General features: G+C 43.9%; 122 protein-coding genes, 1 tRNA gene, 11 pseudogenes and 2 riboswitches. Of the genes and pseudogenes, 112 read left to right on the forward strand and 22 right to left on the reverse strand.

The features are described from left to right. The 22 genes and pseudogenes from DW085_RS08155 to DW085_RS08245 all read left to right on the forward strand — a co-directional run. Positions 1–1,057: pseudogene (locus DW085_RS08155) on the forward strand (recombinase zinc beta ribbon domain-containing protein); the annotation flags it as partial. Positions 1,058–1,163: 106 nt separating this feature from the next. Continuing rightward, positions 1,164–1,232, forward strand: a complete 69-nt coding sequence (locus DW085_RS08160) for a hypothetical protein (protein WP_082241415.1) — start codon at positions 1,164–1,166, stop codon at positions 1,230–1,232. Between the two features lie 3 nt (positions 1,233–1,235). After that, a complete protein-coding gene (locus DW085_RS08165) occupies positions 1,236–2,108 on the forward strand; it encodes a VirB6/TrbL-like conjugal transfer protein, CD1112 family (protein WP_038259682.1) in 873 nt (290 codons plus the stop codon). 63 nt (positions 2,109–2,171) lie between these two features. Beyond that, on the forward strand, positions 2,172–2,567 hold the full coding sequence (locus tag DW085_RS08170; RefSeq protein ID WP_002596354.1) for a PrgI family protein: 396 nt from the start codon (positions 2,172–2,174) through the stop codon (positions 2,565–2,567). Then, the gene (locus tag DW085_RS08175) at positions 2,527–4,977 is read left to right on the forward strand and encodes a VirB4-like conjugal transfer ATPase, CD1110 family (protein WP_002596355.1); all 2,451 of its coding nucleotides are present in this window, start codon (positions 2,527–2,529) and stop codon (positions 4,975–4,977) included. Before DW085_RS08170 ends, DW085_RS08175 begins: the two co-directional genes overlap by 41 nt. Beyond that, complete coding sequence (locus tag DW085_RS08180; protein WP_002596356.1) at positions 4,977–7,565, forward strand: CD1108 family mobile element protein; 2,589 nt, start codon at positions 4,977–4,979, stop codon at positions 7,563–7,565. The genes DW085_RS08175 and DW085_RS08180 overlap by 1 nt, the downstream gene beginning before the upstream one ends. 21 nt (positions 7,566–7,586) lie before the next feature. After that, complete coding sequence (locus DW085_RS08185) at positions 7,587–7,871, forward strand: hypothetical protein (protein WP_002596357.1); 285 nt, start codon at positions 7,587–7,589, stop codon at positions 7,869–7,871. Continuing rightward, on the forward strand, positions 7,846–9,570 hold the full coding sequence (locus DW085_RS08190; protein WP_002596358.1) for a CD1107 family mobile element protein: 1,725 nt from the start codon (positions 7,846–7,848) through the stop codon (positions 9,568–9,570). The genes DW085_RS08185 and DW085_RS08190 overlap by 26 nt, the downstream gene beginning before the upstream one ends. A 3-nt stretch (positions 9,571–9,573) precedes the next feature. Continuing rightward, positions 9,574–11,673 (forward strand): type IA DNA topoisomerase, encoded by a 2,100-nt coding sequence (locus DW085_RS08195; RefSeq protein WP_014081130.1) that lies wholly within the window; start codon positions 9,574–9,576, stop codon positions 11,671–11,673. A 15-nt stretch (positions 11,674–11,688) separates the two neighbouring features. After that, on the forward strand, positions 11,689–11,964 hold the full coding sequence (locus DW085_RS08200; protein ID WP_243033969.1) for a hypothetical protein: 276 nt from the start codon (positions 11,689–11,691) through the stop codon (positions 11,962–11,964). 1,068 nt (positions 11,965–13,032) lie between these two features. Next, entirely contained in the window at positions 13,033–13,383 is a 351-nt protein-coding gene (locus tag DW085_RS19690; RefSeq protein WP_227143085.1) for a TnpV protein, read from the forward strand. A 1,100-nt stretch (positions 13,384–14,483) separates the two neighbouring features. Further along, positions 14,484–15,215, forward strand: a pseudogene (locus tag DW085_RS19695) (DUF3849 domain-containing protein); the annotation flags it as partial. Positions 15,216–15,815: 600 nt separating this feature from the next. Continuing rightward, positions 15,816–20,518, forward strand: a pseudogene (locus tag DW085_RS19700) (SNF2-related protein); the annotation flags it as partial. Between the two features lie 15 nt (positions 20,519–20,533). Further along, entirely contained in the window at positions 20,534–20,791 is a 258-nt protein-coding gene (locus DW085_RS19705) for a hypothetical protein (RefSeq protein ID WP_243033987.1), read from the forward strand. Between the two features lie 165 nt (positions 20,792–20,956). Continuing rightward, on the forward strand, positions 20,957–21,985 hold the full coding sequence (locus tag DW085_RS08210) for a PDDEXK nuclease domain-containing protein (protein ID WP_002596362.1): 1,029 nt from the start codon (positions 20,957–20,959) through the stop codon (positions 21,983–21,985). A gap of 104 nt (positions 21,986–22,089) precedes the next feature. Continuing rightward, positions 22,090–26,010, forward strand: a complete 3,921-nt coding sequence (locus DW085_RS08215; protein ID WP_243033970.1) for a YodL domain-containing protein — start codon at positions 22,090–22,092, stop codon at positions 26,008–26,010. A 110-nt stretch (positions 26,011–26,120) separates the two neighbouring features. Next, positions 26,121–26,348, forward strand: coding sequence for a transposon-transfer assisting family protein (locus tag DW085_RS08220; RefSeq protein WP_002596364.1), 228 nt, complete (start codon positions 26,121–26,123; stop codon positions 26,346–26,348). A 185-nt stretch (positions 26,349–26,533) separates the two neighbouring features. Next, positions 26,534–28,645 (forward strand): annotated as a pseudogene (locus DW085_RS08225) (penicillin-binding transpeptidase domain-containing protein). After that, the gene (locus DW085_RS08230) at positions 28,593–29,834 is read left to right on the forward strand and encodes a DUF6070 family protein (protein ID WP_002596366.1); all 1,242 of its coding nucleotides are present in this window, start codon (positions 28,593–28,595) and stop codon (positions 29,832–29,834) included. Before DW085_RS08225 ends, DW085_RS08230 begins: the two are co-directional and overlap by 53 nt. Beyond that, positions 29,834–31,108, forward strand: coding sequence for a DUF6070 family protein (locus tag DW085_RS08235; protein WP_118492188.1), 1,275 nt, complete (start codon positions 29,834–29,836; stop codon positions 31,106–31,108). The genes DW085_RS08230 and DW085_RS08235 overlap by 1 nt, the downstream gene beginning before the upstream one ends. Before the next feature lie 4 nt (positions 31,109–31,112). Next, on the forward strand, positions 31,113–32,378 hold the full coding sequence (locus DW085_RS08240) for a DUF6070 family protein (protein ID WP_117762062.1): 1,266 nt from the start codon (positions 31,113–31,115) through the stop codon (positions 32,376–32,378). Positions 32,379–32,434: 56 nt separating this feature from the next. After that, positions 32,435–33,946, forward strand: a complete 1,512-nt coding sequence (locus DW085_RS08245; RefSeq protein ID WP_117514080.1) for a hypothetical protein — start codon at positions 32,435–32,437, stop codon at positions 33,944–33,946. A gap of 44 nt (positions 33,947–33,990) precedes the next feature. Here the strand turns inward: DW085_RS08245 and DW085_RS08250 are convergent, their stop codons facing one another. The 3 genes from DW085_RS08250 to DW085_RS08260 all read right to left on the reverse strand — a co-directional run bounded on the left by DW085_RS08250 (position 33,991) and on the right by DW085_RS08260 (position 36,627). Next, complete coding sequence (locus tag DW085_RS08250; RefSeq protein ID WP_118492190.1) at positions 33,991–35,787, reverse strand: BlaR1 family beta-lactam sensor/signal transducer; 1,797 nt, start codon at positions 35,785–35,787, stop codon at positions 33,991–33,993. Position 35,788: 1 nt separating this feature from the next. Next, the gene (locus DW085_RS08255; RefSeq protein ID WP_107001152.1) at positions 35,789–36,175 is read right to left on the reverse strand and encodes a BlaI/MecI/CopY family transcriptional regulator; all 387 of its coding nucleotides are present in this window, start codon (positions 36,173–36,175) and stop codon (positions 35,789–35,791) included. Between the two features lie 191 nt (positions 36,176–36,366). Next, a complete protein-coding gene (locus tag DW085_RS08260) occupies positions 36,367–36,627 on the reverse strand; it encodes a helix-turn-helix transcriptional regulator (protein WP_118492192.1) in 261 nt (86 codons plus the stop codon). Between the two features lie 28 nt (positions 36,628–36,655). Between DW085_RS08260 and DW085_RS08265 the strand changes: the two are divergent. Next, positions 36,656–37,000, forward strand: a pseudogene (locus tag DW085_RS08265) (terminase TerL endonuclease subunit); the annotation flags it as partial. 7 nt (positions 37,001–37,007) lie between these two features. Here the strand turns inward: DW085_RS08265 and DW085_RS08270 are convergent. Then, complete coding sequence (locus tag DW085_RS08270) at positions 37,008–37,460, reverse strand: type III toxin-antitoxin system ToxN/AbiQ family toxin (RefSeq protein ID WP_243033971.1); 453 nt, start codon at positions 37,458–37,460, stop codon at positions 37,008–37,010. Between the two features lie 449 nt (positions 37,461–37,909). Here DW085_RS08270 and DW085_RS20175 point away from each other — a divergent pair. The 8 genes and pseudogenes from DW085_RS20175 to DW085_RS08310 all read left to right on the forward strand — a co-directional run. Beyond that, positions 37,910–38,278: pseudogene (locus tag DW085_RS20175) on the forward strand (PcfB family protein); the annotation flags it as partial. A gap of 561 nt (positions 38,279–38,839) precedes the next feature. Next, positions 38,840–38,930: riboswitch (cyclic di-GMP riboswitch) on the forward strand. 232 nt (positions 38,931–39,162) lie between these two features. After that, positions 39,163–42,369, forward strand: a complete 3,207-nt coding sequence (locus DW085_RS08280; RefSeq protein ID WP_118492193.1) for a response regulator — start codon at positions 39,163–39,165, stop codon at positions 42,367–42,369. A 153-nt stretch (positions 42,370–42,522) separates the two neighbouring features. After that, positions 42,523–43,311, forward strand: a complete 789-nt coding sequence (locus DW085_RS08285) for a HAMP domain-containing sensor histidine kinase (protein WP_118492195.1) — start codon at positions 42,523–42,525, stop codon at positions 43,309–43,311. Positions 43,312–43,320: 9 nt separating this feature from the next. Further along, positions 43,321–43,557, forward strand: a complete 237-nt coding sequence (locus DW085_RS08290; RefSeq protein WP_301331859.1) for a response regulator — start codon at positions 43,321–43,323, stop codon at positions 43,555–43,557. A gap of 16 nt (positions 43,558–43,573) precedes the next feature. Then, a pseudogene (locus DW085_RS19715) lies at positions 43,574–43,729 on the forward strand (23S rRNA (uracil(1939)-C(5))-methyltransferase RlmD); the annotation flags it as partial. A gap of 20 nt (positions 43,730–43,749) precedes the next feature. Further along, a pseudogene (locus tag DW085_RS08300) lies at positions 43,750–44,438 on the forward strand (response regulator transcription factor). Beyond that, positions 44,414–45,679 carry a HAMP domain-containing sensor histidine kinase gene (locus tag DW085_RS08305; RefSeq protein WP_118492199.1) on the forward strand — a complete coding sequence of 422 codons (1,266 nt, stop codon included), beginning with the start codon at positions 44,414–44,416 and terminating at the stop codon, positions 45,677–45,679. The pseudogene DW085_RS08300 and the gene DW085_RS08305 overlap by 25 nt, the downstream one beginning before the upstream one ends. 113 nt (positions 45,680–45,792) lie before the next feature. Beyond that, positions 45,793–46,431 carry an ABC transporter ATP-binding protein gene (locus DW085_RS08310; protein ID WP_118492201.1) on the forward strand — a complete coding sequence of 213 codons (639 nt, stop codon included), beginning with the start codon at positions 45,793–45,795 and terminating at the stop codon, positions 46,429–46,431. On the opposite strand, the gene DW085_RS08315 is transcribed toward DW085_RS08310, so the two are convergent. Both DW085_RS08315 and DW085_RS08320 read right to left on the reverse strand, forming a co-directional pair. Further along, a complete protein-coding gene (locus DW085_RS08315) occupies positions 46,326–47,696 on the reverse strand; it encodes a recombinase family protein (RefSeq protein ID WP_118492203.1) in 1,371 nt (456 codons plus the stop codon). The genes DW085_RS08310 and DW085_RS08315 overlap by 106 nt on opposite strands. Positions 47,697–48,084: 388 nt before the next feature. After that, positions 48,085–48,573, reverse strand: coding sequence for a helix-turn-helix transcriptional regulator (locus DW085_RS08320; RefSeq protein ID WP_118492205.1), 489 nt, complete (start codon positions 48,571–48,573; stop codon positions 48,085–48,087). 197 nt (positions 48,574–48,770) lie between these two features. Here DW085_RS08320 and DW085_RS08325 point away from each other — a divergent pair, with 197 nt between their 5' ends. Then, positions 48,771–48,971: a hypothetical protein gene (locus tag DW085_RS08325; protein WP_118492207.1), complete on the forward strand. Its 201-nt coding sequence runs from the start codon at positions 48,771–48,773 to the stop codon at positions 48,969–48,971. Positions 48,972–48,989: 18 nt separating this feature from the next. On the opposite strand, the gene DW085_RS19100 is transcribed toward DW085_RS08325, so the two are convergent. Then, positions 48,990–49,157, reverse strand: a complete 168-nt coding sequence (locus DW085_RS19100) for a hypothetical protein (protein ID WP_182430839.1) — start codon at positions 49,155–49,157, stop codon at positions 48,990–48,992. A gap of 95 nt (positions 49,158–49,252) precedes the next feature. Between DW085_RS19100 and DW085_RS19105 the strand changes: the two genes are divergently transcribed. The 67 genes and pseudogenes from DW085_RS19105 (at position 49,253) to DW085_RS08635 (ending at position 91,422) form a co-directional block, all read left to right on the forward strand. Continuing rightward, positions 49,253–49,414 carry a hypothetical protein gene (locus tag DW085_RS19105; RefSeq protein ID WP_182430840.1) on the forward strand — a complete coding sequence of 54 codons (162 nt, stop codon included), beginning with the start codon at positions 49,253–49,255 and terminating at the stop codon, positions 49,412–49,414. Between the two features lie 12 nt (positions 49,415–49,426). After that, positions 49,427–49,564, forward strand: coding sequence for a hypothetical protein (locus DW085_RS19110; RefSeq protein WP_181968469.1), 138 nt, complete (start codon positions 49,427–49,429; stop codon positions 49,562–49,564). A gap of 101 nt (positions 49,565–49,665) precedes the next feature. Next, complete coding sequence (locus DW085_RS08330; RefSeq protein WP_118492209.1) at positions 49,666–50,694, forward strand: hypothetical protein; 1,029 nt, start codon at positions 49,666–49,668, stop codon at positions 50,692–50,694. After that, positions 50,691–50,876: a hypothetical protein gene (locus DW085_RS08335; RefSeq protein ID WP_117471665.1), complete on the forward strand. Its 186-nt coding sequence runs from the start codon at positions 50,691–50,693 to the stop codon at positions 50,874–50,876. The genes DW085_RS08330 and DW085_RS08335 overlap by 4 nt, the downstream gene beginning before the upstream one ends. 330 nt (positions 50,877–51,206) lie before the next feature. Further along, a complete protein-coding gene (locus tag DW085_RS08345) occupies positions 51,207–52,199 on the forward strand; it encodes a hypothetical protein (protein WP_207663891.1) in 993 nt (330 codons plus the stop codon). Then, entirely contained in the window at positions 52,135–52,869 is a 735-nt protein-coding gene (locus tag DW085_RS08350; RefSeq protein ID WP_147353936.1) for a lytic transglycosylase domain-containing protein, read from the forward strand. Before DW085_RS08345 ends, DW085_RS08350 begins: the two co-directional genes overlap by 65 nt. Then, positions 52,869–53,192: a hypothetical protein gene (locus DW085_RS08355; protein WP_147353937.1), complete on the forward strand. Its 324-nt coding sequence runs from the start codon at positions 52,869–52,871 to the stop codon at positions 53,190–53,192. Before DW085_RS08350 ends, DW085_RS08355 begins: the two co-directional genes overlap by 1 nt. A gap of 5 nt (positions 53,193–53,197) precedes the next feature. Then, positions 53,198–53,545, forward strand: coding sequence for a hypothetical protein (locus DW085_RS08360; protein ID WP_118492214.1), 348 nt, complete (start codon positions 53,198–53,200; stop codon positions 53,543–53,545). Positions 53,546–53,585: 40 nt separating this feature from the next. Continuing rightward, entirely contained in the window at positions 53,586–54,158 is a 573-nt protein-coding gene (locus DW085_RS08365; RefSeq protein WP_118492216.1) for a hypothetical protein, read from the forward strand. Continuing rightward, a complete protein-coding gene (locus DW085_RS08370) occupies positions 54,158–54,544 on the forward strand; it encodes a hypothetical protein (protein WP_118492218.1) in 387 nt (128 codons plus the stop codon). Before DW085_RS08365 ends, DW085_RS08370 begins: the two co-directional genes overlap by 1 nt. A 3-nt stretch (positions 54,545–54,547) precedes the next feature. Beyond that, complete coding sequence (locus tag DW085_RS08375) at positions 54,548–54,832, forward strand: hypothetical protein (protein WP_118492220.1); 285 nt, start codon at positions 54,548–54,550, stop codon at positions 54,830–54,832. Between the two features lie 13 nt (positions 54,833–54,845). Continuing rightward, a complete protein-coding gene (locus DW085_RS08380) occupies positions 54,846–55,214 on the forward strand; it encodes a DUF4406 domain-containing protein (RefSeq protein WP_182430841.1) in 369 nt (122 codons plus the stop codon). Beyond that, on the forward strand, positions 55,207–55,821 hold the full coding sequence (locus DW085_RS08385; RefSeq protein ID WP_118492221.1) for an HD domain-containing protein: 615 nt from the start codon (positions 55,207–55,209) through the stop codon (positions 55,819–55,821). The genes DW085_RS08380 and DW085_RS08385 overlap by 8 nt, the downstream gene beginning before the upstream one ends. Further along, positions 55,814–56,218 carry a VRR-NUC domain-containing protein gene (locus DW085_RS08390; protein WP_118492222.1) on the forward strand — a complete coding sequence of 135 codons (405 nt, stop codon included), beginning with the start codon at positions 55,814–55,816 and terminating at the stop codon, positions 56,216–56,218. The genes DW085_RS08385 and DW085_RS08390 overlap by 8 nt, the downstream gene beginning before the upstream one ends. Next, positions 56,219–56,518 carry a hypothetical protein gene (locus DW085_RS08395; protein ID WP_118492224.1) on the forward strand — a complete coding sequence of 100 codons (300 nt, stop codon included), beginning with the start codon at positions 56,219–56,221 and terminating at the stop codon, positions 56,516–56,518. After that, positions 56,515–56,766: a hypothetical protein gene (locus tag DW085_RS08400; protein ID WP_118492226.1), complete on the forward strand. Its 252-nt coding sequence runs from the start codon at positions 56,515–56,517 to the stop codon at positions 56,764–56,766. Before DW085_RS08395 ends, DW085_RS08400 begins: the two co-directional genes overlap by 4 nt. Then, on the forward strand, positions 56,747–57,310 hold the full coding sequence (locus DW085_RS08405; RefSeq protein ID WP_118492228.1) for a hypothetical protein: 564 nt from the start codon (positions 56,747–56,749) through the stop codon (positions 57,308–57,310). The genes DW085_RS08400 and DW085_RS08405 overlap by 20 nt, the downstream gene beginning before the upstream one ends. Before the next feature lie 11 nt (positions 57,311–57,321). After that, the gene (locus tag DW085_RS08410; protein ID WP_118492230.1) at positions 57,322–57,525 is read left to right on the forward strand and encodes a hypothetical protein; all 204 of its coding nucleotides are present in this window, start codon (positions 57,322–57,324) and stop codon (positions 57,523–57,525) included. Continuing rightward, positions 57,506–57,670, forward strand: coding sequence for a hypothetical protein (locus DW085_RS19115; RefSeq protein WP_182430842.1), 165 nt, complete (start codon positions 57,506–57,508; stop codon positions 57,668–57,670). The genes DW085_RS08410 and DW085_RS19115 overlap by 20 nt, the downstream gene beginning before the upstream one ends. Next, complete coding sequence (locus tag DW085_RS08415; protein ID WP_118492232.1) at positions 57,667–57,966, forward strand: hypothetical protein; 300 nt, start codon at positions 57,667–57,669, stop codon at positions 57,964–57,966. The genes DW085_RS19115 and DW085_RS08415 overlap by 4 nt, the downstream gene beginning before the upstream one ends. Before the next feature lie 136 nt (positions 57,967–58,102). Continuing rightward, positions 58,103–58,681: a hypothetical protein gene (locus DW085_RS08420; RefSeq protein WP_118492233.1), complete on the forward strand. Its 579-nt coding sequence runs from the start codon at positions 58,103–58,105 to the stop codon at positions 58,679–58,681. A 2-nt stretch (positions 58,682–58,683) separates the two neighbouring features. Next, positions 58,684–58,756, forward strand: a tRNA-Arg gene (locus DW085_RS08425). A gap of 50 nt (positions 58,757–58,806) precedes the next feature. Next, positions 58,807–59,568: a ParA family protein gene (locus DW085_RS08430; protein ID WP_118492234.1), complete on the forward strand. Its 762-nt coding sequence runs from the start codon at positions 58,807–58,809 to the stop codon at positions 59,566–59,568. 30 nt (positions 59,569–59,598) lie between these two features. Continuing rightward, positions 59,599–59,967, forward strand: coding sequence for a ParB N-terminal domain-containing protein (locus DW085_RS19720; protein WP_243033974.1), 369 nt, complete (start codon positions 59,599–59,601; stop codon positions 59,965–59,967). Beyond that, positions 59,916–61,019 (forward strand): DUF3850 domain-containing protein, encoded by a 1,104-nt coding sequence (locus DW085_RS08435; RefSeq protein WP_243033975.1) that lies wholly within the window; start codon positions 59,916–59,918, stop codon positions 61,017–61,019. Before DW085_RS19720 ends, DW085_RS08435 begins: the two co-directional genes overlap by 52 nt. Before the next feature lie 2 nt (positions 61,020–61,021). Next, positions 61,022–61,996 carry a DNA (cytosine-5-)-methyltransferase gene (dcm, locus tag DW085_RS08440; RefSeq protein ID WP_055285914.1) on the forward strand — a complete coding sequence of 325 codons (975 nt, stop codon included), beginning with the start codon at positions 61,022–61,024 and terminating at the stop codon, positions 61,994–61,996. Positions 61,997–62,008: 12 nt separating this feature from the next. Then, positions 62,009–62,251, forward strand: a complete 243-nt coding sequence (locus DW085_RS08445; protein WP_118492236.1) for a hypothetical protein — start codon at positions 62,009–62,011, stop codon at positions 62,249–62,251. 156 nt (positions 62,252–62,407) lie between these two features. After that, positions 62,408–62,626, forward strand: coding sequence for a hypothetical protein (locus tag DW085_RS08450; RefSeq protein ID WP_118492237.1), 219 nt, complete (start codon positions 62,408–62,410; stop codon positions 62,624–62,626). Continuing rightward, complete coding sequence (locus DW085_RS08455; protein WP_117469238.1) at positions 62,592–63,074, forward strand: sigma-70 family RNA polymerase sigma factor; 483 nt, start codon at positions 62,592–62,594, stop codon at positions 63,072–63,074. Before DW085_RS08450 ends, DW085_RS08455 begins: the two co-directional genes overlap by 35 nt. 302 nt (positions 63,075–63,376) lie before the next feature. Beyond that, positions 63,377–63,874, forward strand: coding sequence for a hypothetical protein (locus DW085_RS08460; RefSeq protein WP_243033976.1), 498 nt, complete (start codon positions 63,377–63,379; stop codon positions 63,872–63,874). A 2-nt stretch (positions 63,875–63,876) separates the two neighbouring features. Next, the gene (locus tag DW085_RS19725) at positions 63,877–64,080 is read left to right on the forward strand and encodes a hypothetical protein (protein ID WP_243033977.1); all 204 of its coding nucleotides are present in this window, start codon (positions 63,877–63,879) and stop codon (positions 64,078–64,080) included. Positions 64,081–64,253: 173 nt separating this feature from the next. Next, positions 64,254–64,745, forward strand: a complete 492-nt coding sequence (locus tag DW085_RS08465) for a hypothetical protein (RefSeq protein WP_055285907.1) — start codon at positions 64,254–64,256, stop codon at positions 64,743–64,745. Continuing rightward, positions 64,726–66,558 carry a phage terminase large subunit family protein gene (locus DW085_RS08470; RefSeq protein WP_118492239.1) on the forward strand — a complete coding sequence of 611 codons (1,833 nt, stop codon included), beginning with the start codon at positions 64,726–64,728 and terminating at the stop codon, positions 66,556–66,558. The genes DW085_RS08465 and DW085_RS08470 overlap by 20 nt, the downstream gene beginning before the upstream one ends. Then, positions 66,559–66,795 carry a DUF6148 family protein gene (locus DW085_RS08475; RefSeq protein WP_069431154.1) on the forward strand — a complete coding sequence of 79 codons (237 nt, stop codon included), beginning with the start codon at positions 66,559–66,561 and terminating at the stop codon, positions 66,793–66,795. A 146-nt stretch (positions 66,796–66,941) separates the two neighbouring features. After that, entirely contained in the window at positions 66,942–68,579 is a 1,638-nt protein-coding gene (locus DW085_RS08480) for a phage portal protein (RefSeq protein ID WP_347475024.1), read from the forward strand. Further along, positions 68,512–69,690: a head maturation protease, ClpP-related gene (locus DW085_RS08485; protein ID WP_243033978.1), complete on the forward strand. Its 1,179-nt coding sequence runs from the start codon at positions 68,512–68,514 to the stop codon at positions 69,688–69,690. Before DW085_RS08480 ends, DW085_RS08485 begins: the two co-directional genes overlap by 68 nt. Positions 69,691–69,704: 14 nt before the next feature. Next, a complete protein-coding gene (locus DW085_RS08490) occupies positions 69,705–70,040 on the forward strand; it encodes a hypothetical protein (RefSeq protein ID WP_118492241.1) in 336 nt (111 codons plus the stop codon). A gap of 15 nt (positions 70,041–70,055) precedes the next feature. Further along, on the forward strand, positions 70,056–71,111 hold the full coding sequence (locus DW085_RS08495; RefSeq protein ID WP_118492243.1) for a major capsid protein: 1,056 nt from the start codon (positions 70,056–70,058) through the stop codon (positions 71,109–71,111). 65 nt (positions 71,112–71,176) lie between these two features. Continuing rightward, a complete protein-coding gene (locus DW085_RS08500) occupies positions 71,177–71,455 on the forward strand; it encodes a hypothetical protein (RefSeq protein WP_242878264.1) in 279 nt (92 codons plus the stop codon). Beyond that, a complete protein-coding gene (locus DW085_RS08505; RefSeq protein WP_118492245.1) occupies positions 71,452–72,018 on the forward strand; it encodes a phage tail protein in 567 nt (188 codons plus the stop codon). Before DW085_RS08500 ends, DW085_RS08505 begins: the two co-directional genes overlap by 4 nt. Positions 72,019–72,039: 21 nt before the next feature. Continuing rightward, entirely contained in the window at positions 72,040–72,519 is a 480-nt protein-coding gene (locus tag DW085_RS08510) for a hypothetical protein (protein WP_243033979.1), read from the forward strand. Positions 72,520–72,535: 16 nt separating this feature from the next. Beyond that, positions 72,536–72,916 (forward strand): hypothetical protein, encoded by a 381-nt coding sequence (locus DW085_RS08515; protein WP_118492249.1) that lies wholly within the window; start codon positions 72,536–72,538, stop codon positions 72,914–72,916. A gap of 3 nt (positions 72,917–72,919) precedes the next feature. Continuing rightward, on the forward strand, positions 72,920–74,350 hold the full coding sequence (locus DW085_RS08520) for a phage tail protein (protein ID WP_118492251.1): 1,431 nt from the start codon (positions 72,920–72,922) through the stop codon (positions 74,348–74,350). 16 nt (positions 74,351–74,366) lie between these two features. Continuing rightward, positions 74,367–74,885: a phage major tail tube protein gene (locus tag DW085_RS08525; protein WP_117469246.1), complete on the forward strand. Its 519-nt coding sequence runs from the start codon at positions 74,367–74,369 to the stop codon at positions 74,883–74,885. Positions 74,886–74,960: 75 nt separating this feature from the next. Next, positions 74,961–75,383, forward strand: a complete 423-nt coding sequence (locus DW085_RS08530; RefSeq protein WP_055285881.1) for a phage tail assembly protein — start codon at positions 74,961–74,963, stop codon at positions 75,381–75,383. 436 nt (positions 75,384–75,819) lie between these two features. Continuing rightward, positions 75,820–77,607 (forward strand): phage tail tape measure protein, encoded by a 1,788-nt coding sequence (locus DW085_RS08535; protein ID WP_243033980.1) that lies wholly within the window; start codon positions 75,820–75,822, stop codon positions 77,605–77,607. Positions 77,608–77,690: 83 nt separating this feature from the next. Next, positions 77,691–79,223, forward strand: a complete 1,533-nt coding sequence (locus tag DW085_RS08540; protein ID WP_118492255.1) for a hypothetical protein — start codon at positions 77,691–77,693, stop codon at positions 79,221–79,223. Beyond that, on the forward strand, positions 79,216–79,431 hold the full coding sequence (locus DW085_RS08545) for a tail protein X (protein WP_069431167.1): 216 nt from the start codon (positions 79,216–79,218) through the stop codon (positions 79,429–79,431). The genes DW085_RS08540 and DW085_RS08545 overlap by 8 nt, the downstream gene beginning before the upstream one ends. Positions 79,432–79,687: 256 nt before the next feature. Continuing rightward, positions 79,688–79,825: pseudogene (locus DW085_RS20515) on the forward strand (LysM peptidoglycan-binding domain-containing protein); the annotation flags it as partial. A gap of 126 nt (positions 79,826–79,951) precedes the next feature. Beyond that, positions 79,952–80,731 (forward strand): contractile injection system protein, VgrG/Pvc8 family, encoded by a 780-nt coding sequence (locus DW085_RS20520; RefSeq protein ID WP_347475041.1) that lies wholly within the window; start codon positions 79,952–79,954, stop codon positions 80,729–80,731. After that, positions 80,731–81,081, forward strand: a complete 351-nt coding sequence (locus DW085_RS08555) for a hypothetical protein (RefSeq protein ID WP_117469249.1) — start codon at positions 80,731–80,733, stop codon at positions 81,079–81,081. The genes DW085_RS20520 and DW085_RS08555 overlap by 1 nt, the downstream gene beginning before the upstream one ends. 3 nt (positions 81,082–81,084) lie before the next feature. Continuing rightward, positions 81,085–81,486 carry a phage tail protein gene (locus DW085_RS08560; RefSeq protein WP_055285871.1) on the forward strand — a complete coding sequence of 134 codons (402 nt, stop codon included), beginning with the start codon at positions 81,085–81,087 and terminating at the stop codon, positions 81,484–81,486. Between the two features lie 6 nt (positions 81,487–81,492). Next, positions 81,493–81,822, forward strand: a complete 330-nt coding sequence (locus tag DW085_RS08565) for a hypothetical protein (protein WP_055285869.1) — start codon at positions 81,493–81,495, stop codon at positions 81,820–81,822. Then, positions 81,815–82,957, forward strand: coding sequence for a baseplate J/gp47 family protein (locus tag DW085_RS08570; RefSeq protein WP_117471695.1), 1,143 nt, complete (start codon positions 81,815–81,817; stop codon positions 82,955–82,957). Before DW085_RS08565 ends, DW085_RS08570 begins: the two co-directional genes overlap by 8 nt. Next, entirely contained in the window at positions 82,950–83,951 is a 1,002-nt protein-coding gene (locus DW085_RS08575) for a phage tail protein I (protein WP_182430843.1), read from the forward strand. The genes DW085_RS08570 and DW085_RS08575 overlap by 8 nt, the downstream gene beginning before the upstream one ends. Before the next feature lie 15 nt (positions 83,952–83,966). Next, a complete protein-coding gene (locus DW085_RS08580; protein ID WP_055285863.1) occupies positions 83,967–84,278 on the forward strand; it encodes a hypothetical protein in 312 nt (103 codons plus the stop codon). Positions 84,279–84,281: 3 nt separating this feature from the next. After that, positions 84,282–84,776 carry a hypothetical protein gene (locus DW085_RS08585; RefSeq protein WP_055285860.1) on the forward strand — a complete coding sequence of 165 codons (495 nt, stop codon included), beginning with the start codon at positions 84,282–84,284 and terminating at the stop codon, positions 84,774–84,776. Beyond that, the gene (locus DW085_RS08590; protein WP_055285858.1) at positions 84,776–84,958 is read left to right on the forward strand and encodes a hypothetical protein; all 183 of its coding nucleotides are present in this window, start codon (positions 84,776–84,778) and stop codon (positions 84,956–84,958) included. The genes DW085_RS08585 and DW085_RS08590 overlap by 1 nt, the downstream gene beginning before the upstream one ends. Beyond that, complete coding sequence (locus DW085_RS08595) at positions 84,948–85,301, forward strand: hypothetical protein (RefSeq protein WP_118492261.1); 354 nt, start codon at positions 84,948–84,950, stop codon at positions 85,299–85,301. The genes DW085_RS08590 and DW085_RS08595 overlap by 11 nt, the downstream gene beginning before the upstream one ends. Before the next feature lie 6 nt (positions 85,302–85,307). After that, complete coding sequence (locus DW085_RS08600; RefSeq protein ID WP_118492262.1) at positions 85,308–86,360, forward strand: hypothetical protein; 1,053 nt, start codon at positions 85,308–85,310, stop codon at positions 86,358–86,360. 82 nt (positions 86,361–86,442) lie between these two features. After that, the gene (locus DW085_RS08605) at positions 86,443–86,889 is read left to right on the forward strand and encodes a four helix bundle protein (protein ID WP_081338262.1); all 447 of its coding nucleotides are present in this window, start codon (positions 86,443–86,445) and stop codon (positions 86,887–86,889) included. A gap of 441 nt (positions 86,890–87,330) precedes the next feature. Further along, entirely contained in the window at positions 87,331–88,545 is a 1,215-nt protein-coding gene (locus tag DW085_RS08610) for a reverse transcriptase/maturase family protein (protein ID WP_118492264.1), read from the forward strand. Beyond that, the gene (locus tag DW085_RS08615) at positions 88,523–88,975 is read left to right on the forward strand and encodes a hypothetical protein (protein WP_118492266.1); all 453 of its coding nucleotides are present in this window, start codon (positions 88,523–88,525) and stop codon (positions 88,973–88,975) included. Before DW085_RS08610 ends, DW085_RS08615 begins: the two co-directional genes overlap by 23 nt. Positions 88,976–88,994: 19 nt before the next feature. Further along, entirely contained in the window at positions 88,995–89,378 is a 384-nt protein-coding gene (locus tag DW085_RS08620; protein ID WP_069431176.1) for a hypothetical protein, read from the forward strand. Positions 89,379–89,397: 19 nt separating this feature from the next. Then, positions 89,398–89,781, forward strand: a complete 384-nt coding sequence (locus DW085_RS08625) for a phage tail tip lysozyme (RefSeq protein ID WP_118492268.1) — start codon at positions 89,398–89,400, stop codon at positions 89,779–89,781. Positions 89,782–89,858: 77 nt separating this feature from the next. After that, positions 89,859–90,815 (forward strand): LysM peptidoglycan-binding domain-containing protein, encoded by a 957-nt coding sequence (locus DW085_RS08630; protein WP_243033981.1) that lies wholly within the window; start codon positions 89,859–89,861, stop codon positions 90,813–90,815. Positions 90,816–90,834: 19 nt separating this feature from the next. Further along, positions 90,835–91,422, forward strand: coding sequence for a phage holin, LLH family (locus DW085_RS08635; protein WP_118492270.1), 588 nt, complete (start codon positions 90,835–90,837; stop codon positions 91,420–91,422). 103 nt (positions 91,423–91,525) lie between these two features. Here the strand turns inward: DW085_RS08635 and DW085_RS08640 are convergent, their stop codons facing one another. The 4 genes from DW085_RS08640 to DW085_RS08655 all read right to left on the reverse strand — a co-directional run bounded on the left by DW085_RS08640 (position 91,526) and on the right by DW085_RS08655 (position 92,809). Further along, a complete protein-coding gene (locus DW085_RS08640) occupies positions 91,526–91,843 on the reverse strand; it encodes a hypothetical protein (RefSeq protein ID WP_118492272.1) in 318 nt (105 codons plus the stop codon). A gap of 22 nt (positions 91,844–91,865) precedes the next feature. Beyond that, on the reverse strand, positions 91,866–92,090 hold the full coding sequence (locus tag DW085_RS08645; RefSeq protein ID WP_117471706.1) for a hypothetical protein: 225 nt from the start codon (positions 92,088–92,090) through the stop codon (positions 91,866–91,868). 138 nt (positions 92,091–92,228) lie between these two features. Further along, positions 92,229–92,462, reverse strand: a complete 234-nt coding sequence (locus DW085_RS08650; RefSeq protein ID WP_117469261.1) for a hypothetical protein — start codon at positions 92,460–92,462, stop codon at positions 92,229–92,231. A 50-nt stretch (positions 92,463–92,512) separates the two neighbouring features. Next, positions 92,513–92,809: a hypothetical protein gene (locus tag DW085_RS08655; RefSeq protein ID WP_118492274.1), complete on the reverse strand. Its 297-nt coding sequence runs from the start codon at positions 92,807–92,809 to the stop codon at positions 92,513–92,515. A gap of 174 nt (positions 92,810–92,983) precedes the next feature. On the opposite strand from DW085_RS08655, the gene DW085_RS08660 reads away from it, so the two are divergent. The 6 genes and pseudogenes from DW085_RS08660 to DW085_RS08685 all read left to right on the forward strand — a co-directional run bounded on the left by DW085_RS08660 (position 92,984) and on the right by DW085_RS08685 (position 97,087). Further along, entirely contained in the window at positions 92,984–93,226 is a 243-nt protein-coding gene (locus tag DW085_RS08660) for a hypothetical protein (RefSeq protein ID WP_118492276.1), read from the forward strand. Next, positions 93,211–93,588, forward strand: coding sequence for a hypothetical protein (locus tag DW085_RS08665; RefSeq protein ID WP_118492277.1), 378 nt, complete (start codon positions 93,211–93,213; stop codon positions 93,586–93,588). The genes DW085_RS08660 and DW085_RS08665 overlap by 16 nt, the downstream gene beginning before the upstream one ends. Before the next feature lie 264 nt (positions 93,589–93,852). Continuing rightward, the gene (locus tag DW085_RS08670; protein ID WP_117469265.1) at positions 93,853–94,146 is read left to right on the forward strand and encodes a hypothetical protein; all 294 of its coding nucleotides are present in this window, start codon (positions 93,853–93,855) and stop codon (positions 94,144–94,146) included. Positions 94,147–94,197: 51 nt separating this feature from the next. Beyond that, complete coding sequence (locus DW085_RS08675) at positions 94,198–94,380, forward strand: hypothetical protein (protein WP_118492279.1); 183 nt, start codon at positions 94,198–94,200, stop codon at positions 94,378–94,380. Positions 94,381–94,475: 95 nt separating this feature from the next. Further along, positions 94,476–94,646 (forward strand): annotated as a pseudogene (locus tag DW085_RS08680) (ABC transporter ATP-binding protein); the annotation flags it as partial. Continuing rightward, positions 94,643–97,087 (forward strand): ABC transporter permease, encoded by a 2,445-nt coding sequence (locus DW085_RS08685; protein ID WP_118492281.1) that lies wholly within the window; start codon positions 94,643–94,645, stop codon positions 97,085–97,087. The pseudogene DW085_RS08680 and the gene DW085_RS08685, both read left to right, overlap by 4 nt. 301 nt (positions 97,088–97,388) lie before the next feature. Here the strand turns inward: DW085_RS08685 and DW085_RS08690 are convergent, their stop codons facing one another. From DW085_RS08690 to DW085_RS08705, 4 genes are all read right to left on the reverse strand, one after another. Beyond that, positions 97,389–97,832 carry a GNAT family N-acetyltransferase gene (locus DW085_RS08690; protein ID WP_118492283.1) on the reverse strand — a complete coding sequence of 148 codons (444 nt, stop codon included), beginning with the start codon at positions 97,830–97,832 and terminating at the stop codon, positions 97,389–97,391. A 79-nt stretch (positions 97,833–97,911) separates the two neighbouring features. Next, complete coding sequence (locus DW085_RS08695) at positions 97,912–98,448, reverse strand: TIGR00730 family Rossman fold protein (protein ID WP_107001131.1); 537 nt, start codon at positions 98,446–98,448, stop codon at positions 97,912–97,914. A gap of 34 nt (positions 98,449–98,482) precedes the next feature. Then, positions 98,483–98,764, reverse strand: coding sequence for a type II toxin-antitoxin system YafQ family toxin (locus DW085_RS08700; RefSeq protein ID WP_118492284.1), 282 nt, complete (start codon positions 98,762–98,764; stop codon positions 98,483–98,485). Further along, positions 98,761–99,033 (reverse strand): type II toxin-antitoxin system RelB/DinJ family antitoxin, encoded by a 273-nt coding sequence (locus tag DW085_RS08705; RefSeq protein WP_118492286.1) that lies wholly within the window; start codon positions 99,031–99,033, stop codon positions 98,761–98,763. The genes DW085_RS08700 and DW085_RS08705 overlap by 4 nt, the downstream gene beginning before the upstream one ends. A 135-nt stretch (positions 99,034–99,168) precedes the next feature. On the opposite strand from DW085_RS08705, the pseudogene DW085_RS19730 reads away from it, so the two are divergent. Then, positions 99,169–99,302, forward strand: a pseudogene (locus DW085_RS19730) (cell filamentation protein Fic); the annotation flags it as partial. 216 nt (positions 99,303–99,518) lie between these two features. Here the strand turns inward: DW085_RS19730 and DW085_RS08720 are convergent. Continuing rightward, a complete protein-coding gene (locus DW085_RS08720) occupies positions 99,519–101,441 on the reverse strand; it encodes an ATP-binding protein (RefSeq protein WP_118492287.1) in 1,923 nt (640 codons plus the stop codon). Positions 101,442–102,026: 585 nt separating this feature from the next. On the opposite strand from DW085_RS08720, the gene DW085_RS08730 reads away from it, so the two are divergent. The 5 genes from DW085_RS08730 to DW085_RS08750 all read left to right on the forward strand — a co-directional run bounded on the left by DW085_RS08730 (position 102,027) and on the right by DW085_RS08750 (position 110,110). Next, positions 102,027–102,359, forward strand: a complete 333-nt coding sequence (locus DW085_RS08730) for a helix-turn-helix transcriptional regulator (protein WP_181986209.1) — start codon at positions 102,027–102,029, stop codon at positions 102,357–102,359. A gap of 134 nt (positions 102,360–102,493) precedes the next feature. Next, positions 102,494–102,569: riboswitch (cyclic di-GMP riboswitch) on the forward strand. 100 nt (positions 102,570–102,669) lie between these two features. After that, positions 102,670–104,514 (forward strand): ABC transporter substrate-binding protein, encoded by a 1,845-nt coding sequence (locus tag DW085_RS08735; RefSeq protein ID WP_118471916.1) that lies wholly within the window; start codon positions 102,670–102,672, stop codon positions 104,512–104,514. Between the two features lie 147 nt (positions 104,515–104,661). Continuing rightward, positions 104,662–106,827: an ATP-binding protein gene (locus DW085_RS08740; protein WP_243033982.1), complete on the forward strand. Its 2,166-nt coding sequence runs from the start codon at positions 104,662–104,664 to the stop codon at positions 106,825–106,827. Positions 106,828–106,876: 49 nt separating this feature from the next. Continuing rightward, positions 106,877–109,705 carry a transporter substrate-binding domain-containing protein gene (locus DW085_RS08745; protein WP_118492291.1) on the forward strand — a complete coding sequence of 943 codons (2,829 nt, stop codon included), beginning with the start codon at positions 106,877–106,879 and terminating at the stop codon, positions 109,703–109,705. Between the two features lie 51 nt (positions 109,706–109,756). Beyond that, the gene (locus DW085_RS08750) at positions 109,757–110,110 is read left to right on the forward strand and encodes an Hpt domain-containing protein (protein WP_107001123.1); all 354 of its coding nucleotides are present in this window, start codon (positions 109,757–109,759) and stop codon (positions 110,108–110,110) included. 50 nt (positions 110,111–110,160) lie between these two features. Here the strand turns inward: DW085_RS08750 and DW085_RS08755 are convergent, their stop codons facing one another. From DW085_RS08755 to DW085_RS08785, 6 genes are all read right to left on the reverse strand, one after another. After that, positions 110,161–110,451 (reverse strand): ABC transporter ATP-binding protein, encoded by a 291-nt coding sequence (locus tag DW085_RS08755; protein ID WP_107001122.1) that lies wholly within the window; start codon positions 110,449–110,451, stop codon positions 110,161–110,163. 176 nt (positions 110,452–110,627) lie between these two features. Continuing rightward, positions 110,628–111,002: a desulfoferrodoxin family protein gene (locus DW085_RS08760; RefSeq protein ID WP_107001121.1), complete on the reverse strand. Its 375-nt coding sequence runs from the start codon at positions 111,000–111,002 to the stop codon at positions 110,628–110,630. A 21-nt stretch (positions 111,003–111,023) separates the two neighbouring features. Next, the gene (rbr, locus tag DW085_RS08765; RefSeq protein ID WP_107001120.1) at positions 111,024–111,566 is read right to left on the reverse strand and encodes a rubrerythrin; all 543 of its coding nucleotides are present in this window, start codon (positions 111,564–111,566) and stop codon (positions 111,024–111,026) included. A gap of 72 nt (positions 111,567–111,638) precedes the next feature. Next, positions 111,639–111,878, reverse strand: coding sequence for a helix-turn-helix domain-containing protein (locus DW085_RS08770; RefSeq protein WP_242995740.1), 240 nt, complete (start codon positions 111,876–111,878; stop codon positions 111,639–111,641). A gap of 86 nt (positions 111,879–111,964) precedes the next feature. Next, positions 111,965–112,744 carry a DUF134 domain-containing protein gene (locus DW085_RS08775; protein ID WP_107001119.1) on the reverse strand — a complete coding sequence of 260 codons (780 nt, stop codon included), beginning with the start codon at positions 112,742–112,744 and terminating at the stop codon, positions 111,965–111,967. Positions 112,745–112,985: 241 nt separating this feature from the next. Next, positions 112,986–113,885 (reverse strand): AraC family transcriptional regulator, encoded by a 900-nt coding sequence (locus DW085_RS08785; protein ID WP_107001117.1) that lies wholly within the window; start codon positions 113,883–113,885, stop codon positions 112,986–112,988. 117 nt (positions 113,886–114,002) lie between these two features. Between DW085_RS08785 and DW085_RS08790 the strand changes: the two genes are divergently transcribed. Further along, a complete protein-coding gene (locus DW085_RS08790) occupies positions 114,003–115,181 on the forward strand; it encodes an MFS transporter (protein WP_107001116.1) in 1,179 nt (392 codons plus the stop codon). Positions 115,182–115,343 lie beyond the last annotated feature (162 nt).

A 115,343-nucleotide genomic window follows, 5' to 3' on the forward strand; every position in this document is an offset into this window, starting at 1 on the left:
GATATGCCCTAAACGGTCATGGTCCGAACTATATCCGCAGACGGCTGGAGGAAGAAAAAATCCCCTGCCCCACATGGTGGAACCGGGAACGGGGGCTTCGCAATACCCGAACCAAATGGGAAAAGAAAGACCCGGAAAATGGGCGGTATATGTGGGACTTCTCCGTTATCAAAGACCTTTTGATGAATCCCGTTTACACCGGGGCGATTGCTTCCCAGAAAAAGGACTACCGTTTCAAAATCGGCACGATTGGGGAAAAGAAGCCGGAGGACTGGATTGTGGTGGAGGGGCAGCATGAACCGCTGATTGATCGCATGAGCTTTGACATTGTGCAGAACAAGCTGAAATCCCGCCAGCGTCCGGGGCAGACTAATGAAATCAGCCTGTTTGCCGGACTGTTAAAATGCGGCGAGTGTGGGAAGTCGCTGACGGTACGCTACACAAACGCAAAACATCCCCAGCAGATTTATTCCTGCAAGACCTACAATGCCTTTGGAAAGAACCACTGCACCCAGCACCGGATTGACTATGACACCCTTTACAGCCATGTGCTGCGGAAAATCCGGGAATGTGCCAGAGCTGCCTGATGGACGGGGAAGCGGTTGCTGACCGCCTGACCAATACCTGTGAAGCCGAGCAGCGGGAACAGCGGGAAGCAATGGAACGCTCCCTTACAAGGGACGAGGAACGGATTGAGGTTCTGGACAAAATGGTCATGCGGCTTTATGAGGATATGATTGCAGGGCGTATCAGTGAGCAGAATTTCAACACCATGCTGGAAAAGACACAGACCGAGCAGACGGAGCTTAAAACAAAAGTGTCCGAGGGCAGAAAGCGGCTGTCCGATGAAGTCCAGCTTGCCAATGACGCAAAACAATGGGTGGAAGCCATTCAGGAATACGCCAACATCACAGAGCTGGACGCAGCCACCCTCAACCGCTTAATCAAAGAAATCGTCGTGCATGAGCGCATTGACGAAGATAAAACAAGACACATTTCTATCGAAATTCATTTTAATCTCAAACCCATCCCAGAGGTGGAACAGGTCACTGCCTGACCTGTCCCGCCGGGACGGTTCTCTTAAAAAATACCATATAGATTTTTTGTACGCCGCCGCCCGCCATCGAGCAGAGTTTTACACCTAATTGGGGATAAAACAGCTCATGGCGGGTGGCGGTATTGTAATTGTGGCACAGACGGTAATTCCGCAGCTTACAAGCCTGTTTTCCTAAGTCATGGGAGCGATTCTCGACAAGATAACTGAATTTATAAAGGAAATACTGCAAGGGTGGGTCATGGACAACCTTACTACGATGTTTACAGATGTGAATGATAAGGTCGGAACAATCGCAGGGGAAGTCGGCAGGACACCCAGTTCATGGAACAGCGGAGTGTTTTCTATGATAGAGAACCTTTCGGAAAATGTGATGATACCCATAGCGGGCATGATCATCAGTGCGATACTCTGCTATGAGCTGATTACAATGGTCATGGATAAGAACAATATGCATGAAGTAGGAAGCGAGTTCTTTTTCCGTTACCTTATCAAAGCCTGTATCGCTGTGCTGCTTCTCAGCTACACCTTTGACATCACAATGGCGATTTTTGATGTGGGAAACCATATCGTGACCAGAGCAGGCGGTATTGTTTCGGGTTCCACTACCATTGATGTGACGGATACCCTAAAAACCATGTTTGACAGTCAGATTGATACAATGGGCATCGGCGAGCTGATCGGGCTTGGTATCGAAACTATGATTGTCAGCTTATGTATGAAAATCATCTCCCTGCTTATTACCGTCATGCTTTTCGGGAGAATGATTGAAATCTACCTTTATATTTCAGTAGCTCCGGTTCCCTTTGCCACATTCAGTAACCGGGAATGGGGCGGTATCGGCAACAATTATATCAAGGGACTGTGTTCACTGGCGTTTCAGGGATTTTTCATTATGGTATGCGTGGCAATCTATGCGGTGCTGGTATCCGGCATTGCGGTTGCGGACAATCTGCACACAGCACTGTGGTCGGTGGCAGCTTATACCGTTGTTCTGTGTTTCAGCCTGTTCAAGACAGGTTCCCTTGCGAAATCAATCTGGAATGCTCATTAGAACACATTTCAAAGAAAGGAGGGAACAGCCGGGGCTTGCAGTATCAGCTCCGGCTGTGATGTTATGGCAATATCCGTAGCAGTGCCAAAGAATTTAAGCGGCATAAAGACAAAAGTAGCGTTAAATCTGACGAAACGCCAGCTTATTTGCTTCAGCGGTGCAGGTGCGGTAGGGATTCCCTTTTACATTTTTACAAAAGGGTTTATCGGCACACAGGCATCGGCACTTTTGATGGTAGCGGTCATGCTGCCTTTTTTCTTTCTGGCAATGTATGAGAAGGACGGATTTCCGGCAGAGAAGATTCTGTATTTTATGATAAGGCAGAAATTCCTCACACCGGGGATTCGTCCCTACAAATCAGAAAATATTTACAGAAGATTAGAAGAAACAGAGCGTATAAAAGAGGAGGTGCGTAAACTTGAAGAAAAAGCAGGCGGCAGAAAAGCCGGACAGACATAAGAAAAAAGGAAAAACGAAGCCGGGGCTGACCTTTGTGGAGCGGAGAAGGCTTGCGGAGTTAAAACACATGCTTGCCGGAACGAATAAAAACGCAGAAAAGCCCACCACAGCACAGAAGACCATTACCTTTCAGAAGATGTACCGGGACGGTATCTGTCAGGTCACTTCTGGCTTTTATACGAAAATGGTGGAGTTTTACGATATAAATTATGACCTGCTGGAAATCGAGGATAAGGGGGAAATACTGGAGGAATACAGCAGGCTTATCAATTATTTTGACCCGTCTATTAAATTTGAGCTGTTCCTGTTCAACCGACAGGTTAACGAGCAGACCTTAATTGACCAGTTTGACATTCCATTGCAGGCAGATGATTTTGATGATATTCGTGAGGAATACACGCAGATGTTAAAGAAACAGGCTGCAAAGGGAAATAACGGTATTATCAAATCAAAGTATCTGATTTTTGGAATTGAGAGTAAAGGCTTTAAGGAGGCAAGGGCAAAACTTGTCAGCATTGAAGCAGATGTGATTAAAAATTTGACTAATCTGGGCACACACGCTAAGAGCCTTGACGGAAAGGAACGTCTGCGTATCCTGCATGAGTATTTTAACCAGGATACTATGGAGCCTTTCCGTTTTTCTTTTAAGGAACTGGCGGAGTCGGGAAAAAGTGTGAAAGATTACATCGCTCCGCCGGGATTTGATTTTCGCTATCCGAGTCGTTTTAAGGCGGGAAAAATGTATGGCAGTGTGCATTATCTGGATATTATTGCCCCGAAGTTTGATGATGAGTTGTTGAAAAAGCTTCTTGATCTGGATGCGAACCTGACTATTACCATGCATATGCAGACAATGGATCCGGTCAAGGCGATTAAGATGCTAAAAGGTGCTTTGACGAATATTCAGAAGATGAAGATTGAAGAGCAGAAAAAGGCGGTAAGGTCAGGTTATGACATGGACATTCTTCCAACGGACATTATCACTTATGAAAAAGATACCCTTGACCTTTTGGACGATTTAAACAGCAGCAATCAGAAAATGGTAAAGATGACATTTCTTCTGACCTGCTATGGCAGAAACAAGCGGGAACTGGAAAATATCACGCAGAGGGTATCCGGCATTATCCAACAGGCGAACTGCAACCTCAGATGTATGCAGTATTTACAGGAGCAGGGACTGATGGCATCGGCACCAATCGGGTGCAACGATACGGGAATTGAACGGGATTTGACAACAAAGAGTACCGCTATCTTAGTACCGTTCTGTACGCAGGAATTATTTATGCCAGCTCCGGCTATTTATTATGGTTTAAATGCCCTTTCCAACAACATGATTATGGCAGACCGGAAACGGCTTCGTACACCAAACGGTGTGATTCTTGGTACACCGGGAAGTGGTAAGTCTTTTAGTGCAAAGCGTGAGATTCTTTCCTGTTTCCTGATGACAAAGGACGATATTGTGGTCTGCGATCCGGAGGGCGAGTATTTTGCCCTTGTGGGAGCATTGCACGGACAGGTGGTAAGGCTGGCAACCAATTCCAAAGATTATTTAAATCCGATGGACATTCAGCTTTCCCATAAAGGGGATAAGGAAGCCTTAAAGCTGAAATCCGATTTTATCATTACTCTGTGTGACTTGATTGCCGGAGGAAAGAACGGTCTGGAAAATGATGAGAAAGGTATCATTGACGAATGTATCCGTCATATTTACGATGCTTATTTTGAAAATCCCGTACCGGAGAATATGCCTATCCTTGAGGATTTGTATAATGCCCTGTTAGAGCATAAGAACAAAAAGGCAGAACGGATTGCAAACTCCCTTGTGCTATATGTGCATGGTTCGCAGAATTATTTTAACCACAGGACGAATGTAGACAGTCAGAACCGTATCATGTGCTTTGACATCAGGGACTTGGGAAACCAGTTGAAAGAGCTTGGAATGTTAATCGTACAGGATGCGGTCTGGAACAGGGTATCGCAGAACCGGGAGCGTAAGATTGCCACCCGCTATTATTGTGATGAGTTCCACCTTTTGCTGAAGGAGAAGCAGACCGCTATCTATTCGGTGGAAATCTGGAAGCGTTTCCGTAAGTGGGGCGGTATTCCTACGGGGCTGACGCAGAACGTAGGCGATTTTTTGAAGTCGGAGGAAATCGAGGGAATCCTCGGCAATTCCGATTTTGTATATCTCCTGAATCAAAATGCAAAGGATCAGGCAATCCTTGCAGATAAGCTGGGATTGTCAGAAAAACAGCTTGCCCATGTAACCAATTCCGAGCCGGGGTGCGGACTGATTCTGTTTGACAACGTGGTTATTCCGTTCGTAGATAAATATCCGGTAGATACCAAGACCTTTGCGGTTATGAATACCAAACCAGAGGAAAGTGTAAGGCAGGAGGTAAATGAGTAGTGGCGGAGAAAAAGAAACAGAAACCGGCTGCATTTGCACAGGAGAAAAAAACCTTTACCGGAGAAATTCCAAAGAAAGCAAACGAGGGTAAAGGTAAAAAATCCGCAGCATATCAGCCGAGAGATGCAGATACCACTTCTGGACACGATGTCCAGAGGTCGAAAAATACAAAGAAGTATCAGAAAGCAGATGCTTCTGGACAGAATGTCCAAAAGTCCGAGGGAGCAGAAGCCGGAGAGAAGTCTAAAAGCGATTTTATGCAGCCGGACAGCACTTTTACGGAGGAAGCCGGAGAGGAGCAGGGTAGAAAAATTGCCAGCGATGACTACCGCCACAGGGACACCTATCATTCGTCACAGAAAAAGGGCAGGTATCAAAGGCGGGAGATAAAGAGCCGGGAGCGAGTAAAGCAATTTGATTTTGAACAGGATTTCCAGACAAAGGACACTACCTTTACCGAAGAGGCAGAACCGGAATTTCATGGAAGCAAAAAGTTAGACCGACTGCAAAAGAAAGCGGAGAAAGCCAGAAAAAAGACGGAAGCTGCAAGAAAGAAGATTCCAAAGAAAACGGAGTATTCTCTGGAGCGTGTTTTTGATGAAAAGACGGGCAGAACAAAGTATGTATTGACTTCTGTAAAAAAAGAGAAACCATTCAAACCGGACAGTCCGGTAAAAAGAGCGGCTGGCAGGGTGGGAATGGAATCTTCTAATTTTGCCCATAGTAAGGTTGCCGAAGTGGAGAAAGAAAATTCCGGTGTGGAGGCTGCCCACAAGACAGAGCAGAGCGGGGAAGATGTTTACCGCTTTTTCAAAGGGCATTACAAAGGGAAAACGGAAAGACGGAGAGCGAAAGCTGCAAAGCTGGAGAAAAAGCAGATGCAGAAAGAGGTCAATTTCCGTTATCAGAAGTTCTTGGAAGAAAATCCGGAAATGCAGGAAAAGACCATTCAGAAGCAGTTGCAGAAAAGACTGCAAAAGCAGCGTATCAAACGGGAATATGCAAAAGCAAGACGGGCGGGACAGACAGCGAAAGCCGCAAAGGAAACAGCGGCGAAGTCCGGGAATCTTTTTACAGCGGCAGCCAGAAAGATACAGGAGATTGCATCAAAAAATGTTTCGCTTCTGCTTGCCATAGGAGCCTTTTCGGTGCTTCTTGTGATGATTATGACAGCAGTATCTTCCTGTGGGGCGATGTTTGCCGGAGGAATCAGTACCACGCTGGCAGGAAGTTATATGAGCGTTCCGGCAGAAATAGATGCGGCAGATTTAGCTTTTTCTGAACTGGAAAAAGAATTGCAGGCAGAGATTGATGCCATAGAAACCACTTATCCGGATTATGATGAGTACCGTTATAATCTGGCATCTATCGGGCATGACCCATTTGCACTGATCAGCTATCTGTCGGCAGTCCATACGGAATTTACTGCAAGTGAGGTACAGGCAGAAATAGAATATCTGTTTGATGAAATGTATGAGTTGACACTAAATCCTACAGAGGAAACGAGGACAAGGACGGTAACAAAAACAGGCACTCATACGGTAACAGACCCGGTTACGGGGGAAACAACAGAAGAGGAATACGAGTATGAAGTGGAAGAGGAATATACCGTAACCATTCTGGAAGTGACCCTGACAGCAAAAGATTTAAACGTAGTAGTTGCCGGACGCATGAATGAGGAGCAGAGAGAAATCTATGCTTTTTATAACCAGACCCACGGGCTGACACAGCAGTTTTATAAGCCCCTTGATTTATATTGGTACAACTATGTGAGCAGTTATTATGGCTGGCGTATCAATCCGGTCACAGGGCAGGAACAGTTACATCGGGGCGTAGATATTGCAGTACCTACCGGAACAACCGTATATGCGGCGATGGACGGGACAGTAACTACCGCAACTTATGACAGCTATTACGGAAATTATGTAGTGATTGAAGATGAAAAAGGCTACTGCACAAAATATGCCCACATGGATACCTTAAATGTCCGGGCAGGACAGAGCGTGACGCATGGAAATGTGATCGGAACAACAGGGAATACGGGAAGCAGTACCGGAAGTCATTTACATATCGAATGTCTGTATCAGGGGGAATATTATAACCCTCTTTTTTATTTTGAAGCAGGCACGGATACGCTGTATGGCGAAACGCCGGGCAGCGGAAGCGGCGGAGGAAATGTGATACCGCCGGATTCCTATGACGATGCAACCGTGCAGGCACTTATGGAAGAAGCGGCGAGATATTTAGACTATCCCTATGTATGGGGAGGCTCCAGTCCGTCCACCAGCTTTGACTGTTCCGGTTTTGTCTGCTGGGTATTTACAAACAGCGGTGTCCATAACCTGCCACGAACCACAGCACAGGGCATTTATAACCAGTGTACGCCTGTGTCGGCGGCAGATGCAAAGGCGGGGGATATTATCTTTTTTACAGGTACATACAATTCGGGCGTACCAGTCAGCCATGTGGGGATTTACTGCGGAAACGGGGTCATGATTCATTGCGGAGATCCAATCAGTTACGCTTCAATCAATTCGTCCTATTGGCAGAGCCATTTTTATGCGTTTGGAAGATTATCAGGAAATTAAAATAACAGGAAGTGAGGAACGATGACGAAAGAGAGAATTGTAAAGGAGCTTTCCAAAGTCCGGGAACAGCTTGCGGGATTGCAGGCGAGGGAGAGGGATTTGGCGGAACAGCTTCAGATGGCAGAGGATGCGGAGAAGATGAAATTCATTGAAAAGAATAAAATCTCTCTGGATCGGCTGATTCTGTTAAACAAGGTCAGCGAAGAAGAAATTATGCGTCTGCTGAAAGAAAAAGAGCAGAAAGAAGCAGCACAATCAGAAGAAAGGGAGGCTTACAGCCATGAAGAACAGGAAGTTATCATCTAAGGCAGTTATATCACTGATATTGTCCGCTGTGCTATTTACCATGCCTGCGGTAGCGTTTTCTGTAAATGGGAACTACGCAATCAGTGCTTTTGCCGAAGAAACAAAAGAAACCGAAGAATCCAAACCGGAGGAAAGTACGGAGCAGACACCCGGCGAAAGTGAAACTGATGTCAGTACGGAGGAAAATACAGAAAACAGTACCGAGGGAAGCACGGAAGAAACTACGGAGGGCAGCACGGAGGGAAGCACCGAAGGCGGCACCGAAGAGAATACAGAAGGCAGTACCGATGAAAGCACCGGGGATGGCACTGTATCGGGAAATGATAAACCGGAGCCGGTATGTAATTGCGAAGATCAATGCGGTGCGTATGAGTATGACAAAAACTGTCCCGTCTGCGTCACAGATTATAAGCTCTGTACCTATAAAAAACCGAATGTGAGTATCAAAATCAGACAGCCGGAGGAGTGGCATAATGACATTGTTTCCGTTTCTTTCAGTGTAAAAGATACCGCAGATACGGGGAATTTTGAAATCGCAAAGATAGAGGCAAAGGTAGGGCAGAATGGAAGCTGGACAGATGTGACGGAGGAAAAGAAATTAAGGATTTCCGAGAACTGTACCGTGTATGTGCTTGTCACAGACCAGAAAGGCAATACCTATGAGAAGAACCGTGCCATAAAGTGTTTTGATACCGTAAAGCCGACCTTAAATGCGGCAGTCAGTGACGGGCTTTTAAGCATACAGGTACATGATACGGATTCCGGTGCAAAGGCGGTATATGTCAATGGATATGAGTTTACAGATCTGACGGGCGGTACGTTAAATATCCGCCTCCAGCAGTTTGACGCAGGGTATGAGTATTTTACCATTTCTGCAATGGACAATGCCGGAAATATGTCTGAGGTTTATAAAACGAAAAATCCGTACTATAAAGACCCTGCCGATACCAGTGATGGGAATCCAGCGGAGCAGCTCCCGGAGAGTGCGACCCCGACGAAACCGGGGAGTGCTACGGGAACCGTGACGGAGCATACCAAAACAGACAGTAACGGAAATACCACATCACAGACAAGTCCTGCCGAACAGAAAAAGCAGGCAATGAAAGAAGCTGCGGAGGCAGAAAGCGGGAAAACAGAAAGTACGGAAAAATCCGGTCAGGGCAAGGAGTTTTATACTATTCAGACCGCCACGGAGAAAGTTTTCTATCTGATTATTGACCGGGACGGAGAGGAAGAAATGGTATATTTTTTGACTGAGGTTACGGAAAATGACCTGTTAAATGCAACTTCCGATAACAGTGAAACCTTGCCGAAAAATTCCGCTGCGTTGGAATCTGCAATTCCGAATGGGGAGAGTGCATTGCCAAACAACAACGGAGAGCAGGCAGATACAGAGGGAAAGGAAACGGAAACAGAAAAAGGTACGGAAGGTGCAGAGAGTACGGGAAATACAGAGGAAACCGAACCGGAGCCGGAAGTGAAAGAAGCACCGAATCCGATGATTTCGTATGTGCTGATTGGTAGTCTTGCCTTAATCGTTATCGGAGCTGCTTATTATTTTAAGGTTGTCCGCAAGAAAAAAGAGGACTTTATCGAGGACGAAGATGAAGATGAGGAAGATAACGAGGAGTATGAAAACGAAGATGAGGAATCGGAGGAAGATACGGAAGAAGATTTCTTTGACGAACAGGAGGAATAAGGTATGCAGTTGGTGGTTACAGAGAAGCCCAGCGTAGCACAGGCAATTTCCCATGTGATCGGGGCGAAAGAGAGAAAAGACGGTTACATGGAGGGAAACGGATTTCTCGTTTCATGGTGTGTAGGACATCTGGTAGAGCTGGCACAGCCGGAGATGTATTCAGAAGCATGGAAAAAATGGAGCTATGAGAGCCTGCCCATGATACCGGAGCAGTGGCAGCATGAAGTGAAAAAGGAAACAGCAACGCAGTATAAAATCTTGAAAAATCTGATGCACGATACAAGAGTTGAAAGTGTGGTGTGTGCCACCGATGCCGGACGGGAGGGAGAACTTATCTTCCGTCTGGTATATGAACAGGCAGGCTGCCGGAAACCAATGAAACGCCTGTGGATTTCATCAATGGAGGAGAGTGCAATCCGTGACGGGTTTGAAAACTTAAAGCCGGGAAGCGATTATGACAGCCTGTACCAGTCTGCACTTTGCAGACAGCAGGCAGACTGGCTGGTGGGATTAAATGGTACGAGATTATTTACTGTACTGTATGGCGGAAAGGTATTAAAGGTGGGCAGAGTACAGACGCCCACCCTTGCCATGCTGGTAGACCGTGAAGTGAAGATTATGAATTTTGAAAAAGAGCAGTATTACATGGCTCATATTCTGATGGATGGGATAGATGCCATGACAGAACGGATTGACGATAAGGCAAGGGCAGAAAGTATTGCTGCAGCGTGTGAAAGTCAGAGTGGAGTGGTTCGTTCCGTTATAAAGGAAAATAAAAGCGTTGCACCACCAAAACTTTATGACCTTACCACGCTTCAGCGGGATGCCAACCGTATCTTTGGTTTTACTGCAAAGCAGACATTGGAGTACACCCAGAGCCTTTATGAGAAAAAGCTGGTCACTTATCCGAGAACGGACAGCCAGTATTTATCCGATGATATGGAAGAAACTGCAAAAGCGGTAATCGGGGCAGTTTATCAGGCGATTCTCTTTGAGGAACAGACCGGAGCAGAGCCGGATATAAAAAGAGTGTTGAACAGTAAAAAAGTGACCGACCACCATGCAATTATTCCCACCATAGAAATTACAAAGACAGACCTTTCCGCTGTGCCGGAGGGAGAAATGAAAATCTTATCCCTTGTCGCTAATCGTCTGTTATGTGCAACCGGGAAAAAGCAGTTGTATGAAACGGTAAAAGCAGAGTTTTCCTGCGGTGGTTACAGCTTTCATGTATCCGGAAAAACGGTTCTGCAGAACGGGTGGAAAGAATTTGAAGCAGCATTGAAACGTACCTACCGGGTAGAAAAAACAGATGAGGATAAGGAAGAGAAGAAACTGCCGGAGCTTTCTGAAGGCATGACGTTTCCAGTTATCCAGACAAAGGTAACAGAGCATTTCACGCAGCCTCCCAAACATTTTACCGAGGACAGCCTGCTTTCTGCGATGGAACGTGCCGGAGCAGAGGATATGGGCGATGAGGTGGAACGCAAAGGACTTGGCACACCTGCCACCAGAGCTGACATTATTGAAAAGCTGGTCAAAGACGGTTTTGTGAAACGGGAGAAAAAGCAGATGCTTCCCACCGAGGACGGGATGAAGCTCATTACTGTTCTGCCGGATATGGTAAAATCCCCGAAGCTTACAGCAGATTGGGAGAATACGCTGACTTTGGTTGAAAAAGGCGAATACACCATGCAGGAGTTCATGGATGGCATTGAAGATATGGTGCGGGAGCTGGTGCAAACCTACCACAGTATCAGTGACGATCAGAAGTCTTTGTTTGGAACGATGCAGGAAGTGCTTGGAAAATGCCCGAAATGCGGCAGCGATGTAGTAAAAGGAAAATTCGGTGCTTACTGCAAACAAAAATGCGGCATGAATGTGGGTAGGGCAATGGGAGCAACGTTTTCCGATACACAGATGAAAAGTCTGCTTGAAGGGAAAAAGACCCTTGTGAGAGGATTAAAAGGGAAAAAGGGAAGCTACGATGCGTACCTGATTCCGGAGGGAATTGAGGATTATTCTTATATCAAAGACGGAAAGGAAATCAAAGGTTCGCAGTACAAATTCAAGATGGAATTTCCACCGAGAAAAAGCAAGTGAAAAGGAGACAGAAAAATGAATACAGAAATGAAAAAGACCGTTGTTTACAGCACCGGAGATAAAATTTTAAACATTATGAAAGAGCAGGATATGGATATTCCAGAACTTTCTTTGCGGTGCGGTGTCAGGGAAGATGTATTGATGGATATTCTGGCAGGTATCCGGGAAGCAGATATAAGTACGCTCTGCAAAATTGCAGACGGACTGGAGATTTGTGTACGGGAGCTTTGCCTGATGAAGAAAGCTATGTCGTTCCGGTGGAAAAAGATATCCTTGCAAAGCTCATTGTGATCAGCGAGCTGAAGGAGATGGAATTGGAGGAGCTGATTGGCACAATTCTGGAAAACGGTATCGAAGAACACGGTTTTTATGAATAAGGCGGCGGGGGTTATCCCCTCCGTCATTTTGGAGGAATGCTTATGGTAACAAAATATCAGATGATTTCCTATCTGGCGGAGGATACCGCAAAAGAGATAGCGAAAAACGGGCAGGAGTGGACAAGGTATCTGACTACCGCTGCAAGGCTTTATAAATATCCGTTCAATGAACAGATACTTATTTTTGCACAACGACCGGATGCAACAGCCTGTGCGTCCCTTGAACTATGGAATGAGAAGATGAATTGCTGGGTAAACCGTGGAGCAAAGGGAATTGCCCTGCTGGATACGGAAAATTCCTATACAAGATTGAAATATGTTTTCGATGTGTCCGACGTACATAAGGCAAGGCGGATAGGACGTGATCCGAATTTGTGGGAGTTGCGTGAGGAGCATAAAGAAACAGTCCTGGCACAGCTTGAAAAGACATACGGAGAAACGGATAAAAACAGCTCCTTTGAACAGCGGATAATGGAAATATCCAATCGGATTGCTTTGGATTATTATGAAGAACTTCTGCCGGAAATCGAATATGTGAAAGAGGGCAGCTTTTTAGAGGAACTGGACGAGTTAAATGTAGGTGTCAGGCTTCGTGATACGCTTTCTTCCAGTATTGCTTACACCATACTGTCACGATGCGGTGCAGATATGGAACTGTGGAAAGACGAGCAGGGATTTGAATATATCAGCGACTTTAATACGATGAAAACCCTGTCTGTTGTTGGTACAGCCACCACAGATATGTGCAAGCCGCTTTTAATGGAGATAGGCAGAACCATAGGAGCGTATGACCGCCAGATTGCCCGCAGGAAGGCACATGAAAAAGCTAATGCAGGACGCACACAAACTTCTTTGGAAAATACGGAGAAAGTGCTTGCAAATGAAGCAGATACAGACTATAATGCTTTAAAGCGTGAAAGTGAAAAGGAGCTACAAAACAATCAGGAGATAGAAATACAGAGCAAAAAGGAGGATGCGGCACATGAAACTGACATACGAAAAGAACGGGGATTATCTGATTCCGAACCTGACAGCGAACGAGGAACCGGAGGGAACGCTGACGAAGTACGGTATGATGCGGAAGAACTTCTTACAGGAACACCGGAAAGGGATTTATCAGGGCATGATACTGGCGGGCGAGCTGAAAGCACACTGTCTGGAGATACAGGAGCAGGCAGAGCAGAGAATGGAAGCCCTGAGCGAACAGATGGCGAAAGCAGAGGGAGTGAACGAGGAACTGAAAGCAGCCGATCAGATGAAGTGGGTAGCGAAGATGAACAACATCAGACATTCAGCGGAGGAGATCGTGCTGACGGAACTGATTTACAGTTAGAAAATGACATACAGGAAGAAGAAATACCAGAACCGGATAGTGGAGAACATTCATTATCCGGTTCTTTTTTTCCGAAGCTGTCTGAAACAGAGCAGGGGGAGGACTTACAGCGTGGTATTTTATGCAGTGATGAGTTCCTGAAGCATAAAAGACCGGAAATAGCTGGGTATTTTCAGATAGAGCAGGATGCAAAGATTCAGGCGGATTATCTGAGAAATTCGTTCCGCATGGAAGAATACACCGAGTTCAATATCGGGGAAATGCGGGGCGGCTACCGTGCCGATGAGGACGGTATTACCTTATGGAAAGGCAATTATCTGACCCGTGAAGCGGAAAGCAGGCTGTCATGGGAGGAAGCACGTTTTCTTGTCAATTCCTATATGGAGGACGGAGTATATCTTCTTCCAGGAGAAACCGCAGAGCGGATTGAAACAGCGGGAATGTACCAGCAGCTTGACTTATTTTCCATGTTTACGGAGCAGGCTGGCAATCTTGCCATGAAACAGGCGGAAACAGTGACACCGATACGGTCAGAAACAAAGATACCGCCGGAGCAGATAGCGGATATTCTGCGGAGCGGCGGAGGCAGGGATAACAGCAGAAAGCGTATCTACACCAAATATCAGCAGGGAAAGACACCGGAGGAGATGGCTGCTTTCTTACAGAAAGAGTATGGAACAACCGGAAAGGGCTTTGAATTTGACGGAAAGCAGTTAGCGGTATGGTTCAATGAGGATGGGATGCGTGTCGGATATGGCACATCGACAGAGCGTCCGGTGCTTCAGATGAACTGGCAGGAGGTGGAAGCAAAAATCCGCTCACAGGTAGTAAACGGTACCTATATGGGAGCAAATGAAGCTTATCTGACTGACGAAGCAGAACGTGACCGGATTGCAGGGCATCTCTTTTTCTTTTTCCGGGATGGCATGGGAGAACTGCCGGAGGAGCTTGGGCTAAAAGCAGGAAATTATCCGGAGGCTCATGCAAGAATGATAGAATACCTTTCTACAAAAGAAGGAGTTGAGCTTGTGGCTTCCCACATGGATCAGGCACTTCATCAGCTTGAAACCGGAGAGAAAAAGCTACGTTTCCGTTCAGTTATGCCAAAAGAGGAGCTGCGGGAGGAACTTGACAATCTGCTGATAGAAAAACAAATCTTTCCAACCGCAGACCATGTGGAAATAAAAAGGGAGGATTTTATTACTCAGGACGAGATAGACCATAATCTTGGCAGGGGAAGTGGATATTCACATGGTTCTTTCCGCATCTATGATTATTTTCAGGAAAAGCATGACAGCAAAGAAGCAGCGGAATTTCTGAAAAAAGAATATGGCATTGGAGGCGGCTCTCATGCACTTGCCGGAGCAGACCATAGCTGGCAAGACCACAACTTTAAAGGGATTGAATTAAAAAAGGGAAATATCTGCGAACCTTATGCGAAAGTGCTGCTGTCTTGGAAAGTAGTCGAAAAGCGTATCCGAAAGCTGGTGGCGGAAGATAAGTATTTATCTCCGGCAGGGAAAGAAGCCTATGCCCGGTACAAAGAGGAAGAAGCACAGAAAGCGCTGGAAAAAGCACAGGCGGTAATAGAACGGAAAACGAAGGTTGCCTGTAAAGAAGCCATTGAACGGACGATTTCGGAAAAATTTGACGGGTATCGTCTGCCGAAAGATACACCGGATGAAGTAATCCGAAAATATGGTAGCGAGCGTGTCAGCTATGTACTTGCCAATACTGTCATGCACCTGACGCACGATGGCAGATTTTCTCCCGACAATAAGGCATGGGCAAAAGAAATAGAACCGTATGCCAAGTATGAGAACCGTGATTTGATTGTTTCTTCCCATCCGGCGGTCTTAAATGGATTTATCAATCAGACAAGACGGTATATGGAGCAGGAAAAGGAGATTGCGGCACAGCAGATTACCATTGACGGGCAGTTGTGTTTAAAGATTGATGAATGGAAGTCGGAAGAAAATAACTATGTGCTTGGAAATTCCATGCAGGACAATGCGTTCTTTTACGTACTCATAAACGAAAATGTCCATTTTGAATATGATTACAAACCGAGCAGGGAAGAAATTGAAAACGATTATTTGAATCTCATTGCAATGGAAGATATAGACCGACACGAAGCGGAGGTATTTTCACGCATTGAAGGAACGGAAGATGTAGCGGAAACAGAATCACGATTCTCAGTTGAGGAAACCAGCGATGCCTTTGAGCCGGGACAGGATTTTGCAGTATGGGATCATGGCAGGGAAGATTATTATATAAAAGAGGACGGTACAATTCCCACCTTTGAAACAAAAGAGGAAGCGGAACACTATCTGCAAAGCATGGAACCGGACACTTCTGGACACGATGTCCAAAAGTCAGTGGAAGAACCTGCCATAGAAAAGCCTGTGAAGCAGCCTGCACCAAAGATTGATAAATCCAATGCGGTCAATTTCCACATTACAGACGATGCGTTAGGAGCAGGCAGTGCGAAAGAGAAATTCCGACGAAATATAGAAGCAATCCGTACTTTGGAAAAGGTGGAGAGCGAGAACCGTATCGCCACACGGTCGGAACAGCAGATTTTATCACAGTATGTTGGCTGGGGCGGGCTTGCCGATGCCTTTGATGAAAGCAAATCTGCATGGGCGGGAGAATATCAGCAGTTAAAGGAATTGTTATCGTCGCAGGAGTACGCTTCTGCAAGGGAAAGCACCTTAAATGCCCACTATACCAGTCCTGCCATTATCCGCAGTATTTATGATACATTAAACCGTATGGGATTTGAAAAGGGGAATGTATTAGAGCCTGCAATGGGTATCGGAAATTTCTTCGGAATGCTGCCGGAGAAGATGCAGGAAAGCCGACTTTATGGTGTGGAGCTGGATGGTATTACGGGCAGGATTGCAAGACAGCTCTATCCGAAAGCGGATATTAAAATATCCGGTTTTGAAAAAACAGACTATCCGAATGATTTTTTTGATGTAGCAGTCGGCAACGTGCCATTCGGACAGTATAAGGTAGCGGATAAACAATATGATAAAAATAATTTCCTGATTCATGATTATTTCTTTGCAAAGACATTAGATAAAGTCCGTCCCGGCGGTGTGGTTGCTTTTGTTACCAGTAAGGGAACAATGGATAAAAAAAGTCCGGAGGTCAGAAAGTATCTGGCTCAGCGAGCGGAGCTTATGGGGGCGGTCAGACTTCCGAATACAGCATTTAAGGAAAATGCAGGGACAGAAGTCACTTCGGATATTTTGTTTTTTAAGAAGCGTGACCGTGTGATGGACATAGAACCGGATTGGGTACATTTATCAGAAGATGCAAACGGTATCGCCATGAATACCTACTTTGCGGAACACCCGGAAATGATTGTTGGGAAGATGGAAATGGTCAGCGGTCCCTATGGCATGGAAAGCACCTGCCAACCGGATGCTACAAGACTGTTTGCAGAGCAGTTAATGGATGCGGTCAGCCGGATTGACGGGGAAATCGAAGCAGTGGAGACGGACGAGCTTGCGAATGAGCTGGCAGATGCCACCATTCCGGCAGACCCGGACGTAAAGAATTACAGCTACACACTGGTGGAAGATAAGGTATATTACCGTGAAAATTCCATTATGAAGCCTGTGGATATGTCAGAATCCATGCAGGAACGCATAAAAGGCATGGTAGGAATCCGAAACTGTACGCAAGAGCTTATCAATTTGCAGTTGGAAGAATATCCGGATACTGTGATTAAGGAAAAGCAGAAAGAATTGAATACCCTTTATGATACGTTCAGCAGAAAATACGGTTTAATCAATTCCCAGACCAACAAAAGAGCCTTTAATCAGGACAGCAGCTATTGTCTGTTATGTTCTCTGGAAAAGCTGGATGACGAGGGAAATTTCAAAGGCAAAGCGGATATGTTCACGAAACGTACCATTAAGAAAGCGGAAGTGGTTACAAGCGTGGATACAGCAACGGAAGCTCTGGCAGTATCTTTATCAGAAAAAGCAAAAGTTGACCTTTCTTATATGGCGGAGCTGACCGGAAAAGAGATTGATACAATCAAAGAAGAACTGACGGGCATTATCTTTCAGAATCCGGTCACAGACAGGTGGGAAGCAGCGGACGAGTATTTAAGCGGCAATGTCCGGGATAAGTTGCAAACAGCGAAGATTTACGCCGAAAACCACCCGGAATACAACATAAATGTGCAGGCACTTACACAGGTGCAGCCCACAGAACTGGATGCCAGCGAGATTGAGGTGCGTATCGGTGCCACATGGGTTGAACCGAAATATATTGAAGATTTCATGCGTGATGTTTTTGAAACACCGCAGCATCTCTTCAACCGGAATACAATGGGGATTCAGTATTCCGATGTGACAGGACAGTGGAATGTAAAAGGAAAAAGTGCGGATTACGGAAACAGTCTTGTAAATATGACTTATGGTACAAACCGGAGAAATGCTTATCAGATTTTAGAGGATTCTCTGAATTTAAAGGACAGCCGGGTGTACGATACCGTGATAGAGGACGGAAAGGAAACGAGAGTCCTGAATAAAAAGGAAACCATGATTGCCAGTCAGAAACAGGAGGCAGTCCGGGAAGCCTTTAAGAACTGGGTATTTGAAGATCAGGAACGTAGACAGGACTTGGTGGCGAAATATAACAAGCTCTTTAATTCTACCAGACCAAGAGAATATGACGGTTCCCATTTGAAATTCCCTGGCATGACACCGGACATCGACCTTAGACCGCACCAGTTAAATGCGGTGGCACACCAGCTTTACGGGGACAATACCCTGCTTGCTCATTGTGTGGGAGCAGGAAAGACTTTTGAAATGATTGCTGCAGCAATGGAAAGCAAGCGGTTAGGGTTATGCCAAAAGAGCCTGTTCGTTGTTCCCAATCATTTGACGGAACAGTGGGCGAGTGACTTTTTGCGGTTATATCCCGGAGCAAATATTTTAGCGGCAACGAAGAAAGATTTTGAGCCAGCCAACCGGAAGAAATTCTGTTCCAGAATCGCCACCGGAGATTATGATGCTGTCATTATCGGGCATAGCCAGTTTGAAAAAATCCCGTTGTCGCAGGAAAGACAGATAGGCATTATCGAAAGACAGATTGATGAGATTGAGCTTGCCATAGAGCAGGCGAAAGCAGATAACGGGGAGCGTTACACCATTAAGCAGATGGAAAAGTCCAGAAAATCCCTTATGACAAGACTGGAAAAACTCAACGATACTTCCCGGAAAGATAATGTTGTAACCTTTGAGCAGTTAGGTGTGGACAGGCTGTTTGTAGATGAAAGTCACAATTATAAGAACCTTTTTCTATACACGAAAATGCGGAATGTGGCGGGCATTGCACAGACGGAAGCACAGAAGTCCTCCGATATGTTTGCTAAGTGCCAGTACCTTGATGAGCTGACTGGCGGAAAGGGCATTACGTTTGCTACGGGTACGCCGATCAGCAACAGTATGACGGAGCTTTACACCAATATGCGGTATCTTCAGTATGGTACGCTTCAGAAGATGGGATTAGGGCATTTTGACAGTTGGGCAGCTTCTTTTGGAGAAACACAGACCGCCATTGAGCTGGCACCGGAGGGAACAGGATACCGGGCAAAGACAAGATTTGCAAAATTCTTCAATCTGCCGGAGCTGATTGCACTTTTCAAGGAGAGTGCGGATATCCAGACACCGGATATGTTAAAGCTGCCTGTGCCGGAAGCAGAATATGAGAACGTGGTGCTGAAACCCAGCGAATATCAGAAAGAGATGGTAACATCGCTGGCAGATCGGGCGGAGGCAGTGCGTAACAGACTGGTAGAGCCGCATCAGGATAATATGCTCAAGATTACCAACGATGGAAGAAAACTGGCACTCGACCAGCGTCTGATCAACGATATGCTCCCCGATGAGGAACATTCCAAAGCAAAAACCTGTGTGGATAAGGCATTTGAGATTTGGGAAGATACCAAAGGGGAGAAATCAGCACAGCTTATTTTCTGTGATTTATCGACACCGAAAGGAGATGGTACATTTAATGTCTATGAGGATATAAGAAATAAACTGATGGAAAAAGGTGTTCCCGCAGAAGAAATCGCCTTTATACATCAGGCAAATACGGAGCTTAGGAAAGCGGAGCTGTTCAGTAAGGTAAGAAGCGGACAGGTTCGTTTTTTATTGGGTTCTACTGCAAAAATGGGAGCCGGGACAAACGTGCAGGACAGACTGATTGCTCTGCACCACCTCGATGTACCGTGGCGTCCGTCTGATATTGAACAGCAGGAGGGGCGTATTTTGCGGCAGGGCAACAGGAATCCAAAGGTTAAGATTTTCCGGTATGTGACAGAGGGAACATTTGACAGCTACTCATGGCAGCTTATCGAGAATAAGCAGAAATTTATCGGTCAGATTATGACAAGCAAATCTCCGGTGCGAAGTTGTGAGGATGTGGACGAAGCAGCACTTTCTTATGCAGAGGTTAAGGCTCTGGCAACGGGGAATCCCTATATAAAAGAAAAGATGGATTTGGATATTCAGGTCAGCAAGCTGAAACTGATGAAAGCCAACCACACCAGTCAGAAATACCGTCTGGAGGACAACATTGCAAAGCATTATCCACAGCAGATAACCATTCTGAAGGAGCGTATCAGTGGCTTGCAGGCAGATATTCAGACTGCAAAAACCAATCTCCCAGCAGATAAGGAGTTTTTCTCTATGAGGGTCGGGAATAAGGTCTATACGGATAAAAAAGAAGCCGGAACTGCACTTGTGGAGATGTGCAAAGAAATCAAGAGCGTTAATGCTCCGGCAGTCATTGGAGAGTATGCAGGCTTTAAAATGGCGGTGTCCTTTGATTCCTTTAACCATAAATTCGTTATGAACATCAAAGGACAGCTCAGTCATAATCTGGAGATTGGTGTTGACCCGCTGGGTAACATTTCCCGTATCAACCATGCGTTGGAAGCCATGACAAAGGAACTGGCAGAAGCATCCACAAAGCTGGAGAATGTGGAGCGTCAGCTTGAAACAGCGAAGGTAGAGGTTACAAAGCCATTTGCACAGGAAGCAGAGCTTCAGAGAAGTTAGACCGCCTTTCTGCCTTAAATGCCCTGCTCAATATGGACGAAAAGGGAGATGACGGAATAGGTATGGAAGATGATAAATCGGAACTGGGTACTGAGCAGGTGGCAGATACCAGAAAACCGTATCCCATAGAAAATACCCGACATAATTATGCTGTGGAGAATGGAAATCCGCAGGGAATGAGGCTCACAGCAGCGATGGCGGATAAGCCGGCACAGAGGGTATCCTTGAAAGAAAAGCTTGAGACTATGAAAGTAAAGGCTGCGGGGAATAATATAGAAAATTCCGTGCAAAGAGATAAGGGGAAGGAGGAGTATTTGTAATTATTATATTTCTTTTTATGCAAATATGAAATATAATATTAGTTCAAGGGAAATATAGTGATAGAGCGATTTGGAAAAAGCTAAAGAGAAATGGAGACAACGTAATACATAAAAATGGAAATTGAATTTGTCAGACACTGTCTGACAAATCGGAAAGGATATATTATGAATGATTTAGAGCAGACAAATATGCTTCAGCCATTGGTGGATGAGATTGAAACAGCAGTTTCAAATGCCAAAAAAGAGATAGCTGAAAAAGTAAACAGTGTAATTACAGAGACGTATTGGAAAATCGGAAAATATATTGTTGAGTTTGAGCAGGATGGAAATGTTAAAGCAGCATACGGTTCAAAATTATTAACAACACTCTCGCATCAATTAACTTTGCGATTGGGACGAGGATACAGCCGCCCAAACCTCAACAATATGCGGAAGTTTTATCTTTGTTATGAGAATTGTCAGACGGTGTCTGACAAATTGACATGGTCGCATATTTGTGAGCTGATAAAGATTGATGATGAATTAGAAAGAAGTTTTTACGAAAAAGAATGTTATAAGGAAAAGTGGGATGTAAGAACACTCAGGCGACAGATGGATTCCGCTTTGTTTCTTAGATTAGCTACAAGCAGAGATAAAGAAGGAATTCTGGCACTTGCCAGAGAGGGAATTACTTATGACAAGCCAGAGGATGTTATCAAGGATACTTACACATTAGAATTTTTGGGACTTCCGGAGAAAGAGCGTTATAGTGAGGAAGACTTGGAGCAGAAAATAATAGATAATCTCCAAAAATTCTTGTTGGAATTAGGAAAAGGATTTACCTTTGTGGGCAGGCAGTATCCCTTAACTGTAAACAATATTCATTACCATGTGGACTTGGTATTTTACCACAGAATTTTGAAATGCTTTGTGCTGATTGATTTAAAGAAAAATTCCGTCCAGCATATAGACATCGGTCAGATGAATATGTATATGGGGTATTTCGCAAAAGAAGAAAATATGGCAGATGATAACCCACCGATTGGCATTATCCTGAGTCATAACAAAGATGAACTGCTTGTAGAATATGCAACTTACGGTATGGACAGCAATTTATTTGTTTCAAAATATGAATTGTATCTGCCAAATCGCAATGAACTCCAAAAATTAGTGAACAATATTTTAGAGAAGGATACAGAAAAGAAAGAAGAGTAATAAAAAAGCAATCTAAAAAAGATGCAAATTGAATAGGCATATCGAAAAAGACAATCAGAGATGGTTGTCTTTTTTGCGTGGAAAAAAGAAAGGATAATCGAATTATGGCAGATAAAAATACAGTTTACATGAGTGAAAAACAAAAAGTCAAAGAGATCACGGATAAGCTGGAAGCTGGCTTGAAAGAGCTTTTTGAAAGTGAAAAATATAAAAGCTATCTCAGCACCATGTCAAAATTTCATAATTACAGTTTTAACAATACGCTGCTGATTGCCATGCAGAAGCCGGAAGCTACGCTGGTGGCAGGCTATCAGGCGTGGCAGAAGAACTTTGAGCGGCACGTCAATAAAGGAGAAAAGGCAATCCGTATTCTTGCACCAGCTCCTTATAAAATCAAAGAGGAACGTGATAAGTTAGACCCTGTAACGGGAGAAATGATGTTTGATGAAAACGGTATGCCGCAGAAAGAGGAAACAGAGGTTACCATTCCTGCCTTTCGTGCGGTATCTGTTTTTGATGTATCGCAGACGGATGGCAAGCCTATTCCGGAACTGGAAGTGAATGAGCTGTTATCTACGGTGGAGGGATATGAGGATTTTGTCCAGGCGCTTATGAATATTTCTCCTGTTCCGATTGCATTTGAAGATATTCCCGGCGATTCCAAAGGGTATTTCAGTACAGCAGAAAAACGGATTGCTGTTCAGGAAAATATGAGCGAAAGCCAGACTTTGAAAACAATGGTGCATGAGGTGGCTCATTCCATGCTGCATGATAAAGAAGTTAATCAGAGCATGGATATTCCGGTAAAGGACAGGAATACAAAGGAAGTGGAAGCGGAGAGTGTGGCTTTTACAGTGTGCCAGCATTTCGGTATAGATACATCCGATTATTCCTTTGGATATATCGCAGGCTGGAGCAGCGGTAGGAATATGAAAGAGCTGAAATCTTCCCTTGATACAATCCGAAAGACAGCTTCAGAACTGATTACAGGCATTGAGGGGGCAATGCAGGAGCTTCAGCTTAACCGGGAGATGGAGCAGGAACATGGAAAGGAAAGCATTCTGCTGGTACATAACGAGGATTTTTCAGAATACAATCTTGTCAGTGTCCGTGGAATGGACAGTGCAGAACTTATATCCGCTCTTTCTACCATGAATGAAGAGGATAAATCGAATATATCATCTTATCTTGAAAGCAAAGGAGCATGGACTACCGAACTTGCTGACGAGCAGACGGAAGAAGCGGAGGAATATCATATTGATGTCCGCTATAACATGGATACAGACGAGCTTATTGATGTAAAGGAAAGAGTGGAACAACCCATTGATACCAATTTATCTGTCATGGGGCAGGCAGAACAACTTATCAATCAGTTGGAGGCAGAAAAAAATATTTTCACGTCTGAGGAGCGAAATCTGATTGTAAATTATGCCTATAAACTTGATGATATGAATAAAACAAGGGAACTTGCAGAGAAACTGGCATATAGGGAGCAGTATGTCCAACAGGATGTGGCATTGACCATAATTGATGCAAAGGCGGAGATTGATGCCCTGCCTGATCCGATGATTGGTTTGTCGGAAATGAGGGAATATGGCTATCAATGGAATGAAATGCTGCCATTAACACAAGAGAAAGCATTGGAATTATTTGGACATGATTTGCATGTATATTTGCTTCATACTGACGGTACGGAATCATTGGCAGAAAGCAGGGAGCGTATAGAAGAGCATGAAGGTATCTTTGGGGTTGAAAAGGAAACATGGAATAAAGCATTGAAACAGCAGACTAAGATTACACTTATCTTAATGGACGAACAGGAGCGAGAATATACATACCCGTATCCAGTTGTGGCTGTCGATATAGAAGAAATGGGTGGGGATAGAACTGCGGTATTCAAGACCTCAGAGCCTATTTCAGATACTGATGTGGCAGAAATTCATAATGCTTTTTATGGAACTGATTTGGAATTTGAAATAGAAAAAGAATTAGGTATCACATGGGTGGAATCTATTAACTATGAGGACGGATCTGTTATTACACCTGAAATGGCAAGAAAAGAGCAGCTCCTATATGCTAGTACTGATAAATATGGAATTTATCAATTAAAGCCTAATCTGGAATTAGATTCCTTACGTTTTGAGGGGACGGAATCCTTAAAGCGTATGGGCATTACAAAAGATAATTTTGATGCAATTAAACCAGAGAATTATACACTTTTATATGTGGGCGAATTATCTGAACTGCAAAAAGAGACGCAGGGGGCAACTTTAGAGGCAATCTTTGAAAAATTCAACCTTGACCACCCAGAAGATTTCAGAGGACATTCGCTATCTGTCAGCGATATAGTGGTGCTTCATCAGAACGGACAGAATACGGCTCATTTTGTGGATTCTTTTGGATATACGGAAATACCGGATTTTTTACGGGAGCAGACACCGGAAAAGGAAGAAATGCAGGACACTTCTGGACACAATGTCCAAAAGACAGAACCGGAAATAGATGGAGATGAAATCATTGATCTTGGCGATGAAACGGAACAGGTGCTTGCGGAAATGAAAAAAACTTTGGAAAGTGAACAGGAAACAGAACTGGCATTTTCTATTGCAGACCGTTTTATCAGCATTCAGGAAGTAGAGGGCGGTTATGACTATTCCATTATGGGAGCTGATTATAAGGAGATTGACGGAGGAATTTATGATAATCCTGATGTGACGATAAGGGAAGCCTTACATGATATTTTAGAGGATTTGAAGTCACAGCCGGATTACAATGGTGCAAAAGGAAATATCCAAAGAGAAGATGAACTGATACCGATGGATTATGATGGACTGATGGAAAAAGCAGAGGAAGCAAATCGTATTATTCCGGAGAGTACACCAAGCAGTGTGGTGGCTGATTTTAGGGCAAAGACCGGGGAATTATTCCATGATATTAGTGAAATGAATCCGGAAGAAATCGAGGAAACTGTGAAATGCCATGTGCAGGCAAAGATTGATGAGTATAACATTGATGCAACGATTGTGGATGTTGCTGTGACCGGAAGCAGGTGCAGGGGATTGGAGCATGAAAGTTCTGACCTTGATGTGGTTGTGGAACTTTCCACGGCGGAACGGGAGGACGATTTGTTTAATGCCTTTAATGAGGGCGGACTTCATATCGGAGAAGTAAAAGTTGACATCAACCCTATTACAGCACAGCGAACAGGTACACTGGAAACCTATCTGCCACAGGTGGAGGAATATTTGGAGGGTGTCAGACAGGCAAGAGAGCAGGAAAAGGAGAAGGTAGAAGTAACTTTAACTGTTTCGGAATGTGGCGAATTTCATAATCTTGGTGAATGCTATGAGAATATTCCTACGGTGGATGAAGCCATAGCAATCTGGAAGCAGATACCATCGGAGAGGATGAATGGTATTCCGGCAATTGGAATCAATATCATAGAGAGAGGGGCGGAACCCTTCGAGGATTACGAGATTGATGTTTTATCTGGAAAGAGGATTGACCTTGGGGTTTTGGACTATGTTCCTGATATTAAAAACAATCCGCAGGCAATGGAAGTCATTACGGAACTGGTGGCTAAATTGCCCGATATGGAGATAGATGGCGTGATGAGTGAAGAAATGGAAGCAAGAGTGTGGGAACTGCGTATGCCGGACTTGCCACAGGAGGAACAGCTTGCAGTAGAACTTGACCGACTTTGCTACGATTATGATACTGTACTGTATCACGATAGTACAAGAAATATGACCGAGAATGTATCAGAGCTTGCAGAATCCATAAAACAGGGCGATACCGGACATTTAACAACGTGGCTTGCAGACATTATTTCGGAGGGAGCTGTACCAGAGGAAATAAAACGAGCAACGGAGCTTCTGGAAAAACTGACAGAGTATAAGCCGCTTGCCAAGATTGAGGAGGCAGAAGAACAGAATTATAATATGATTGATAATGTGCTGAATAATGGTGTTGGGGAGAAAGCCCAAAGGGAAGAAAATAAGAGAATGGAGGAGAAGCTACAGTAAGGATTTCCTTAAAATCCCGTCTTGCGGAGAAAAAGTCACAGGTAGAAGGGCAATCGAAAGAACATGATGTTCAAGAAAATGAAAAGAAAAGTCAGAGGGAGATGTAAGTGATGAATAAGAGATTTACCGTAGAAGAGAGTAATTTAATCAGTATTTTTATGGAAGAAGGTATAGATTTAGATGTGGGAGGCAGAAAAAATGTCATAAATGGTATCAATAAGACTCTGAAACATCTGGAGGATGATGAGATGGTTGAATTGTCATTATGTGTCCTTGCAAAATTAAAGGAATTGACGGATCATGAATTTATGAAGATGGAGTTTGTAGCGGCAGAGTAACATCAAACGTAAGGCAGAACATGGCTTTTGGTGGCTGTGTTCTGTCTTTTTGAATAAGAACTTGACTGATAAATATTACGGGTGTAATATTTATAGCGAAAGGGAGTAAATTTTTTTACTTTAAAATCTTACACTTGTAATATATAAGCGTAGTACATTGATATGAATAAGAAATGGAGGTAACGATGAAGGCAAAACATAGAACCAAAAGAATACAAAGATATAGAAAAATGTTGGGCATTATAGTGTTGATGTTAACAATTACTTTGATTGGAGTAGTTGTGAGTGCAACAGTATTATATAAAAGAAAAAATGCGTGTAAAACACCAGATACTACCTTAGTAGAGTATATGATGCATATTCCAAAACAAGAATACGAAGAAATGTATGCAATGATTGATTTGGAGTCATCTGGATATATCAGTAAGGAAGATTTTCTGAAGAGAAATTCCACTATTTATGAGGGAATTGAAATGCAAAACATGTCGATAAAAAATGTCGAGTATGTGGAGGAAGATAAAAAAGTAACATATTTGACTTCGTTTGATACAGTGGCAGGAACTATCAGCTTTGAGAATGAGGCATTTTTTATAAATGGAGAAGAAGGATATAAATTGGTTTGGGATGATTCCATGATTTTTCCTAATCTGACTTCTGCAGATAAAGTAAGAGTTTCCACTACACAGGCAGAGCGAGGAGAAATTCTGGATAGGAACGGACGTGTCCTTGCAGGAAAAGGTACAGCATCTTCAGTTGGAATTGTTCCGGGCAAGTTGGAAAACAGAGAGGAAGCAATCGCACAGATTGCAGGACTATTGGAAATCACAACGGAAGTGATAGAAAAGAACCTGTCTGCAAAGTGGGTAAAGGATGATTCTTTTGTACCTATTAAAACGATTCCAAGAGTGGAAGAAATTGAGTTAATGTCTATCAGTCCAGAGGAAGAAGTTTAAAGGAGAAAGAAAGGCATGATAAGTTGCTGGAGATTCCCGGAGTGATGATATCTGATGTTGAAGTGCGTGAATACCCATTAGGGGAAGCCGCTGCGCATTTGGTCGGGTATGTTCAAAGCGTTACTGCGGAAGATTTAGAGGAACATGCAGGAGAAGGTTATACAGCCAATAGTGTAATCGGCAGAAGCGGAATGGAGGCTTGTTCGAGAAAGAACTGAAAGGCCAGAACGGTTGCAGGATTTACATTGTAAATTCGGAAGATAAAGAGAAGGAGGAACTGGCTTGTATCCTGGTACAGCATGGGCAGGACATCCGGCTTACGATAGATACTGATTTGCAGGTTTCCTTGTACGAACAGTTTAAGGAAGATAAAAGCTGCTCAGTAGCCATAAATCATTATACCGGAGAGGTATTGGCTTTGGTCAGCACACCGGCCTATGACAATAACGATTTTATTATGGGATTATCGAGTGAGCAGTGGACTGTACTTAACGAGGATGAGAATAAGCCAATGTATAATCGGTTCCGGCAAGTGTGGTGTCCGGGATCTACCTTCAAACCAATTATAGCTGCGATTGGTTTACAATCAGGAGCAATCGATCCAATGGAAGATACGGGAACGTAGGATTAAGTTGGCAAAAAGATGCATCGTGGGGTTCATATCATGTAACAACGCTTCATGCGTATGAACCAGTCATTTTAGAGAAAGCCTTGATTTATTCTGATAATATTTATTTCGCAAAAGCAGCATTAAAGATTGGATCGGATGAGTTGGAGAATTCTTTGATACGGCTTGGTTTCAATGAGGAACTACCATTTGAGATTAAGATGGCAGAATCTCAGTATTCCAATACAGAAGGCATTGAAACTGAAATACAGTTAGCTGACAGCGGTTACGGACAAGGACAGATTTTAGTGAACCCGTTGCATATGGCATGTATTTATTCTGCTTTCTGTAATGAGGGAAATGTAATAAAGCCTTATTTGGTATATCAGAATGAAGCGGAAGCTGAGTATTGGATTCCGGGTGCCTTTTCTAACGAGACAGCAAGTCGTGTATTGGAAGGAACAAAGAAGGTTGTGAATGATTCTAATGGAACTGGATATGCAGCCCATCGAGATGACATTCTTTTAGCAGGAAAAACAGGTACGGCAGAAATAAAGGCATCGAAGGATGATACTTCGGGTACAGAATTAGGATGGTTTGCAATTTTTACAGCAGAAGATACGGAATGTCCTATATTGATTATCAGTATGGTAGAAGATGTGAAAGGAAGAGGAGGAAGCGGATATGTTGTTAAGAAAGACAGCCTGGTTCTGGAAGAGTGGTTTAGCAGTCATTAGTTTTGTACTGATGTTTAGTATTTCGGGGTGTAGCGATACACCACCGGAAGAAGATACAGTTTCGGAAACAGTAATTGATGTTCAGGACGTTTCAGAAGAAGAACAGGAGAATGAAGAAGAAATTATAAACATCTGCATAGATCTTTATGACAAGGCAGCAGAGGAAAATAAGTTAGATGATTTGGAAATAATTCGGAGTATTGTAAATCGTCTTGGAGAAAACGAGTATCCTGCTGTTGACAGCAGAAATCAAGTGAATATGACGGAAGCGGAGCAGGTACTGGAATTTTGTGAAAAGGTGGATACACAGGAAGAAGCAGATATAACGATTCTTGAAGTCGGCTATTTGGGCGGATTTGTAAAATACGATTTGCACACAAAAGACGGAAATGTAGATGTGGTCAGAAGCTATTATGGATACGAAAATGGAGAAATACAGAAAGAAGTTACTGGGAGGTATCAAGCAGAGTATTGGAATTATACAGAAGAAGGTTACCTGATGTTTTCTGGTGTCTGGTTTTCAGAAGAATTATACGTTCTTACATTGAGTGGAGCAGAGGAGCATACCGCATTACGAGTACAGCCATTGGATGAAACATATAGGGAACTGAGTCGGAAATATCTTCTTCCAATCAGCTTTGAACAGAATAATATGTTTATTGTGGATTGGAGTGAAGAAGATTTTGGGGATTTGAATTTCTATGATATGTATGACATTCTTTATCCAAAAGTGAATGGTCAGTATGTTCCTTATGTTGCAGATGACAATTTGTCAGTCAGTGCAGTTTATCGGATTCCAAAAGAGGAATTTGAAAGCGTTATTATGAAATATTTCAATATTGATAGTGAAACGCTGCAATCCAAAACTGTCTATGATTCGGAGGATTCGACCTATGAATACAAACCGAGAGGCTTCGAAGAAGTAGAGTATCCGGAATACCCATATTCAGAAGTAATCGGGTATACGGAGAACAGTGATGGAACAATTACACTTACTGCTAATGTGGTATTTCCATATTCGGGAAATTCCAAAGTATATGCCCACGAGGTTGTGGTTCGTCCTTTGGAGGATGGCGGGGTACAATATGTATCCAATCGAATTATACCCTCCGAGGATAATTCTGAGGAAACATGGCATACGCCACGGTTGACGTTAGAAGAATGGGAAGAATTATACGGAGGCGAATAATGGAAGATGTGAAATGGCTGCTTAGAAAATGTGGTCTTCCGATTTTGCTGCTGTTGATTTTCGTAATAGCCGGAGTGGTCTGTTGGGGAGAACTGCATACAGAAAAGCAAAAGGTGGCAGAAGAAGTATGGGAGCCACCTGTAGAAATCGAAAATAGCGAAGCAGAAACAGAAGAAGCCGAGAATGCGGAAACTTCCACAGAGTCAGCATATTGGTTTATTCCGCAAGCCAGTGATGATCTCCTTACAGAAGAGGAGAAGGAGCAACTGCAGAGTACGGTTTTGTCAGCAGCAGAATCGGTCAGAGAAATCTATAAGGATATTGTAATTGCAGATGCACTAAGCTACTCTTCCGGTATTAGTGAATTTACCAAAGAGCAGAGGAAAGCTGTGGTGGAGCAATTGGGCAGAAACGGTCTGGTAAGTGTTGAAGAAGATACTGCTATGCAAAATCATGAAGCAATCGAAGCATTTTATGCAGATTACCTGGATGGACAAGACTCGATGGTTACGGTATTTGAAGTACAGAGAGATGGGCTGATTGGAGCAGTTACCTTTATCTATCGGAAAGGTGAGTTGCAGACCTATTACATAGGAATTCGGTGGAGAGAAGGTGGTATGCCAGAAATACAGGGAACTTCGGTAAGTAATGTGGCTGAGATTAAACTGACCGAAAAAGGATATTTTATCTACGCATATGAATATGTGATTGCACATGCAAGTTTGAGACAGTATTGGAGAATAGAACCGCTACCAGAAGACTGCCAGGAATTAACGGAGAAATACATATCAGGACTAAGTTATGTGAATTACAATCTGCTCGTTACAGATTGGGATAGCAGCAATGTGGAGGACATTCTGATGCCTTGTATGTATGAAGATGTTTATAGGATTTCTACGGGGGAAAATCTGAAAACTGAGGGTTGGAAGATTCCGGCAGAGGAATATGAAAGGATAATGACTACTTATTTTCCGGTATCGGTAGAACAGTTGAGAGAGCATTGTGGATATGATGAGGGCAGCAATAGCTATGAATATGAGATGATTTATGCCAGCCCATACCCACCTTTCGGAGAAGTAGTTGACTATACAAAAAATGCGGATGGAACGATTACACTTATCGTGGATGGAGTATGGCCGGATTATAATTCTGATCTCGCTTTTCGGAATACGGTTGTGGTCCAGCCATTTGAAGACGGAACTTTCAGGTATCTTTCCAATTCTATAGAACAAATTGAATTGGAACTGCCGCCAATAGCAAGAACGAAAGGATGATTTTATGGTATTAAGGAAAAAGAGCATTCTACTGATCATGGTATTTCTGATTGGGGGTTTCGTGTGTGCCTGTGGAAAAGAAGATAGTGTTGCGGGAGAATCTCTTGTGGAAGATACGGAAGAAGTATCTTCCACGGAGGAAACAAAAAATACTGAGGAAGAGGCTGCAGTACAATGGGAAAAGGGCTACGATCTTCCGGTAGATGAACAGGAAAGGGAAGAAGCTGAGACTGACTGTAAAAAGCTGATGGAACTTTATCTTGACATTTATGAAACAGCAGATAAAGGGATAGCATCTAATGTTGTTTTGGATGATCAAACGGTTCTTGAAATTCAGAAGAAGGTAAAGGACGCAGGATATCCAATTGCTACGATGGTAACGTATTCTAACATGGAGAATTATGAAAGTGTTGACAGTTTTCTGAAAGAATGTATGGAAGGGAAAAGAGGCTCTGTGGTGATTTATGAAATCCACAATGATGGTGGACTGGGCAGAATGAAATTCATTTTTGATGGAACGGATATGTATGTTGTGAGTACAAGAGGAATCTGGAATGCTGACAACAAGCCGGGAATTTCGTACATTTCTTATACGAGACTCAAAGAATGGAAATACACGGAAAAAGGATGGTTCTGCTATGAGCTGTGTGTGCCAGAGCCGCCAGAGGTTAGTGAAATTATGGATGGAAGCTGCCTGATCAGAATAAAACCTATGACAGAGGAACAGTGTGAAATGTCTGAACGTTGTGTTCGGGGGCTTGGATATCAGGGACAGAACCTTTTGTGTTCCAACTGGAATGTAGAAAATATGAGTGAGTTGGATTATAACGGAATGTTTGAATATCTGTATGGAATGAAATATGGAGAAAAGTTCAATTCTGAAGATTATCCAAATGGCATTCCTAAAGAAGAGTTCGAAAGTCTGATTATGGAGTATCTTCCCATAACAGCGGAGCAGATACGAGAGTACGCAGTATTTGATGAGGAAAACCAGACCTATCTTTGGGCGAGACTTGGGTGCTTCAATTATGCGCCTACCTTCTTTGGAACTTCTCTGCCGGAGGTTGTCGACATCAAAGAAAATCAAGATGGAACAGTCACATTAACAGTTGAGGCGGTTTGTGACATGGTCATTTGCGATGATGCAGTCATAACCCATGAACTTACGGTAAGGTTTGCAGAGGATGGCAGTTTTCAGTATTTGGGGAATGAAATCCTAAATGACGGAATTATGCATATACCAGATTACCAATACCGTATTAAAGAATGATTTGATAATACTGGTGTTTTATGGTATTTTTACAGATATGAAGAAAGGAGACTTACATGAAATATATTTATAAAATCACGGGAAAAGTAAGTTTAATACTATATATATTTATGTTGTATCAATTCTGGCATCTATGTCAATATGGTGGCTTGAGAAGGCATATACCGATGTTGGCGTTAGGTATAATAGGATTGGTTGGCACAGTGGTTCTCTGGCTGATTTCGAAAAGGCATAATCAAGAAGTTAATTCAGGAGATAATGGAAATAAGAAACTTTTCTATACGGAAATGATACTCCTTATAGCAGCAACTTTATTCTTTGGTGGACGTATCGTTTATTCTGCAGTTCCGTATCACGGGGCACTGTCTTGGAAACTTGATGAGTGGATGCGTAAAAAAGAAGTAGAACTGGAGCATAATAATCTTTTTGAGGATGGTGTAGAAGGGATTCTGATGGATTTGGATGAAGCATTGCAACTGCCGGAAGAACTCTATATTGCAAATAAATATCAGGTGTCATTTGATGAAAACGGAACGATTCAAAGGATTTATGCATTCATATATGGAAAAAATGAGGCTGGAGAGAAAAAAACGTATCTTATTGATTATGACGCAGACAGCAGTAATGATATGACTGTTTGGATAGATGGTAATGTGAATGGAGAATATAGTGACGATATGCGTTTGTCTCCAATGATTGAAATTTTGAACAATTCAGACTGGACGAGTCAGGTAGAGGCGTGGGCTGAAACATTTGAAGAGCAGCAGATTTATGAAATACTCTATATGGGGCGAAGATCTTTTAGTTCAGAGGAAGGCTTACAATATATTTCGGGAGATGCAGATGGTGATGGAACTGAAACAGGAACCGGCAATTTTACTCAGCTTAGAAGCGGTGGAGAAATCGTTGGGTTTGAGGTATCTTTGCATATTCCTGATTTAAATAGTGTCACACCTGTTCGATATATTATGGAGCCTGAGTACGTCAGTCAACAAGAATTGAAGCAGGAGAATACGATGCAGCAGGTGGAGGATGCTAAAGATACAGAAAGTTGGACTGTGGATCAAAGTGATGGAACTATGTATTTCTTTTTAGATGAAAATAATGGATGGCGTTTGGTGATAACGGATGCAGCTGCCGGAAGCAGATTTTATGTAATGGAAAAGACAATGGATGGTGGTTCTACTTGGGAATGCATAAATGATGATCCGTTCAGTGGACAATTGGGAGTTGCAGAAGGTTTAATATTTTATGATGAGAACTTTGGGGTTGCAGGAATTACAGGCGCATCCCAGTCCTATTCCCGCTTATATGTCACTCGCGATGGCGGAAGGACCTTTGAAGAAATGAAACTTCCAATGGATCTTGTTTCAGAATTACCACAAATCGCTATCGATTGCGGATTTACGGTGGAGGATTTTGATTACCTGAATATGCCTGAAAAAGAGGACGACACATTGACGATAACGGTTACCACAGATGCAGCGGAGAAAGATGGGATTGTATTTCAGTCAACTGATTATGGAGCGACATGGGAATACAAAGGGCTTGTTCAGATAGCGAATTAAGAAAAATCGGGTAAAAGTCAGAGATTGACCTTTACCCGATTTCTTTATTTCCAGATATTCATGTCGGACAAGATAGACATGGTTATTTCAGTTGCGTTGCCTCCGGTAGCATCGCTGTCTGCACCAATGTTGGTAGCAAAAAAGTATGTATTATCTGCAGTTTCTACAAAACCAACAAACCATCCATTCACATCCTGACCATCCACACGGCCGGTTCCGGTCTTTCCGTAGAATGTTCCGGCATCGGAAGCGGAAAGGCAGATGGCATCTTTTACCGCATTGATGTTTTCAGGGGCAAAGCCGAAGCTGTTATTCTGCAGCCTGGTTAAAAGTTCGACCTGTTCTACTGGCGAAATCTCCAAGGATGATTCCATCCAATAGGTGGAGAAATCTCCACTCATATTTTCATTTCCATACCCAATTTCTTGAATATAGCTGTAAATGTTAGAGGCTCCAAGCTGTTCATCCACGGATTGGAAATACCAGTTAACAGAGGAGTTCATTGCAGACTGTAAGGTCTGATTTGCATTCCATGCTTCAAATGGATAGGTTTCTCCACTCCATGCTATCAAGGAGTCATCTGGTGTAATGATGCCCTCTTCCAATCCGAACAAGGCATCATATATTTTGTAGGTGGAGTTTGGTGCAACTCGCAGGGTAGCATGCTCCATGTCGTGTATACTCCATGCATCATTTTCCAAATCATATAAAACAAAACTGCCTTCATATTTGCCAAAGTATGTAGAAAGGTCTACATAGGATATATTTTCTGATGAAGAATCCCATTGATAGTGGCTTCCATCTGCTGCGTATGTAGAAATAAAAGGTGCGAATCCAAGTAGAAGGACAGCAGTCAACATGAATGCAGTTGTACCTTTTATTCTCTTCATAAATGTCGGCTTCTCATAAGAGGCAATGTTAATAATTCTCCGTTTCATCTGCTCCATGTTTCCACCAAGGCCGGCAGAAAACGGAAAAGGAGTAAGCGAAACCTTCTCTGCAAAGTTAATCAATGTATTGCCATAATCTTCGTAAGCATCCTCTTCAAGCATTTTCAAAACGGAAGTGTCACAGGCAACCTCTCTGTCATTACGCATTTCTTTCAATGCATACCAGACAAGAGGATTGAACCAATATACCACTCCGGCAAGGTTCATCAGATAACTGGCAATAGCATCTTTGTGCTTATAGTGCTGCAGTTCGTGTAACAGCATGTACCGCATATCGGATTCGTTGTAATCAGAGATCAGATGAATCGGCAGATAAATACACGGTTTCAAAAGTCCCACAATAATCGGGGATTTCAAAAATGCGGTGCTGTAGACAGGAATATCTCTGTGAATCCCCATCTCTTCTAAGCAGTGATGATACAGTCTGCGGACTTCCTTGTTCTGAAGGGGAAGTGCAGATTTCTCCAAGTTGCGTAAACGGAGAGAGGATTTGATTACCAATATAATCATTGCAAAAATGCCTACAATCCATATCCCTAACAATATGTATCCGGAAATGGATGGTGTCTCGCTATTTACAGAAAGGGTAAAGTCATTCATCCAATTTACATTTCCGGTTGGATCGGCCCCAATGGTTTCTCCCATAGCAGTTCCAGTATTGGAAGATGGAGAGCTTCTCAGGCTGCCGAGCCACGAGAAAATTTGAGGAAATCCGATTAAACGGAACGGTATAAAGGGAAATGTCAGCAACCCAAGAAGCAGGAACCACAGATTATACTGCATACGGCTGGAAAGGTTGTCTTTGAATATCCGCTTGGCTATCAAAAGAATTCCGATGATACCGCTGATAAATACATTGCATATTAAAAAGCGTATCATAAAATCAGCCACGTTAATTGCCTCCTTTTTTTGACCTCTTTGAAAGAAGGGAGCGGAGGGTATCTATTTCTGTTTCAGACAGTCTGTCATTTTCTATATAGGCAGACAGCATGGCAGTGATATCTCCGTCATAGTATCGTTCCAGAAAAGAATTGCTTTCCTGGCCGATGTATTCGCTTTCCTTCACGACTGGGGTGTAAACAAACACTCGGCTCTGTTTTTCATAAGTCAGAGCGCCTTTGGTCACAAGGCGTTTGATTAAAGTCTGTATCGTTTTCGGACTCCAGCTTGTGGTCTGTAATAATTTATCTGTTATTTCATTTGTACTGATCGGCGCATGTTTCCATACGATTTTCATAACTTCAAATTCAGCTTCAGAAATCTGTGGTAAATCGCTCATTTCAAATCCCTCCTTAAATCTTACGGATGTAATAAATATATTATAGACGCTATTTATGTGGTTGTCAATTTCAGAAAAAACAGATTGACTTGAAATCTTACTCTTGTAATAATTAAAACATTACAAGAGTAAGATTTAGAGATGACTACAAAAAGAAAAGAACCAGAATCACAACGGATTAGCTGGTTCCTTTACTCGTTTGAATTACCTCTTTTATGTATAAGTGCTAAGAGGTATTCAATTGCTGGAAGAATCTCGGCTGCCTCTTGCTCATCACATTCCTGTAGCATCAATAACAGTTTTTGTTTTTTCAACCCGTCCGTAGCAGTGTCAGGGTGAAAAATATGGTCTGCAGGAATGTGTAAATAAGCGATGATCTGGCACAATACTTCGAACTTGGGATTACCACGGTCGTTTTCAATATTTAGTATTGTACGCTCATCACAACCTATTTGTTCAGCTAATGCTGCTTGAGATAGATTCTATCCCGTGATTTATGGGGCATCCGATGAGGATGACTGGACGAGCGAAGCCACATGGTATAAAGCCAATCCTTCCCTTGGAGAAACTATCGATATTGAAAAGGTTCGAAATGCCTATATCAGTGCAAGGGAAAATGTTGCAGAAGAGAATATCTTCCGGCAGCTTCGATTAAACCAATGGGTAAAACAGTCCACACGTTGGATGCAGATGGATAAATGGGATGCCTGTGCGTTTCCCGTAAATGAGGAGGAACTTATCGGAAGAACTTGCTATGGCGGTTTAGACCTTTCAAGTACATCAGATATCACGGCATTTGTACTTGTGTTTCCACCGAGAAATGATGAAGAGTTTATGTATCGGAATAAGAACTGCATTTTTCTTCCAACATTTTGAAGTCACAGCATCTTGCAGCAAGGGAAGAATCGGGCTTGGCAATGCATTTCTGATATAATTTCATGGCTTTATTTTGCAGAGTGTCCTGAACATTGTCGATTAAAGCTTTTTCTTTCTGGAGAAGGTAGACATAGTCTGTTTTTTCTTTTTCGTTGCTGAAAGAACGGAAGCTTTCTACCTGATTATATTTTAACTGTGTAAGACAGTTATCAGGAACCGGAATCATATTATTGATATTTAATACCGCATAAAGATATCCGGTGGATTCATCCTGGAGTTTGTGGAAATCCAGACTGTTGGACATCTTCTGATGTTTTGGTTTTGCAGAGGAAATAGGGACATAGTAGTGGAAATCTCCGATAGTAAGAAGAATTCCCACATGGAGTTTCAAACGTTCCCCATATTCCACATATCCGACACGGGAATCAAACTGTGTCAGGTAATGGATGTATTTTTTATCGACAACGTACTAATCCATAAAGCCTCCTGAAAAGTAAAAAAGTGGGTGGATTACTCCACCCACTGCTGTTAACCGATTGTTTATTGGACAATCTAACCGCTTTTAAACGAGCATTTTAACTGGACGCTCTAACCGCTACACAGATATTTCTATCTGTGTTTTTATTATATGCAATTTACAGCAAAAAATCAATGCCTGTAATTGCTAAATTTTTATGAACTTTTTTCGATTTCTACAGGATTGATTTTATCACAGACAGGTACAAAAAGAAAGAGAGGGATCACTGATAAATCCACAGAAGTTCAGAATTTGAACTTCAAGAAGTCTAAGAATTTGATTAATTTCTGTTTGTAAATTTGAAATAGAACATAGACATAACAGCGTAAGGGCAGTTATAGACCGCAAGTGTTTTACAGAAGGCAATGAAGATGTATCTGGAGCATCAGAAGCATAAGAAGCCTTCCCATGGGAAAATCCCGGTAAAGAAGCTGGTCGGTCAGGGAGAGGGTGCAAAGTCCATTGAGGTTACGGATAGCAATATAAAATCCTTTGAGCGTGTCGCAAGGAAATACAATGTCGATTTCGCAGTAAAGAGGGATAAGACCACGGAACAACCCAAGTATCTTGTATTTTTCAAGGGCAGGGATGCCGATGTGATTGCACAGGCGTTCAAGGAATTTGTAAAAGTTAATGAGAAAAAGCAACAGCGTCCGTCATTACGGCAGAAACTGAAAGGACTTCAGAAGATGATCGCACAGAACAAGAACAGTCTTTGGAACTGTATATGCAGTGCAATGCCAGACTGTGGAGACAGGGACAGAGGGAAACAGTAATGATTTATCATATCATCAACAAAGGAACATAAGAAGCCGGAAGAAGCTGGGAACGGATCAGGAGAAGACTGGAAAATATACGGGTGCTGGCTGTTTTACTATTGTTGCTGAGGCTGATGGTGTTGGAGCATCAAAGAGGGGGCTGCTGAAAGCATATGAGAAAGAGCGGAATGGGTGGAGCTCGCTGGATTTTGTGACAAGAATATAATGGGTGAGTGATGAGGCTTTGCATTGCGAGTTGGTTCGTGGTGTGAAGCCTCTTTTGGGATCTAACATTTATTATCGAACAATAGGTTATGTTTAGTTAATGGAGAGAATAGCACTATAAATGATGAATGAGTTTCATATGAAAAAAATGTTAGGTTTTTAGGATTCATCGATTTAGATTTTTTATAAAGAGAAGTTCAAAAACAGAAGTAAAATATGTGTAGATTTTTCAAAAAAAAATTATTGACGTGCGGAAAACCGCGTGGTATGTTTTTTTGAAGAAAGAGATTATTTTAAAGGCAAACCTATTGAAAGGCAGGGTCGCAAAGCCAGAAGGGACTAAAGTCAGAAAGCTTGACCATGTCAGCCGGTTGTCACTGTTTCCATATCATCATAATATATGGAAAAGATGTTTGAACAGAAGAGATTCCGATACCTTTTATACTATATAGATGTGTGATTTAAAAAAATATAGTAGGGACACTGGCAGATCTTGGCAAGTGTCCTTTTTGTATGCAAAAATGGGTAACAAAACTAGCAGGGACAGGTTTTCTGTATACAGATAAAAGCAGGATGAAGAAGGCATAAGACGGAGAGAGGACTTTTATAAAATGAAAAATTATGAAGACAAAATATATTCCTTAGGTGAGACTGTAACGGGACAGACACAGGCTATGTTACAGGTCATACAGAAAACACTGGAAAATAATGGCGGGGTAGGTATAATGACAGGATCTTATGACCAAAACCTGTCTATTTTGTCTGTGGATAATCTGCTGTTGCATAGTACAGGATATACATTCGATACTTTCATGGAACAGACGAAAGGTTCATTGAGAAACTTCTTTTATGACGCGGAAGATATACTGGAGCGAGACCGCTTTTTGCAGCTTCACGGAACAGGGGAAGCACAAATCATTGCAGCAAACGGTACAGTGAATAATGTACGGCTTTGTAAAGAGGACGCGACAGATGAGGCGGGCAGACAGATCTGGGTAATGTCCGTACAGGTCAACTGGGATCATGTAAATTTGGCACTGCTCAATGAGGCTATCTATTCCGGCTTCTGGTATTTTGACTGTGACGAAAACAGTGAGATTGTGAATGCAAACTGGAGTCATGAATTCCGAAAAATGCTTGGCTATCATGATACTCTGGACTTTCCGAATAAACTGGAATCCTGGTCAGATCTTCTGCACCCACAGGATAAAGAAAGAGTAATGGTGCAGCTTCAGGCGGTAATTAAGGATAAGACGAACCAGATAAAATACCAGGTAGAGTATCGTATGAGAATGAAGGATAATCAATACCAGTGGTTTCGGGCATCGGCGGAAGTAATACGCCGTCTGGATGGTTCTGCCAGCAGGATTGCCGGGATTTTTATTAACATTGATGGGGAGAAAAAAGAAATCATGCAGGCACAAAAATCTGCTGCTTTCCACCGGGCTTTTACGAAAGCAGATTTGTGCGAGTATTATGTGAATCTGGAAGCGAATACTTTTGATACCTTTAAGGTTGAACCGTCCCTGATGACCGTCTTTGAACAGAGTTATACATGGGATGAATTGATTCGGCATTTTGTGGATTCCTATGTTGTGGAGACAGATAAGAAGGCGGTATCCTCTTTTTACGACCGTGGTTATATTGCAGAAAGGCTGAAGGGTCTGGAAACCGAATTGGCTTTAGAGTGCCGTATCAATCTGAATGGAGAAGAACGATGGGTCCGCAATGTGGTCATACGTGGCGAAATAGAGGATTCAGAATATGCCATGATTTTTCTGCGTGATATCACAGAGGCAAAGGTAGAGAGCGCACGGCATCTGCAGATGGCAACGGATAATGCTTCCATGGAGCAGTTGATTCAGAGTATTGTGCGTCTGGTTGACCGCTTTGTTGTCTGTGATCTGGAAAATGACAGATATGAATTCTACAATCTGAATGGACAGATGATATATAAACCTCTGGGATTTTATCATGATTTTCAGATGCAGGTTCTTGAAAAATATAAGACACTGGAACCATTAGAAGCTATAGATATCCTGATAGACCCGGATAATATTCGGAAGAAACTGAAAAGTGAAAATGATATTTATAAGTTTGAGTATTGCAGCCTGGATGAAAAGACTTATAAAATCGCTTCTTATATTCCCTTGGAATGGAAGAATGGAAAGCTGGAAAAAGTATTGCTGACATCCATGGATGTGACACAGGAGAAGAAAGCAGAGATTGAATCCCGTCAGGCACTGAAAGAGGCTTACCGGTCCGCAGAAAATGCAAATCGTGCGAAAACAGAATTCCTTTCCAATATGTCCCATGATATCCGGACACCAATGAATGCGATTGTGGGTCTGACGGCAATCGCAGGAGCAAATGTTGAGAGCAAGGACAGAGTCATTGAATGCCTCGGCAAGATCACAGAATCAAGCCGCCATCTGCTGGGGCTGATCAATGAAGTATTGGATATGGCACGTATTGAAAGTGGAAAAATGACACTAGCACAGGAAGATTTCAATCTGTCAGAGCTGGTAGATAATCTTATTACACTTACGAAACCGGTGCTTGATGAACATAAACATAATTTTGATATACACATCAATCATATTGAACATGAGGCTGTCTGTGGTGACAGCTTGAGGATTCAGCAGGTATTTGTGAATCTGATGAGTAATGCGATCAAGTATACACCGGATGGTGGAAATATTACTTTTTCGATAGAGGAAAAACCCAATGGATTTTCAGAACTTGGATGCTATGAATTTACGATTGAGGATAATGGAATCGGTATGTCACCGGAATTCCAGAAAATCATGTTTGATCCGTTCAGCCGTGCAGATGACCACCGGACAACCAGAGTTCAGGGAACCGGTCTTGGAATGGCAATCAGCAGAAATATTGTGAACCTGATGAATGGCACTATTAAAGTGGACAGTACCTTGCACAAGGGAACTAAAATCACAGTAACAATTTATCTGGAGCTTCAGGAAAAAGAAAAAGAACAGGACAAAAATCTGATGAATCTGCCGGTTCTGGTAGTGGATGATGATAAGACATGCTGTGAAAGTACAGTTGCCACACTGAAAGAAATCGGTATTACAGGTGAATGGGTTCTTTCTGGCAAGGAAGCTGTTGAACGTTGTTATGCACGTCATGAGCTAAAAAATGATTATTTTGCTGTTATCCTGGACTGGAAGATGCCGGAGATGGATGGTATAGAAACTGCCAGACAGATCCGGAAACGGATAGGAAAAGAGATCACCATCATTGTATTGACATCCTATGAATTCAGCGAAATTGAAGAAAAAGCAAAGGCTGTAGGTGTAGATGCTTTTATTGCAAAACCGCTGTTCCGTTCCCGACTGACGGCTACACTGCGGCAGTTTACTTCAGGCAGAAAAGAAAATACAGCGAGAAATTATCTGGAGAAACTGTCAGAAGCAGATTATACAGGAAGAAGGATTCTGCTGGTTGAGGATAATGAGTTGAATAGAGAAATTGGTGTTGAAATTTTGCAGATGACAGGGGCAGAAGTGGAAACAGCAGAAAATGGGAAAATCGCAGTTGAAAAAGTGGAAGCTTCTCCGGAAGGATTGTATGATCTTGTTTTTATGGATATCCAAATGCCTGTCATGAATGGTTATGAGGCAACTGCAGCAATCAGGAGCCTTCCGGGTGAAAAGGGAAAATTGCCTATTGTAGCCATGACTGCCAATGCTTTTGCAGAAGATGTACAGTTGGCCAAAAATACAGGCATGAATGGACATATCGCGAAACCGCTGGATATGAATAAGCTGAATGATGTTCTGGAAAACTGGCTGTAATTGTCTTCCTGGATGCATGGGAAAAGCAGCTAGGAAACATAGAGCGGGTTTTGTTATGACAGAAACTAAATATATATTTTCGAAGCAACTGCAGTCCATGGCAGTTTTGATTTTTATAACTTTGCTGCGGAAGCAGCAAAGCGGGAAGCCGAAATGAAAACAAGGTTTCTGGCAACTATGAGTCATGATATACGTACACCACTGAACGGTATTATCGGTATGGTAAATATGGAAAATCAGTACGCAGATGATTCACAGATGCAGCAGAAGATCAGAGAAAAGGTAATGGAATCACTGAAATATCTGGTGTCTCTGGTAAATGATGTGCTGGATATGAATAAACTACAGAGCGGAGATTTGAAGGATCAGCAGCTTTTGTTTGATCTGACAATGGTACTACGGGAATTGAACCAGATTTATGATGAGCGGGCTGCCAAGAAAGGCATCCGGTATGAGATTGACTGGAAAAATGGTACATACAGTCACAGCGCTCTGATTGGAAACCCGGTATATCTTGGAAGAATTCTGTCGAATATTATGGACAATGCCATAAAATTCAGTCAGGCGGGTAGTGTGATTACGGTCTGGGTTGAGGAAGAAACTCTGGATGATGGCAGAGCAATTTTCACTTTCTACTGTAAAGACCAGGGTGTGGGTATGAGTGAAGATTTTATTGCACATGCTTTTGATATGTTCTCTCAGGAAAGCAAGACAAGCAGATCCAGGTATGAAGGCACCGGACTGGGGCTTGCAATTACGAAGCAACTCGTGGACAGAATGGATGGAAGTATTGAACTGAAGAGCAAAGCAGGTGTCGGGACAACAGTTATTGTAAAAATTCCGTTCAAAATTGGCACACAGGATAAAAACAGTAATTTATCAGATAAGCCAGTAAGCCTTGATGATTATTCGGTAGAAGGCATGCGGGCATTGGTTGTGTAAGACAATGAGTTGAACATGGAAATTTCCAGATGTATACTGGAAGACAGCGGTATGGAAGTTACATGTGCAGTAGACGGGCAGGAAGCAGTTGAAATCTTCGAGAAATCTGCACCGGATTATTTTGGGGTAATTTATATGGATGTTATGATGCCGAGGATGAATGGTCTGGATGCGGAAAAAATGATTGTTGCCTTAAAACAATGCATGGCAGATAATAGCGATGTAAAACTGCACGAAGATTTGTAGGAATAAAAAGACAGAGCATCTGTATATTTCACAGGTAAAGAGAAAATGCGGAATTGAGGTTGGAAAGAATTATAATTTATCTAAAAATGAAGATAGTAGGCAGCCACAGTGTCCAGAAGATAAAGAGAGTGCAATTGTGGAGGCATTGAAGCATTTTAAGATGAATAGTTAATAAAGAGAGGTGCATATGCTATGCCAGGTATACTCGTGTTGAAGATGATGAAAATTTAAATCGTGGAATTACATTTTCACTGAAAAAATCCGGATATGAGGTTTTTTCAGCAGAATCAGTGAAAAAAGCGAAAAGAATTGCAAGTGATAATAATGTGGATGTTACCATTTGTGATGTGAATCTTCCGGATGGGAATGGACTGGAATTTGTAAGGTGGATGAGATGCAATTATAATACATACATTATTTGTCTTACAGCACTAGATCAGGAGATGGATCAGGTCATGGGATATGAAGCAGGGGCAGATGATTATATTACAAAGCCGTTTAGTCTTTCGGTACTTCTTTTGAAAATAGAAGCACATTTCCGCCGCAGACAGGAGAAAACGGAAGCCGGAAAGATGATTTCGGGAGATATCGTATTTATCGCAGGAGAAATGAAAGTCCTGATAAAGAGTCGTGAAATCAGTCTGACAAAAACGGAGTTGAAAATGCTGACTTTTTTTCTTCAGAATCCGAAACAGATTCTTTCAAAAACACAAATATTGGAAAATGTGTTTGATCTGGAAGGGGATTTTGTGGATGAAAATACAATCGCTGTCAATATCAGAAGACTCCGTGAGAAAATCGAAGACAATCCGGCTGCACCGGTCTATATAAAGAATATCAGAGGTCTTGGGTATATATGGAATCAGGAGGTAAGGCAGTGACAAAGAGATATCGCAAGAAGATCACAGTAGCGCTCTCCTTGGTTTTGCCTGTCATAGTATTGTTTGCAATATTAAATTGCTTTACCACATATGTGTTTTATGAAGATTATAAATATAAAATGAATCTTATGACAGAGATTGCTGCAAAGGAAGAATTTTCCGGGCTGGATGCCGTTTCGGAATTGCTTAAGGATAAGGATATTGAAACCAACGAACAGGGAAGGCGATTATTGGAGCAATATGGATACTGGGGGAATAAAGGGAATGCATTTTATTCGCAATTCCGGCATCAGGTTATGGTGACCGGTGCTGTAAGCACTGTGATATGCGTGCTTCTTTTGACTTTTTTATTTTATTGGAAGAAAAAAGAAGATGCGTGTCATCAGAAAATTTTAGACCAGTTGGAAGAAATTCTGATCAGATTCCGTGAAAATAAATTTGATGATTTACTGAAAACGGAAAATCATGCAGAAATGGAAAAATTGAATGACCAGCTTGAAGCAATCGGACATCATATTCAGTTGATAAAGGAAGAAGCAAGGGCAGAAAAGGAGAACACGAAAGAAATGGTTTCTGATATTTCTCACCAGTTAAAGACACCGGTTGCAGCTTTGGATACATGTTTTAGTGTGCTGATGCAGAATGATTTAAGTGCCACAGAACAGGAGGAGTTTCGTATCCGTTGTCGGAGTGCTCTGGATGGACTGGAGACATTATTGCAGTCGCTTCTTGAAATATCCAAGATGGAAACTGGACTGATTCAGATTAATAAGAAAAAACTTCCGCTTATGGATACTGTCATATCTGCTGTGAACCGCACTTATCCTAAAGCGGATGAGAAAGAAATTGAATTCGTTTTTGACTATGAAAAAGAGCTGGAAACATGCACGATTATGCAGGATAAAAGGTGGCTTGGTGAAGCTGTGATCAACGTTCTGGATAATGCGGTCAAGTACAGTCCGTGTGGTTCAAAAATATTTATCCGGTTACAAAAAAGAAACGATCTTGTAAGAATGGAAATTGAGGATCAGGGAATTGGTATTCCGCAGAATGAGTATCACAAAATTTTTCAACGATTTTACAGAGGAAGTTCCAAGGAGGTCATGGAAAAGAGTGGTACAGGAATCGGACTTTTTCTATCGAGAGAAATTATCGAAAAACACGCAGGTACGATTACGGTAACCTCCGGAAAAAAGAAAAAAGGAAGCACGTTTGTGATTCAATTACCACATGTTGGTTAAATTTTAAGTGAGCAGAAATCTTACAATTCTGTAAGACGTCTGCTCGTTTTTTGAAAGTGAAATGAAAGATTGCCCTGATACAATTTGGATGTAGGATGAAAAGGAGGCAACACATGAGTGTGATATTAGAAACCAAACAGCTTTGTAAGTTTTATGGCGCAGGTGAGAATCAGGTCAAAGCGGTCAATCAGGTGGACATTCAGATTGAGCAGGGAGAATTTGTCGCAATTGTTGGAAAGTCAGGTTCCGGTAAAAGTACATTACTTCATATGCTTGGAGGGCTAGACACCCCGACAAAAGGCAGTGTTACTTTAGCAGGGAAAGATTTATACAGGATGAAGGAAGATGCCCTTGCTGTTTTCCGCAGAAGAAAAATCGGATTTGTTTTTCAGGCATTTAATCTGGTTTCATCTGTTAATGTCTGGGAAAATATTGTACTGCCACTGGGGCTGGATGGAAGAAAAGTGGATGAAGCGTATGTAAATGATATTATTGCAACTCTGGGGATTGAAAACCGGATTTATAATCTGCCAAATCAGTTATCCGGAGGACAGCAGCAGAGAGTAGCAATTGCAAGAGCACTGGTGAATCGTCCGGAAATTATATTTGCAGATGAGCCGACGGGTAGTGTTCAATTAGTACAACACTACCAAAAAACAACACCCGTGATATTCTGGTCATTGTCAATCCTTATTTCTTTAATGACCGAACGCCAAAGCGTGCGTTTTTCTTCACGGGTCAAAGTATCGTAAATGGTTCTAAAGCTATTATCAAGAAGCCTGCGCACAGCTGCAAAGTCTGGCGGCGCTTCCTGCGCTGGTTCCGGTATCTGGTTAAGCGCAGAAACATATATTTGATAGTCTTTTTTATAGTCTTCAATGTCGATAAGGTCATTCACATACAGTTCTTTTAATTTGGTCAGCTTCCGTTTTAATGCGGCTTTGTCAGTCCGGGCAACAGACGCTTTCTTTTTGGCTGCTTCCACGTCCCATTCAAGCTGGCAGCGTTCCAGTTCTTCCCCCAGATGGTCAAACAACCATGCTTCCACGACGTCTTCACGGGCTGAATGATTATGAGAGCAGCGCCCACGCTGGAAATGCTGGTTGCAGCGGTAATAAAAATAATCACTTGATTTGTAACCGACTAATTTATGCCCACATTCAGCACAAGTCAGAATGGAAGTGAAAATATAAACCTTGCCAGATGGAGCAGAACGCACGTTGCGTGTCAGAAGTGCTTGCACACGGTCAAACTGCTGTCTGTCTATGATTGCCGGGCAGAACTGGTCATTATATCTGCCGCCCCGGTCATACACGCCAGTGTACAGCTTTTCTTTCAGCATACGCCGAAACGTGGCGTCACACCAGTTCACACCGTATGTTTCCCGGACATAACGGACAGTAGCCCGCTGGGAAACTGTGTTTTCAAAATAATTAAAAGCGTCTTGCACAATGGCTGCGTCTTCCGGTACGACTTCCAGCCGCTTTTCTTCATTCACACGGAAGCCGAACGGAGCAGAGCCGGAAACAACGGTGCCGTGTGCAATCTTGCTGTCAAATACAACGTCTATTCTTTCACCGTCTATGTCAGCTTCATTCTGCGCAATGGACAGCTTTACATTGATATACAGCCGCCCGTTTGCGGTTGTCGTGTCGTACTCTTCATCAGTGGTCTTCCAGTCGCAGTTGTGCGCCTGCAACACTTCCATAACTTTGTAATAATCAGCAACGGAACGAAACCAGCGGTCAAGACGGGCGAAAAGCAAAATGTCCACTTCATCACGCTTCACGCTGTCCATCATGCGTTGAAATTCAGTTCTTTTGTGAATGTTCTTTCTGGCGGTCTTTGCGGCGTCAATATAAATTCCAACAATGACCCAGCCACGTTCCCTTGCGTATGCTTCCAGCCGTTCTTGCTGGGCTTCCAGTGACAAGCCTTTTATCTTTTGTTCTTCACCGGAAACCCTTATATATAGAGCAACCCGGACAAGCGCCGGGGCAATTTCCTTGTTTCTCATAATATCACCACAATTCTTGTCAATTTCCTTTAATTTCCCGTCCGCAGGTGGTAATATAATAAATGCAGACGGTATGTTGTATCTGGTATGATATATCTTTGCACCGCACCCGGAGTGTTCCCAGCACTGCGGGTGTTTTTATTTGCCAATTTTTAACAGTAGTTGCAAACCTGCCAGACCTTTATAATTGAAAAGCGCCCAGCTTTTCCGATAAAAGAAAGGTCGTGGGAGATAATGAAAAAGAAATACATATATCATAGCAACCATAATTTATTTGCTATTTATTACAGCAGCAACAACACAATGTATATCAATCTTAACTTCACAGGAACGACACAACTAATTATTAAAAAATAAAGCGGGACCGCTGGGCGTCCCTTAAAGGGGACTACCCAACGTCACTATTGCCGCCGCTATCAACTGGCGGGTATTGCTTTTCTAATTCTTCCGGTGTGTCCGGTACGTCGTCATACAACGGCTTTTCTTCCGGCACGTCTTCTGCGTCTGCAACGTCTATGTATTTTTCAATCATACGCCGCAGCGCTTCCCAGTCTGCTTCATCAAAAAGCGCAAACGTCTTGAAAATGTTCTTCGCAAACTCATTCTGCCCGGTCATTACCCGGTCAATAAGTGCGCCGTATTCGGCTTCATTGCTGGCGTACATATCACCAGTGCCATTCAGCAGCCATTCTTCACTGATATTAAATTCACTACATATCAATTTATACAATGACAGCTTTTGTTCTGGTCTGGAAAGTCGGTTGTTTTCAATATTGTTGATAACATCACGATTTACGCCCAGACGTTCACCGAACGCAGCTTGCGACATTTTCAAAGTGTTCTTTCTCAATTCCTTTATACGTTCGTACACTTCCATAGAGTAGATACCCCCTTTCTTTTCTTACTGTGATTTCACTATACAACAACGCTTTGAGTAAGTCAACACAAAAATATAAAAATAATTGCAAATAAGAGTTGACATACTCAAAACAATGTTATATAGTGAGTACAGAAACACAAATAAAGCGTTTCAAAATGAGTTAAAAACTCAAAAAAGAAAAGAGGTGGCAGCAGATGGCAGAGGTTGAGCGCACACGCAATGAAGTTATTTACAAAAGAGAAATCACGACAGACGAACCAAACGCACACGCTGAATTGATTTTGAAAGTGGACGGACTGCCGGAAGAAACACTGGACATTTTAAGAAAGAAATTCAACGCACTGGCAGAAATGGTGGAAAGAGAAGTGAGAGAAAAAACCAGCTTGACTGCATAAAGTCAAGCTGGCAGCAGGTCACTTCCCTGCAAGTTCTTTCACATAGCGTTCAAATTCAGTGGAAGAAAGAACATCATACAGCGCAGCAGTTAAAATGCGCACCAGTTCTTCTTCCGGGATTGAACCGCCGTATTTTTTGACAGCCTTTGCAACAGAAGTCTTGATGGCGTCTTTGTAAATTGGCATAGAACACACCCCCTTTGCTATAGATTGCCAGCCCTGCACTGGCTGACAATCCAATTATAGCAGAGGACCACAACACAGAAAAGGAGGAAGCAGACATGGCAGCAGTTGAAATGAAAGATAAGAAAAAAGAAATGATTGAGAAGACCGCACAGGAGTTCCAGAAGTTAAACGGTGACAATCAGATGTTCATTCTGGGCTATATGCTGGGTATTCAGCAGGAACGCCAGAGAACCACACCGCAGCCACAGACGGCATAGGAGGTGGCAGAAATGGAAGTGCAAGGAACATTCAATGCCCAGCGCTTCTTTGACACTTTGGCAATGATTATTTCACAGCGGGAGGGCGTAAAAGTCACCGTGACCGTGAAGCAGCCGGAGCCGGAAGAGAAAAAGCAGCAGTCAGCATAGGCGCTGGGCGAAAAGCAAAGGTTTTTCAAAAGTCAAAATGTGAATAGTAGCGAAAAGCTATTCAAAATAAATCATACCAGATACAAGGAGGAAAAGCGCAAATGAAAGAATTTGTGAAGAAAAAAGCGGTCATTGTCAAAGACAGACTGGGACTGCCAAACTACATGACCATGTTTTACATGGAGCCGGGGACATACAGCCCGGAGGACGTGCCGGAAATGTTCAAGATTAGAAATAAGATTGTCCCGGCAATTCTTATTTCACAGTATCACAACACCGTGATTGATACGCTGGACGGTGGCGTTGCAGTATCACTGCCATTCCAGCAGCCAAAGCACACAATCAACATGAACGACGCAGCCAAAGCCTGCGCAAGAAAAGGTAATGGCTGGCACCTTATGACAAATACAGAATTTGTCTATCTGCTGCATGAAGCAGAAGAACTGGGGCACACAATCGGCGGCAACACCAATTATGGAGCAAATGCAGACAACCCGGACGAAAAGGGCGTGAATTACGACAGAGGACGCACACTGACCGGACTTGACCCGCTTACATGGTCCCATGACAGAACCGCAGGCGGCGTGTTCGGACTTTGCGGCAATTTCTATGAATGGGTAACGGGCTTGCGCCTGCACTACGGCGTTATTGAGTATACAAAGAACAATGACGCAGCAGTGGACGGCTACACGACAGAAGCCCCAGACTGGCAGGTTGCGACAGTAAACGGAAAGCCGCTGCGATTATACGGAAACGACGGCGTGACACTTTCAACCAAAGAAGACGTTGAAGTGGCATGGGACGGCTGCCATATTAAGGACTTGCAGCTGGAAGAACTGGAAGAAATGCCAGAAATTGCGTACAAGCTGGGAATTGTACCGCACGACTGGAAGAACGAAACAGCCGGAATATGGGCAGACAACGAACTTGAAGAAGCCGTGCCTTTCCGGGGTTCGAGTTTCGGCAACACTTCCCACGGCGGTGCTGGTGCGCTGCGCTTGCACGACGCCCGTTCTCTCGTCCACAGCAATGTGTCCTTGCGTTCCGCTTTATTCTTGGAAAGCTGGGAACTGGTAACTGATTTACTGAAAGCGGGTGCGGAAGCACACGCAGGAGCGCAGGGCGAATGAGCGCAGATAATTTCCCATACGTCGAGGGACAGCCAGCGGAAATCTATTTTGACGGTAAATGGCACCGGGGCAAGATAATTGCCGGGTACAGATTTAGGGACGGAATAGTGACCGTACAGACGGAAGATGGGAAGAAAATCTGGTGCGGTGAGAGCCGCAAAGAGTTGTACAGAGCATTGTAAAAATGGCAAGCAAAAAGCCTTTGAAGCTGTGCCGGAAACACAAAATCAAAGGCTTTTCAAAAGTCAATATGTTAATAATTCAATACATGTTTATTATACCATATTGGCGGTTACAAGTCAAACATTTTAGGGCTGAAAAGTCCTTGAAAATAGCGGGTTTTATCCCTGCTAAACGGGCTTGTATGGGGTATTAACATTCCTACGAAATATATAAATTTATATATATGCTGGTATGGAGATAATAAGCAGGATTGATGGGGGATAGGCACCACCACTTCTGGTATACCCTTATACGCTAAAAAGGTATCAGACAGAAAAGGAAGTGCAGTGGTGTTTATCAGAGAGAAGAAGACAGACTGTGCCAATTATAGAGAAGTGGACATAATACCACGAACAGAAGCAGCAGAGCAGGCAACCAGAGGGAAGAGGGGCAGAAAGAGAAAGAGCAACGCCCCAAAGCAAAAAGACCTTAACGACAAGAACGCCAAACGCTATCTGGTACAGTTAGGCAATGGCAATTTCAGCATAGGGGACCTGCACACGTCCTGCACATACAGTGAAGAGAACCTGCCGGGCACAGTAGAAGAAGCAGAAAAGATAGTGACAAATTACCTGCGCCGCATAGCGTACCGCAGAAACAAACTGGGACTTGAACCACTTAAATACATACTGGTAACAGAATACAAGTACACAAAGGACGGTCAAAGCATTAAGCGTATACACCACCATATCATTATGAATGGTGGACTTGACCGTGACGACGTGGAAATGATGTGGACAAAAGACCGTATCAACTGGAAGAAGACCAGTGACCCGGAATACAGAGCAAGTATAAAGCAGCTGGGCTGGGTAAATGCAGACCGCCTGCAAATGAATGAAAACGGCATAGAGGGTCTTTGCAAATATATTGTCAAGGACCCGCAAGGCAAGAAACGCTATTCCAGCAGCAGGAACCTTGACCGCCCGGAAGTAACCAGAGAGGACGGAGGGGAGAAGCAGCAGCGTGACCAGAACCACTGGAAGTACAGCCGAAATCTGACGGCACCGGAAGAAAAGTGCAATGATTTTAAGTACAGCAAACGCAAAGTGGAACAGCTGGCAAAGTCACCAGACGGCGGGCTGGAAGAGTTCAAGAAGATATACAGTAATTACAATATCGTATCTTGCGAACCCGTCTACTATGAGCAGACCGGGTGGCATATTTACTTGAAGATGTGGAAAAAGGAAAAGCCAAAGGGCAGAACAGGAGGAAAGAAGCGTGAGAGGAAGAACACCGCAGATACGCCGCATATTAAGGCGAAAGAGGATAAAAAGGGCAATTAAGGCATACGGCAATTACATTGCAGCAGGACTGCTGGCAGTGGTTGTGATTGTGTTTACAGTAGGGGCAGCAGTAAAGCCAGCTGCAAACAGCCTGCCGGAAAATACCAAAGAACCGGAACCGACACCGCCGACCACGGAAGCAGTGCAGCAGGAACCATACCCGTTCAACCTTATGTCCCTTGACTGGTCCGGTGAGGAATTAGAGGGCTGGACAAGATATGAAGTGCCGGAGGCTTACGCAGACCACGGCGGGTACTTCCCGGAATGTATGCAGCAATTCACATACATAATTTGCAAGCAGAACGGCGTTGACTATGCACTGGTACTGGCAATCATTGAAACAGAAAGCGGGTACAGATGGGACGCAACCAGCAGTGAGGGTTCAACCGGATATATGCAGGTATTGGCAAAATGGCATGAAGAACGTATGCACAGACTGAATGTGGACAATGTGGAAAACCCTTATTTTAACATCATGGTTGGTGTAGATTATCTGGCAGAATTGCAAGAGAGGTTCGACACGGAAGCGGAAGTGTTGACGGCTTACAACTACGGCGTTGCTGGTGCCTATGAACACGTATGGAACAAAGGATTGACAGAAACAGAGTATTCAAGAGAGGTGCAGCAGGCGAAAGAAAGAATTGAAAGAAGAATGAGGGGTGAATGGTGATGGAAAATGAAATCAGACTGGGCGACATTATGGACAAGCTGACGCCCAGTGACAGAGTGGTGATATATAACGCAGCCAGACAGGTTGTATACCGTGGATATGCTGCAAACGCAGTGCATGGAACATTGAACCCGCAGCGACGCATTAAGAAAATGGGGCTGGGTATGGAAACATACAGAGCCACGGAACAAATGTGGGACTGGGCGAAAACAGACAGCCTGCCGGAGCAGGTGCCAGTTGAGCAATTCACACAATACCGGGTGGAAGACCTACAACACATTCTGTATATCAGAATTGAACTAAAGAGCGAGTTTGAGAGGTAAAGAGCATGGAAGAAGCGGAAAAAATGCCAGTGGTCATATTATCACTACACCAGAAGTGGTGGCAGAAGATGGCAGCAGGTGAAAAGGTTCTGGAACTGCGGAAGACAAAGCCACAATGCAAAGCGCCGTTCCGGGTGCTGGTGTACGTCACAGGTGGCGTGGGAATAGTTGGTGAATTTATCTGCCCGGAAGTTCTGGAAATCAAGAATTTTGAAGAAGCAGAGAGAAAAAGCAAGGTTCCTGCACATGATATTCACAATTATGCAGCAGGGAGCAGAAACAAGGTGTATGGCTGGGAAGTTTCCACGGTCAGAGAGTATGAAAAGCCACTGACGCTGAAACACTGGGAATAAAACGGGCGCCGCAGTCGTGGCAGTATGTGAGGTAAAAGACATGGACCAGATACAACGTGACAAGATAGCTGCAAAGCTAAAGAAAATAAAAGCCCTTGCAGAACGTGGCGTGGGCGGTGAAAAAGAAACCGCAATGCGAATGTATGAGGACTTAAAAGCCAGATACGAACTGGAAGACGAAGAAATAATGCTGGACGCAGTGACACTTCACTGGTTCGGATATGCAGACGAATTGGAAGAAAGGGTGCTGCGCTGGATTTTCTACAAGGTGACGGGTGACGCAAGTTACCACATATACACTGGAAAATACAGCCGCAGGAAGAAGCGTGGTTGTGACTGCACAGAGATTGAAGCGGCAGAAATAACACTGCTTTACAATTTCTACAAAGAGGAATTGAAAAGAGAACTGGAAGCGTTCTTGGTGGCGTTTAGGTGCGGCAACGACCTATACCCAGACGAAACGGCACGCTGCTATAAAGAAAACGACGTAGAAGCGCCGGAGAGGACAGACGAAGAAAAGCGAATGTTGAAAAAGGCTGCGTGGTATTCAAATTTTATGGACAAGAGAAAACCGCCAACGGCACTGATAGGAGAACCGGAGGAAGAAGACTGATGGAAGATAGACAGAAAATCATTGCAAAGCTGGTGAAAATAAAAGCACTGGCAGAACGTGGCATAGGCGGGGAGCAGCAGACAGCGCAGGTGATGTATACCACGTTGAAAGAGAAATACAAAGTCACCGACGCAGAGATTGAAAAGGCAGCAGAAGTCCCGGTGGATATTTCAGAAATTGACTTGAAGAAATTCTGGGGCATAGCTTTTCAACTGGCAACAGTTGCAAAGACATTACAGGAGGAAACAGACATTTGCACTGCCTGCCCGTACACATACACGGACGAACAATGCACGGGTTGTGGTACATACTGGAATATGCGGGACTTACGGCTGGATTTTGAAGCAATACAGCAAAGATTGATAAAGGCGGCAACGGAGGGATAAAGCATGGCAGCAAGGAAAGCAAGAAAACCAAAGCACCAGAAAAGCGAATACCCAACATTGCCGGGACAACTGGGGTATCTTAACAGCTATTATTGCCCGGTATGCGGAAAGCATTTGTTTTCAGCATACGACAAGGACATGAAGAAAGACCGGGAAGACGGTTATTACTTCCATGTGTCAAATGACTTCAACTATTGCAGCAAATGCGGGCAGTTGCTTGACCTTGACGAATGGAAGAGAAAAGAAGAACCGCCGGAAGCAGCAGAAGAATTGAAATTTGATGATTGAGAGGTGAAAACGCTTGAATGATTTGCTATATGTGTGCAGCCCATACCGGGGCGACACAAAGCGCAACAAGGAATATGCACGGAAGCTGACACGGGCAGCGCTGGACAACGGATTTATCCCGGTCACGGTGCATTTATACTTGACGGAAGCCACAGACGACACAAACCCAGAAGAAAGAGTGCGGGGCATGGCAGCGGGAATGAAGATACTTGAAAACTGCAAATACATTCTGGTTGGCGACAGATACGGTATATCAGAGGGAATGAAAGCAGAACTGACATTTGCAGCGGTCAAAGGAAAAATAATGCTGTATGAGAAAGACGGCAAAATATATCTGGTGAACGACCGGACAGAAACAACAGGAGGAATGGACCATGAATGAAGAGCAGAGAAAAGCAGAAGTTGAAAAGTTTATGAATTACTTTGTATACATTAACAGACCGGGAGCAGACAAGCTGCTTGAATGGCTGGAACAGATAGGATTTTTCACAGCGCCAGCAAGTGCAAAATACCACGGAGCATACGCAGGCGGGCTGGTAGAACATTCAAACAATGTTTACCGCCGTTTGGTAAAGCTGGCAGACGAAGAGGACAAGCGACAGGGCAGACAGTTTCCAGAATATGCAGTTGACACAATCGCAGTTGTAGCACTTCTGCATGATGTATGCAAAGCAGACGCCTACAAGGTGGAGAAGAAGAACCAGAAGCAGAAAGACGGCAGCTGGCAGCAGGTGGACACATACGGTTATACAAATAATTTTCCGGTGGGACACGGTGAAAAGTCCATTATCCAGATTATGCGCTTCATGTATCTGACGGAAGAAGAGGTGCTGGCTATCCGGTGGCACATGGGAGCATTTGACAACGCAGTTAAGGGCGGCAGCTATGATATGAATTATGCTTTTGCACAAAGCAGGCTTGCAGCCATGCTGCACATTGCAGATATGATGGCAACACACCTTGATGAAAGGACAGAAGCCAATGAGTAGAGCATATTACAGAAAGCGCAGTGAAGCGACGGAGCAGGAAAGAGTTATAAACTGGGCGACATTCTACGCAAAGGACTTCCCGGAACTGGACTTGCTACACCATATCCCAAACGGCGGCAGCAGAAATCAGCTGGAAGCGGCGAACCTTAAAAGACAGGGCGTGAAAGCTGGTGTGCCGGACTTATGTTTGCCAGTAGCCAGAAACGGCAAACACGGGCTGTATGTGGAAATGAAGTGGCAGAACAACAAGACCACAGAGAAGCAGGACTGGTGGCTGGAACAGCTGCGGCAGCAGGGATATGAAACGGCGGTTTGCTGGTCCGCAGAAGAAGCAATGGACACAATAGCAGGTTATCTGGGAGTTATGGAGCAGACAGGAAGAAAGGTGGAAGAGTAAATGGGAGCAATGGACCACACATTGAAACAGACAGTGCCATATTACAGCACCATGAAGCGTGCAGGGGCGTTCAGACAGCCACAGAAGCCACAGAAGCGGCAGAAGAGAACGACACTGACGGAATACAGCCAGAACGGGCAGAAAGCCATATTAAAACCACACGTCACAGTCAATCAAGCCGCAAAGAAGCTGTACGACTACGAACAAACCGGATTGTCACCACATGAGGTTACAAACCTTGTTGAGCAGGTGCAGAACTTGACAAGGCGTGTGAAGAAATACGAAAGCTGGGAAGAATGAACGACGTTGACCGCTGCTTGATATGCGGTGAAGTTATCCAGGAGGGTTCGCAGGTCTGCACCGCCTGCCGCAATAAATATGACATTGTGACCGGGGAAACAGAAGAAATGGCACAAGAACTGCGGGACATAGCAGACGTGCTGAAAATCACAGAGGGCACAGACACAAACATTAGAAAGTCAATGGAAAGCATATTGAGGATTGCAGACAGACTGGAAAGGACAAGCAATGGCAAGAAAAGAAGATAAACAGCCACAGTATTTGCCGTTAATCGTAAAAGCAAAGTTACATACTGGCGGCAGGGACTATGAGAAAATCAAAGAGGAATTAAAGGGGCAGGGCTTCACCTGCAAGCAAATGAAAGGCATGGTGCGTGAGGGTAACTACTTTGACGGAATAGTGCTGTATTTGTCAAAGTGGAACTGGGACAACCACGAAAGCTGGCACCTTTACAACTGGGACGACAAGGACGACAAAGAAGTTATGCTGGGCATATATGAAGCCGAACAGTACCACCCACAGGCGCCGTATAGATACAGAGATAATTTTGAGAAGTTCCAGAAAGACTGGACAAGCGGAGAGTATGACCCCGGTATGACATTCACTTTCAAGGACAGTGAAGTTGAAGTGCTGGAAGTTCTGCAAGAAGAGGTTGACAACATAGACCATGAAGCAGTCAAAAAGCAGGTTGCGGCAACAGAAGACGCAAAGTTTCAGAAACGCCGGAAACAGCGCCAGAGAAGAAAACAGAGCGCCAGCAAGGGCAGCAGATACAAGCGTAAATACTTTTAGGAGGTGCAGACGTGACGAAAAAGAAACGGAAATATTACAGCGGGAAAGAATTACTTTACCGCCGACAGCTGGAACGGCAGCAGGCAGAGGAAGAAGAAAAGACAAATAATATCAGAGTGCGCCAGTTGCACCAGATAAACGCAAGCAGCCGGGCTATTGGCTGGGCGAAACAGAAAATGAGGGAGGGAAAGAACAATGATTGCATTTCTGATTGAAGCTGTAAAAGCACTGGTGACATTCTTTGCGGTCTGCGTGGGACTTGGAATTTTATTTCTGGTCTATGTGGTAGTAAGGGAAGCAGCTTGGGTTGTAAAGCATGAGAACCGGAAGAAATACGAACAGGAGGACAAAGAGGAATGAAAGCAGAATTTTTCAAGGCGGTGTGCCCGTTAGAGATTGGGGACACAGTAGCAATTAGACTGGCAGAGAAAGGCGGCGAAACACGGGAAGCATACTACCTGCCGCAAGGCTGCGTGGCAATCACACCGGGAGCAGTCGCACTGCGCAAGGTCACAGATATTGCAACACTTCACTATCTGAAAAAAGGTGAAACACAGTTCTTGTATGAACTGGATAACTGCGGAAAGTACATACCACTGACCGTGAAAGTTCCGGTCAGAGAATTTGCGGAAGAACTGAAACGCCGGGGCAGATAACAATAAATACTTACGGAAGTATACAAAATATACAAATATACTTCCGTAAGATTGTGCAGAATGTCAATAGATTTTATACTTCCGTAAGTATATAATAAAGACAGTTAAAGAAGTAAAGCAAACGGAGGTACACAAAATGACATTGCAGGAAATCAAAAAAGAATACCAAAAAATGAGCAGACAGCTTAAAAAACAAAATCTGAATTACACTTGCGTTATGAACGCTAAACAACAGAGGTTAGGAACAGCAACGATTTGTTTCTTTTCTTCCATGGACCATGAAGCAAGAATAAAAAGAGCAGAAGCGCAGTTGGCAGATACAGCAGACACAATGAAAGAAGCTAAAAAGTCAGCGCAATACTGGGGAAAGAAAATCAACACACTGCGCAGCTGGGCGGCTGATGAAAAGTGTAGTACACGTCAAACTTGGATTGACATTGTAGAAGCATACGACAACGGCACATTGGTTGACAGAGAGTACCAAAGAGGAGAAAACGAAAAAAGTTCATGGTTAAAAAGCTGCAAGGAAGATTTTGAAAAGGACGGAACGCTTGAAGAACAGCATAAAAGAGGAATGAAAAGACTGGAAGAACTAAAGACGGCAGACCCGGTAAAGACATTTTGCAAGAACACGGGCGCAACAATGCAGTTGGAATACAAGGAAGACGGCAATATGACACTTTGGTATCTAAGATTTTTCTACAAAGAGAATTAGAAGCACGGGTGGCGCAATGGATAGCGCAGCAGCCACCGAAGCTGCCGGGTGCGGGTTCAAGTCCCGCCCCGTGCATTACTGGGAAGCAACTATAAATTCATACCAGATACAAGGAGGAATACCACATGAAAACATTATCAATTATCAATCTCAAAGGGGGAGTGGCAAAGACCATTTCCAGCGTAAATATGGCACACATTCTGGCAGCAGTCAAAGGCTGCAAAGTCTTATTGATTGACAATGACAAGCAGGGCAACGCAAGCAAGATTATGAACCGCCACAGCTATGACCATAAGGGCACGGCAGAGGTAATGACACAGCGGGGCATTGACCCGGCAGAGGTTATCCAGCACACGGACTTTGAGGGGTTAGACATTATCACAGCAAACATGAATTTGCTTACAGCCAATCTGGAAGTCATGCTGGACCAGTCAAGACCGCAGCAGACACGCTTCAAGAAGTTTCTTGACGGCTTACAGAATGAATATGACTACTGCATTATTGACAACGCACCGGACATTAACATTTCAACCATAAATGCGCTGGTGGCTTCTGATGACGTGATGGTGCCTATCACCATTGATGATTTTGCAATAGACGGACTGGCAGAACTGAAAGAACAAATTGACAACACCCGTGAGGATTTGAACCCACAGTTGCGCTTCTGCGGTTGTTTTGTGACACAGTACGACAGAACAAATGAAGCAGACACGCAGGGCGAAGAGTTCTTGAAGACGCTTGAATATCCGGTGTTTGATACGCATATCAGAAAGACACCGAAAATGAAACCCAGCACATTTGAAAGATTGCCAATCATTTTATATTCCCCACGCTGCGGCGCAAGTGCCGACTATAAAGCGTTAGTGGAAGAATGGTTGAGAATGTGACCAATTCGGACACGTTAGGAGGAAAAGACAATGGCAGGAGCAGCAAAGAAATTCAACTTGACAGAGTTATTAAACCAGCGGTCAAAGGAAGCTGGGGAGCAGCAGAAAGCAGAACAGCAGCAGGCGGCAGCAGGCACAGAGGTTGTCACGTCCGAAGAGGGCGTGAGCAGCACAGCTGATATTTACGACCTTATACCGTCAAAAGGCAACTTTTACAGCGTAGAGGACGTGCAGGACTTAAAACAGTCCATTGAACTTCTGGGAGTGCTGCAACCGCTTCTGGTGACTGATGAAGAGGAAGACGGCAAGCGCCGTATCATGCAGGGCACAGAAGACGGCTGGCGGTCATGCAGCTGGTGGACGAGGGCAAAGAGCGTTTCAGACGGGTTCCAATCTTAATCAAGCCGAAGAAAAACGCCATACTGGACAGACTGGCACTGATTATGGCAAACCGTTTCAGAGAGAAGACAGACTGGGAGAGAATGACAGAAGCGCTGGAAACAGAAAAACTGGTGCTGGAATTAAAAGAAAGCATGAACATTCCGGGCAGGACCCGTGATTTGTTAGCGGAAATTATAGAAACGTCCCCAGCACAGGTAGGAAGATACAAGGCAATATACAACAATATTATTCCAGAGTTAATGGCAGAGTTTAAGGCAAACAGAATTGTTGTATCTGTCATTTACGAAGTGTCCGGGCTGCCGGAAGATTACCAGCAGCAGGCGGCAGAGGTATTCAGAGAAAATGAAGTGCTGACACTATCAGACATTAAGCAGTTGAAGAAGAACTGGGAAGCGTCGCAGCAGATACCGGGACAGATGGATATTAGCCAGATGGAAGAGAAACAGGAAGCCGCAGGAACGACAGAAAGCACCGCAGGCAATGAAACAGACGGACAGCAGGAAGAAACAGCCACAGAGGGAGCAGGAGAAGCCACAGAGGACGCAGCCGGGAAGCAGTCAGAATATGCTGACCCACAGCCGGAGCAGATAACGTCACTTTGTTACAGCTGCACACACTATGAGGACTGCCACGACAAGACAGCAACCGTGACCAGCTGTAATGCTTATGAGAACCGCAGAGAAGCCCAGAAGACGGACGAAGAGAGATACAACGAAGAGCAGGCAGCTATTGACCGGGAAACACAAAAGAAACTGCGTGAAATGCAGCAGGAAGAGAAAATGCAGCATTTGCCGTCTGATGAAAGAAAAGAAAAAACAATCAGAGTATCACCGGACAAAATGAAAGCCGTTGCAATCGACCATACAAGACCATACATGATTTTGAAAAATGACGGTTACAGAGAGGGCGACACAGTGAAGCTGATTGAGTTTGCAGAGGGCAGAGCAACCGGGAACATGGCAGACATGAAAATTATCTGCATGGACGACGACACGACCAGCAGCGCACTTGAAGAGGGCTATTGTGTAATAGCGTTGCAGGAGGTGTAGACGTGGTACAGATTTTAGAACTATTTGGGGGAATTGGTTCCCCCAGATGTGCTTTGCGAAATTTGAACATTCCAACAAAAGCCATTGACTATGTGGAAATAGACGAAAACGCCGTAAGGTCATACAATGCAATGTTTGCGGAAGAATTAGAGTATAAAACACAATCAGTGGTGGGATGGAACCTCAAACCAGATATTCTGATACATGGCAGCCCGTGTCAAGATATGAGCATTGCGGGACATCAAGGAAAAGCAACTGCGGAAGCAGGGAGGATAAACAGAGGAAAAGGGGCAGACAAAGGAAGCGGCACCCGGTCAAGTCTGATGTGGGAAACAATACACATTATTCAAAATATGGGCGAATGGAAGCCAAAATATGTTATCTGGGAAAACGTGAAAAATGTATTAAACGGCTACAACAAGAAGAATTTTGAACAATACATAGCAGAAATGGAAAAGCTGGGATATACAAGCAATTATCAAATATTAGACGCAAGGGACTTTGGATTGCCACAGGCACGGGAAAGGGTTTTCACGGTATCGGTGCTGAATGGTGAAAAGTTCGACTTTTCAGACTTAATCAGAACGCCAATGAAAGACATATCAGAATTTCTTCTGAACAACGACGAAGTGCCGCCAGTGTATGACGTGACGCAACCGAGCGTGTACAGCGTGATTGGAGAAAAAGGCATAAGAAGAGCAACAGTAATAAAAGATTTTGCATACACAATCACGACCAGACAGGACAGAACACCAGCACAGGTGATTGACTGCGGAAACGGGCGTTATAGATATTTAACAGAACGGGAGTGCTGGCGCCTGCAAGGATATACAGACAAGGACTATGAAAGGGCAAAAGCAGTCCAGAAGCGTTCTGGAAGATACAGAATGGCGCTATACAAGCAGGCTGGAAACAGCATTGCAGTTCCGATATTTGAAAGTATGTTCAGAAAGATAATTTTACATGAAACAGCATAGGAGGTGCGGAAAATGCCAATAAACATGACAGATTATAGAATGATTATCAACGAAAGAGTATACAACGTATTGCAAATTATGATTGATTTTGCAGGACCGTTAGAAGAGGGGGAACCACCAAAGCCGAAGTTTATTGACGCAGTATACATTGACGAAGACGGAACAATAAAAACCATGCGTGATGAAGCGTGGTACTTCCAGTTCGTGAGAAGAAACGGAGGTGCAGCAGATGGAAAGACCAATAATAATGCTTAATACAGACAATATGCCCGTATTTTGCCGAAACCAGTGCGCAAATACAAAATGCGCAAAGCACATTTCAAAAGCCTATGAGTGCGGCGGTTCATGTTCAATGCGGTTATTGAGAGGGGAACCGGAGTGCGCAGGGTACATATCACGGAGGAAGCACAAATGAAAGAAAATGTTTGCGTTGACTGCAAACACTATGAAAGCTGCAAAAAGCCGGAAAGATACATGAAGTGTATGGGGTACGAAGAGAAAGAACGGCAGCAGGCAGCAGGAGAAAACGCAGTGACGTGCAAGACGGATAGAAGCCGGGAAAGACTGGCAAAAACAAAGAATGGAGGAAAAGCAAATGGCGCAGGCAATGGAAAAAGGCAGGGTTATTGAATTGCTGGAATATTACAAAGACATAGACGGGGAGGTGAGTATATACAGAAAGATTATAAGTGACTTAACGGACCAATACTACAATCCCATTGGCGCTATACAATGCGACGGTCTACCAAAAGGAAAAAATAATATATCACGACAAACAGAAAATATGGCGCTTAATATTCCAGATTATGTCAGCGGCGAAATCAGAGAGTATGAAGCAAAGGTGCAGCAGTTGCAAGCCTTAAAGGCACAGATTTTGCAGGAAGTTTCAAGGCTGAAACTGAAAGAAAAGCGCATTATTTTTGATTTTTACATGCACAACCTCAAATGGGAACAAGTAGCGGTACGCAATTCATACAGTGAAAGACAGTGTAAGAATATCAGAGATACAGCACTTGAAACACTTTCACAGAGGTTTGAAAAGAACCAGATTATTTCACAATTTCAGAGGATTGCATAAGCAATCATTGCCCGCCATTGCCTGCGTTTTACTGGTATAATTTAAGCCAGTGAAGCAGGCTTTAAGCCGTTATATTTGCACGTTGGCAATAGTGGGCTTTGGTGATTTTTTGAATTTACAAAGCCCATAATTTTTTATACTTCCGTAAACTGGAAGAGTTGGAAAGAATGAAAACGAACGAAAAGAGGTGAGAAGATGGGAAGACCACGGAACCCGGAACGGGACAAGTCAATGCAACGCTATCTGGACGCAGACGGCAAGATGAAACAGCGGAACTGGCGAAGCTGGCAGGGGTGCCAGAAGTGCGGATAAGAAAATGGAAGTCAGAAGACAGCTGGGACGAAGCACTGAAAAATAAGCCGAAAAAAAGAGGGGGTCAAAAAGGAAACAAAAATGCTGCCGGAAAAACCCCAGCAAAAAAAGGCAATAAAAATGCTGTCACGCATGGCGCATTTGCGCAGGCGGGATATGAAGACATAGACCCGGAGCAGGCGGCAGCCATACAGAACATGGGCACACCGTCCGCAATGTCGCAAATGATGGAGGAATTGCAGGCACTATATCTGCGCAAAGCCTATCTGGAAAGCCTATTGAAAGAGTATGAAAGCCCAGAAGCAGGCGGCTTTTACACAGATAAAATAGTACACATGATTGTACCAAAGAGCATGGAGGAAAGACAGCAGGAAGAAGACTGCGGCATGGAACACCAGCAGTGCGCAGACCCAGAGGGAAGCAAGACAGAAACATATAAAACAGCCATGAAGTCTGTCATTAAGTCCAGCCATTTGAACGGGCAATGAAAGTGGAAGCCGAACTAAACAAGCTGCATGGGCGCATCATCAAGCAGCTGGATAGTATCAAGGCGTATGAGTTGGAGGACAGACGCTTGACGCTTGCCGAAAAGCAACTTGAACTTAACAAACAGAAGCTAACGGGTGAATTTGAGATTGACCCGGACGTAAGCGCCGACAGTGACGAAATCACAGACGTTGTGGACGACGTTTGATAGGTTCTTCCGGCAGTCTGGAAGCACTGCGGGTACGGCGACGCCCAAAACCTGCCCAGATATAATTTTGAAAATTTCATTTCCGCTTCCGACCCGGTAAAAAATAAAGGGGTAGGGGCTAAAAAAGAAAAAAATGTGACCAATTCGGACACAAAAGAAAGGGGGTGCGGTTTTTGAAAGCGTACACTTCAAAGGCGGTTGCCGCTTGGCTGGATATTTCAGAACGCAGAGTGCGCCAGCTGCGTGACGAAAAGGTTATAACGGAAATCAGACCGGGGCTGTACGACTTGAAGACCGTAAACCACCAGTACATAAATTATTTGCGCAAAAACAACCCGGAAAGTGAAAGCGCAATAGATTACAACGCAGAACGTGCAAAGCTGGTCAGAGCAAAAAGAGAAGCACAAGAACTGGAATTGCAACTGCGCAGAAATGAGGTACACACCACAGAGGACGTGGAACAGGTAATGACAGACACACTTGTTAGGTTCAAAACAAGGCTTATGGCTATACCTGCAAAGTTAAGCCCCATTCTATCAAAGAAAAAGGACCAGACAGAAATATTTAAGCTGCTGAAAAGCGCCATTGATGAAGTATTGGAAGAACTTTCAGACTTCCAGACAGTGTTTGGGTACGGTGTAGACAATGAAGAAAAACACAGTTGATATGTTCACACGGATTTTCAAAGTGCTGCAACCGCCACCAGAAATGACACTTTCACAGTGGGCAGACAAGTTCCGCAGACTGTCTGCCGGGTCTTCCGCAGAGCCGGGACGCTGGAAGACGGCAAAGGCACCGTATCAAAAAGAGATTATGGACGCCATAACAGATATTACAATAAAAAAAGTTGTGATTATGTCGGCAGCACAGGTGGGAAAGACAGACGCAATGGTGCTGAACCCTATTGGATATTATGTGCATTATGACCCGTCACCGATTATGGTTATACAGCCGACAATAGACATGGCAGAGAAGTTTTCAAAAGAAAAGCTGTCGCCTATGCTGCGTGATACGCCCGTACTTGCGGACCGTATCAACGAAAAGAGCCGCAACAGCGGTAATACAATCATGCAAAAGATATTTCCGGGCGGCTTTATAACGATTGCAGGAGCGAACAGCCCAACAGGACTGCGAAGCCACACAATCAGAATATTGCTTGCGGACGAAATAGACGCATACCCAGCCAGCGCAGGAAAAGAGGGCGACCCGCTTTTACTGGCTTCAAAGCGTCAGACTACGTTCTGGAATAAAAAGCAGGTGGACATTTCCACACCGACGGTCAAAGGGGCTTCCAGAATAGAAGTGGAGTACGAAAACAGCAGCCGGGGAGAATGGAACGCACCGTGCCCGTGCTGCGGAGAACTGCAACCGCTGGTCTGGTCAAATGTTGTATTTGACAAAAACGACCTGTCAGAAATCAGATATGCTTGCAGCAAGTGTGGCGTCATATCCAGTGAAGCAGAATGGAAAGAACACTTTATTGACGGAACCTTTGTGCATGAAGACCCAGACAACCCCGTGCGTGGGTTCCACTTGAACACGCTTGCTTCCACATTGACCACATGGCAAGAAGTTGTTGAAAAGTTTCTGACGGCAAATGACCAGATGAAAAAAGGCAATGTGGAACTGATGAAAGTATGGACCAATACTGAAATGGGGCAAACGTGGGAAGAAGACGGGGAAACCATAGAGGACGACGAACTGATGAAACGCCGGGAGAAATACAAGTGCGAAGTACCAGAAGAAGTGCTGTACTTGACAGCTGGCGTAGATACGCAGGACGACAGATTTGAAATTGAAGTTGTGGGCTGGGGTCCAGAATATGAAAGCTGGGGCATTAGGTATGCGGCAATATACGGCGACAATTCAGATATTAACAATCAAGTGTGGCAAGACCTTGACACATTCTTATTGCAGACCTTTGAAAAGCCGGACGGAACGAAAATGAAGCTGTCATGTGTCTGCATTGATAGTGGAGGACACAGAACCAATCAAGTATATAAATTCTGCAAAGCCCGGTTCAATCGCAGGGTATTTGCAATCAAAGGTTCAAACGATAGCGCCGCAGCATATATCCAGAAGCCGTCAAAAAGCAACCGTGAGGGCGCATACCTTTTTACACTGGGAGTTGATACCGGAAAAAGCCTGCTTATGGACAGACTAAAGCTGGAGGAAGAGGGACCCGGCTTTTGCCATTTTCCGAAAGAAGAGGGCAAGGGATATGACGAAAAGTATTTCAAGGGCTTAACGTCAGAAAAAAAGGTAATGCGTTACAAGATGGGCAGACCATATTTTGCGTGGGAACTGAAAGACAAAGGCGAACACAAGCGAAATGAAGCGCTGGACTGCCGAAACTACGCAACGGCAGCTATTGAAATTATCAACGTACCATTGAAAAAACCAGACAAAAAGAAAGACGCCACACAAGCAAAGAAAATTGTAAAACGTGGCAGAAGAAGAAGTGGAGGAATTTTATAAATGGCAGGAATTACACTGGAAACAGCAAAAAGACACCTTGACGCATGGCTGGAAGCAGAACTGGCAGTGACAAACGCCCAGTCATACACGATAGGTAGCAGGACCATGACAAAAGCCAATCTGACCGAAATTAGAAAGTCCATTGAATATTGGCAAGGGAAAGTCACTGCGCTTGAAAATGCGGCAAAATATGGCGGCAGGAACCGTGCAAAACGATTTGTGCCACGGGATTTATAAAAGATTGCCCGTGATTGCCTGTTTTGGGGCTTTATTTCCCCCCATTGCCCGCAAAAATGGGGTAATATTGTAGCGTGAATAAGTGAGAAAAGACGAAAAGCACCCGTGAAAAGGTGCTTTTTTCATGCAATAAAGGAGGTGAAAGCGTGGGAATTGCAGCGGGAATTGATAAGGCAATAGCAGTCATAGCACCGCAAGCAGCACTGAAAAGAACGGTTGCAAGGCAGAAAATGCAGATTTTAGACAGCGGGTATGGCAATTATGGCGCCAGCGTCACAAAGAAATCACTTGCAGGCTGGCTTCATGCAGGCGGCAGCAGTCGTGAGGACATAGAAGACAATGTATCTGTATTGCGCCAGCGTACCCGTGATTTATACATGGGCGTGCCGCTGGCAAACGGGGCAGTCAAAACCATGCGCACCAACATTGTTGGACGTGGGCTGCGGTTGAAATCGACCATTGACGCAGAAACGCTGGGAATTTCACCAGAAGAACGCCGGAACCTTGAAAAAAAGATTGAAAAAGAGTGGTCTATCTGGGCTGAAAGCAATGATTGCGATATGTCAAGGATAGACAACTTTTACGAGTTGCAGCAGTTGGCTTTTATGAACTGGCTTATTTCTGGGGATTGTCTGGCGGTATTGCCAGTCAAACCACGAATAAACCAGCCGTATGACCTGCGTGTGCAGCTGATAGAAGCAGACAGACTATGCAGCCCGGACAACTGCGACACCATAGACAACAAGATTGTTGGAGGTGTAGAGGTTGACAAGTCCGGGGAAGTGATAGCGTATCACATAGCGAACCACCACCCGTTGTCATACGCATACAACGACATAAGCTGGCAGAGGGTTGAAGCATACGGACAAAAGACCGGAAGAAGAAACGTGCTTCACATGATGAACCGGGAAAGAATAGGACAGCGCAGGGGCGTTCCGTTCCTTGCACCAGTCATTGAAAGTTTGAAACAGCTTGGAAGATACACGGACGCAGAGCTTGTGGCTGCGGTTGTGTCTGGTATGTTTACCATTTTCATTGAAAAGGCAGACGCCAGCGCAGAAGACGCCATAGGAAGTATGCTGCCGGAAGAAGTGCAGGTGGACACAGAAGACGAAAGCACCATTGAACTTGCGCCGGGCGCCGTTATCGACTTAAACGAGGGCGAGAAAGCACACGACACGAACCCCGGAAGACCAAACGCCAATTTTGGCGGCTTTGTAGAAGCAATATGCCAGCAGATAGGCGCAGCACTTGAAATTCCGTATGAATTACTTGTGAAGCGTTTTAATTCCAGCTATACAGCCAGCAAAGGTGCGCTGGAAGAAGCATGGAAAATGTTTAATATGTACCGTGACTGGCTATCAACGGACTTTTGCCAGCCAGTATATGAAGAATGGCTGACGGAAGCAGTAGCAAAAGGACGTATCAAAGCACCGGGCTTTTTTACTGACCCGGCAATAAGAAAAGCATATTGCGGGGCAAAGTGGAACGGACCTGCAAAAGGTATGCTTGACCCGGTAAAAGAGGTTACAGCCGCAGAAAAGAGAGTGTCAAACGGCTTTAGCACCAGAAGTGATGAAGCAATGCAAATGACGGGAAGTAACTTTTATAACAATGTCGAACAGTTGAAACACGAAGAAAAAGAACTGAAAGAGGTGAAGAAAATTGCCAATGGAACCACAAACAAACAGAACACCCCAGCAGAACCCGCAGACAATGCCGGGAATGAACCAGCAGCAGGACAGCAGAACGCCGGGCAATCCTTACGGGGTGACAACAAATAAATTCTGGAACTTTATCCCGGCAGCCGGGGACAAGCCGCCGGAACTGCTTTTATACGGCGCAATAAGCAGCCAGCAGTCATGGTGGGAAGACAGGGTGACACCACAGCAATTCAATCAAGAACTTGCGGCGCTTGGTGATGTGCCGGAAATTATCGTGCGCATTAACAGCGGCGGCGGTGACGTGTTCGCAGCAAATGCGATTTTTACAAGATTGAAAGATTGTTCAGCGAAAGTGACAGTCAAAATTGATGGCTGGGCAGCTTCCGCAGCCACAATTATTGCTATGGCAGGCGACACAATCAAGATTGCCAGAAACGGTGTATTTATGATACATGACCCAGCAATGACAGTCTGGGACACTTTCAGAGCAGAAGACTTTTTGAAGATGGCTGATGAACTGAAAGTGATTAAACAAAGCATTGTCAATACATATGCCAGCAAGACTGGCAAAAAGACAGAGGACATAGAACAGCTTATGTCAAATGAAACATGGTGGACGGGCGACATTGCCGTTGAAAACGGCTTTTGTGATGAATTGATGTTTGAAGACAGCACAACAGTTGTTGAAAACTCTTCAAAAATCGTTGTCAATTCAGTGCCTATTGACGTTTCTATGTTCAAGAGTATTCCAACCCAGTTATTAAACAGCCCGCACAATCAAAATCCGGGTAGTTTAGTAAATAGTGCAACAGAACCTATCAACAAGCCACAGGAAAAGGAGGAACCAGAAATGGCAGCACCAGAAAACAAAATCACAACGGTTGACGCACTAAAAGCCGCATACCCGGATTTAGTAGCGACAATCCAGAATGAAGCAGCAGCCGCAGAACGTGCCAGAATTAAAGGCATTGAAGACTTGGCAAACGGCAACTATGACGCAATCGCAAAGGACGCAAAGTTTGACAACCCTATTTCTGCACAGGAAATGGCAGTTAAAATCATTTCAGAGCAGAACAAAGCGGGCGGCAACTACATTCAGAACCGCCAGCAGGACGCAGAAAACAGCGGTGCAAACGGCGTGCAGGGAGCAGCACCGGAGGACAACGCAGGAGAGAACGGCAAGAACGTGTTTGACGCCGCTATTGACAAGTTGTTTCCAGACGAGAAATAAGGAGGTACAAGCAAATGGGTGAATATGCAGTAGAAAAAAGAGAAATCACACCGAAGAACTTTTTTGCTGGTGATTTTCCAACAGTACCGGAAACCGGAACAGCAAATGCAGCTATCAAGGAATATGCACCAGTAATGATTGACACTGCGAATGACAACAAGATTATTCCAGTTGCAAAAGGAAGCGAAGCAAGCGCAATCGGTATTGCTGCTGCGGCAGCAGGAAACGGCGAACCAGTGACATATTACATGACGGGTGAGTTTTTCGCTGACGCATTAGCACTTGAAAGCGGGGCAGATTTGGCAAAAATCAAAGAAGCACTGCGCAAGGTATCAATCTTTTTGAGATAAGGAGGAAGAACGACAATGGCAAACGAAGTATCTATTTACGAACCACGGACAATGGGCAGAGTGGTTCAGAAATTACCGCCCGTGCGTACTTTTTTCAGAAGTACATTTTTCAGACATGAAGAAACATTCACAACAAAGGACGTTGACGTTGATTTCAGAAAGGGCAGCAGAAAGGTTGCACCGTTCGTCAGCAGATTAGTTGGTGGAAAGGTAGTGCCAAACACTGGCTACCAGACAAAGACATATACACCGCCTTTAGTTGCACCAGAGAAAGTGACAACCGTTGATGATTTGTTAATCAGAAGACCGGGCGAAAGCCTTTATTCTGGCAGAACACCTGCGGAACGTGCCGTGCTTAAAATGGCAGACGACTTCAAGGAGTTAAGAGAGCAGATTTTAAGACGTGAAGAACTGATGTGCGCACAGACAATCTTCACTGGCACAATCCCTATCATTGGCGACGGAGTGAATGAAGTGATTGACTTCTCTTTTACAAATAAAGAGAAAATCACAACAGCAACGAAAAAGTGGACTGCTGACACTTCCGACCCTATCGCAGATATTAAGCGCTGGCACGAAACAGTACAGAAGAAAGGCTTTGTCAACTGCGACATTTGCGTGATGGGAAGCGACGTTGCAAATGCGTTTGTAAATCACCCAAAGGTGCAGAAAATGCTTGATGTGAAAAACTTCAATCTTGCAGTTATCCAGCCTAAACAGTTACCGAACGGCGTCACATACATTGGAACCATTCACGAACTGGGACTTGATATTTACAAGTACAATGAGTGGTATCTTGACGACTGGACAAACCCGGCTACACCGGAGGACAAGCCGCTTGTACCCGCTGACAGTTTAGCACTGTTAAGCACAAACGCTGATTATTCCATGTACTATGGAGCAATCACACTTATTAAGGAACCGGACGGCAACTTTATGACCGTAGAGGGTAAATATGTACCGGACACATGGACAAAGCGCAAGCCTGCCCGCCGTTTCCTCAATCTGTCTTCTGCACCGTTATGCGTTCCGCATGATGTAGACAGCTGGTTTGTTGCAACACCTATCTAATGGACTTCAAAGCACAGCTTGCCAGTGACATGAAAGTGTTTCACAACTGCGGAGAAATGGCAACTATGACTGATATATGGTATCAAGGCAAGAAACACTATTTGCCCATAATCATTGACCACACGGCAGCCGACGAACGGCAGAGAGGAAACGGGGACAATGCAGAGGGCATAAACCGTGCTTCTTGTCTGGTCTATATGTCATTATATGATTTTGGTTGCGTTCCCAAAAAAGGACGCCAGCTTGAAATTGACGAAGCCGGGGCAATCAATCTATATAACATTTCAAAAGCAGACTGCGAGGACGGGGAAATAATTCTTGAATTGGAGATGTTGGAAGAATGATTGAAATAACATCTGACGCAATAGAAAGAGTGGGAACCCTGCTGGCAGACGTTCCAAAAGGTGCAGAAAGAGTATTTGCCAGCGCAATGAACCGTGGTATTTCCAGAGTGAAGACACAGGCAATAAAGCAGGTAAAAACCGTATACGCCGTAAATGGCGCAGCACTGACGAAAGCGACCAGAATAAATATAACAAAAGCCAGCACGGGAAACCTTGTGGGCTTTGTTTCATTTTCTGGCGTGAAAATACCGTTGTACAAATTCAAGGTAACGCCGACAAAACCCGGAACCGGAAAGCAGGTACGGGCAGCAGTTAAAAAAGGCGGCAGCGGGACACCGTTTGAAGACGCTTTCATTGCTGAAATGAAAAGCAATGGTCACACAGGAGTATTTGAGAGGACAGGACGCAAGCGTTTTCCGATTGAAGAAAAAATGGGACTATCAGCAGCACAGATGGTGGGCAACGAAGACATTATAGACGGGCTGGAAAAGGAAGCGCAAGAACTGGTAAACGAAAGAATTATACACGAAATGAACAGGATTTTGAATGGTTATGGAGGGTAAAGCATGACACCAGTTTTTTTGTTGGAAGAATTGCAGAAATTCATTAGTTCCAAAACGTCTGACATTATTTTGCCAGTGCGAACCAGAACGGGAAGCAATGAAGAAAAAGAAAGAGCAGCAGCGGTTTATAAAATGGGACTGCCGGAAGCAGACGACGTACAACAGAAAGTGCCATACATTCTGTTAAAGTTCCTAACAGGGACGGACGACAAGAAAGCAGGCGAACCAGAGGAAGACAGCTGCAAAGTAAGAATAATATTTGCGGTGTATTCAGAAGATGGGCAGGACGGACCACTGGCACTTCTTAATCTGATTTTAAGAGTGCGCAGCGAATTGAAGAAAGCCGGGACAATCGGCGGCGGTCAGTTTGCGTTGCAACTGCCACTGGAATATATCGTTTATCAAGACACCACGCCGCCATATTATATGGGGGAAATGGTGACAAATTGGAGTATGCCAGTCACGCAACGTGATGTGGCAGAGATTTTGCACAATTTATAGACAGGAGGAAGACGAAATGGCAAAAGCGACCACAGCAAGCGCCACAGCAGCCGAAAAGGACGCTGAAAAGGTGCAGGCGGTAGAAAATACCACAACAGAAGAAAAAGCCGTAAAAACGGCAAATACGCAGCCGGAAACAGTAAAACTGATTTACATTGGACCGAACCTGCCAAAAGCAATGCTACCATGCAACAAGATTTTTGAGGGAACAGACAAAGAGATTGAAGAAGAACTTTCTTTCATTATTGACAAGTTCCCACTTGTAAGAAAAATGCTGGTTCCTATTTCCGAACTGGCAGACAAGAAAGACAAGGTGAAGACAACCGGGAATGTATACAACAAGTATTATTCAGACTTAAAGGCTGCCGCCCTTGCATACGCAGAACAGGAGGTATAACAAATGAGTGACGTATCACATGGAGTAAACGCCAGCAAGACAAACAATGGCGCAATCACGCCCGTGTCCGTAGATACTGGCGTGCATTTTGTGGTTGGAACAGCACCCGTGCAGATGGTAAACGGAAAAGTAAATGAAGTCATTATGGCTTCAAGCTACAAAGAAGCAGTGCAGGCGTTGGGATATTCCGACGACTGGAAGAAATACAGTCTTTGTGAAGAGATTTACACAGCGTTTACATTGTTCAATTCTGCGCAGGTGTTCTTTGTAAATGTTCTTGACCCTAAGAAACACAAGAAAACAGTTGATGAAACACAGATGGACGTTGTAGACGGTCAGATTGTATTACCTGCGGAAGCAATCGCAGGCAGTGTGGAAATCACAGGAAAGACAGCTGGGGAAGATTACGAAGTATTTTACAGTGACACAAACTGCGTTGTGGAGTTCTTAAAAGAAACCACGGGCAAACTTACTGTGAAATATGACGCCGTGGACGCTTCACAGGTCACAAAAAGTGATATTATCGGCGGTTACAGCGTAAGCACACACAAGACAACCGGACTTGAACTGATTAACAATGTATTTCCGCTTTATACAAAGGTTCCAGACCTTATTTTGTGTCCGAATTGGTCACATGACGCAGAGGTTGCAGCTGTAATGTCTGCAAAAGCAGAGAATATCAACGGACTGTTTGAGGGTGAAGCAATTCTGGACATTGACTGCACAGCAGAAACCGGGGCGACATACTACACGGAAGTACCAGCATGGAAGAAACAGAAAAACTTCACAAAAAGAACAGAAGTTGTCTGCTTCCCTAAAGTTGCGCTGGGAGATAGAGTTTTTAACCTTTCAACACAGCTTGCAGCCAGTATGTCAGCCGTAGACAATGCGGAAGAGTACGGCGGAGGTACACCTTGCGAAAGTGCTTCAAACAAGGGTATACAGGCAGATAGAATGGTTACTGCGGACGGTTCGGAAGTAGTCATGGATATTCAGCAGGCAAACTACTTGAATGAAAACGGCGTTGTGACCGCACTTAATTTCTTTAATGGCTTTGTAAGCTGGGGAAATTATACGGCTTGTTATCCTGCCAACACAGACGTGACGGACTATTTCTACTGTATCAACCGTATGTTCAAGTGGGTTGCAAAGACGCTTATTTTGACATACTGGAACTACATTGACAGAGGAATTAAAAGACGTCTGATTGACGCAGTTGTGCAGTCAATCAATGATTGGCTGGCAAGCCTTGCAACTGATGAAAAAATCATTGGTGGACGTGTGGAGTTCAACGAAAGCGAAAACAGCACAAGCCAGCTTGCAGCAGGAATTGTGCGTTTTCACATTTATATGACACCGCCATCACCAATGCAGAAAATGGACTTTGTGCTTGAATATGACTTGTCATATCTTGCAGCACTGATGGCAGCATAACAGGAGGTGAAACAGAATGTCAAAAGTTGACGAATTAGTTATTAACTATGCGATTTACGAAGACGCAGTAGAGTATCTGGGAACCACAGAAGTGACACTGCCAGACTTGGAGTACATGACGGAAGAGTTGAGTGGCGCAGGCATTGCGGGAAATATCGAAGAAATCATTATCGGTCACTTAAATGCAATGTCAACAACTTTCAATTTCCGAACTGTCACAGCAGCAGCAGTCAAGCTGATGGAACCACGGGTACACAGAATTGACCTGCGAGTTGCACAGCAGAGAATGAACCTGCGCACAAGCGCAAACGAAGTGTCCGGCGTTAAGCACATTATGAAAGTAAAGCCGAAGAAGACAGCACTTGGAAAAGTTGCGGCAGCTTCAACAGCTGATGTAAGCGGTGAATATGCCGTTTCATACTATGCAATGTACTTGGACGGTTCAAAGGTAACGGAAATTGACCCGTTAAACTTTGTGTGCATTATCAATGGCAAAGATTACTTAAAGGACGTCAGAAAAGCATTAGGCAAGTAAAAAAAGACAGCAGGAGCCAGCGGGAAGACCGCTGGTTTTTTCCTGCCTAAAATCAAAGATATGGAGGAATAAACAATGTCAGATACAACAAACACAACTGAAAACATGGAGCAGGTAACAGAGCAGGAAAAGGAAATGCAGGAAGCGCAGGCAAGCGGCGTGGTCAATTTTGACGACAAGAAGAAAGACAAGGAAGAAGACGGCAGCTTGAATTATACACACACATTCAAGAAGCCCAGAGAAATTGAGGGAAAGAAGTATACAAAATTAACTTTCTATTTTGACAATCTGACTGGTGAAGACATTGAAGCAGTAGAACAGGAACTTGCGGACCAGAACAAATACGCACTTTCACCGGAAATTTCTTCTGCGTTCCAGTGTATTCTTGCGGCAAAGGCTGCGGGGGTTGCTTCTGATGAAATCAGACGTCTTCCGGTAGGTGATTACATGAAGATTAAGAACAAAGCAAGGGATTTTTTAATTGCTGCGGGCTATTAAAAATTAAAGAACCCGCAAAGTTCATAAGAAAGCAGATATACAAAATGTCAAGGGCTTCACATACGCCCGTCCCGTTCTGGCTGCAAATGCCTATACGCAGACTTTTTGCATGGATTGAAACCATAAATGAAGTGGAAAAAGAAGAAGCGGAAGAGCAGAAACAGAACAGCAATAATGCGTAGGGAGGTGAAACAGCTTGGCAGGGTCACAAAAGGAATTTGAACTGCTTTTTAAGCTGAAAGCGTCGCTGGGTGGCAATTTTAACAGCACATTCAAAAGCGCAATTAACACCAATAACCAGTTACGGGACAGCTTAAAAAATGTCAATTCCCTGCAATCAAAGATTGACGGCTACACAAAGCAGTCTGCCGCTATTGATAAGAACAAAGAACGGCTGGCGCAGCTTAACGCAGAGCATGACCGATTACAGCAGGAATTGCAGCAGACAGGCGAACCCACAGAAGCACTGCGGAAGAAGCTTGAAAAGAATGAAAACCAGATACAACAGACCACTGCCAAAATCGAAGAACAGGAAAAACAATTAAACAGTTATGCCGACGAACTGAAAGCAGCCGGAGTAAATACGGATAATCTGGAAGAAGCCAACGGAAGACTGCAAAAGTCTTATGAAAAGCTGCAAACTTCACAGCAGACGTTGCAAAAACTGAATGACAAGCAACAGCAGGTAGAACAGAGCATTTCAAAGACAAAAGGGCAACTGCTGGGAACTATTGGCGCAATTAGTGCCGTAGCCGCCGCAGTGTATGCAGGACCCGTGCAGGCAGCGCAGCAGTACGAAAAAGCAATAGCAAAGGTGGGAACCATTGCAGATACGCAGGAAGTCCCACTGGGCACATTGTCACAACAGATAATGGAACTGTCAAACAAGACAGGAATTGCAGCCAATGCCATTGCTGATGATGTGTACAACGCTATATCTGCCGGACAGAAGACAGGTGACGCCGTAAACTTTGTTACAAACAGTACGAAGTTAGCAAAAGCCGGATTTGCGGAAAGTTCGCAAACGCTGGACGTATTAACAACCGTATTGAACGCATACGGCATGAGTGCGGACAAAGTAAGCACGGTATCAGATATGCTGGTACAGACGCAGAACAAAGGTAAAGTGACAGTAGGAGAACTGGCAAGCAGTATGGGTAAAATCATACCAACTGCAAACGCCAGCAATGTTTCACTGGAACAGCTATGCGCCGGATATGCAATAATGACCAGCAAAGGTATTGCAGCCGCAGAAACGACAACATACATGAACAGTATGTTAAATGAGTTGTCAAAGTCTGGAAGTACGACAGACAAGCTATTGCGGCAGAAGATGGGCGGCAGCTTTGCAGAATTGATGGCAAGCGGTAAATCGCTTGGGGAAATTCTGGGGGGTATACAGGAAGAAGCCAGCAAGTCTGGTCTTGCCCTATCTGATATGTTCAGCAGTTCAGAAGCCGGAAAAGCGGCAATGTCGCTTCTGTCAAACGGAGTTGACGGCTTCAATTCAAGCGTACAAGACATGGTAAACAGCGTTGGGGCAACAGACAGCGCATTTGCCAAAATGGAAGACGCCACAGAAGCCAAAATGGAAAAGGCAAAGAACAGTATAGCAAACTTGGGTATTGTTCTTGGTCAAAACTTACTGCCGATTGTAGGAAATTTGGCAGACAAAGTGGCGGTGGTGGTCACTAAAGTTTCAGAATTTGCAGCAGCAAACCCAAAATTGGTGCAAACAGCCCTAAAGGTAGCGGCAGGGCTGGCGGCATTGAAAGTGGGAATGTTGACAACAAAGCTGGTTACATTATCAGCACAAGACGGCATATTGTCACTGGCAAAAAAACTGCTGGGACTGCGTGCCGGATTTATTGAAAACGCAGCAACAAGCGTAAGTTTTGCGGAAAAGCTGAAAACAGCTGGAAGCGGTATATTGTCATACTTTGGCAATGTAAAAGGCGCTATGGGCGGCGTAGGTTCTGCAATAGGTAATATATTTAGTGGCAACAGAGTTGTTGGAGCAGTAACAGGCTTTATGGGCGGCGTGAAACAGTCCATTGTCAGCGGCTTTTTAGAAATTGCAGGAAAAGCAAGCGGAGCATTGACAGGAGCCGGAACAAAAATGCTGGGACTTATGCTGAAACCATTTTCGTTGATTGGCGGCAAGCTGGGTCCGATACTTGGAACGGTAGGCAGTGCGATTGCAAACAGCCACTTGGAAAAGTAGGCGGCTTCATAACAAAGGGAATTACCGGAGCATTTAGCAAGGCAACAACACTGATTGCACCGCTGGGAAATGCGGTAAAAACGGTGCTGGGTCCTATTGGGAACCTTGCAAAAACAGCACTGGGACCGCTTGGAGGTATTGCAGGAAAGATACTGCCGGTTGTGGGCGTTATCACAACAATTATTACAGTAATACAGCTTGTAAAGAACCATCTTGAAGAGATAAGGGGATTTATACAGCGGACTTTTGGTGATGAAGCACTGGCAGTCTTTGACAAGATTGTTTCAGTCATTACCAACATAGGCGACACCATAAAGAATGTGTTTTCTGATGGGAACATAGGCGCAGCCCGTGACAAGATACAAGAATTATTCGGAGATAAAGGCGCAGCAGTCTTTGATACGTTTGTAAATGTGCTGGGAACAGTAAAGAACGCAGTTTCAGAGGTTGTGGGCTTTATAACCACATACGTTGTGCCAGTTGCAGAACAGGTATTGCAGGTAATTGTTACACAGGTAATACCGGGGATTGTTAGTTTTATTCAAGCGGCAGCCCCAACCATTATGCAGATTATACAAAGCATTGCTGATTTTATCGGTGCAATTATTCCGGTGATAGGAAGTTTCATTGCTGGTCTTATGCCGATTATTTCAGAAATAATCACATTCATTTCAACTTATGTTTTGCCGATTATTTCAGAATTATTCAGCTTTATTTGTAGCACGGTGCTTCCGGCAATTTCCGCAGCAATTCAAGCAATTTTGCCAGTGGTGACAAACGTATTGCAAACGCTTTTACCTGCGATACAAACAGCACTGACGACAATCTGGAACATAGTTTCACCAATAATTCAAGGAATTTTAGCAGCAATACAATTTGCAATGCCAACAATCCAGTCTATCGTACAAAGCGGAGTTCAAGCAATTTCCGGTGTAATTTCTGGAATTGCAACCGTACTGAATGGAATTATCACTTTCATAACTGGTGTATTTTCCGGGAACTGGCGGCAGGCTTGGGAGGGCATAAAGCAAATATTTTCTGGAATTTGGCAGGGTATCAAGTCAGTGTGTACGGGAGTTATCAACGGCATTATATCTGCGGTCAACACGGTTATACGTGGATTGAACAAAGTAAAAGTGCCAGACTGGGTGCCGGGTGTAGGTGGAAAAGGTATAAACATATCTGAAATACCTATGCTGGCGAAAGGTTCAAAAAACACACCAGACACGTTCATTGCTGGTGAAGCGGGACCGGAGTTAATCACGAACGCACCGGGGCGCACGGTGTTTACAGCGGACCAGACAAGAAACATTCTGGCTGCACAGAATACAGCAGCCACAACAGCGGCAGCGGTAGCGCCAACAGCACAGACCACAACAGCACCGCAGACGGTGAATAACTACAACACAGCGCCAGAGGTAACAGCAGGCGCAGGAAGTGGCGGTGGAAGTGCAAACAACGTAACTATAAACAACAGTCCGACAATAGTTATCAACGGGGACAAGCCGGAAGACTTGGACGCAAAACTGGAAGAGAACAACAGAAAGTTGCTGCGTGACGTTGAAGACCTGCTGGACGAAAAAGAAGACAAGGAGAAGCGGCAGAAATATGACTAAAAGCTACACAACAATATCTGGGGATATGTGGGACAAGATAGCATTTGAACAAATGGGAAGTGTCCTGCATACAGATAAGCTGATGAAAGCCAATGTCAAGTACGCCAGCACCTACGTTTTCCCTGCCGGGGTTGTATTAACAATCCCGGAAGTGGAAGACGAAGAAGACTTGGAACTGCCACCGTGGAAAAGGGGGCTGCTGACGTAGAATGAGCGCAAAAGACATGGCACGCCGGGTGGAACTGCGGTTGAAATTCCAAAACGTAAAAGTCCCGGCAAATATAAATAAATATTTAAGCAGCCTTACTTTCACTGATGAAGACGAAGACAACGCAGACGATTTGCAGCTTGCGTTTGATGATAGAGAAAGAAAGTGGCTGGGAAGCTGGCTGGAAGTAAAGCCGACTTTCATTAAGACCACAACGACGGTGCAAAAGCAGGTTGAAGCTGCAAGCGTTGTCAATTATGTGGTCAAAAAAGGTGATACGCTTTGGGCTATTGCCAAAAAGTATCTGGGAAGCGGTACAAAATACCCGCAGATTGCTTCTGAAAACAATATTAAAAACCCTAACTTAATATATCCGGGGCAGGTTTTCAAAATCACAACGGGCGGTACAGCAACACAGACGGTCACAGAAACGAAAGAAACAACAAAGAAAGTGTCTGACCCTAAATTGATAACAGCAACGATTGTCCAGAAGAACTGGCACGATAACGGCAAAGACGCCGTGCTGGACTGTGGGACATTTGAACTGGACAGCGTAGACGCCAGCGGACCGCCAACAAAAATCACACTAAAGGGCACGTCAATTCCTTATACTTCCAAAATGAGAGTAGAAAGAAAATCAAAGGCGTGGGAAAACACCAATTTGAAAGTGATTGCAGAACAGATAGCGTCTGAAAGCAGCTTGAAACTGATGTACATTGCGGACAATATACCGAAGTACAAAAGAAAAGAGCAGGTGCAGACGTCAGACATTGTGTTTTTACAGAAATTATGCAAAGCGGCAGGGCTTGCGCTGAAAGTAACCACAATGAATGTGGTTATCTACGACGCCGCAGAGTATGACAGCAAGCCACCCATAAAAACCATAAAATATGGCAGCGGTGATTATATTTCATACAAGCTGGGAACCAGCCTGCATGATACAGCATACACAAGCTGCCATGTTTCATATACGGACCCGGACAGCAAAGAAACGATTGAAAGCACATACACGGCAGACAGCACAGAGGGAACCGGGCAAACGCTTGAAGTCAACGAAAAGGTCAGAAGCACAAATGAAGCATACGAACTGGCAAAAAAACGACTACGTGAAAAGAACACACAGCAGTTTACAGCAAGTTTCACAATGCTTGGTGATGTGCAGCTGGTGGCAGGTGCCACAGTCAAATTAAAAGGCTTCCAGAAGTTCGACAGAAAGTACAAGATTACCAAAGCAACCCACAAATTGACGGGAGGATATACAACACAGATTGAATTGCAACAGGTATTGGAGGGCTACTGATGGCAGATATGACAGAGTTAAAAAACATAGTGCGGCTTGGCACCGTGCAGAGTGTGAACGCCAGCAAAATGACAGCCCGTGTGAAGTTCAAGGACAAAGGCGGTATCACTTCCGGTGATTTAAGGATTATAAAACGCCCTGTGTACGTTGTGCCAGCAATGGAAAGCGGAGCAGAGGGGCAGACAGCAAAAACAACACTGAAATATGACTACAACGGGCAAATGCTAAAAGAAGTAAGCCACAACCATGAAGCGTTTGTGACAGAGTGGACGCCGGGCGTCAATGACATGGTACTTTGCATAATGGTTCCAGATGGCGACGGCGACGGCTTCATAATTGGGGAGGTGTAGAGCATGGCAAAAATAGGAAGTCTGGGAAGTCTGGTTTTTTCAGTTTCAGAAAATACCGTGCGCACCTTTGATGAATTAAGCTGGAAAGTGTCTGCAAAGTACGCAACGCATGACAGACACATTAAGCGTGACGTATTGGAGTTTTTGGGACCGGAACCCGGAACAATCAGTTTCAAAATGGCGTTCAGTGTATTTCACGGAACAAACCCACTGAATGAAATTAAGAAATTAAACAAAATGTGCAATAAGGGCAATATTTCAACACTGGTTTTAGGCGGCAAGAAATACGGTTCCTATAAGTGGGTGATAACAGGCGTTAGCAGCACATTGAAACGCTATGACAACAAAGGCAACTGCTGGGCTGCAACAGCAGACGTGACATTGAAAGAATATCCAAAGAGGTGATAAAGCATGGACGTGATAAGGGGCGACGGGTCACTATTGACAGAAATTGACCTTGCACCAGCAAATGACCATCAAGCAGTCATACAAAATATTGCGGTTATTCTGGACACGGTGCAGGGGTCCTGCCCTATGTTCCGTGATTTTGGATTGCCCGGCAGCCTATACGGAAGACCGCAACCAGTAGTTGAAAATATACTGGTGGGCTATCTGTACGACCAGATAGAAGAATTTGAACCACGGGCGCAGGTTGCAGACATTACATTTGAACACGACGCAGCCACAGGGCGCACAATACCTATTATTTATTTGGAGGAGGTGGAAACAGACAATGAGTGACAGAAAATACCCAGACATTGACTTTGTGGAAACCGACACAGAAACGATAGAAAGCAATCTAATTGCGCTGTATGAAAATATGGTGCAGCAGGTGCCGGGGCGTGAACGCTACAAGGTGTACCCGGCGTCACCGGAAAGACTTTTTATTGCATGGGTTGCAAATATCATTGTGCAACAGCGTGTCATTATCAATGAAACAGCAAAAAAGAACGTGCCACGCTATGCGGACGGTGAATACTTGGACAGCTTGGCAGAATTATTCAAGGACTTGGAAAGACTGCCAGCAAGTCCGGCGTCTGCAATGTTCCGCTTTTATATTTCAGAAGCACAGAAACAATCAGTGATTATTCCTGCGGGCACCAGAATTTCTTTTGATGGTGCCATCTTATTTGAAACAAAAGAAAATCTGGAAATAAAAGCCGGGCAGACATACGGGGACGTTGAGGGAATTTGCACAACAGCGGGCGACGTTGGAAACAATCTGGCAGCAGGGCAGGTCAAAGAACTGGTTGACCTATACGACTACTACCAGAAAGCAGAGAATATCACGGCAACCAGCGGCGGCGCAGAAGAAGAGGACGACGCCAGTTATTATGAGCGTATGCGTGAGAGTATGGAGAGTTTCAGCACGGCGGGTCCTATTAACGGGTACATATACTGGACAAAGAGCGTATCACCAGCCGTGGCAGACGTGGCAGTGACAAGCCCGGAACCTTGCGTTGTAGACGTCCGGGTGCTTTTGCAGAATGGACAGCAGGCAACGTCCGGGGTGCTGAAAGAGATTGAAGACGCCTTGAACGCTTCCGACATTAGACCACTGACCGACAAAGTGACGGTATCTGCACCGGAAACGGTAGCATTTGACGTTGACGTGACCTTTTATATTCCACAGCCAGACGCAGCCAGCGCCACAGTCATTGCGGCGGCAGCAACACAGGCAGTGGAAGAGTACGTGACATGGCAGACAAGCAAAATGGGGCGGGATATTAACCCGTCATACCTAACAGCAAAGCTGATGGAAGCAGGCGTGAAACGTGTTGAAGTCAGAAAGCCAGTATTCACGGTTGTTGATGATATAAAGGTTGCAAAGCTGGGAAACAAAAGCGTTCTGAATGGAGGTATTGAAAATGTCTAAAACAATTTACAATGCCGATTATTCAGAGTGCCTGCCGGAAGCGCTAAAGAAAGACCCCAAAATGGTTGCACTGGCAAACGCCACGGCAGCAGCACTGCTGGACGCTTCCGGGATAATTGACAATGTGCTGATATATTCCAGATTTGATGAATTGCCAGAAGAACTGGTGGACATTTTGGCATACGACCTACACGTTGACTGGTACGACTGCAATTACCCACTGGAAGCAAAACGGGATTTAGTGAAAAACAGTGTCAAGGTTCATAAGAAAATGGGCACAAAATATGCCATTGAAACAGCGCTGGGCAGCTTATTTCCAGAAAGTGAAGTGGAAGAGTGGTTCCAGTATGAGGGAGAACCCGGACACTTTCATATTGTGCTTGATGTGACCAACCAGAGAATAACGGCAGACTACGCAGCTATTATCCGGGCAGTGAAAATGTATAAAAGATTATCTGCACACATGGACGAATTAACCTATCAAGGACAGGTCCACGGCGTCATATACACCCACGGGGAGTATTTCAGATATAAAACACCGCTGACCGGAAGACTTAACGCCGGAACATACCCACAGAGAAACACAAAAGCCGGGATAGGCGCTGCAACCTATATTGTGGGAACGGAAGCAGCAGGCTTCATATTCACGGCACCAGCAGCAGGCACAAAGCCATACAGAAACACGGTATTTTCACAGCAGGCGGCGCATATCGACGCAGACACGGCGTTGAATACGTTTGGCTATACAAATACACCAGCAGGACGGATAAAAGCCGGAGAACAGCCACAGAGGAACACAAGAGGGCAGACAAGCGGTGCCACGGTCACGGCAAGTGACAGAATGGAAGCACACCGCTTCACAGTCCCGGCAGCAGGAACCGTCCCGGAAAGAAGCACGGTGCAGCAGACACAGGGCGGCGCCGTGGGGACAAGCACGCAGGCAATGGGGTTTTCATACGGCGTCAAGCCGTGCGGAAGCCGCAGGAAGCTATAAAGGAGGTGAAAAGCCATGTTGACAACAGACGCAATCAATGATTTCAAAGATTTCATTGACAATATCATTGCCTATGCAAAAGTAACCGTCAACGGCGTTTCTGAAAAAAAGGTGATACACCGCCGGGAACGTCTGAAAGACGGCAGGGTTGCTGTATATGTACAGATTACCCCGCAGGTAAGCGGAACAGCCACGGTGCAGAGGGTACAGCTTTACAACAAGAACAACAAATTGTGGGCTGACAAAGCGGTAAATATTCCGCTTAACAATGTACAAGAGGGTGTTTTGTACCGCTTTACTTTTGATTTTACAGAAAAGGAGGTGTAACAGATGTACGAACAGAAGTTGTGGCAGGACCACGTAACAGAATTTGAAGACCGCTACACGGAAAGCAGAAATGATGATGGAACTATCACGCACACACCAGTTGAGGGGGAAATCATTCAGCAGGGCACACCGCAGAACGCAACCAACTTCAACCACATGGAAAACGGTATTTCCAATGCAACGGAAACGGCAGCACTTATGGCACTTTCCACAATCCACCACCAGCAGGCAATAGCCGACTTGCAGGGAGAAACAGCAACGGTGACTTTGAAGAATACGCAGCAGTACCCGTTCAACAATTCCACGCAGTCAGTTGCGCTGAAGACTGAAAGAAACCACATGGACTACACCGTGGAAACAGAAATTGTGGACTACACGGGCGGTTTTCCGGGCGACATTGTTATTACAGACAAGTTGCTGAATGGTTTTAAAATGGCACACACCGGAAGCGCAAAAAGCGTGACCGTAAAAATTTATGTGAAAGGTGGGTTTTACTAATGGCAGCAGGTGTGATTATTAAGACAGAGGAACGCAGACAACACGAAGAAGCCGTTATGCGTTCTTTTGGCGTGCAGGGCAGCGGGACGGCAGCACAGAGAGAAGCAGCGGAAGTTATCGCAGCCAGAAGCAGCGAGGTAGTAAGAAACCAGAATGGAGGTAGAAAGTATTATGGCTACTAATAAAATCAATGTAGTTGAGAAGACACCGGGCACGCATATTGAATATGCAGTGTCCGGCAGTAAAAAAATCACGTTTGGTGATGATGAATTAACAATCAATCTTGCCAGCCGTGAAAGAGATTTTGAAGTGTCACTGGACATTTGCATTGACGAAGAAGACGGCGTGGTGATTGGAACCGGAGGACGTGCGCAGAAGTACGCTGCGCAGATTGTTATTCCTGCCAGACGCTATGATGTTATCGAAGACGGAGAGGACGAAAACGGAGAACCGAAAGAAGTTCCAATGCCTATCCCGTTTGATATGTCACTTTGCACGCTTATTCTTTGGGGATTGGAGGTATAAAGAATTATGTCTAATTTTGATGATTTAGCAATGGCGGTTGCTTCCTTTGGGGGCAACAATGCAGTAAAGTTTGATGATTTGGGTATGCCGTCAATTATGGTGGGTATTCCAAAAATGAAGTATTCCGACATTATCACCGGAGGAACACAGGAAACATTGCCGTGGTGGATTGTGGACGGAGTAGAAAAAGAAGTTATCTGGGTATCAAAGTATATTAACGTGGTAGTCAATGACCGTGCATATTCACTGCCAATGAAAGACCCTAAAGCATACATTGACTTTGACACAGCACTTGCAGTGTGCCGCAGAAAGGGTGAGGGCTGGCACCTTAACCAGAACGGCGTTTTTGCCGCTATCAATCTTTGGTGCATGAAGAATGGATTTACACCACGGGGCAATACAAACTGGGATAGAAGCTATGAAAAAGCGTATGAAAAGGGCGTAAATACATACGTTGACGGTTCACATGGCGGCGGCAGAACTGCAACGGGTTCCGGTCCGGTAACATGGAACCATGATGGAAGCCCGGCTGGAATTGCTGACCTTTGCGGCAACTGCTGGGAGTGGGTATCTGGTATGCGCATTGTTGATGGTGAAATTCAGATTATCCCATACGGAAACGCCATGAAGTCTGACTGCAACATGGGCGCAAATAGTACAGAGTGGAAAGCAATTAAGCCGGACGGCACACTTGTTGCACCGGGAACGGTTGGCACTTTGAAGATTGACAGAACCAGTGCGAGTGACGCAACGCTGCGTATCAACACAAGTGTCACAACACAGACAACAGACAGCAATGACACAAGCGTGCCATTCAAAGACACAAAGGCAGTAAGCGGCGTAACCATTCCGCAAATTTTGATTGCGTCGGGCTTATATCCAGACGCAGGACAGACGACGCCGGGCAGATTTTGGGCAAGAAATAACGGCGAAAGACTGCCTCTCCGCGGTTCGGGTTTCAGCAACGCTTCCTACGGCGGTGCTGGTGCGCTGAACTTGTACCACGCCCGTTCTGACGTCGGCAGCAATGTGTCCTTGCGTTCCGCTTTATATGAATAACTGGAAACTGGGAACTGATAAACTGCGGGGCTTACGGCAGTAAGCCCCATACTACAAAAATACAATAAAGGTGGTTTAAGAAATGCCGGAAAACACAACAGAAGAAAGACCGCCGCAGCTGGACAATGTGCGAGATAACGCCACACAGGAAGACTTCAAAATGAAAAATAAAGTGTGGGAAATGCTGGAATATGCAGGACCACAGCTTGAAGAATTTCCCAGAGCAAAAAGAGGGCTTGCACAGAAGATAGACGGAACCATGCTGGATATTTTGGAATTGGTCATAATGCTTGAAAACAAGCACTATAAGAAAACGACACTTGGAGAACTGGACACGAAAGTTGATGTGCTGCGGCATTTGATAAGACTTGCGGCGAGTACAAAATACACACGTAGCGGCAAACCGTGTCTGCCGATGAAGAAATATGAAATGATGGCAAGATATATCAATGAAATAGGCTGCATGGTGGGCGGCTATTATAAATCACTGAACGGCAGCACTTCCGGGAATGGGAGTGCTGCAAAATAAGACTGGTAAAAGGCAGGGTAACACCTGCTTTTTATATTATGGGAATAAGCCGTTAATAGAGGACTTGCCGTGCCTATCCGGGGTTCGAGTTTCAACAACACTTCCAACGGCGGTGCTGGTGCGCTGAACTTGAACAACGCCCGTTCTAACGTCAACAACAATGTGTCCTTGCGTTCCGCTTCACCCCATTTCTGCCAGCAGTCGTGCCCACAAGTGGACACGTCCAGTGCGTCTGGGTTAAAGGGGTTTATTTCCATTCCAAAGGCTGCCAGCCGGGAGCCGTAGGAAAAAGATTGAATAGCCGTAAAGATAGTTAGTAAGCCGCAGGGCTGAAAGTCAGAGCCGGGAAGACTGGCGCTGAATGTATATATCACGTTTGAGTTGCGGAAGAACCGCAATTTGATTTGTACGGCAGATTTTAACAACAGGAGGGAAAAGAAATTGCACAAAATCAAAAACATTTTCCCTATGATTTACGACTTTGAAAATCTTTTCAATGCGTACAAAGCCGGGATAAAGTGCAAACGGTACAGACCAGATGTAATGGCGTACACGGATAAGTTAGAAGAAAATCTGATTGAATTACAGAATGAATTTATCTGGCAGACATACACCGTGGGACGCTACAACATATTTTATGTTTATGAGCCGAAAAAGCGCATGATTATGTCACTAACATTCAAAGACCGTGTGGCGCAGCACGCTATATATAGCCAGCTGAACCCATATTTTGAAAAGCAGTTCATTTCTGACAGCTACGCTTGCAGAGTAGGCAGGGGAACACACAAAGCAGTCAACCGCCTGCATGATTGGTTGAAACAGACTGACCGGAAACCGCAGCGTTTCTATTATTTGAAACTGGATATTGCAAAGTATTTTTACAGAATAGACCATGAAGTATTGATGGACATTTTGCGGAAGAAGATTGCTGATGAAGATTTGTTGCACGTCTTGTCAGTAATAATAAACTGCGAAGACACAAACTTTGGTCTGCCGCTGGGTGCCGACATTGGCGACGTGGCGTTTGATGAATTGCTGGGAGAAGTTGGGCTGCCTATTGGCAATCTGACTTCACAAATGTTTGCGAATTTGTATTTGAACGAACTTGACCAGTTCTGCAAACACAAACTGCACCTGCATTATTACATACGCTATATGGACGACATTATAATTTTACACCCAGACAAAAAGTATCTGGAAAAGATAAAGAATAAGATTGCGGACTTTCTGGGAAACAAGCTGCATTTACAGCTTAACAAGAAAACCTGCATAAGACCAACCAGCATGGGTATTGAGTTTGTGGGCTTCCGTATTTGGTCAACACACGTAAAATTGCGCAAGAAGACGGCAAAGAAGCTGAAACGTAGATTGAAATATATGTTTGCAGCATATCACGCCGGAGAGATTGACAAAGATACACTGGATAGGTCCGTTGCTTCATACCGGGGCATATTACAGCATTTCAACAGCTACGGTATGCGTCAGAGCCTAAACGAACTGTACTTGCAGGAAATGGGCAAGCCATATCCAGAACCGGAGAAGAAGCCAGCCAGCAAATGCGGTCTATTCTGCGGATATTACGGCAGCACTGATGATTATATCAAGCAGCCAGAAGAAAAGGAGGTGACGGACAGTGGAAGCAATACAGACGCTTAACCCAGCGGACGTCTGGGAAATGGTGCAGAAAGCTATTGTATGGCTTGCGGGAATTGGGATTGTTATTGACATAACGCCGGGAATTAAAGTACAGCCCGTGCGTTGGTTGATTAAACAGCTGGGAAATCTTATGAACCACGACATGAAAGAACAACTGGACCAGCTGCAAAAAGACTTTACAGACCACAAGGTTGACAGCTGGCGTATGGAAATTCTGGAATTTCAAAGCAGTTGCATAAATCACAGACGCCATACAAAAGAAGAGTTCGACCATATCATTGACATACTGGCAAAGTATGACAAGTACATCAAAGACCGCAAGTTGACAAACGGGCAAGTTGACGTTGCGCATGAATACATACTGGAAATATACAAAGAGTGTATGCGCACAAATGATTTTGCTTTGTCAAAGCCGGAAGAAGAACAATAGGAGGTACAAAAACAGCAATATGAAAAGTTTAATATTTTTTATCATTGGATTTGCACTGGCATTAGCAGTGCTTTTTTTATGGAATTTGCAGTATTTCAGACAGCGCAGAAAGAAGAGAAAAGAAGAGTTGCAGGAACACCCGGAGCGAAAGACCAGCGCAACAAAAATCATTATCTTTTCAATTCTGGCGACCTATTACATAGCATTTGCCGTGGGCGTGTGGGTAGTGGTCACAAAGGATTTTTACCAGTTATCAGTCCTTTTGACGTTCGTTGGCGGGGTAACTGCTGCCGCAGTAGCGTTCTACTGCTGGAAAGCAAAGGCAGAAAACCTGCTGAAAATCAAAGCTGCATACCCGGAGTTGTCCGGCACGCTGTCTGACTTTTCAAGTATGACGCAGTAGCGCCGGGGAGGTATAAGACATGGGACTAATAGGAAAAACAACGCCAGAAAAGATTTGGAATTTTTTGAAATCAAAAGGGCTGTCCAGTTGTGGGGCAGCCGGATTGATGGGGAACTTATATGCAGAAAGCGGGCTAAACCCGCAGAACTTGCAGAACAGCTATGAAAAGAAGCTGGGGCATACTGACGCAAGCTACACAGCAGCCGTGGACAACGGCAGCTATGGAAACTTTGCAAGGGACGGCGCAGGCTATGGGCTGGCGCAGTGGACATACCACACCAGAAAAGCCGCTTTGCTGGAATATGCAAAAGCCGCCGGGAAGTCTATTGGCGACCTTGAAACACAGATGGGGTTCCTTATGAAAGAATTGACAGAGGCTACAAAGCCACACTGTCAGTATTAAAGAGCGCACAGACCGTCATTGCTGCTTCAAATGCAGTGCTGACACAGTTTGAGCGCCCGGCAGACCAGAGCGACACGGTGAAGACAAAGCGTGCAGGATATGGGCAGAAATACTATGACCAGTACGCAGCCGGAGCCGTTAGCAATAAAAAGAATGGAGGTACAAGCAATATGAATGTATCAGAAGTAAGAAAGAAATTTGCAGCAAGGGCGGCAGCGTATGTGGGAGTGAAAGAGGGTACAGCAGCACACCACGCAATCATTGACGCCTACAACAACCACAAGCCGTTAGCGCAGGGGTACAAAGTGACATACCGTGACGCATGGTGTGCAACCTTTGGTTCAAAGATTGCTATTGAAGCGGGCTACACAGATATTATCCCTACGGAGTGCAGCTGTGACCGTCAGATTAAGTTGTGGCAGCAGATGGGGCGCTGGTGCGAGAATGACGCAAAGGTGCCGGAACCGGGCGACTATATCTATTATGACTGGGACGACAACGGCGCTGGTGACTGCACAGGCAGTTCAGACCATGTGGGCGTTGTAGAAAGCTGCAACGGTAACACTATCACAGTTGTTGAGGGCAACAAGTCCAATGCCGTTGGAAGAAGAACACTGGAAGTCAACGGGCGTTATATCAGAGGTTATGGCGTGCCGGACTTCTCAAAGAAAGCAACCAGCGAACCTGCAAAGCCTGCGGCACCTGCAAAGCCTGCACAGGGAACAGCCGGGGAACAGGTATACACCGTGCAGAGAGGTGACACACTTTCTGGCATTGCTGCAAAGTATGGCACCACATACCAGAAGTTAGCAAGCTACAACGGAATTGCAAACCCTAACGTCATTAGTGTTGGGCAGAAAATCAAAATTCCGGGAAGCGGCGTGCGTACATACACCGTGAAGAGAGGTGACAGCCTTTGGGCTATTGCAGCAAACCAGCTGGGCGACGGTTCCAGATACAATGAAATTAAGACCATGAACGGTCTTACAAGCAACACCATTTACGCTGGGCAGACATTGAAGCTGCCTGCATAATCAACAGGAGGAAAAGAACATGAATGAAGTTATTTATGCAGCTGTATATTTTGCCGTAACACTGGGGGCGTTCCTGCTTGGCAAGTACGTTTTCCCAAACATTCCGAAGACAGTCACAGACAAGCTGGGTGAACTGTCAGAGTGGGCAGCAAAGTTTGTGGAATGGGCAAAAGAGTTCAAAAAGGACAAGACCGGAGAAGAGAAGATGGCAGCAGTTGTGGAGCAGTTGAAGAAGATTGCTGATGAAGCCGGGCTGAATGTCACAGAAGACCAGCTGAAAGCCATTGCACAGACGGCATACAATGCCATGAAAGCCGGAGAGAAAGAAAGCAACACCGCAGAACCGCTGGAAGCACTCACAGCCACACCAGCTGCAACGGTAGTGATTAACACCACGGCACCAGTGACAACAACAGAGAAAGTGGCTATTGCCACAGACAATGTGCCGGAGGGCGCAACGGAAACCAACGCAGACGGAACAGTGAACCTTTACGACGCAGCCGGGAACATTACCGGGAGCGTGACAAAGGAAGAAGCAGAGAAGATGGCGGCAGAAGTCACAAAGATTGTTGACGAAAAGGGAAACACGCTGACAGACCTTAAATAATGCCGCTGACGCTTTGCAGAATAAGCCAGAATAGGAAGAAAAGACCGTAAGTGGATAAATACACCACTTGCGGTCTTTTTGCGTTTACGGGGCAAATACGGCGTTATATCGGTTTATATGTGTAATCAATGCCGTTTTCAACAGCTTTGATACTGTCTATCTGGTCTTTATAGCAGCCACGGGCAGCAGTCACACTGGCTTTTCTGACGGCTTCATTTTGACTTCTGGCGCTTATGTGCAACCAGTCAATGCGGACACCATCATTGTTCACAATGGATATTGCAAAAGATTTGTGAGCAATGCGCTTCACAGAACCTTTGCCGTTGCACTGGTAGCAAGGACCAGTCATGCCGGATTTATAAATGAATTTGCCGGAACCATTGCACTTGCTGCAAATAACAATATCTGTTTTCATAATCATTCACCATTCTTTCTGCTGGCTGCTATGCAATAGCAACCAGTCTTTCTGCACCCATTTTTCTTTCACGGACAACGCCATCTTGATTGCTTTTCAGAAGACAAGTGATTGTCTTTCCGGTCTTGCTTGGGATAAGGTCAACCACGGTGCTTGTATATCCGTAGTTCCACATGATAACGTCCCCGGTCTTTAATTCTTTTACTGCCTTTGCTTCCTGCTTGTTATATATTCCTTGAAGTTTTACTGTCATTGCTTTGCCCTCCGTGTTCTGTATTTCTTTAACTGTCTTTATTATATACTTACGGAAGTATAAAAGCAATAGACACAATGCACAAACTTACGGAAGTATAATTGTATAATATGTATACTTCCGTAAGATAAAAGCATTTTACATGGTGCCGATAAAATCAGAACTGGTCAGCGCCCAGAATTGCGCAGCGTGGATAGTTGGAAACTTTGGAATTTCCCATGTGATATTATCGTACACAATTTTATATATGCCATTCTGGTTGACTGTCAGATAATATTTATCAGTATCAGTCTTGCGGTCTGCCGGGTGCGTGTCCTGCACCATGAATGAAAGCCCGTTCTTTCTAAAGCGTCTGTTATAAGATTTTGCCATATTATTTCACCTTTTCTTTATGGGCGGCAGCAGCGCCGCCCGTGTAATATTTAATCAAGCACACATTCCATTGATATTGGATATTGCGCTTTCAGCTTTTTAAATGCCTTTTCAGTGACACGATAGGAAAGCCAGTTTTCAATTTGTTGCTTGCAGCCAGCCACCCAGCAGACTTCCTGCTTTGTAATGCCCCTGCCTTTGAGTTCAAGCGGGGTATCTACAATGTAATGGTTGCCGTAATGTGAAAGTCTGGCTTCCAGCTTTACGTCTGGTTTGCGCTGTCCCATTTCCGGGGTGTAGCAGTGAAGCCCGTTTATTCTATCTTCCATGTAAATAATTTTTCCCATATCGTTTGCCCTCCATGTGCTTGATTTCTTTAACTGTCTTTATTATATACTTACGGAAGTATAGAAGCAATGGGCAGAATAAACAAATATACTTCCGTAAGATTGTACAAAATGTATACTTCCGTAAGAAAACAAAGTGTGATATACTGAATAAAACAACAGGAGGTGCAGACAATGTCAGATACAACAGAAAAGAAATATATACCAAGAGGACCTGCGGCGACGGTAGCAAAGAATAAATACCGTGATAGCAATTATGACCGCATGGAACTTGCGGTGCCAAAGGGTATGAAAGCCCGTATCAAAGAAATAGCAAAGGCGCAGGGCTATTCTTCCCAGAACAACTATGTTGTGGAAGCGGTGAAAGAGAAATACAAGCGGGACACCGGGGAGGAATTGACGTGGCAGAAAGAGTAAAAGAACAGGAATTTGAAACGGGCTTTTTGCATGGCTGGGACGGCTCGGACTGCATATATTATACAGACGAAAAGTGCCTATATTATAATGACGCAGAAGCACCGTGCCACCATTGCCACCACTACACATTGGAGGAGCAGAAGAAAGAAGCCAGAGAAGCGGCAATGGCAGCAGGAGCAGAGGTGCTGGGCGAAGAATGGAAGCCGGGAACACTGGAAAACGTGAAAAGACAGGTTGAAAACGCCTACACAGATTTAAAAGGGTGTGGACTATACAAAGAAGAAAAGCATTTCAGAAATGGAATGGACCTCATGTATAATAATGTGATTGACATTATAAATTCAGAACTGGGGAGGAAGTAGCGTGGAAGAAAAGCGGTGCTGCATAATTCATAATTACTATGTATGCCCGGTATGCAAAACGGGGTACTGCAAACCGTTTGGAGAGGTGAAAACAAGACCAATACAGAAATGCAGGAAGTGCAATAAAACTGTTAGAATGACAATAAATGGAAAATAATTAAAAAAACTATTGACAATATACTTCCGTAAGTATATAATAAAGGCAGTTAAAGCAATAGTGCTTAACACAAAAAGTCAATACAATTCAATACGGAGGAAATCAAAATGGCAGAAATGACAAAGAAAGCATTAAACAAAATCAAGGCAGCAGCGTTCACAGAATTTAAGCAGGGTTTTTCAGAGGAAGAATTTAGAAACCTGTTCGCAGGCGGCAAGAACGTAGTGACAGCGTGGAGAATTACAGAGGGAACAAAAAGCAAGATTGTGATTACACAGTATGACACGCAGATTAACACGAACACTTTACAGCAGGACGGCTTCACAGAAGCAGCAACAGCAGAAAAGCTGTTCTATGCTGACCGCCAGACAAAGACACTGGAATTTGTAGGCAGAATGTAAAAAGACATTCCCGGCAGGTGGTAGGCTTGCCGGGAGGAATGGGGGCATTGAATGATAAACAAAGAAGCGGCGGCAGAATTTGCAAATAAAAACTGCGTGCGGTCAAATTGCTTCATGTGCAGAGAGGGTGACAAGTACGAAACATACAGAAAATGTCCGTTTTTGCCGTTGAAGCTGATTGCAAGAGAAAGAACGGTCACGGAAGAAGACGCGCCAGACAATATGGGAGAATAACAAAACCCCGGCAGGCAGCAGGCTTGCTGGGGTTCGTTGCAGAGGGGTACACAGTCAGTGTGTAGCCTTTTTATATTTGTACTAACTTAACACTGCCCACAGGAAATCTTGATTCTAAGACCAGTGATGAGGTAATCGCTCTGCTTAAGATGACAGCAAAAAAATATGGACAGACAATTGTAATGATTACCCATGATGACGAAATTGCACAGGTCGCTGACCGTATTCTGGTGATTGAGGACGGACAGGTGGTGGATTTCAGATGAAGACAATAAGCAGGATTGCATATAGCAATGACAAAAGGAACAGGACAAGAAGTATACTGATCATGATGGCAATCTGTCTGACCACGATGCTGCTTGTTATCATCAGTACTGTGGGAAATGGGGTAATTCATTTACAGAAAAGTCAGGCGGCAAGCTCATACGGAAGCAATTATGGTCTGTTTGTTTCCGCAGACGGATCGCAGTTAAAAGAAGTAAACCGCCGTGCGGAAATAGATGCTACAGGCACTATGTGCACCGAAGGTATCATAAAAGGCAATGAAAAAGGCGGGTTTGTCTGCATGGATGAGACTGTAAAAAAAATGCTTCCCTATAATAAAGAATATGAGTTAAAGGAAGGAAAGTATCCGGAAAAAATGCAGGAAATTGCCGCAGGAAGAGCATTTTTCCGTGCAATGGGGTATGGTGATGTAAAAGTCGGGGATCCGGTGACATTGGATTACCGCGCAGGGATGCAGTCAGAATATAAGCCGGAAGAATTTGTTGTCAGTGGAATCCTATATGATCGGGATGAGTATACCATCGAGTCATCTTATGTTGCTTTCGGGTCACAGGAGTTTTATGATGAGCACGTCGCAGAGAATGACAGACAGTATAATATTTATTTTACTTTAAATGATTCTGCAAATGTATCTATGAATAATATTGATTCGGTTATAAAGCAGATTGCAGCAGCCTGTGGGATCGAAGAAAAAAACGTTATAGTCAATGATCTCTATTTGCAATGGGTCTTGCAGCCGAGTTATGAAATGATTGTGGTTTGTGGAACTCTGATCCTTGGAATCGTGCTGTTTTCCGTTGTGGTCATTTATAATATCTTCCAGGTCGGGATCGCCCAGAAGGTTCAGGAGTACGGAAAAATCAAGGCGCTGGGTGCAACCAGAAAGCAGATGAAGCAGTTGATCTTTCGTGAGGGCATTCTTCTGTCGGTTCCTTCGATACCGCTGGGGTTGCTGTTTGGCTTTCTGATTGCAAAATGCGGTTTTAACTGGCTGGTAGAACAGGGGAACCTTGTATCAACCGGAACTGGCTCTATGGGAGTTCAAAATCAGCAGGTGCCTCTGTTTTCCCTGCCTGTTATGTTTCTCTGTATTTTCGTATCATTTCTTACCGTTGCTTTGGCACTGCGTAAACCAATGAAAATTGTTTCACGGATTTCACCTATCGAAGCAACACGGTATTTAGAAAATGCAGAAACACAAAAAAAAGGAAAACGAAATGGCAGAAAAAATGTCACCGTGTTTTCTATGGCAATGGCAAATGTAACGGGTAATCCCAAAAGAACTATTGGTACTATCCTCACAATGGGTTTTTCTTGCGTATTGTTTGTGATTATCTCTAATTATGTGGGAAATATTGACACGGAGCATGAAGCATGTCTTTCCGTTAATCATGGACAATTTGAACTACAGCTTGACTATTCTGCTGAGTATGATGAAAGATATCCGGAGAATAATCTGGATACGATTCTGACGGATAATCCATTGAATGATTCGCTGATTGAAGAAATCAAAAGCATTCCGGGAGTGACAGATGTCATGACGAGAGAGATAGTCTCTGTAAATCTGAACGGAACAAGATTTCCGGCTGCTGTTGTGAGTAAAAATGATTTTGATTTTATGCGCCAGGACGGGGATATTGGCTCTATGGACTATGATCAGGCGGTAAAGAATGGTGATATTTTCTTTGGCTGGTCAACGTGGATGGAACAAGATGGATATGCTCCGGGTGAATCCATTGCATTTGACTTTGAGAATGGAAGTGAAACCTATACCTATCAGGGAAAGATTGCAGGATCTTTTGTAAGCGCGGACACTTATCTTGTCATTCCGGAAGGTGTATATCGTTCCATGAATCCGAGAGGAACAGCCTATGGCTATCTGTGGGTGGACTGTGATAAAAAAGATGTGGCATCTGTAGAACAAAGTCTGAATACTTTGATTTCTAATACTTCGCATATAAAAATGGATACCTATCATGCACAGTTACAATCTGCCGAATTTGCAAGCAGCATGATGAAGCTTGGCTGTTATCTGTTTATGGCTATTGTAGGACTCATCGGGTTTATGAATATGGCGAATACCATGATCATGAATATTACGACAAAAAAGCAGGAATATGGTATATTACAGGCTGTGGGTATGACAAATAAACAATTAAATTTATGTCTGCAGTTACAGGGACTGATTTTTACGGTTGGCACCATATGTGTAGCACTTGTCGTTGGTCTGCCACTTGGCTACGTGCTCTTTGCCTATGCAAAGCATAATGGGATATTTGGAATGAATGTCTATCATGTTCCAATTACACCAATTCTTGCTATGATTTTGCTGGTCAGCCTTTTGCAGATTGTGCTTTCCTGCGTTTTAAGCAGTAATCTGAAAAAGGAAACGTTGGTTGAAAGAATAAGGTATCAGGGATAGCAAGTAACCAGGCTGTCACTCGGACAATGAGTGACAGCTTGGTTTGCGAGTATACGTCAAAAGATTCTGTGCCCTTGTATTTTCCCTTATCAGAGTTCGTAAACTTATATGGGAATATATAACACAAGGGAAAAAATAAGGGAAAGCTCACCTGTGACAAATCCAGTGTTTTCAAGGGTTTGCGGAGAATTTAATAAGAAAATATAACAGTTATTAAATCTCTTAAAACAGGTGAAATCTCAATCGGAATTTGATGAGGTGATAATATGAGCAAAAGTAAGAAGTTGACAAATACTGGAAGTTATAAACATCTTTGCAAATATATCATATCTATCAACTGTACACCGCCCTCATAAATTGGGTGGTCATAATTGTCAGTAAAGAAATGGGGAATCTTGTGAGAACGAACAAACCCACATTTTTCATAAAATGGTATCGTCAATGGACTGTCACCTGTTCCAACTTGCAAAACAGAATATTCATCTGCATATTTACTGGCAAGAAAATCAATTAGTGCTTTGCCATAGCCCTTTCTCTGATTTTCCGGATCGACTGCGATATTCTTGATTTCAAGTATTCCATTACCTTCATCGGTAACAACACATTCTGCTTTTTCATCATTGTCTTCAAGCACATACATAGTACCTTTTTCAAGATAGCGCTCAACCATGCTCTCCTGTTCATCAGCTAATAACAATAATGATATAAATTGCTTTTTATTTTCGTTCACTTCTCGGATTTTCATATCCATTACTCCGTCAAATTGGAATTGATCGTGCTCTGTCTTTCGCTAATGCAACTCCATTTTACTGTGCAAACATAAGTTATGCCCGTCTCAAGATTCGCTTTATATCATCCAGATTTTCAACAAAAAAGATTCCCTCCTGTCGCTCGTTAGAAGATAATCCTTTTTCAATCATATGATTTAGAAGTGCTTTCAAATCATCGTAGTAACCGTTCAGGTTGTAGAGAATGCAGGGTGCCTCCAGATGTTTCAAAGACACCTTCGACATTACCTCTGCAATTTCCTCCAATGTTCCCGTGCCGCCCGGGAAGGCAATAAAGGCTTCTCCTAACTCAATCATTTTGTTTTTTCTCTCAGACATATCCTTAGTCACAATCAGTTTTGTCAGTCCATCATGTTGAAACTCATTTTCAATAAAAAAATTCGGCTCAACACCCGTAACATCACCGCCTGCCTTCAATACACTGTCTGCCAATGCTCCCATTAAACCACCTTTAGAACCACCGTAAACAAGTGCATTTCCACTGTTTCCAATCCATGCCCCCAATTCCTCAACTGCTTTTCGTAAGCATGGGTCATTTCCTTCATTTGCCCCAAGATAAACTGTTATATTCATTAAAAATTTCCTCCTACAACTTCCGATTTTGGGATTATTTCTTAAACAGCTCAGAATGTGAACCAAGGCGATAAAGCATCAAAAGAAGAACTTCTCCACGAATCTCATAAATAAGCAGCCGGTCTGGTTCGATGTGACATTCACGCGTGCCTTTATAATTGCCTGTAAGATCATGATCTCTGTATTTTGCTTCCAGCATACCGCCATTCGCCAGAATATCGATTACCTCAAACAGCTTATCAAGATTTTTATTTTGCTTTTTGGCAAGCTTCAAATCCTTTTTAAATTGATTTGTAAACTGAATGTCGTATTTCATACATCGAGAGCTGCCTTAAGCGCATCCATACTGGAATAACGCGGAGTAGAAGGATCCTTCATCATTTTTCTGCCTTCCTCAATGGCAGCGGCTGTGGTAGCATTCGGTACTTCCAGTTTTAATTCAAAAGGAATACCATGCTCACGGATAGCGGTTCTCAGGAATATATTTACAGCAGTTGTCATATTCAGACCAAGCTCATTGAAGATTTCCTCCGCCTGATCCTTGATTGCCTTGTCTGTACGAATATTTAAATTAGTTGTTGCCATACAGAACACCTCCATTCAAGTATAGTATATGCAGAAATTCGTGTGATGTCAACACAATGTCATTATACAAGCTGTGAATTTTCTGTTAAAATGCATCGAAGTCCTTCTGCGTAGCAATCTGCGAATAGACTTTGTATCAAGAAGATTTATGCTGATTCAGAGCTTGAAGAAGATTCAACTATTCGGAATTTCCGAATAGTTACAAACGAGGTTCTCGTCAGGTCACACGCGATACCAAACACTATAACCTTCAAATGATCATTGCCGTAGTATGATATCGGATAAGTTGCCGGAGGATATTCAAAAGATGTACGATCACGCACATAAAGAATAAAGAAATGCCGCATATTTGCCCTTTAGAGACAAATATACGGCATTATTAGTATTCAAATGGAATGAAGGTTTAGTTTGTGGGTATAGAAAAAGCACCGTCCAAATAAACCTTGAACGATGCTCTGATAGTTAGCGGATTGTTGCTCAATCTTCTATCTCTTTATATTTTGTTTTATTGCAGTGGTCACTGCATCTATATTGAATGGCTTTGAAATGTGTCCGTTCATTCCAGAATCCAAGGATGCCTGTACATCTTCCTTGAAAGCATTTGCAGATTGTGCGATGATTGGAATTTTCGCAGCGTCTGGGCGCTCCTTGCTCATTGCACGAATTGCCCTTGCCGCCTGATGCCCATTCATTTTAGGCATCAGGACATCCATTAGAATCACATCATATGTGTCTGCTGGATTGTTGGCAAAACAAGCAACTGCGTCCTGTCCGTCTACTGCACGAGTTACATGCATACCTGCTTCTTCGAGCAGCGTGATTGCCAATTCCGCATTCAGCTCATTATCTTCTGCGAGAAGAACCTTTACTCCATTAAGGCTGACATCCTGTATCAGATTCAGCTCAGGTATCTGTTTTGGGTCTGCAAGTTCCATAGGAATTTCTACTGTAAAAGACGAACCACACCCTTTCTTGCTGTGAACCGTAATTGTACCGCCCATCAGTTCTACATATTGCTTGGAAATTGCCATTCCAAGCCCCGTTCCGGCATAATGTGTTCGTGCGCCGTTATCCTCCTGTGAAAAGGGTTCAAACAGCCTTTTCTGAAATTCTTCACTCATACCAATGCCATTGTCTTTTACCGCATAACTGCTTACAATATGCCGTTCGTCTATGCCCGGTTTGATACTAATTTCAAAAGTAATCGTTCCGCCATCTTTTGTAAACTTGACCGAATTGCTCAGAAGATTCGTCAATATCTCACGAATTTTTGTTGCATCCGTCAGAACATAAAGTTCTTTGGGGATGTTGCGATGTATCTCAAATGTTAAATCACGATTCAGTAGGAGTCCATCCACGATAGCAATCACATTATCTATTAGGACAGGCAAATTCTCCGGCTCAGGTGAGAAGCTTACCTTTCCGTTCTCGATACGGCTAAGATCCAGTACATTATTCAATAAAAACAGCAGATGCTCTGAACTTATTTTTACCTTTTGCAGACTATCGTGAATTTCAGATACATTTGTCTGGTTCAGTGCAATGTCCGTAAATCCGATAATAGCATTCATAGGTGATCGAATATCATGTGACATGTTAAGTAAGAAGGATGATTTTGCTCTGTTTGCGGTCTCTGCTTTTTCCGCAGCCTCGCGCAACAAAATCGTCTGTTCAATTTCATCTTCTCTTTTTCTTTTGTAGCCGATAAAGCAGACAGCACAAAGCAAAAACAGCACACATCCTGCCATAGCTCCAACATAAACGGATGCTCTTCTTGTTCGCTCTACAAGCCCATTCACAGACTGCATATCCATTTCAATGCATAAAGCACCAACTATTTCATCCGAATCGCCTGTTATAGGATAACAGGCTGTGAAAATAGGACCCCATGTCGTATCAACAATGTTCTGCGAATACACCGTTTCTCCTGAAAGAGCCTTGTTAATATACGGAATCATTTCATCTTCAATATAGTCTCCCGGATGTCTGACATCTCCTGCGTTGGGATCCAGACCGTCCACCACATAGATCAGCCTGTTTTCTTCATTTCGGGTGGCGGTGTATAAATATCTGGTTGAATTCAGCGTTCGAATTTCATTTAGAAACGAGGAAACCTTGTGATACATTTCTGTATTTTCATCAGATTGATGGCGGAGCGTGGCAAATTCTTCTCTTCCGATTTTTTTATTTGCCAATTTATGGATTGCATCTGCATTTTCTATATCACGTTTGAGTTCCGTTTCAAGGGCGATATCTGTATACGATTTTTGCAGAATATATGTATATGCTGATGCCAACAATGTGATTGAAAGCGTCAAAATTGCAAATAAACCTATGGAAAACTTGGTAAATCTCTGCTTTAACTCTTGGATGTCTTTGACTGACTTCTTGTCTGCTTGTGTTTTCATTCAATTTGACTCCACTTTTTATTTCATAGAAATATGTGGAAGGGGCTGATGTAAATACCGCATCTGCAGAGCGTGCATTTTTCCATCAGCTGATTCGCTTTTCAGATTTATCCTTTAATTGTTTCCTTATCCGTTCGGATGTTCAGATTTGTTGCTGACATACGCACAACCTCCACATGGCTTACAGTATACTCACATACTCGTGCCACGTCAATATAGTGTCATTATATGAGCTGTGAACTTTCTGTGAAAAGGCATCCATGTCAGATTGCGTAGCCATCTGCGAATAGCCTTTATATTCATCAGAAGGGTGATCCCTCTGGGATGGGGATTTATCCGTGGATATGCGGCTTTGCGGTATGAGAAGGCTTATTTTTTTGTTTGGGGTTTCAAACTTTTATGTGACAAACATAACTGTCTGTGTTATTATAAAAATGATATAAGCGAAAATGACTTTTGCGGAAACGAAAGTATCTTTATATTTTTTTATCCGTATACTTCCCATGATGGGGATAAATACTTGCAAAGTTGATTACTAATATTTTTTCATTATTACAGGTACAATAAGAACATGTAATAGCGGAAATGAGGTATAGTTACTTGCAGGTAGAGAAGTATATTGCGGATAAAATAACATCTTTATGTGAAAAGCGTGATATCAGTAAATACAGATTATCGCAGCTGTCGGGAATTTCCCAGTCGTCACTGGGAAGGATCATGGCGCAGGAAAACCTGCCGTCGCTGATCACACTTGAAAAAATATGTGCAGCTTTGGGCGTGACATTATCGCAGTTTTTTCAGGAAGGTAATTCAGAGAATCTGACAGAAAAACAGAAAGAAGTTCTAGGGATATGGAACGATCTGAATGCAAATGAGCAGGAAACAGTAATGTCAATGCTTCGTGGACTTCGGAAGTAGAAGAACAGTTCGAGTATATATATCGACTGTTCTTTTTTTGTTTTCAGGCGTTAAAACGGTAATGTTTTTCTTGTGTACAGTAGAGCGCTATAGTATAATAAAACCAGTTTTTTGCATAAGTTTAAAAGCTATAATAAGGAAATCGGCAAACCAGATGAAAGTCTGGGACGCAAAACTACAGGGCCTGTAAAATGGCAGCCAGTTGCATAAAATGAGGTGCACTGTCTGTCTGACAGTGCTTTTTTGTGGTGTTATTTCATAGACGTAACAATAATGACTTTATATAGGAAAGAATGAGGAAAATGAAAGTATGAAAAAGGCAAAACGTTGTCTGATAGCGGTGGTGTCAGGTGTACTTGCAGCAGCTGCTGTCTTGTCTGGATGTGGACAGTCAAAGAAAGAAGTATCTAAAAATGATGATCATCTTACCGTTTATCTGTGGGAAAATCGTTTGATGAAAAATATTGCACCCTATATCCATGAACAGTTTCCTGATCAGGATATCGAATTTATTATTGGTAACAATGATACCGATTTATACAGTTATTTTAAAGAACATGATGAATTACCGGATATCATAACAGTACGTCGATTTTCTGGAACAGATGCACAGGACTTACAGCCTTATCTTATGGATTTTGCTTCTTATGATGTTGTTTCTAAGTATTATTCCTATGCGGTGCAATATTATAAGAATGAGGAGGATGAAATCCAGTGGCTGCCAATCTGTGGTATTCCGCAGACGATCATTGCCAACAAAACACTGTTTGATCAGTATGGCATAAAGATTCCAGAAAATTATGAGGAATATGTACAGGCCTGTCAGCAGTTTTATGATAATGGCATAAAACCGTATTCCATGGATCTTGGTGAAGACTGGTCTAATAATGAAATCATCCAGGCAGCGGCAATCGGTGAGTTTACAAGCCTGGATGGTATTGAATGGCGAAACGGTGCAGAGACTGCAGCGGATGAAGTAAAGTTTGATGATACATTATGGAAACGTATTTTTTCAGAAACCAGTCAGTTTCTTAAGGACTCGCATTTTGGCAAAGAAGATATCAATATTGACATCAATACAGGAACCCAGATGTTTGTCGAGGGAAAATCAGCAATGTTTCATGGACATCCGACGGTTATGCAGCAGCTGCAGAAACAGATGGATGCGGAGCTGATCCGTATTCCTTACTTTTCACAGACATCGGATGAATCCTATGTGTATATGACTCCGTCATTAAACATTGCATTTAACAAAAACCTGGAAAAAGACCGGGAGAAACTGGATACTGCACTGGATGTGCTGGATTGTATGATTTCAGAAGAGGGGCAAAAGCTGATTGCGGATGGAAGCGGTGTTATTTCATTGAATACAGATGTTCCAACCATGATGCAGGATGTACCTGGACTGGAAGAGGAAATTAAAAATAATGCTGTTTATATCCGATATTCCGCTCAAAAATCATTTGATGCAAGTCTTGAGGCTGTTCACGGATTACTGTCAGGGGAAATGGATGAAACACAGGCTTATGATACTTTGCGCAGTGTAATGAATCGTAAAGTTCCGGAAGAAAAAGCAACGGTGAATTTTGAAAATGAATATTCCATTTCACTGAACGATAGAAATGGCCGTGATTCAGCATCTTCCATTTTAACTACGATCAGAGAAGAAAATGATGCACAGCTGGCTCTGGCACCATATTATTATTTCACTTCTTCTATGTATAAAGGAGAATGCACCAATAGCCGGGTTGGCATGATGACAGCAAAGAGTTCAGATACAGCATTATATTTTACAAAAATTAGTGGTAAACAGGTTTGTGAACTCGTGGAAAATTATTTCGCCGATGCGGATGAGAATTTTTATGTAACCAATAAATACGAATTACCAATTGCATCCGGTATGAAAATTATCGTCAATCAAGCGGAAAGTGGATTTTCATTAAAGGACTTGACAGTTAATGATAAGAAAATAGACAAAGAAAAGGAATACTCGATTCTTCTTACAGACACCACAATGTCTGTTTTGAAAAAAATAAATCCGAAATGTGAGATTGAGCAGCTTAAAGATACAACATTATCAAGTGCATGGATCGAAGCAATGTCAAAAGGACAGCAGCCGTCAGCACCGGAAGATTATATAGAGGTTGAACAGTAAAAGTGGAGATAGAACAAACGGTAAATAAAAGAAAAAAAAATAACAAGGCTGTTGCTTATACTACTTATTATTCTTTTAAGCGTAGTTTGTATAAAGTATCTTATAAGTAAGTCTAGCAAGTATATCAGTGAAAATGGAAAAAGCAGTATGGGAGCTGTTGTTGAGCAGATGCAGCAGACCTATGATCTTCAAGTGAGTGGGTACTACAGCCAGCTGCAGTTGGTTAAGGAATTTTTACTTCATGAGAGGGAGCTGTCTCTTGAAACGGATATGAACAAAAGTTTCTTTGAAGCATGGGAAAAAGAATCGGAAAGTACACTTATATTCCTTCGGGAAAATGGTCAGGCAATATCAGCAGGTGGAACAAAAATGCGGATTGATATGCCAAGTAAATTTCTGCTGGACTTAAAGAATGGATACAATATTGGAAAACTGGTGCGTGTTGATTATGATCAGAAGAAAAAAGACGGTTATCTGGTTGCGATTCCATGTCAGGAATATACTATCAATGGGGAAACTTATACGGCAATTGGAAGCGTGTATGATCATTCGAAACTGGATTCCATGTTAAAACTGAAAGGTTATGACGGGAAAGCATATTTGTTCATTCTGGATAATGACGGAAATATTACGTATACGAACCAGAGTGGTGATAAATACCTGCGTAATTATTCCCTGTTAAAACATTTAAAAGGAGAACAGGCTATTACAGAAGAAGAGGCTGATTTGTTCAAAAAGAAGTTTAATAACAGAGAATCCGGAGTTGCACTTTTGGGAAAACAGAACCCCTATTATCTGGGGTATTGCCCGATAGAAAGCAACAACACCATTTTGGTATGTATTGTGGAAAGGGGAGTTGTTGACAATGTGCTGAGGGATTACCAGAAAACGGTGTTGTTTACAACAATACTCATGGCAGGTTATATATTTTTACTTTTTGCCGGATTATTCTACAGTATTTCCAGACTTAGTCTTGCAGATCAAAAAGCAGAATATGAAAAAAGAAATAATGAACTTCATTTACAAACAATGAAGGAAATGGAAGTAGTCAATCAAAAACTGAAAAAGGCAAAGAACGTTGCAACAGAGGCTTTGCAGACAGCTGAAAATGCAAATAAGGCGAAAACGGATTTCCTGTCTAATATGTCACATGATATTCGTACACCTATGAATGCAATCATTGGTATCACATCTTTGATCAGACATGATGCAGGTAATAAAGCAAAAGTTATAGAGTATGCAGAAAAAATAGACATTTCATCACAGCACCTGTTAGGAATTATCAATGATGTTCTGGATATGAGCAAGATTGAGGCAGGAAAAACAGTCTTCAAGTATTCTGACTTTTCTATTCTGGATCTTGTACAGGAACTTGACACTATATTTCATACTCAAATATATGAAAAGCAGCAGACCCTTACAATCATAAAAGAAAATATTCAGCATGAGTGGGTGAATGCGGATCAGGTTCACCTGATGCAGATTTTCAGCAACCTGCTTTCCAATGCAGTGAAGTATACCCAGGAAGGTGGGGAAATTCAGTTCTTTGTAGAAGAATGTGAGACAAAGTCATCTGTCTATGCAAAGTACCGTTTCTTAGTTAGCGATAATGGTATGGGAATGTCGGCAGATTTCAAGGATACAATTTTTGATGCGTTTACCCGTGCGGAAAGTTCCCTTACAAATAAAATACAGGGAACCGGACTTGGAATGGCGATTACTAAGAATCTGGTTGAGGCAATGGGAGGTACCATTGATGTGGAGAGTGAACCAGGACAGGGAAGCTGTTTTGAGGTTCTCTTGGATCTGAAAATTGCAGAGGATAGAACGGTTGCTCTGGCGGCACAAGAAGAAACAGATGAGCAGGATGGAAATATTCTGCAGGGAATGAAATTCCTGTGTGCAGAGGATAATGAGTTGAACGCGGAGATCCTGATAGAACTGTTAAAAATTGAAGGTGCGGAATGTACCATTTGTGAAAATGGCGAAGAGATTTTGGAAGCATTTGAACAGTCTGCTCCAGGTGATTATGACATGATTCTGATGGATGTGCAGATGCCTGTTATGAATGGTTATGATGCAACGAAGGCAATCCGCAGAAGCTCCCATGAAGCGGCAAAGAAGATTCCAATTATTGCAATGTCTGCCAATGCGTTCTCGGAGGACGTTCAGCATTCTCTGGCAGCCGGTATGAATGCACATATTTCAAAACCGGTTGAGATGAAGGTGCTGGAAAAGACGATCAGAAGCATAAAATCTGGTGGGGGGGGGGTACCGAACCGCAGGTCACTGAACAGTGACAAATGGATTTGATGCGACAGTGCAATTTTATTAAACCAGAAGGTTGACAAGGAGATTTAATATGATTTCGAGAGCAAAGAAATATGTGGCAGTGTTACTGTTTTTTGTATGCGTGTGTATGCTGTTTTCTCCCCAGACTGCATATGCAGCCGAGGGCAGTTCACAGCATGAAACTGTCAAAGTCGGTTTCTTTGCCATGGATGGTTATCATGTGATGGATGAAGAAGGCAACCGCAGTGGGTATGGCTATGATTTTCTTCGGCTGATGGCCCGTTATTGGGATGTGGATTACGAATATGTCGGATATGATAAGAGCTGGGATGATATGCAGCAGATGCTTGAAGATGGCGAGATTGATATGGTAACATCTGCCCGCAAAACACCGGACAGAGAAGAAAAGTTTGATTTTTCACGTCCAATCGGAACCAATTATGGGATGCTGACCGTCCGCAGTGACAACAGCACGATTGTGGACGGCAATTACAGCACTTACAACGGTATGCGTGTGGCGCTTTTGAACGGAAACACCCGGAATGAAGAGTTTGCGGATTTTGCAGACAACAAAGGATTTACATATGTTCCATCTTATTTTGATACGACCACAGAAATGGATGAAGCCCTTCAGAGCGAAAAAGTTGATGCGATTGTTACCAGTTCTCTGAGAAAAACAAACAATGAGCGAATCGTGGAGAAATTTGGCAGCAGCGATTTCTATGTCATTGTTAAAAAGGGCAATACAGAATTGCTGAATGAGATCAATTATGCGATCGATCAGATGAATGCGGTTGAGGGTGACTGGAAAACGACGCTTTACAATAAAAATTATGAAAGCATCGAAACTAAGAATCTGGAATATACGGAGAAAGAAAAAAGTATTATTTCACAGTATTCCAAGGACAACCCGCTTCATGTTCTGTGTGATCCGACCCGTTATCCATATTCTTATAATGAAAATGGTGAGATGAAGGGTATTATCCCGGATTACTTCCGGAAAATTGCAGACTATGCCGGGATTTCCTATGAGTTTCTTACACTTGTCACCAGAGATGAGTATATTGCTTATCAGAAAAATAAGGAAACCACAGATATGAGCATCGATGCACGCCTGGAAACAGATAACTATGCTGAGACGAAAAAATGGGGGATTACTGCACCTTTCATTACGATGCAGCTGGCAAGGGTGACACGGCGTGACTTTGATGGGAAAATTAATGTTGTTACTACTGTTGACCAGACAGTATCAAATTCAATTGAAGATGCAATGGCACCCGGTGCAGAAAAACTGATGTGCAGTACCCGACAGGAAATGATGGAAGCTGTCCGTAAGGGTAAAGCAGATGCTGCCTTCGTCTACTATTACATGGCACAGGCGTTTGTGAACAGTGACACTACAGGCACCATGACATATACTCTGCTGGAACAGCCTACATTCACCTACCGCATGGTAATTTCATCAACTGAGAACCATGCGCTGGCTGGTATTCTGACGAAAGCAATGTATGCCATGCCCCAAAATCTTGTTGAAGATCTTGCAGCACAGTATACCACATACAAAGCAACAGAGCTGACATTTGTTGACTGGATCCGTCTGCATCCTGTTGTTACTGTTTTGGCTCTTCTTATTTTTGGAGGGCTGCTGACTACTATGGCTGTGATAATGGTGCGTCTCAGTGCAAGAAAAAAAGCTCAGAAGACGGCTCAGGAGAAAGCTGAGGAAATGGCGGAATTGGCAGAGCATGCACAGGCTGCAACCAAGGCAAAAACAGCATTTCTGTCACATATGTCCCATGATATGAGGACACCGATGAATGCAATCATAGGATTTACCGGTATTGCAATGAAAAACAATCCGTCAGACGAGGTGAAAAATTGTCTGGAAAAGATTGACGAAAGCTCAGAGCATTTACTGTCGCTGCTCAATGATGTATTAGATCTGACCCGCATCGAAAGTGGAAAAGTGAAATACAATCCGGTACCGGCGGATGTGAAAAACATTACAGATTCTGCATTGGATATTACAAAAGGCTTTCTTACGAACAGGGATATCAACTTTAAGATTCAGCGTGAAGGAGCAAAGATTCCAAATGTACTTGCGGATCCTGCACGCCTGCGTGATGTGCTGGTCAATATTCTGAGCAATGCCGTAAAATACACTCCGGATGGAGGGACGATTACATTTGAAGCCCGGTGTCTGGAAAAGGGCGGGGATGGATATATAAATATGCGTTACCGTATTTCGGATACTGGTATTGGCATGAGTGAGGAATTTACAAAAGAAGTTTTTGAGGAATTTGCACAGGAAGATTCCGATGTGAGAACGCAGTACCATGGAGTTGGACTGGGGATGGCTATCGTAAAGAAGTATGTAGATATGATGGGTGGAACCATTTCCGTGCAGAGTAAAAAGCATGAGGGAACCACATTTACTGTGGATATTCCTTTGGAAATTACAGATAAGGAATGTAGTAAGTCAGACACAGGTATTTCTGAAAAGGTGAATCTTACAGGTGTGAATGTCCTTCTTGCAGAGGATAATGAACTGAATGCAGAGATTGCTGCCGTGCAGTTGGAAGAGTTCGGGATGAATGTAGAAAGAGTTGTGGATGGAAAGAATGCTGTTGAGATTTTCAGAAATCATCCGGAAGGCACATTTGATGTAATCCTGATGGATATCATGATGCCTGAAATGAATGGTTATGAAGCAGCAAAAGCAATCAGGGCAATGAATGACAGACCGGATGGAAAAAACATTCCTATTATAGCAATGACAGCTAATTCATTTGCAGAAGATGTTCAGGCATCACTGGATGCAGGAATGAACGCACATTTGTCAAAGCCGATTGTGATTGATGAAGTTATAAAAACGATTTTAAGGTATGTATATAATTGATTCGCAGAGGTTCATGAATTAGTGGAATACAATTGACAGGAGGACTAAAATATGACAATGCAAGAGTGTTACGAAGCTATTGGAGGAAACTATGAAGCTGTCTTGGGACGCCTTCACAGCGAAGCACTGATTCGGAGATTTGCATTAAAGTTCCTTGAAGATCAGAGTTATATACAGTTAAAACAGGCATTGGAAAATAAAAATTATGAAGATGCTTTTCGCGGTGCACACACACTGAAAGGGGTGTGTCAGAATCTTTCTTTTGACCGTCTGTATGAGGTTAGTCATGAGTTGACAGAACTTTTGAGAGATAGAACCGGAGAGCAGCCGGGGATACCGGAAGCAATGGAAAAAGTAACAGAAGTATATGAGATGACAATTGAAGAAATAAAGAAGGGGCTGTAGTATTAAGTAATGCGACATGACTTTCTGCCTTGAATCAAGTGCTTGGAACATCATAAAAATGAGTGGATAAAGGAAACAAAATGTCGATTCACCAATAATTGGCCAAAGCGAACGTGGGAAAACTCCACCGCTCCCAGCGCATGACCGATTCGCTTCGGTGCTTCCGGCTCTGCTTCCATCTCCGGCTCATCCAGCAGCTCATATACCCGCTCCATGGAGGCCAGCGCCGATTGCAGAGAGTTTGTCATATAGGAAAGCTCTGTGATCGGTTCGCTGGACATGTTCATGTACTGGAAAAAGGCCTGGAACGTGCCGGGGGTCAGGCTGCCTTTTATAAGCATCCCACCGCCGAGGATCGCAATCCATGTGTCTGCCCTCCACGGCAATGTTGATCTTGTCGGCGGTGATGGTAGGGATCAGCAAAGCGCCTGCCGCATTCGCCAGCGTGACAAGTAGGATGAATACACACTTGCCGCGATAGGGGTTGAGAAATAGCAACAGATTTTTGAAAGATGAATCACGCTTTCCACAGACTATGGAGGTTGCAATAAGCGTAGACCGCTTCGACTTCATCGCCCTCGCAGAGAGCGAAGCAGACCTCCGGCTTTTCGCCGGGATGCAGTTCCTTGCGCTGATTGCCTTGCTTGGTCTGGAGAGATACCCATTCGATGTAGTGCTCCGGCAGCATAGGATGCTCCAAGGAGCCGACCTTGACATGGACGATGCCGTTTTCTACCGTCCAGACGGGAACATGCTTCTCCACGGCGGCGTCGGTGGTGCCGGGAACGATCTCGCTCATCGGCTCGCCGCAGCAGATGACGGGAACGCCCGTGTCCTTGACCTTGGCAATGATGTTACCGCAATGCTTGCAAATGTAAAACTTCTGCTCCATGATGATTCTCCTTTTCTTTCTTTAATAATTTTCCGCGTGGATCTCAAAATAGCTCTGGGGATGATTGCAGGCAGGGCAGACTTCCGGCGCTTTCTCACCGATCACAATGTGGCCGCAGTTGCGGCACTCCCATACCTTGACCTCACTCTTTGCAAAGACCTCCGCCATCTCCACATTGTGCAGCAGGGCACGGTAGCGCTCCTCATGGTGCTTTTCAATAGCGGCAACCAGACGGAAGCGCTGCGCCAGTTCATGAAAGCCTTCTTCATCGGCGGTTTTGGCAAAGCCGTCGTACATATCCGTCCACTCGTAGTTCTCGCCCTCAGCGGCAGAGAGAAGATTTTCAGAGGTATCGCCAATGCCGTTCAGTTCTTTGAACCACAGCTTAGCATGTTCCTTTTCGTTGTCAGCGGTTTTAAGGAACAACGCCGCGATCTGCTCATAGCCTTCCTTCTTGGCCTTGGATGCAAAATAGGTGTACTTGTTGCGTGCCTCGGACTCACCGGCAAAGGCAGCCATCAGATTTTTTTCGGTTTGAGTACCTGCGTATTTCGTTTCTTTCATGATCGATTCTCCTTTCGGTTTTCTGCTTTCATTATATTAGAATTATGATTTCACTCTGTGACAAAGTCACATCTATTTCAAACGATTTAGTCTGTTCTTATCCCGCAACGTGATCGCGCCTCGTCTTAGTTCTACGAGCCCGTCCTCCGAGAAGCTTTTGAGCATCCGCGCCACCGCCTCCCGCGCCGAGCTGATGTGCTGGGCGATCTGCTCATGGGTCATGCGTATCGTGTCGGAGTCAGTACGTTCCGCTTCGGCAAGGAGAAACTCTGCCAGCCGCCGATCCAATCCCTTGAACATGATCTGCTGCATCGCCCACATCACATCAGAAAAGCGTTTCCATTTCGTGTTCGGTCAAGGATGACCAGAACGGAAGCTGTGTCAGTGTTCGTTCCATATCAATGGCAGCTATGCTTGCCGCAGCCGTGGTTACCGCAGGTGTGACCTTTCTCGCCGTGCTCATGGTCATGGTGATCACAATGAACATTGGGGTCATAGCCCAGATTTCCGCTGAGCAATGCGCTCACCGCTGCATCAGCGTCCCCGCTGACACCGCCGTAGAGCTTGATGCCCGCTTCGGCCAGAGCTGCCTGGGCACCGCCGCCGATGCCCCCGCAAATCAAAGTGTCCACGCCGTTCTGCATCAGGAAGCCTGCCAGTGCGCCGTGACCGCTGCCGTTGGTATCAACAACTTCCGCATGAGTGATTTTGCCGTCTGTAGCTTCATAAAGCTTGAACTGTTCGGTATGGCCGAAATGCTGAAAAATTTGACCGTTTTCATAGGTAACTGCAATTTTCATAATGGAATCTCCTTTGCATTTTTTGTTGGATTTTTCTGTGTTGGCTCTCTGCATCCGGCACCAACGGCCGCAGTGGGCTGCCTCCTGCCCTCCGCAGATGCGGTAGTTTCCTCCGGTGATGTGCAGCGGTTTTCCGTGGACAAGACACGCTGCGATCTTGCGCCGTGCGACTTCGTAAATCTCCTGCACGGTAGAGCGTGAAATGTCCATTTGCACGGCACACTGTTCGTGGGTTTGCTGCTCCAAGTCAACCAGACGAATGACCTCGTATTCGTCCAGCGTCAGCAGGATCGGCTCGGTATTCTCGCACCCATTGGGGCAGAAGGTATCAACTTGTGGTGCGCCACAAATCCGACGGCACCGTGACGGTCTTGGCATGGACGCGTTCCTCCTTTTGTTTTCGGTATATACCGATTATAACACCTCGCACAGAAAAATCAATACAGATTTTTTAAAAGCCGCTGTAATGCTTATCAGAATCTCAAATATAAATATGGAAATCGACATTTTTGGTGCAGAGGATATTCAAATCTCCAAGCTGTGTGTCGGATGCATGAGTTTCGGCAAGGCATTGACCAGAATCCCGCGGATGGCAGCCGGAAATGCAGCGCCGTCCCAATCAGCGGCTTTTCTGTTTCCGGTATTCCGTTGGGGTTAATTGGTAGCGTTTTTTGAATAATCTGCAAAAATAGTCAACGTTATGAAAACCTGTCTCAGAAGAAATGAGACTGACTTTTTTCTCGGTTTTTGAAAGCAACTGACCGGCCTGTTTTAAACGGTAGTTAATGAGATAGTTAACCGGCGTTATATGTAAATATTTCCGAAACAGATTCAAAGCGGTACTTTTACTGACCATTGCCTGTTCTGCAATGTCATCCAATGAGATACTCCGTGAGTAATTTAGATGGATAAATTGCAGCATGAGCTGTAACCGGGCTTGAGAAGCGGTTGAATGATCCTTGTGTTCTTCCTGATATGAAATGTCTGTGTTTTCAAATATTTCCAGCCAGAGATTCTGAAGGAGAGAACTGGTAAGGAGTTCTTTGGATAAAACGGAATCCTGTGCAGAAATAATTTGCCGCATGATAGATAAAACCTTTGCTTGCCAGCATACTTTTTTATGAAATACGAGAAATGGCAATGAGGAAGAAATGATCGGCAGAATATATTTCTGATAAATCAGGCTGTCGCAAGGGGCAATAAAAGAAGGCATAAATACAAAATTGGGAATGAGGGCTTTTGAGGGAGAATAAAGGCGATGGAGTACCTTTGTATTAATGAATATGCCATTTCCTTCGGTTAAATGAAATTGGTCTTCTCCAATCCACAAAGTAACGGTTCCGGATTCAATATAAATAAACTCCAATTCAGTATGCCAGTGCCATTCGATACAGTTGAAATCAAAAACGGACAGATCTTCATAGTAAAACTGGAAAGGATAGAGAGTGCTTCCGTGCTGAGCTGTCTCCATCAAATCTTCACCTGTAATGATTTTGGTATAGGTTGTATTTATATTCATAGAAACCCCACTCTTTGAAACATACTTTACGATATTATACAATAAATTTCGGAAATAAATCAATGAAAATAAAGATGTTATGTTATATAATTCAATAAAAAACGAGGAGTGATGACCATGCCAAATTACCGGAAAACAAAAATAGCCTGTTATATGGGATTTATTACACAGGCAATTGCAGCTAATTTTGCCCCATTGTTATTTTTGAAATTTCATAATGATTATCAGATTGCACTTGGAAAAATCGCGTTGATTTCTACCTGCTTTTTCCTTACACAGTTGTTGGTAGACCTGTTTTGTGCAAAGTTTGTGGACAAAATAGGGTATCGCATCTGTATTGTTACTTCTGAGGTATGTTCCGCAGCAGGATTGGTTGGTCTGGCTTTTTTGCCGGAGCTTTTGCCGGAACCGCTTGTTGGAATTATCCTGAGTGTGATTGTATATGCAGTCGGAAGTGGTCTGATTGAAGTGCTTTGCAGCCCGATCGTGGAGGCGTGTCCATTTGATAACAAAGAGGCAACGATGAGTCTGCTTCACTCTTTTTATTGTTGGGGAGCAGTGGGAACGATTGTGATCTCTACACTGTTTTTTGCGGTGTTTGGCATGGACAGCTGGAAATGGCTGGCTGTCTTATGGGCGCTTGTTCCGGCCATAAATATCTATAATTTTGCAACCTGTCCGATCGAGCATTTGGTAGATGAGGGGGAAGGAATGGGAATAAAAGAACTGTTTCGAAAACCTCTTTTCTGGCTTTCCATATGCTTGATGATTTGCTCCGGTGCATCAGAACTGGCTATGGCACAATGGGCATCTGCTTATGCGGAAGCTGCTCTGGGGCTGTCAAAGACAGTTGGTGACCTGGCCGGTCCCTGCATGTTTGCTGTTACAATGGGGATCAGTCGTATAATTTTCGGAAAATATGGTGATAAAATGGATCTGATGAAATTTATGATCGGATCTGGAATTTTATGTGTGATATGCTACCTGCTTGTTTCTGTATCGTTGAATCCGATATCAGGTTTGATTGGATGTATTATCTGTGGCTTTTCTGTTGGGATTATGTGGCCCGGCACAATCAGTATTTCATCAGAAAGATTTCCGGCAGGTGGAACGGCTATGTTTGCTTTGCTTGCTATGGCGGGGGACCTGGGTGGAAGCATAGGTCCGGGGATTGTTGGACGTGTTACACAAAGTGCAGGAGACAATATTCGTGCAGGTATGGGAGTTGGGCTATTGTTCCCGGTTATTTTATTAATCGTGCTTTTTATTTTTGCAAGGCAAAAAAATAATAAATGAAAGCTTTTTTACAATCAATTCAAAGCCAAGAAGTATAAAGCCAAAGCTCATGAAAAGTCAGTACAAAAGGTAGTAAGAAAATGGAATGACCAAAGGCAAGCGGGAAGTGCCAGAAGATGATGCCCTTGACTTTTCTCCAAAAAAGTTTTACTATCAAACTAC

It is taken from the genome of Clostridium sp. AF50-3 (assembly GCF_003477445.1).
Classification (GTDB): Bacteria; Bacillota; Clostridia; order Lachnospirales; family Lachnospiraceae; genus Otoolea; species Otoolea fessa.

Excerpts from the sequence above, each read along its gene's own strand:
- DW085_RS08165 (WP_038259682.1), top strand. The coding sequence starts at position 1,236 with ATGGGAGCGATTCTCGACAAGATAACTGAATTTATAAAGGAAATACTG.
- DW085_RS08170 (WP_002596354.1), top strand. The coding sequence starts at position 2,172 with ATGGCAATATCCGTAGCAGTGCCAAAGAATTTAAGCGGCATAAAGACA.
- DW085_RS08185 (WP_002596357.1), top strand. The coding sequence starts at position 7,587 with ATGACGAAAGAGAGAATTGTAAAGGAGCTTTCCAAAGTCCGGGAACAG.
- DW085_RS08190 (WP_002596358.1), top strand. The coding sequence starts at position 7,846 with ATGAAGAACAGGAAGTTATCATCTAAGGCAGTTATATCACTGATATTG.
- DW085_RS08195 (WP_014081130.1), top strand. The coding sequence starts at position 9,574 with ATGCAGTTGGTGGTTACAGAGAAGCCCAGCGTAGCACAGGCAATTTCC.
- DW085_RS08200 (WP_243033969.1), top strand. The coding sequence starts at position 11,689 with ATGAATACAGAAATGAAAAAGACCGTTGTTTACAGCACCGGAGATAAA.
- DW085_RS19690 (WP_227143085.1), top strand. The coding sequence starts at position 13,033 with ATGAAACTGACATACGAAAAGAACGGGGATTATCTGATTCCGAACCTG.
- DW085_RS19705 (WP_243033987.1), top strand. The coding sequence starts at position 20,534 with ATGGAAGATGATAAATCGGAACTGGGTACTGAGCAGGTGGCAGATACC.
- DW085_RS08210 (WP_002596362.1), top strand. The coding sequence starts at position 20,957 with ATGAATGATTTAGAGCAGACAAATATGCTTCAGCCATTGGTGGATGAG.
- DW085_RS08215 (WP_243033970.1), top strand. The coding sequence starts at position 22,090 with ATGGCAGATAAAAATACAGTTTACATGAGTGAAAAACAAAAAGTCAAA.
- DW085_RS08220 (WP_002596364.1), top strand. The coding sequence starts at position 26,121 with ATGAATAAGAGATTTACCGTAGAAGAGAGTAATTTAATCAGTATTTTT.
- DW085_RS08230 (WP_002596366.1), top strand. The coding sequence starts at position 28,593 with ATGTTGTTAAGAAAGACAGCCTGGTTCTGGAAGAGTGGTTTAGCAGTC.
- DW085_RS08235 (WP_118492188.1), top strand. The coding sequence starts at position 29,834 with ATGGAAGATGTGAAATGGCTGCTTAGAAAATGTGGTCTTCCGATTTTG.
- DW085_RS08240 (WP_117762062.1), top strand. The coding sequence starts at position 31,113 with ATGGTATTAAGGAAAAAGAGCATTCTACTGATCATGGTATTTCTGATT.
- DW085_RS08245 (WP_117514080.1), top strand. The coding sequence starts at position 32,435 with ATGAAATATATTTATAAAATCACGGGAAAAGTAAGTTTAATACTATAT.
- DW085_RS08255 (WP_107001152.1), bottom strand. The coding sequence starts at position 36,175 with ATGAGCGATTTACCACAGATTTCTGAAGCTGAATTTGAAGTTATGAAA.
- DW085_RS08280 (WP_118492193.1), top strand. The coding sequence starts at position 39,163 with ATGAAAAATTATGAAGACAAAATATATTCCTTAGGTGAGACTGTAACG.
- DW085_RS08285 (WP_118492195.1), top strand. The coding sequence starts at position 42,523 with ATGAAAACAAGGTTTCTGGCAACTATGAGTCATGATATACGTACACCA.
- DW085_RS08305 (WP_118492199.1), top strand. The coding sequence starts at position 44,414 with ATGGAATCAGGAGGTAAGGCAGTGACAAAGAGATATCGCAAGAAGATC.
- DW085_RS08310 (WP_118492201.1), top strand. The coding sequence starts at position 45,793 with ATGAGTGTGATATTAGAAACCAAACAGCTTTGTAAGTTTTATGGCGCA.
- DW085_RS08315 (WP_118492203.1), bottom strand. The coding sequence starts at position 47,696 with ATGAGAAACAAGGAAATTGCCCCGGCGCTTGTCCGGGTTGCTCTATAT.
- DW085_RS08320 (WP_118492205.1), bottom strand. The coding sequence starts at position 48,573 with ATGGAAGTGTACGAACGTATAAAGGAATTGAGAAAGAACACTTTGAAA.
- DW085_RS08325 (WP_118492207.1), top strand. The coding sequence starts at position 48,771 with ATGGCAGAGGTTGAGCGCACACGCAATGAAGTTATTTACAAAAGAGAA.
- DW085_RS19100 (WP_182430839.1), bottom strand. The coding sequence starts at position 49,157 with ATGCCAATTTACAAAGACGCCATCAAGACTTCTGTTGCAAAGGCTGTC.
- DW085_RS19105 (WP_182430840.1), top strand. The coding sequence starts at position 49,253 with ATGGCAGCAGTTGAAATGAAAGATAAGAAAAAAGAAATGATTGAGAAG.
- DW085_RS19110 (WP_181968469.1), top strand. The coding sequence starts at position 49,427 with ATGGAAGTGCAAGGAACATTCAATGCCCAGCGCTTCTTTGACACTTTG.
- DW085_RS08330 (WP_118492209.1), top strand. The coding sequence starts at position 49,666 with ATGAAAGAATTTGTGAAGAAAAAAGCGGTCATTGTCAAAGACAGACTG.
- DW085_RS08335 (WP_117471665.1), top strand. The coding sequence starts at position 50,691 with ATGAGCGCAGATAATTTCCCATACGTCGAGGGACAGCCAGCGGAAATC.
- DW085_RS08355 (WP_147353937.1), top strand. The coding sequence starts at position 52,869 with ATGGAAAATGAAATCAGACTGGGCGACATTATGGACAAGCTGACGCCC.
- DW085_RS08360 (WP_118492214.1), top strand. The coding sequence starts at position 53,198 with ATGGAAGAAGCGGAAAAAATGCCAGTGGTCATATTATCACTACACCAG.
- DW085_RS08365 (WP_118492216.1), top strand. The coding sequence starts at position 53,586 with ATGGACCAGATACAACGTGACAAGATAGCTGCAAAGCTAAAGAAAATA.
- DW085_RS08370 (WP_118492218.1), top strand. The coding sequence starts at position 54,158 with ATGGAAGATAGACAGAAAATCATTGCAAAGCTGGTGAAAATAAAAGCA.
- DW085_RS08375 (WP_118492220.1), top strand. The coding sequence starts at position 54,548 with ATGGCAGCAAGGAAAGCAAGAAAACCAAAGCACCAGAAAAGCGAATAC.
- DW085_RS08385 (WP_118492221.1), top strand. The coding sequence starts at position 55,207 with ATGAATGAAGAGCAGAGAAAAGCAGAAGTTGAAAAGTTTATGAATTAC.
- DW085_RS08390 (WP_118492222.1), top strand. The coding sequence starts at position 55,814 with ATGAGTAGAGCATATTACAGAAAGCGCAGTGAAGCGACGGAGCAGGAA.
- DW085_RS08395 (WP_118492224.1), top strand. The coding sequence starts at position 56,219 with ATGGGAGCAATGGACCACACATTGAAACAGACAGTGCCATATTACAGC.
- DW085_RS08400 (WP_118492226.1), top strand. The coding sequence starts at position 56,515 with ATGAACGACGTTGACCGCTGCTTGATATGCGGTGAAGTTATCCAGGAG.
- DW085_RS08405 (WP_118492228.1), top strand. The coding sequence starts at position 56,747 with ATGGCAAGAAAAGAAGATAAACAGCCACAGTATTTGCCGTTAATCGTA.
- DW085_RS19115 (WP_182430842.1), top strand. The coding sequence starts at position 57,506 with ATGATTGCATTTCTGATTGAAGCTGTAAAAGCACTGGTGACATTCTTT.
- DW085_RS08415 (WP_118492232.1), top strand. The coding sequence starts at position 57,667 with ATGAAAGCAGAATTTTTCAAGGCGGTGTGCCCGTTAGAGATTGGGGAC.
- DW085_RS08420 (WP_118492233.1), top strand. The coding sequence starts at position 58,103 with ATGACATTGCAGGAAATCAAAAAAGAATACCAAAAAATGAGCAGACAG.
- DW085_RS08430 (WP_118492234.1), top strand. The coding sequence starts at position 58,807 with ATGAAAACATTATCAATTATCAATCTCAAAGGGGGAGTGGCAAAGACC.
- DW085_RS19720 (WP_243033974.1), top strand. The coding sequence starts at position 59,599 with ATGGCAGGAGCAGCAAAGAAATTCAACTTGACAGAGTTATTAAACCAG.
- DW085_RS08435 (WP_243033975.1), top strand. The coding sequence starts at position 59,916 with ATGCAGCTGGTGGACGAGGGCAAAGAGCGTTTCAGACGGGTTCCAATC.
- DW085_RS08445 (WP_118492236.1), top strand. The coding sequence starts at position 62,009 with ATGCCAATAAACATGACAGATTATAGAATGATTATCAACGAAAGAGTA.
- DW085_RS08450 (WP_118492237.1), top strand. The coding sequence starts at position 62,408 with ATGAAAGAAAATGTTTGCGTTGACTGCAAACACTATGAAAGCTGCAAA.
- DW085_RS08455 (WP_117469238.1), top strand. The coding sequence starts at position 62,592 with ATGGCGCAGGCAATGGAAAAAGGCAGGGTTATTGAATTGCTGGAATAT.
- DW085_RS08470 (WP_118492239.1), top strand. The coding sequence starts at position 64,726 with ATGAAGAAAAACACAGTTGATATGTTCACACGGATTTTCAAAGTGCTG.
- DW085_RS08475 (WP_069431154.1), top strand. The coding sequence starts at position 66,559 with ATGGCAGGAATTACACTGGAAACAGCAAAAAGACACCTTGACGCATGG.
- DW085_RS08485 (WP_243033978.1), top strand. The coding sequence starts at position 68,512 with ATGCCGGGAATGAACCAGCAGCAGGACAGCAGAACGCCGGGCAATCCT.
- DW085_RS08490 (WP_118492241.1), top strand. The coding sequence starts at position 69,705 with ATGGGTGAATATGCAGTAGAAAAAAGAGAAATCACACCGAAGAACTTT.
- DW085_RS08495 (WP_118492243.1), top strand. The coding sequence starts at position 70,056 with ATGGCAAACGAAGTATCTATTTACGAACCACGGACAATGGGCAGAGTG.
- DW085_RS08500 (WP_242878264.1), top strand. The coding sequence starts at position 71,177 with ATGACTGATATATGGTATCAAGGCAAGAAACACTATTTGCCCATAATC.
- DW085_RS08505 (WP_118492245.1), top strand. The coding sequence starts at position 71,452 with ATGATTGAAATAACATCTGACGCAATAGAAAGAGTGGGAACCCTGCTG.
- DW085_RS08515 (WP_118492249.1), top strand. The coding sequence starts at position 72,536 with ATGGCAAAAGCGACCACAGCAAGCGCCACAGCAGCCGAAAAGGACGCT.
- DW085_RS08520 (WP_118492251.1), top strand. The coding sequence starts at position 72,920 with ATGAGTGACGTATCACATGGAGTAAACGCCAGCAAGACAAACAATGGC.
- DW085_RS08525 (WP_117469246.1), top strand. The coding sequence starts at position 74,367 with ATGTCAAAAGTTGACGAATTAGTTATTAACTATGCGATTTACGAAGAC.
- DW085_RS08530 (WP_055285881.1), top strand. The coding sequence starts at position 74,961 with ATGTCAGATACAACAAACACAACTGAAAACATGGAGCAGGTAACAGAG.
- DW085_RS08545 (WP_069431167.1), top strand. The coding sequence starts at position 79,216 with ATGACTAAAAGCTACACAACAATATCTGGGGATATGTGGGACAAGATA.
- DW085_RS08555 (WP_117469249.1), top strand. The coding sequence starts at position 80,731 with ATGGCAGATATGACAGAGTTAAAAAACATAGTGCGGCTTGGCACCGTG.
- DW085_RS08560 (WP_055285871.1), top strand. The coding sequence starts at position 81,085 with ATGGCAAAAATAGGAAGTCTGGGAAGTCTGGTTTTTTCAGTTTCAGAA.
- DW085_RS08565 (WP_055285869.1), top strand. The coding sequence starts at position 81,493 with ATGGACGTGATAAGGGGCGACGGGTCACTATTGACAGAAATTGACCTT.
- DW085_RS08570 (WP_117471695.1), top strand. The coding sequence starts at position 81,815 with ATGAGTGACAGAAAATACCCAGACATTGACTTTGTGGAAACCGACACA.
- DW085_RS08575 (WP_182430843.1), top strand. The coding sequence starts at position 82,950 with ATGTCTAAAACAATTTACAATGCCGATTATTCAGAGTGCCTGCCGGAA.
- DW085_RS08580 (WP_055285863.1), top strand. The coding sequence starts at position 83,967 with ATGTTGACAACAGACGCAATCAATGATTTCAAAGATTTCATTGACAAT.
- DW085_RS08585 (WP_055285860.1), top strand. The coding sequence starts at position 84,282 with ATGTACGAACAGAAGTTGTGGCAGGACCACGTAACAGAATTTGAAGAC.
- DW085_RS08590 (WP_055285858.1), top strand. The coding sequence starts at position 84,776 with ATGGCAGCAGGTGTGATTATTAAGACAGAGGAACGCAGACAACACGAA.
- DW085_RS08595 (WP_118492261.1), top strand. The coding sequence starts at position 84,948 with ATGGCTACTAATAAAATCAATGTAGTTGAGAAGACACCGGGCACGCAT.
- DW085_RS08600 (WP_118492262.1), top strand. The coding sequence starts at position 85,308 with ATGTCTAATTTTGATGATTTAGCAATGGCGGTTGCTTCCTTTGGGGGC.
- DW085_RS08605 (WP_081338262.1), top strand. The coding sequence starts at position 86,443 with ATGCCGGAAAACACAACAGAAGAAAGACCGCCGCAGCTGGACAATGTG.
- DW085_RS08620 (WP_069431176.1), top strand. The coding sequence starts at position 88,995 with ATGAAAAGTTTAATATTTTTTATCATTGGATTTGCACTGGCATTAGCA.
- DW085_RS08625 (WP_118492268.1), top strand. The coding sequence starts at position 89,398 with ATGGGACTAATAGGAAAAACAACGCCAGAAAAGATTTGGAATTTTTTG.
- DW085_RS08635 (WP_118492270.1), top strand. The coding sequence starts at position 90,835 with ATGAATGAAGTTATTTATGCAGCTGTATATTTTGCCGTAACACTGGGG.
- DW085_RS08640 (WP_118492272.1), bottom strand. The coding sequence starts at position 91,843 with ATGATTATGAAAACAGATATTGTTATTTGCAGCAAGTGCAATGGTTCC.
- DW085_RS08645 (WP_117471706.1), bottom strand. The coding sequence starts at position 92,090 with ATGACAGTAAAACTTCAAGGAATATATAACAAGCAGGAAGCAAAGGCA.
- DW085_RS08650 (WP_117469261.1), bottom strand. The coding sequence starts at position 92,462 with ATGGCAAAATCTTATAACAGACGCTTTAGAAAGAACGGGCTTTCATTC.
- DW085_RS08655 (WP_118492274.1), bottom strand. The coding sequence starts at position 92,809 with ATGGGAAAAATTATTTACATGGAAGATAGAATAAACGGGCTTCACTGC.
- DW085_RS08660 (WP_118492276.1), top strand. The coding sequence starts at position 92,984 with ATGTCAGATACAACAGAAAAGAAATATATACCAAGAGGACCTGCGGCG.
- DW085_RS08670 (WP_117469265.1), top strand. The coding sequence starts at position 93,853 with ATGGCAGAAATGACAAAGAAAGCATTAAACAAAATCAAGGCAGCAGCG.
- DW085_RS08675 (WP_118492279.1), top strand. The coding sequence starts at position 94,198 with ATGATAAACAAAGAAGCGGCGGCAGAATTTGCAAATAAAAACTGCGTG.
- DW085_RS08685 (WP_118492281.1), top strand. The coding sequence starts at position 94,643 with ATGAAGACAATAAGCAGGATTGCATATAGCAATGACAAAAGGAACAGG.
- DW085_RS08690 (WP_118492283.1), bottom strand. The coding sequence starts at position 97,832 with ATGAAAATCCGAGAAGTGAACGAAAATAAAAAGCAATTTATATCATTA.
- DW085_RS08695 (WP_107001131.1), bottom strand. The coding sequence starts at position 98,448 with ATGAATATAACAGTTTATCTTGGGGCAAATGAAGGAAATGACCCATGC.
- DW085_RS08700 (WP_118492284.1), bottom strand. The coding sequence starts at position 98,764 with ATGAAATACGACATTCAGTTTACAAATCAATTTAAAAAGGATTTGAAG.
- DW085_RS08705 (WP_118492286.1), bottom strand. The coding sequence starts at position 99,033 with ATGGCAACAACTAATTTAAATATTCGTACAGACAAGGCAATCAAGGAT.
- DW085_RS08720 (WP_118492287.1), bottom strand. The coding sequence starts at position 101,441 with ATGAAAACACAAGCAGACAAGAAGTCAGTCAAAGACATCCAAGAGTTA.
- DW085_RS08730 (WP_181986209.1), top strand. The coding sequence starts at position 102,027 with ATGAGGTATAGTTACTTGCAGGTAGAGAAGTATATTGCGGATAAAATA.
- DW085_RS08735 (WP_118471916.1), top strand. The coding sequence starts at position 102,670 with ATGAAAAAGGCAAAACGTTGTCTGATAGCGGTGGTGTCAGGTGTACTT.
- DW085_RS08740 (WP_243033982.1), top strand. The coding sequence starts at position 104,662 with ATGGGAGCTGTTGTTGAGCAGATGCAGCAGACCTATGATCTTCAAGTG.
- DW085_RS08745 (WP_118492291.1), top strand. The coding sequence starts at position 106,877 with ATGATTTCGAGAGCAAAGAAATATGTGGCAGTGTTACTGTTTTTTGTA.
- DW085_RS08750 (WP_107001123.1), top strand. The coding sequence starts at position 109,757 with ATGACAATGCAAGAGTGTTACGAAGCTATTGGAGGAAACTATGAAGCT.
- DW085_RS08755 (WP_107001122.1), bottom strand. The coding sequence starts at position 110,451 with ATGCTTATAAAAGGCAGCCTGACCCCCGGCACGTTCCAGGCCTTTTTC.
- DW085_RS08760 (WP_107001121.1), bottom strand. The coding sequence starts at position 111,002 with ATGGAGCAGAAGTTTTACATTTGCAAGCATTGCGGTAACATCATTGCC.
- rbr (WP_107001120.1), bottom strand. The coding sequence starts at position 111,566 with ATGAAAGAAACGAAATACGCAGGTACTCAAACCGAAAAAAATCTGATG.
- DW085_RS08770 (WP_242995740.1), bottom strand. The coding sequence starts at position 111,878 with ATGCAGCAGATCATGTTCAAGGGATTGGATCGGCGGCTGGCAGAGTTT.
- DW085_RS08775 (WP_107001119.1), bottom strand. The coding sequence starts at position 112,744 with ATGCCAAGACCGTCACGGTGCCGTCGGATTTGTGGCGCACCACAAGTT.
- DW085_RS08785 (WP_107001117.1), bottom strand. The coding sequence starts at position 113,885 with ATGAATATAAATACAACCTATACCAAAATCATTACAGGTGAAGATTTG.
- DW085_RS08790 (WP_107001116.1), top strand. The coding sequence starts at position 114,003 with ATGCCAAATTACCGGAAAACAAAAATAGCCTGTTATATGGGATTTATT.